We start from the raw sequence: 115,343 nt of genomic DNA on the forward strand, positions 1-115,343 counted from the left end.
TTCCCACTGCAATAAACAGAATTTCGCCGTGGGTGACTCCAGCCGCTAAATCTGTGGAAAATTCGATCTTTCCAGTATTAATGGCAGACTGCATAATTTCTGAGAGTCCCGGCTCGAAAATTGGGGACTGGCCAGACTTCATTAATTTGACTTTTTCTTCGTTATTATCTACACAAATTACATCATGCCCGATATGAGCCAAGCAAGCACCTGTGACTAAACCAACATAACCAGTACCAATTACGCAAACACGCATTTTCTTTAAGTCCTCGCTTTTTTTCGGGTTTTTCGACAATTCAGAAGCTTTCAGCACGAAATCTGTAAACAGGGGTCAAGCCCAGCCACTAAGAGAGTGAGGCTGCACTGAGATTCAGAGTAGCCCTAAACAGTACTCAAAAGCCTGACTACTTGATATCGTTTTGGATACGCTCGCGGAAATCTTCTACTGTCAGTTTTAACCCGTCTTGCAGAGGAATGGTAGGTTCCCAATTTAACCAGGTCTTTGCCCTTGTGATATCAGGACGACGACGACGCGGATCATCAGCAGGTAATGGCTCAAACTTAATTTGTGCGTCTGGGTTAACCATGTTTTGCACTGCTTGTGCCAATTCTAAAATGCTGTATTCATCAGGATTACCCAGATTTACTGGCCCAATGTGCTCCCCATCCATCAATCGCATCAGCCCTTCTACTAGGTCTGATACGTAGCAGAAGCTACGGGTTTGTGTACCTTCACCGTACACAGTTAAAGGAATACCTCGCAATGCTTGAACGACTAAGTTGCTCACTACCCGACCATCGTTTTCTAACATCCTGGGGCCGTATGTATTGAATATTCTGGCCACCCGAATATCGACTTTATTTTGTCTGTAGTAGTCAAATGCCAAAGTCTCAGCAATTCTTTTGCCTTCGTCGTAGCATGAACGAATGCCAATGGGATTGACACTACCTCGATAATCTTCAGTTTGGGGATGAACTTCTGGATCTCCATACACTTCACTGGTGGAAGCTAATAAAAACCTAGCATTGACCCGTTTAGCTAAACCCAACATATTCATCGTTCCCATCACGTTAGTTTTAACGGTTTTGACAGGGTTGTACTGATAATGTACTGGGGAAGCAGGGCAAGCCAGATGATAAATTTGATCCACTTCTAACCGAATTGGTTCGGTGATATCGTGACGGATCAACTCAAAGTATGGATGATCTAGCCATTTGAGGATATTGCGTTTATGTCCTGTATAGAAATTATCTAAGCATATTACTTCATGCCTATCAGTTATTAGTCGATCAATCAGATGGGAACCAATAAACCCAGCACCACCAGTCACCAAAATTCTCATATTTTTCCAATTAGTTACAGATATTTTCAGTTATTTTCAGCAGCTATTGCGCTTGTTTTTAGATGACCCAAGTTGGATACAACAATATATGACCAACAGGGATAAATAAAAAGGTATTTGTAGATTTTTACCAATTTTGTTATATTTGTCAGCCCTATCTGTATAGTTCAATTAGCAAAATAACAAATATATTCTGATCATTGTGGTTTTTTTAGTTATAGTTCATCAAATCTTCAACAATATAAAGTGTTTTACAGTCATTGTCATTGGTACTAAAATTCCATATTTCCTAGAGTAAGGTAATAAATAATTCCGACATTTGTAACAATGCAAAATTAATTATATTGTCTCATCTTTGCATTTTTTTACACAACAATTTTGATATTGGGAGTTCCAGTTGGAAGCAATGCTGTTTGAGTGTGTTGCGGTTCTCCAAGGATGATGATCGAGCAGGTGAGTTCCCTAGCTAATTGGCTGATGACATCGCTAATGACTAAGCCTCCAGGGCTTGTTTTGTTGCGTATAAATGGCAACACCACTAAATCATATAATCGCGCTGCTTGCAAGATTGCTTGGGCTACATTGTCATGGGCGATGATTTGGATTTCTGGTGGATTGGACAAAGCTAATTTAGACAGTAATTGGGAGAGATGCGATCGCCTAGCAGCGATTTCATTGGAACTGGTGTGGTGATGTCTTCTCTTGGAGACGCTAGCCGTTGCCGTAGCAGATCCTCTAGCCATACGACCAGCTTCGCTAACCCACACGTTCAGCACCGTAACTTGAGCTTGATTGGCCTCAGCCAGCATTTGGGCAAATAGCACAGGCTGTAGGGCGGGTGCGATTAAGTTTTCCAGGGGTACGAGGATACGCTGAATTTTTTTCGGTGATTCCACCAGACGTGTCACCGCTACTGGACAATGAGATGCCCAAAGAACACTATCAATAACATTGCCAAATAGACGCGCTCGCAATCCAGTACGGTTACCCCAACCCATCAGAATTAAACTCGCCTTTTGTTCGCGAGCTGCTCTGCTAATTCCGGGAGCGAAGGCATCATCGATTCGCAGCAATGGTTCTGTCGTCACGCCCAAACCTCGACTCTGGGCGCTGGCTTTTGCCAGTAACTGCTCACTCCGTTGCAGAGAAACTGCTAACCGGGGTGCATCCATTTGAGCAGCAGCAGGTGCGATCGCTAGGGGAACAATTCTACCATTGCACTGACGCGCCAATAATGCCGCCATTTCAATCAAATACTGCTGAGTCTGGGGATTATAGACGGGTACGACTATAGTAAAAGTACTATTTGCTCCCTCTGGGTTCTGGTCAGAAAGGGCGATTAGCCCTGGCTCCTCGGCTAGGGAATTCATCAAACCCCCAGCTACCCGACTAGTAATCAAAGGCCCCAAAGTTGATGTTACAAGCATTAAAATAATCACACTATTTAATACTTCTGGTGGTAGCAATCCAACCCGATGTCCCACTAAAGTTGCGGCTAATGTTGCACCCACTTGGGGCATACTAAGCGACCACATCATGAGCATTTCTTGCCAGTTATAGCGGTAAATCACTTTTGCCAACAAAGCTGCAATAAATTTACTGGCAATCAAACCAACTACAATGAAGAGTGTTAACTTCATTGTGCCCTGGCTGTTGACAAATGCAGGCAGATCGATGAGCAAACCAATGTCAACAAAGAAAATGGGAATGAACAGCGCGCTGCCAACAAATACCACTTTTTCTTTAACTGGCCCTTCACCCAGGGTTTCATTCACTGCCAAACCTGCTAAAAAAGCGCCAACAATTTTTTCGATCCCAATCAATTGAGCGCCCACAGCAGCCAGGAATAAGGAAAGCAGCACAAATAAAAATTGGTGGGACTCGTCATCTCCAGACCGCCGAAAAAATTCTTTGCCTGCCCAATCAAAGCCGATCAAAACAACAAAGGCGTAAACAGTTAACCAACCTAATAAGGTGACTAGATTTAGTAAGCTGAATGATCCAGTATGAATAGCTACACAAATTGCTAATACTAATAGTGCGCTAATGTCAGTAAAAATCGTGGCTCCAATTGTGACAGTCACCGCTTCGCTATTTACCAGTCCCAGGCGACTAATAATCGGATATGCCAAAAGGGTATGGGAAGCGAATAAAGAGCCAATTAATATTGCAGCAGTCCAGCCAAAGCCAAAAATCCGCCCTACTAAGGTTCCCACCACTAAGGGTACACTAAATGTAAAGCTGCCAAACCCCAAGGAACGATTTTTGCGTCGGCGAAATAGTTTGATATCAACTTCTAGTCCGGCTACGAACATCAAGTAAACCAACCCAATATCTGATAGCAGGTTCATCACCGGCAAATCAGAATGGAATAAATTCCAACCTGATGGTCCAAGTACTATCCCAGAGAGAACCAAACCTACTAATCCTGGTAGTCTTAGCCGCTCAAATAAAATGGGTACAACTAAAATGACCACGAGCAAAATGGCAAAAGGAATAATTGGTTCTTTGGCGAGAACTTGGGAAATTGGTTCCAAACCAAGAACTTGTGATATGAGTTCCATAGGTAGGACGGTTAAGGGGGCGATGGTGGGTCTGCGATGTTTAAACCTCTGTCGATACTGAATCCACAATGTTCTTAGTCAAACAATCTTTCATCTAAAAGATAGTGTTTTTTCCGCAGTGGGAACAAGTATGAGAACTTGGGAACCATCTGTCAACAACTACAAGCTTAGATATGTAAAGTTCAGACTTAACTGCAAAAATCCAATATCCGCACTGCATCCCATTATCTATTCATCCCAGAAGACGTGATAAGAAATGATCAGGAATTTTGTGATAGTTAGTGACCCTGAACAAAACTAAAAAATATAAATTTACACTATCTAGGCAGTTGTCTCAAAGCTAACTACCTATGGGTGGATTTGACTCAAAATAAATCGTAAGCGATCATAATCGTCTTTCAGCAGCACACTTAGGTTACGTCCAGCTTTGATCAGCCATTGTCGGTCGGCTTTGCGTAACTGGTACACGAATCGAATAGCAGCTGCGGCTAAAGACTCTACAGGGGCGCCATTGATCAAAAGTATTGTCCGCAAAAAATCTAGCTCTTCGGTGAACTTAATTATCGCTTCTGGTTCGCACCGATAAACAGCTTGATGTATTTGTGGAGGACGGGGTGGTAGATACTGATATACCCTTCCGTTATAACCTATATTATGGGTTGGCTGCTCAAAGCCGACGATCGCCGCACGGAATTCAGTTTTGAGCATGGCAAAAATTTGGGGTTGTTCCTCGCGCAAGTTTTGCAAAGACAACCCCAAGGCCCTTGCCCGGTGTACAGAGTCTATGGGCGTGGTCGTGGCATAATACACCACAGCATAAACCTGATTGCCTGACTCTTCATCCACAGAACAGACCCAACTACCAAAAGGTGGCATGGGGGGAAAAGTCAAGTCGTCCGGTTCCAAACATTGTGCCAAAAATTCGGTAGTAGTGGTCTCGATCACCTCCGCAATATGGTTAGGTTGGCGATCGCCAGTAGCAAACTGTGGCAAGGGAAGGCGCATAGTCGTCATTAGTCCTTAGTTATGAGTCATTAGTCAATAGCCAATAGTCTTTTACTAATGATCAATGACCAATGACTAATGACTAGTAATTATTTCCCTTTTTTCTTTCCTGTGGTCTCTACGAGTTCTAACTCTGGTAGACGAAAGGTAACTAATTTATCCCAGTTACCACCTTCAAATAGCACGGCTATCTTACCATCACTCACCCGTTGCACGAGTCCTTCGTACCGATAATAGATATCTGCAGCATTCTTAACGCGAACAGTTGCTCCAGGCAGGATCATGTTTTTACCCTCGCTTATTTCCTTTTCTTAGCTTAATACTTGTTAGTTGTTAGTTGTCAAATTACTAATGATCAAAGCCGCTTCGCTCCAATTATAAATTCAAAATTAAAAAAGAAGAATTTAATTGACCGCGAAGCGACTGATCACTGACCACTGACTACTGACTCAAGAATAATACTTCTGCCGTTGGCGAAAATTGGCTACAGATTCCACTATTCCTAAAGCAATAAAGTTGGTTAGCATGGCAGAACGCCCATAACTCATCCAAGGTAGGGGAATTCCCGCCACAGGAGCTAAACCAACAGTCATACCAACGTTAACAATCAGTTGAAATACGATCATTGACAAAACACCAATAGCCAATAGGGAGCCAAAGTTATCTTTAGCAGTTTGGGCGATATGCAACAGGCGGAAGCAAATTAAACAAAAGACAAACAGTAGTAACAAACAACCAAGAAAACCGAATTCTTCGCCTACTGCCGAAAAAATAAAGTCTGTATGTTGCTCAGGCACAAAATTAAGTTGGGTCATCGGTCCTTTGAAAAGACCCCATCCCCAAATTTCACCTGCACCAATGGCAATACGAGATTGGTGTTGGTGATACCCAGCACCCAGCAGGTCGTGTCCAGGGCGAAGAAATACAGTTAGTCGGTCTTTTTGATATTCTCTCAAAATATGGTTCCAGGCGAAGATGCCTAATTCTCCACCCAGCATGTTGAGCAGCCATGCACCGATGCTACTAATGCCAAATCGCTGCCAAGGGAGGGTTCGCCAGCCTACAATAGCCATAGCGACTGACCAAGCTAACCCTAAGACGCCGAAAGATAGTTGCTCGAATACAATTAGTGGCTCTGATAAGGGCCAAGATGTACCAAACAAAATGGCAGCAACGATAGGAGAAATTAAAAGTATCAACCAGCCTGGGTTGGCATTTGCCCAGTACAACATTCCTAAGACAATCGCCCCAAATACTAGTGAGGTTGCCAAATCAGGCTGAATAAATACCAATCCCCAAGGTAGGGCGGTGAATGCCAAAGCACGGAAAAAGTTGGGTAGGGTAGCAGCGGTACGTCGATGTAATAAAGCTGCTAGGGTGATAATTATCCCTACTTTCGCAAATTCTGAGGGTTGCACATTGAAGCCTGCGATGCTGATCCACCGCTGTGCCCCTTTAGCGCTAGTCCCAGCTATCATCACGGCGATCAGGCTGAAGTTTGTCAGGACATAAGTTACCCAGTGCCACTGAAGCAGGAATTCGTAACGGCTGCGAGCCAAAAATAATGAGATCAATATGCCAATACCAGCTACGAGCCAGTGCCACCACCAATCGGCTACTGGCTGCTTCAATTCTGTACTCAGGATCATAATGCCGCCAAAGATACTGACAGCGACAGGCAAACAAAATAGCAGCCAATCTACTTGTTGCCAGGGATTGACCCCATATTTCCAGCGAATTTTGGGGAGCGAACGTTTTAACAACATTGTGTGAGTTTAGACAATATCTTTTAAATTTTCAATTTAGCTAAAAATCTGTATTCCTAGGCTACGGCCCAGGAAACAGGCAACAACTAAAATCTCTTATGTCAGAGCCGCAACTGATACTTTACCAGCGATGGCGAAGGCGATCGCTTTTAATGCTTTTGCCGAAGCTGAATCTGGATCAGCAACGACTATTGGCACGCCACTGTCACCGCCAACTCTTGTGGAAATCTCTAGCGGCACACACCCCAACAGCGGCACTCCCAACTCAGCTGCTGTTTTCTCGCCACCACCAGAACCAAAGATGTCATACTGCTTATCCGGCATATCTGGGGGAATAAAATAGCTCATATTTTCTACTATTCCCAATACCGGAACCTTCATCTGTTGAAACATTCGCAATCCCTTACGAGAATCTAACAGTGCTACAGTTTGTGGTGTGGTGACAATTACCGCTCCTGCCATCGGTACTGCTTGAGTTAAAGTTAACTGAGCATCTCCGGTTCCCGGTGGCATATCGACGATCAAATAGTCCAGTTCTCCCCATTCCACTTGATAGAGAAACTGGCGAATCACTCCATTGAGCATTGGCCCACGCCAAACCACTGGCTGGTCTGGGTCAATCAAAAAGCCCATTGAAACTAATTTGACGCCATGATTAAAAGCAGGTTCTAAAACATCTCCTTTTTCAGTTGGACGCACAATAATCTGGGCATCAGCTAGTCCCATCATGGTTGGGTCGTTGGGCCCGTAAATGTCAGCATCCAGCAAGCCGACTTTTGCCCCTGTTTGTGCTAGAGCCACTGCGACATTCACCGCCACCGTGCTTTTACCAACGCCACCTTTACCACTAGATACAGCAATAATATTTTTGACTCCAGAAATGCCAGTGCGGTCGGGCAAGCTTTTTTGCTGGGGTGTTTCTGCTGTCACTTCTACACTTACATCTGTAACACCTGGCAGCTTTTTAACAGCCCTCTGGCAGTCTTCTACGATAAATTCCCGTAAGGGACAAGCGGGAGTGGTCAACACCAAAGTGAAGCTAACTTTGCCACCCTCAATTTTAACGTTGCGAATCATGTTCAGTTCTACCAGACTTTTGCGGAGTTCTGGATCTTGCACTGGTCGCAACACGTCTAGGACTGATCGGGAATCTAGGACATCGTACATAGTGTTTTTACCATCGCCCCGTAATAATACTTAACAAAATTTCCTCATTACCTACTAGGATCTTAGACTTTCTGATGGCCTAGGGTATTGTACTCAAGAGGTAGAGAAGAAGAGGTTTCTACTGCCTGCCCCCCAATCCCCAACCCCTAATCCCCAGTACCGAAATCCCCAGTAAAGTGTCCCCTATTAAAGAATTTTTTCTTACCTGACACCCCTGACAATGGGGCTTTTTCTACAGATTCAACCAAGGAACGTGCCACCCGATCTGCATAAGGACGGGACAACGACCAAATCAGGGGTGATAACCAACCCCGTAGAGTCACAGAATAAGATAAACAAGTGCCACAAACCGTTGACTCTACCTGGTAAGTCACCCGTTCCTCGACGCCTGGAATTGCCAGCACGCGGATACTCAGCATCTCTTTGGGATTCACACGCTCCACAAAAATCTGGATGGGAATCGGCCAAAAGCGTGTTACTGCCTGGAAAATTAATCCGGGTTTCGGTACTAATCCGTAGGGGACGTTGGTACTTTTAAGTAGTGGATGCCAGGAAACGTCTGTTAAGTCAACAACCTTTTGCCAGAGTTCATCTGGTGAAGCAGAACTAATCTCTCGATAGGTTCGCACCAGAGAAGCGCAAAACCGACGACGTTTGCGGTGGATGAATTTTGATAACCAACCTCGCACTGTCCTAATGCTCCTCTTCGCTAAACTTTTTCTGGCAACTCTGGCATCTACTAGGCAGGTTTTGGGGGATGACGATCATGGCGTATCCCTGACTGCTTTAAGGATTGAAGGTCAATAATCCTTAATAGACTAATTATTTATAGTCTGGAGTCTGGCACTTATACCAGAATGTTAAGAGCAACAAGTCCAAAAAACTCGGTCAATATACAAGACTATACGCATTTAAAAAAATGATGGCTACTTAGTATAATACTTAATGCCTGGTTTATCAGATAACTGAAAATTGAGTAACCAATAGATTTTGGCTCAAGAACCGCCAATTTTGTCCAGGTTTTTCCCAAGGGTCAGTTGATTGGTGGCAACAGAGTATGAGTATCAAAGGAATGGTAAGGTAAGTTAGTTAGATGAGTATTCTATAAATATCTAGCTTTGACAGCAGATTGCTTGATATTAAATGCTCAATTTAACGGAGATCATGGTTTTGAGTATTTCTATGAGTATTGCCTGAAGACTGAAAACTAAAAGCGTTGAAAAATCGACGTTTTTGTAATTTACGGCTAATCACTCTAGTCATGGACATCTATCGTCTAAATGCTTGACAAGTAAGAAAAAAGCAAGTTAGGCAAACTGTAGCCCTGATTGTTGGCTTTTCTGGCCAATAAATTTTTAAACTAAAAATTTGTGGCTTTCTGGAAATTGTATTTTAGAGTCGGGAATCTATGTTGACCAAATCACAAACCCCAACTGTAGCAGCAGAATCATCCACGTCTTTACCGCCAAGTGACGCTAAGGCTAGGGTTCGTCAGTTTATGCAACAGCTGCAAGACGAAATTAGTCAAGGTTTAACAGATGTGGATGGTGTCGGTAAGTTTAAAGAAGATAGTTGGGAACGACCAGAAGGTGGCGGGGGGCGATCGCGCATATTACGCGATGGAGCTATCTTTGAACAAGCAGGTGTAGGTTTTTCTGAGGTTTGGGGAGATCATCTGCCGCCTTCAATTTTAGCCCAACGTCCAGATGCAGCAGGACATAGCTTTTATGTGACGGGCACTTCAATGGTGTTACACCCCCGTAATCCCTATGTACCCACAGTTCATCTGAATTATCGCTATTTTGAAGCGGGGCCAGTATGGTGGTTTGGCGGCGGTGTGGACTTGACACCCTATTATCCCTTTGCCGAAGATGCAACACATTTACATAAAACACTGAAGCAGGCTTGCGATCAACATCACCCAGAGTATTACCCAGTGTTTAAGCGTTGGTGTGATGAATATTTCTATCTTAAGCATCGAAACGAGACACGGGGTGTCGGTGGCCTGTTTTTTGATTATCAACATAGTCAAAGTGCTTTATATGGTGGCCCCGATCCTCATGGGGTAGCGGCTGCTTACAGTAACGAGGTGGGATCACCAACACCACGCAGTTGGGAAGAATTATTTGCTTTTGTGCAAGATTGTGGTAGGTCTTTTTTACCAGCATACATACCAATTGTAGAACGGCGACATGGCATGGAATATGGCGATCGCCAACGGAACTTTCAACTGTACCGTCGGGGCAGGTATGTAGAATTTAACTTGGTTTATGACCGAGGCACGATTTTTGGATTGCAAACCAACGGACGCACAGAATCAATCCTCATGTCTCTCCCACCCTTGGTGCGTTGGGAATACGGCTATCAGCCAGAACCAAATTCCCCCGAAGCTGAGTTGTATGAAACCTTCCTCAAGCCTCAAGATTGGATAAACTGGGCCCCAGCAGATAAATAGTCAATAGTGTTGAGTAACACTCCAGGAATCAATCTGGAGGAAGTAAGGAAGTTTTATCTTAGCTACTTTGCAGATCGATACATGATTTTTCCGGTTGTTTTACTCAGAACTCGCATCTGTAAAATCTGGACTATTTGGGTAAATTGGACTACTAAAGTAAACACTTAGTTTACAAAGTGACAATTATCGGTTTATCTTGTTCAGTTCAAGCGTCAGCTGAAAAAAATCCTGTTGCTGGTGGTGAGCCAACTAATTTACTAATTTACTGGAATGTTTTCCAGTGACGGTAGAATTTAAGAGTGCTATACTAGTGATTATTTTGGCTCACCAATCTAAGTCTATATACAGGGGTAGTTTATTTTGAGAGGCATGCCAGGGGGGAGGGCTTCAGTGATTCATATAGACCAAAAAACCTATACAACCCAAGACGGCAATACTGTAATTGTCTTGACACCAGCAGGGCGCTTAGACATCACCACTGCTTGGCAATTTCGCCTAAAGTTACAGGAGTGCATATCCAAACTCAGTCGCCATATAGTTGTGAATCTAGGTCAGGTAAATTTTATTGATAGTTCTGGCCTGACTTCTTTAGTGGCTGGGATGCGTGATGCTGATAAAGTCAAGGGCAGTTTCCGCATCTGCAATGTCCATCCAGAGGCCAAACTTGTGTTTGAAGTCACGATGATGGACACAGTCTTTGAAATCTTTGAAACAGAGGAAGAAGCTTTAGAAGGTGTGCCTCGCAGTATTGCCAGCTAAATTTTGGATGATTGAAAGTACTGTTCTCGCTTAGTGTAGCGATAAGGTCCAATAATCGCCCCCCATGTCGCCTTTCCAGTCGCTGAGTCAATACCTTTGTCGTAACTGTGAAATGTTGCCTCAGTAGCTTCAAACCCCAATGAGACTTGTATGGTATTACCAAGGTAGGTAAAGCTACAACGAGTTTCTGGTGGTGGGAAAGCAGTAAACTGATAGCGGCTGGGGGCTATTTTTTCTTGGGCAACTGTAAGAATGCAGCCTGGCAATAAATCTAATTGATCTAGTGTTAGCCTATCGAGTAAGGCGGGATTACTGCCAGCCCCTTTTAAGGCGGTTGGATCTTTAGGCATATAATATTGCACCTCCAAGGGTGCCTCACAGTCGCGCCCTTGTCTGAGCCGGATGATTCGCTGACGGTAAGGTTGATCTAGCTTGACAATATTTGCTTGTTCAGCAAAGATGGTCAAACTGTCTTCTGAGAATAAATCAACAGGGCGCTGCCACAAGCGTAGATGAACGTACCAAACAGGTTCCGCTATAGCCTGTTCCCGATTGTCGAATTCACCAGCCAGGTAGTTACCTAGGGCTATTAACTGTGGCGAGAAGCTCATAAAATTTTATTGATAGGCAAAAAAAGTATAAATCTGATTAGCTCTGCAAGCAAGAGTTTTTTGCCCTGTATATAATAGGTGAGATTAAAAATCAACCGTTAGCTAAAACCGGAACTTGGCAAAGTAGCCTTTAAGCGACAAAATAAGAATACGTCGCCCTTAACATTTTCTTTGTGAATAACGTCCGAACTGTCTCTGATACAAAGCGAACTTTCTACACTCTTCATACCCGTCCGATCAATACGATTTACCGTCGGGTAGTGGAAGAATTGATGGTGGAAATGCATCTGCTGTCAGTAAATATCGATTTTAGCTACAATCCAATTTATGCCTTGGGCGTCGTCACAACCTTTGACCGCTTTATGCAAGGCTACCAGCCAGAACGGGATCAAGAATCAATTTTTAATGCCATAATTCAGGCTGTAGAACAAGAACCGCAACGCTACCGCCGGGATGCTGAAAGGTTGCAAGCTGTAGCTCAAGGTGTGCCAGATCAGGATTTAATCGCCTGGTTGAGCCAAACAACTCACTTAGATCGAGATGCTGACTTACAAGCACAACTACAAGCGATCGCCAATAACTCTAACTTTAAATACAGTCGCTTATTTGCGATTGGTTTATTTTCGTTATTGGAGTTCTCAAGTCCCGAACTAGTCAAGGATGAAAAGCAACGCAATCAGGCACTAAAAGCGATCGCTACTGGTTTGCATCTATCTGATGACAAACTGAGCAAAGATTTAGATCTATATCGCTCCAACCTAGACAAGATGGCGCAAGCACTGATAGTCATGGCAGATATGGTTTCAGCCGATCGCAAAAAACGGGAACAGCGTAAACTACAATCAAGTACCCCAGTAGCTCCCCCCAGTGCTAACGAATAGCTAAAAGCAGTCAATAGTCAAGAGTCAAAAACCCTTGTACTATTGACTTGTGAGTGTAGACTCTTGATTTTTGGGCAATAAATATTTTATTGGCGCCTGGTTATTTAAATTATTAACTTCAGACACCCAATAATTTGTAGAGCAGATTGTTAATAATAGTGAGCGTAAACGCTCCTAAAACAGCACTCCAAATCCCATAACGCAAGCGGAAACCCTCAACTAGCCAGGCGGCAATACTAAAACAAACAACAGCAATCACGAATGTGAAAAAGCCGGATAACAAGTCAAATGTGAGAAGAGTTGGTACTGCAAATACAAGGCGTAAAATCGGTCTAATTACTGCCGTCACTATCCCCAGAACTGCTGCGGACAAGAAGGCTTTCCCAGGAGTGTCAATTTCAACTCCCAAAGGCAATTTACTAATAATCAACAAGCTGATAGACGTTACTATCCAAACAATTAAAAACGTCACAATGTCATTCATTGCCATAACCCCTGAAACGTGAATGGTGATTGGCGATAAATTACTTGGTCTATTGATAGAAAAATCTTTGTAGCCCAACCAATTATTTGTAAATTATCAGCTTTTTGTCTCTGGCTGTAATTTATTCTCTATATCTTTAGGTTTAGAAAAAAACTGGCAGGGACAAGGATAAACCTCCTCGTCCCAAGGGATATCACCTTTGAGGTGCAGGATTAGTGTTTCCGGGTGCTACAGGAACTTGCGGCGCTCTTTCGTTGGGAACTACCGGAGAAATTCCAGGATTAACAGGACTGATGCCTTCCTGTGGTGCCGTGGGAAAAGGAACTTGATTGGGGGCAGAGGGCAGATAGGGGTTAAAAGGGTTAGGATTATCTTGTGGATTAGTGCCGGGAACTGGTGCGGTATTAGGACTAATCGGCAAAGAAGGGTCAGTAGACTGGTTCGTTGAGTTTGTCGGTGCTTGAGAAGAACCAGGTATAATTCCCAAAGACACGCGATTGCCCCCCACTTGTCGCAGCAAGTCTAATGTCTGAATGACATCGTTGTAAGTTGCTGTGCGCGACGCATTCAGCACCAAAACACCATCGGGATTTGCCTGGACATACTGCTTTAATCTTGCCGCCAAATCTTCCCGTTTTACAGCCTCTTTTTCTATATAAGTTTGGCCAACAGCATCGATTGTGACAGGTAAAATATTACTACCGCTCTGTGAATTTGCCGCAGATGCTGTACCTGTATTGGCTTTGGGTAAATCAACATTAATTGCCTGTTGGCGAGTAAATTGCAAAGCTGCCAATAGAAAAAATGTCAGGATACAAAAAACGACATCAATTAAGGGAATGATTTGAATTTGGACTTCTTCAATTGGAGTATGCAGGTTAACCTTCATCGTCTCACTCTTACGCCGAATTAGGGGTGGAATTATTGACTATTGCTCAGGTTTTAATGGCTCAGATTCTCCTGGGGTTTCTGGAGGTTGAGCAAACTTGGTTTTACCTCGCTTGCGGGGGGGATCAAAACTTTCCCGTGAAGATTCCCGTTCAATGACCGAAGTAATTTTGCTAAAGTCAGGTGGGGACTGGCGGTAGAGCAATTCTAAGTCATTCCCAGCCTTACGAAAAACTTTAACTTGGTTAACGACAAAACTTTGAAATAGGCGGTAGAATACCAAACTAACGATCGCAACTATTAACCCCGTTGCCGTACTAATTAGAGATTCTCCAATACCAGTAGTTACCCCAGCTGTAGATTCGGTTCCCAAATCGCCAATGCGAATTGCTCGCAAAGACTGAATCAAACCCAAAACTGTACCCAACAATCCTAACAACGGCGAGAGAGCAATCACAACTTCTAAAAGTTTTTCACCCCGTCGCATTCCTGCCAACTCGTCTTCTGCTGTAGACTCCAGTGCCAAGCGAAATGTTTCTGCATCGCTTTTCCGTAAACGTAAAGGCGCATAAAGAAACCGCCCAATAGGCTGATCTGTTGATTTTTGAGCGATTTCCACAGCCATTTCCCAGCTATCATGGGCAGCATCTAAGACGCGCTCAACTATTTCTTTTTCCTGGGTTAAGATCCGCAACCAGAACCACAGACGCTCGAAAATTACACTTAAAGACAGAACCGACAGCACAAGCAAAGGCCACATCGCTGGCCCGCCCTTATAAAACAGATCTAAAATATCCACTGTGTAGGCTTCCTCCCTCCATCACTAGAACAACTATCCCAAAGCATTTTAATTTTAGAGATTAATGCACAACTACCATAATGACTTACTGGATTGCCTCTTAGGTAGTTAGCCAATCCTGATAAGTAGCATTTTCCATAGAAACTAGGGCGGTTATTCCCACCGGGAGTTTAAAGCATAATTTGTCAAAATAAAAGATAACTTGAGGGTAAAAATATGAACTTCTCAATCCAATCGCTTTACAACTGGTATCGTAATTTGCTGCGTAATCCAAAATACCGTTGGTGGGTAATTATCGGAACCCTAGCTTATCTTATCAGCCCAATTGATATTGCTCCAGATTTTATCCCTGTTGTCGGACAAATAGATGATGTTTTAATTTTGAGCTTGTTAGTTTCTGAGGTTTCTGCACTGGTGATTGATGGCTGGAGAGCTAGTAAAGGTAATGTGGATACAGAAACTAATAATACTCCTGAAGATTCTACCTCCAGCGCCAACACCATCGATGTTGATGCTGTTTCCGTGAAGTAGGGGGATATTTTTTTAACGCAAAGGGGCGCGGAGGGAACCGCAGAGGGCCGCTGAGGAAGAGTTAGAGGTTGTTGGCTACGCGTTTGATACCTTCCTTAAGGTGGAGGACGTTGAAGTTGAGGAGTAAACCGAGTTTGCAGTTGGCTAGTTTGAGGTAGGTGAGGAGTTGAACGGAGTGAATTGGTTTTAAGGACTCTACAGATTTAATCTCGACAATTACTTTGTTTTCGACTATCAAGTCTAACCGATAAACGCATTCTAATTCGACATTCTGGTACACCAAAGGTAAGGGTATTTGCTTACCCACACTCAAGCCGGCTTTCCTTAATTCGTAGTCTAAACACTCCTGGTAAGCTGACTCCTATAAACCTGGCCCCAAAATTGTATGTACCCTCATCGCACAACCGATAATTAGCTCACTTAACTCATTCTCTCTCATACTCAGCGTACCTTTGCGCTTACCTTAGCGAAACTCTGCGTTTAAAAATCTTTCACAAACTCAGTCAAGAATCTAACCGCTTTCAGGATATAAGTAGCGCAATCTCTAGGAGATGTGTTGTAAAACGATCGCCAAGCTGAAGCTTTATCTTCATCATAGCGATCGCCTCCTTGGGGATGGTTTTCTAGCCACGCTAACCGGACTGCATGACCGATTAATACATCCAACACGATATATTCTTCAATTTGTAAGTTGGGGTTGTTGGCGGCGATGGCGGCTAATTCCATTAATGCTTCAATATTAACTTGGCGATATTCTGGAGCTTCGATTTTGTTGAGTAAATGCTCAACTAGCAGGGCAAAATTTCTTTCCCCTGCTGTCATTGCTGAAAGCATTAACTCACTCTCTAAACGATTGCGGCGCTCTAATTTATCCCCAATCACTAAGCCCTTGCAATGTTGCATCAATACCCACACTTGCTTAAAAAAGTTTTTGGGTACGCGGCCAGTTGCTCCCTCTGCTTGGCGAAACCGGCGCCAACCACCTGGTGGAACTTCGATTTCTTCACTAATTGAGGGTAGCACTACCCAAGCAATATCACTTTCTTTTTGCTTGATGTGGAGTGACTCTTGCTGACGCAACAAACTACTCATGCCAGAATATCCAGTTAATACCTGATGCAAGCGTGTTTTCACCTCAAAGGGCGAAAGTTGCATTAAGTGATCATAAGCTTCATCTTGAGTAACTTGCAATTCTTGCGCTACTTCGCTGGTAATTAACAAGATGAGATAGCCAACTCTCAGGGTGATAAGTCCTTGAAATAGTTCAGGTTCTGATCTGATTAATATACCAAGATAGATGAGGATTTCTTGCGTCAAAACGCGATCGCGGATATCCTCACGACAGAAATGATTTATTTTTTCGGCAATTTCATTGTGGGACATGGGAACCGCTATCAGGGAAGCTTCGCTGTAAGCCCTACCAACGGCAATTTGCTTACCTTGTATCAAAATGCTTGTTACCGCATCAGACAAGCCGATATCAACCATTTTCCGCAACCCAGCAGCACGGCGTACTACCGCCCAAATGCCTAAATCCCCGGCTTTAGTGTAAACTTCATCGAGTAAATCGCCTACGGTAACGGGATGTTTGGGGCCACCATACCCCGTATCAAATGTTAATCCCTCCAAACGCGTCAAAGTTTGCAACAACTCAATTTGCTCGTAGATGTTCTCTGATGAACGCAAATGAGACAGCAATAAACCAAAGTTTGTTTCACACTCCATTTGGAATTCTTGAGTATGTCCTAAGCTCCAGTTTTTATCGGGATGATAAGCTAGGTAATAGCAACGTGGACTAGCATTTTTCATCGGTGACTGGGTAAATTCTTCATCTTGAAGAAAATCAATTCTTTGAATTCCTGCTGTCAGCATCAACTGATTTAGCCGCCCTAATTTTACCCGCACACCATTACAAACACCATCTTTCAATTCTTGCATTAGTTCTAATAATGCCTCAGAGCCAATCTCTAACATAGTGTGAGTCAACATTAAAGTTAGGGTAGGACGCCCCAAATCACTCCAATATTTTTGAATGTAAGCTAATTCACTTCTGAATTGATCTATCAGAAAATGGTAATCAAGGGTTAAATAAAACTGCTGGGAGTCTAAAAACGAAGGCAAAAATACAATTGTCTTGCCATGAATGCGAAAAAATCTTGATGTTGTCAAACTCCGCAAACGTCGCACCGGACGCCCAGTTAAACCGAGTTTATCATTGCGACCAATTTGGGTATAAATAGCGGAAAATTCCCCTGCTTTTCTCACCTGAATCGGTTCTACTTGGGTCGGTGTTTGGGTTTCGATGCCGTGAACTGCTAGATTTGCTTGTAAAACTTCATCTTCAGCTAACAAGGCAATTTGTACCAACGCCTCGCGTTTTTTGCCGACACACAAATGTCTACCTAATGGATCAATATCTCCTACCGCTATTAATTCCTCGCTTAACATTTGACCGAGAAGATATAAACTTTGCGCCCAAATTAAAGGCACATTTTCGTTAGGTAAACGCGGCTGACTTTGGGGTGCTAATTTTTCGGCTTCTACGTTTTCGGCGGGAACATAGTAAAGTTCTGGTAATAAGTACAAGCCACCACGCTCAATGAGTATTGCTTCTAAAAGCTTTTGGTATTTTTGAACTTGATTTTGATCACCGCGAAATAAACCATCGAGAACTATATAAGCAAAAAATAACGGCCATTCACATTCGATATGCTCAAATTGCTTGAGTTCCGCCGGTTCGTAGTGCAAACGCTGGCCATCTTCTAAGACGGTTTGGTGTCCATCACGAAGGAAGCGTTTACAGCCATATTTACCTGCAAGTTTGGTGACAATTTCGTTAAATGTGCGATCGCGCAATTGCTCATCTTCCACTGCAAAGGCAGGAAAACTAATGATACTCATCAGCGCCCCATCAATTTCTTTAGAGCCAGATTCTCTTGGTAATAGAGATTCTAACGTAATTCGAGCGCGGGCTATTTCATCTGGTAACACATGAATCACCGATGTTTGACTCCCATGCACACCAAACAAATTTAGTCCGTTGATGGCTTCTAAAGCTGCTTTAGCCATACCTACAGAACTGGCGTTTAACTCTGCACTGCCATGATTCATTTTATTACCCCGTTCCCAAATTCCGTAATCTGGTGTGCGGTAAGCTCGTCCAATGTAATAAACCAAATTTTGGACGAAATTAACTTCATCAATTGTGTAAACTATTGGCAATCCCGCCGCGGTCATTTGCGCCAACATGAGCAAAAATATAGATGTGGCATCTAATTGTAAATGCCCCCATTCATCATCACCAACTACAATGTCGCCGGTTGAAGTGTTGTATTTAGCGTGCAGTCCATCTAGTAGAGATTGAGTATGTTTAAATGTCTCTACTTTCTGTGCTTGTCGCATCATCGCGAACAGTAAACCACGCATCAGTTTGATGACGCTGTATTCTAGTTCATAAGTGCGTCCTTTGTCTTCATCTACCTTGCGGTACGCAAGTCCTAAACCCCAAACTGCCATAATGCTGTAAACATTGTCTCGCACCCAAGCATCTGTATAATCACCGTGGGCACTAACTGCTGTACTCGCAGGTAGCAAACCAGTAATGGGATTTTGACGCGCCAGGATGATGGTTTTGATTTGCTGGTAGTAATATTCTAGGCGAGTTAGAGATTCGGTAGTTGTTTTCATAAATTCGTTAATATTGGCAAGACAAAATTTGATGGATGCAACTTTTAAGGATAATCCTTTTCTTTCTGTGAATTTGTGGTTATTTGAGTTTGCTTGAACGATGAATATTTTATTTAACAATTTTATATCATAAAGTGTTTGTAATTAAAAATCGCCTGTTTTACAATAATTCTATAACTTCTATACTGTTAGGTTTAACCATGCAGACACAAGCAGCACCTTTCACTCTGCGGCTGTTGACTGTTGCGGAATACCACAAGATTGCAGAAGCGGGTATTTTTCACCCAGAGGAAAGAGTTGAGTTAATTGGTGGACAGATTATCAAGATGATTGCAAAGGGAACTGCTCATACTTCAGCCGTTAGACGAACGGCGAAAATTTTAAGTCGCTTGCTGGCAACTCAGGCCGATATCATAACTCAAGATCCTGTCCAATTAAGTAATTTTTCGGAACCTGAGCCGGATATCGCTGTAGTCAAAGTTAACCCCCTTGACTATGCAGACCACCATCCTACCACGGCGGAGGTGTATCTGATTATTGAAGTGGCAGATATTAGCTTTAAATATGATTGTGACATCAAGGGTAAAATTTATGCCCAATCTGGAATTAGAGATTATTGGTTGTTAGATGTGAATGAACGCCAACTTCATGTATTTCGAGAACCGACTCAGCAGGGATATCAGAGTAAAGTAATTTTTGCTGAAGATGGGACTGTTTCACCTTTGCAGTTTCCTAACATAAGCATAGCTATCACACAGATGTTACAGCCTTTGATTAACCAATAGGCGTAATAAAAGTAAACTATCCTAAAATAGGAATTATTTTTATCAATAAAAATATTTTCATAACTACTAACTTAATATAAATTCGCTCGAAAAAGGTCAATTTTATCGATTTAGGTGATAATCGTTTCAGGTCTAATTATTCAGGAGGTGCGATCGTGGTTCTTGCTCAAACCAACCCGCCAACCCTTGCCCCAGACGCGACAACAACTCACTTCACCCCAGATGAGTATCGGGCAATTGAGGAAACTGCCGAAGAACGCCACGAATACTGCAACGGAGAGATCATCACCATGCCTGGAGGTTCCCCCGTCCACAGCCGCATTACCGTAGACATCACGGCTTTTCTTAACCTAGCTCTCCGAGGCACCAACTTTCAAACCTACAATGGCGACTTGCGAATCTGGATTCCTAACTTCAATCATGGAACATATCCCGATATTATGGTGATCGATGGTGAACCAGAATTTAATGGCAATCGCACAGACGAAATTCTCAATCCTCTACTCATTGTCGAAGTCCTTTCGCCCTCCACTGAAGCTTACGATAGAGGTGAAAAATTCAGAAAATATCGCTCCCTGCCTAGCTTTTGTGAATATCTGCTCGTCAGCCAAACTGAACCCTACGTTGAGCAGTATTATAACCGCGACCAAAAAAGTAGCGATCGCTGGGAATGGCAAGTTTATGATCACATTGATCGGTCAATTGTTCTGCACAGTTTAAACGTAGAACTTCCCATGTCTGAAATTTATCGCCGCATTAAATTTTAACTAATTGTTAGTTTTTTAGACAAGGGGAAATCAATTATGTGGATTAGTACATTTATACTATACACTAGGTAAGTACTGTGAATTAATTATCGTTACTGTTCAATTGAGGAAAATCGAATGCGAATCACTAACCTGACTTTCTTGGCGTTCTACATCAATAGTGCCTTGGATACTGGTAAATATGGCGATATTAGCTTCAAACAAGTCGCAGACCATATTGAGGCAGGTACAATCTTTGACTTCCTGAGAACGCAACTAGTAGACGATATTGATCTCAGCACTTTCGACGATCCAAAACAAAAGGAATTAGTTGCTGAGTGGCAGGATATGGTCTCGGCTGTCAGTGCTCACCGGAAGTTTGGTATCGAGAATAACGGCCTTTGCCTATTAATGGCGTATCTGCTTGAGGGTATTCAGCGTCGTCAAGACAACAACCCGAAGAAGCTAACCTAATCTTGTAGGGTGCGTTAAACACTGTCAACGCACCACCCATATCATTTTTATAAACTGGCGCTCTTTGATGCGAAAAATCCAATTATAGAGGGATGTGTGATTAAATGTATGCAGGTTTAATATAATAAATAGAATGTTTTATGCGTCGAGATTCAATTTTTTACAAATTATTTCAACAATATCCGTCTCTGTTATTTGAACTATTGACAAATCCCCCGACAAATGCAGATGCTTACCGATTTGATTCGGTAGCTGTCAAAGAACCAAAATTTGAAATTGACGGGGTATTTTTACCACCAGAAACCGAGGGTGCGGGAGTCGTATATTTCTGCGAAGCGCAGTTTCAAAAAGATGAACTGCTTTATGAAAGGGTATTTGCTGAATCATTACTATATTTCTACCGCAACCGTGCCAGATTTAGCGATTGGCAAGCAGTAACAATTTATCCATCTCGCAATACCGAACAAAGTGATATTTATCCCCATCGTGGCTTGTTGAATAGTAACCAAGTACATCGAGTATATTTGGATGAATTGGGAGATATTCGGCAATTACCTCTATGGGTAGCAGTGATGGTACTAACTACTTTAGAAGAAAGTCAAGCACCAGAAGCAGCTAGGTATTTGTTAACAAGAACCAGTGAAGAAGTACCATCGCCATCAAGTCGCGCCATAATAGAGATGATCACGACGATAATGGTGTACAAGTTTGAACAACTGAGCCGCAGGGAGGTAGAATCTATGTTAGGAATAACGCTCAAAGAAACGAGAGTTTACCGAGAAATTAAAGAAGAAGGACGGGAAGAAGGACGGGAAGAAGGACGGGAAGAAGGCGTAGAACAAGCAACGGTTAATCTGGTTATCCGACAATTGACTAAGCGGTTTGGAGAACTATCTGGAGAAATACGCGCTGCAATTTCTGGTTTACCATTGCCTGTTCTGGAAGATTTGAGCGAAGCACTGTTAGATTTTACTAGCTTGGCTGATTTACAGGTTTGGTTAGCAGCCTTTCGGGATTAAAGCTAGGACTTACGCACCGTAGAAATTTACCCTCTTTATTAGGCTTTTTTGATGCGTTAGGGAACGCATCCTACCTGTAGGGTGCTGCCCAGCATGAATCATGATTTTTTCTGTTTGTTAAGTCCTAAAAGTATTGGTGATCAGATCGCATCAATTTTGTAGGATGCGTTAAACGCCGTTAACGCACCATCCAGATCATTTTTATAAAGTAGCGATCGCATCAGCCACTTTTTTAGAAATAAAAGGCAATATCTCTCGGCTCTTAGCCTGTGCTTTACCTTCTGTAAATACTATCAACAGATATGGGCGCTGATCTGGTATTTCAATATAAGCCGCATCATGGCGCACTTGGCTTGTCCAACCGGCTTTTGACCAGATTTGACTATTTTCAGGTAATCCACCCCCTAGAAAGCCTGCAACCTGGTCTTCTTCTACATCTTTGGGTAATTCATCAAGGTTGACACTACGTTTGAGTAAAGCCATCATGGATTGCGATCGCACGCTAGATACTGCTACACCACCGACAATGCTATGTAATAATCTAGCAGTTGCGTTGGTACTCAACATATTGCGATTGTCCAGCATCTCCCCATAAAAGGCTCGTTCCCTTCCATAGGGGCCATCACCCCAAGTTTTTTGACAGACGTTAATCGTCTCCATTTCTTCCCACCCCAAAGACTGGTAATAGCGGTTAACAATCTGACGCTGATATTTCCAAGTTTCAAAGGGGCCTGCTGGTAACTCTGGGCCGGAAGTAGTACCGCTGAGGATATCCACAACCAAGCTGGTAGCATCATTGCTAGAATCGATCATCATATCTCCCAAGGCACGCTCCAATTCCTTGGAAGTCTGCAACATACCTTTGTCTAGCCATTCGTTAACCGCCACCAAATAAAACAACTTGACTATACTTGCGGGGTAAATACGCTCCAAACCACGATAACTAAAACCACGAACGGGATGATTCCAAAAAGCATTGGGAGTAAGTGCGCCGCCAGTATTTACTAGTACTGGGGGATCGTAAACAATCCAAGTCAGAGCAATTTGGTTTCGGGCTAATGTGCCATAAGCTGACCAAGTTGCTTCTAAAATGCCATTACCGAGATTTTCGAGTTGTTCGTTCTTGCTGAAGAAAGCCATTCTCTTTCGTTATGTCCTTTAATCTAAAATCTAAAATCCCAAATTCCGAATCGGGTGAGTACCAGTGTCTTACTGACCTAAACTTATATGATTCTCCTGAATGTATACCTTTGGCAACTCAAGCTGCTACTGGGCGACATTTACGGCTAACATCAAATCATCAGGATTCAGCGGTTGAGGTGTATTTGTGTGAGGATGACTATCCAGGGTGGGTATCTGTTAACGATTTAGGTTTATTACAACCTGCTACTGTACCTTACGCAGCTCCCATTTGGTCTGAATCGGAAATTAAAAAACTGCTACCTAGGGCGATCGCATTTACTCAACAAGCGAGCCAACTATCAAATTATTACCTTTGGGGTGGGACTGTCGGGCCAAATTACGACTGTTCTGGGTTAATGCAAGCGGCTTTTGCCTCGATGGGTATTTGGTTACCGAGAGATGCCTATCAGCAAGAAAGCTTCACCCAACCAATTACCATAGGCGAATTACAACCAGGGGATCTAGTATTTTTTGGAACTCCCCAAAAAGCCACCCATGTAGGATTGTATTTGGCTGATGGTCACTATATCCATAGTTCTGGGAAAGATTACGGTCGCAATGGTATTGGGATTGATGTGCTTTCGGAACAGGGAGATAAGGTGAGTCAGTCATACTATCAGCAGCTGCGAGGTGCTGGCAGAGTTGTTAAGAGTTACGAACCACAGAGACGCTGAGGACGCAGAGGAATGATGAGGAGTGGGTTGATTTCTGAAAATGTGGCTGGGGAAAATGGAGCAATTTTTGTCAAGATCCCTGATGTTTCCGTGGTAGTGCCGGTGCGTGATGAGGTGGAAAGTTTGCCATTGTTGCTGGAGGCGATCGCTAATAGTGTCAATACCAGTGGGTTGAGTTATGAAATTATCTGTGTAGATGATGGTTCTACAGATGGTTCTGCCCAATTGCTCAAGGAACTAGCCCAAAGCCGTAATGATCTAAAAGCGGTGATCTTACGGAGAAATTACGGTCAAACGGCCGCTATGGCTGCGGGGTTTAATTATGCAACAGGGAAAGCGATCGTCACTTTAGATGCTGACCTCCAAAATGACCCCGCTGATATCCCCATGTTATTAGCCAAGTTAGAAGAAGGCTATGATTTGGTTAGTGGTTGGCGGCAAAATCGCCAAGATGGGGCTGTTAATCGCTTACTTCCTTCAAAAATTGCTAATTGGTTAATTCGCCGCACCACTAGCGTGCATATTCATGATTATGGCTGTTCCCTGAAAGCCTATCGTGCCGAACTGGTAGCAGATATGAATCTCTACGGGGAACTACATCGATTTTTACCCGCCTTAGCTTACATTGAAGGGGCGAGAATTACAGAAGTCCCCGTGCGCCATCACGCCCGCCGTTTCGGTCGTAGTAAGTATGGCATTTCCCGCACGTTCCGGGTGTTGATGGATTTGTTAACTATTTTGTTTATGAAAAAGTTCCTCACCCGCCCAATGCATGTTTTTGGACTGTTGGGCTTAATTTCAATGATTTCTGGGGTGGGAATAGGAATTTACTTGACTTTCCTCAAATTGGCTTTTGGTGCGATGATTGGCAATCGCCCTTTGCTAATTTTGGCGGTGCTGCTGCTGGTAACTGGAGTGCAGCTGTTTAGCTTCGGTCTTTTGGCAGAATTACTAATGCGTACTTACCATGAATCCCAAGGAAGACCTATCTATCGCGTGCGGGAGGTAATAGCACAAAACGTTAAGTAGGGTAACAAGATGGATCAAACACATCTAGCATTAAGTTGCATCTGTTGTGAAAGTTTTTCAAACTTTTGATCACCATCTGCGGCAGAATCTGCTGATTTTATTTACAGCAGCTTTATTATTCTGGTCTAGTATGGCCGCGTTGTTACCTACCTTACCCCTCTACATTGAGTCCGTGGGGGGGAGCAAACAAGAAATTGGCATGGTCATGGGCGGTTTCGCCATCGGACTCTTGCTGTTTCGCCCCATGTTGGGACGGTTAGCAGATCAACGTGGGCGCAAAATTATTTTGTTGATTGGTGCTATTGTGGCGACGATCGCACCCTTTGGCTATATGGCATTCAAATCAATTTCTCTCTTGATTTTAGTGCGGATCTTTCATGGTATTAGCGTCGCGGCTTTTACCACTGGCTACAGCGCTTTGGTAGCAGATTTAGCTCCTGGCAAAAGTCGTGGTGAAATCATTGGTTATATGAGTCTAGCGACTCCCATTGGTTTAGCAATTGGCCCTGCCTTGGGAGGTTATTTACTAGCTGCGGCTGGTGATAAACTCTTATTTTTGTTAGCCGCTGAATTGGCTTTTGTAGCCCTGTTGGGTATAGTCCAAATGACCAATACACCAGTACAGATAGAGATGAAAGCTGAAGGCAAGGATAGCCAATTTTGGCAACTTCTGATCAGCCCACGGGTAAGAGTGCCATCTGTGGTGATGTTGCTAGTTGGTTTTTCCGTGGGGACTGTGCATATTTTTGTATCTTTATTTATCAAATCAACTGGGGTGGATTTGAATGTTGGGTTATTTTTCACAGCTGCGGCCATCTCTAGTTTTGCGATCAGGGTGTTTGTTGGTCGGGTAAGCGATCGCCTTGGTCGTGGTTTGTTTATCACTTGCAGCATCATTGCTTACACTTTGGCATCATTAATACTATGGCAGGCAAACAGTCCGATCACTTTTTTGCTTGCGGCGATCGCTGAAGGGTCTGGAGGTGGGACGCTGATTTCCATGATTACAACGATGATGGCAGACCGCTCACTCCCCCAAGAACGGGGGCGAATTTTTGCTATCTCCATCGCTGGATTGGATCTTGGTATTGCGATCGCTGCTCCTGTTTTTGGTTCTGTCGCGGAACTTGTCGGCTACCGCAATATGTTCGGTTACGGTGCTATTTTAACTTTTGTGGCACTGCTGATATTTCTCACCCAGTCCAGCAAAGGCTTACTCAATTCCCTGCGCTTTTCCCTTGGTCGTGCTGACGATGCCTATGCCTTAAACAAATAAAAAATAGAGACATGATCAATGTGCTTTCACACTTATCATGTCTCTAATTAACGGGCGAGGAGGGATTCGAACCCCCGACACCGTGGTCCGTAGCCACGTGCTCTAGTCCACTGAGCTACACGCCCCTGTCCGAAACTTATAATAGCACTTCTTACCCAAATGACGCAAGAGAATTTTTCAACTAATTTTGCTGACCTCACTCATCTCGATGGCGAAGGAGAAGCGCAGATGGTGGATGTGTCTGGTAAAGCGCCCACCGTCCGTCAAGCAGTGGCCACAGCCCAAGTGCGAATGCTGCCAGCCACCTTTGCCGCCATTCAAGCCGGAAATGCCCCTAAAGGCGATGTATTGGCAACTGCCAGGTTAGCTGGGATTATGGCAGCCAAACAAACATCTAACTTGATTCCCCTGTGTCATCCCTTGCCGTTGCAGAAAATTACAGTCGAGGTGACAGCCGATCCCCAACTACCTGGTTATCAAATTTATGCCACAGTCAGAACTAAAGCCGAAACAGGGGTAGAGATGGAAGCTTTAACCGCCGTTTCTATTGCTGCTTTGACTCTGTACGATATGGCAAAAGCCTTAGAAAAGTCGATTCAAATTGAATCAATTCGTTTAGTTAGCAAAACTGGCGGGAAATCCGGAGATTATACCCCGCCAGAACTATAGTCTACTGTATCTCACCTAGAGCTTTGTTTAGCTCGGTAGGGCTTTCGTATTCTTCATCTTCTGGCAATTGCTCTAATAGTGAGATAATTTCCTTATCGGCTCCTTGCTTTCTAGCATGATTAATCAATTCTTCCTTATCAGCAGGATAGTCAACACCTTTCAAGTGTTTTTGGATTTCAACTGGGTTAGTTTTAGCCATTTTTATCTACCTCTTAAGGTTATTTATATCTTCACAAGTAGATGTATTTAACTCCTCTATCAAAAAGATGAAGTATTGTTAATATTTGAGAGCCAAAAGTCGTAAGCAAAAGGTATTCCGCTCGGTTGATGAAGTTTTAAAAACCTCTGATATATCGGATTTAGTTAATACTAGTTTTAAGAAGCTACTCAATTTAAAAAAAGAATTTTAATTCTCATACTTCTAAAAAATAAAATTTAAAATAGGAGAGATGTTCAACTTGGTTTGAATTAATAAATTAAAATCAGTTAACTAAAGTTGAGTAATTAGTCAGCAAAGGCAGGATAGCTACAGGTCTTTGGGTTTTTTGGGCAGAAAATTTATTCTGCTCAAGAGAACTACTAAGGTTGATTTGTACTGTCAACTGCATCTGGTAACAACTGACCCCAAAAACCTTAGAATAAGTAGGGTGTGTTAAAATCTGTAATGAATATTTATGCCTCCTCGTTGGCCTCGCAAACCCGATCGCAAAGATCCCGATTTCCGCAAGTTAGATGACCGGATGAATTTTGCCATTCATGTAGCGATCGCCGCTACGATTAATTCTGGGTTATGGTTTTTCCATATCTTGAAAGCAACTACCTGGGAGTGGTTGCCGTTGTTGACCCTAAGTTGGGTAGGAGTATTGTTAGTGCATCTGATTTATATTAGTGCGATCGCTAATTACTCCGAGACACCAACCAAATCCACCTAAAGAAGGACTACTGAGGCTGGGGCAATTGTAACCTGTGGGGGTAGTATCAGCCTGGCTAATTGAGCGATAATACTAAATAGCCTGAAAGTTTTTACTCTTTACGTAGGGTTATTTTATGGCCAAAACTAACACCACAGAACTACTGGAAGCCCTAGCATCTGAAATTGGCGAAAACGTCTATATAGACATTGCTAAGTGGCATCTTTATTTAGCTGATGCCAAACTGCACAATGTTGTTGCTGAACAATTGTATCCCTTAATTACTTCCAAAGCTGTCAATGAAGACCGAGTGCTGGAAATATTGGCATCAATTCCCGTCAAAATTGGCGGTGGCAGACGGGAACTTTCTTTAATCGATTTATTACCTCTGCAATGCCAAGTCAGCCTTGTAGATATTTTAGAAAAGTATCAGCGCGAAATATAAATTATGTTTTTACAACTCAAAGAAACCAACGATTTAGTGAAAATTCTTGATCTTCAGGAATTAATCGATCCAAATAGCGCTATCGTTCATGGACAAGACCAAGAAGGTGAAGAAGAACAAGACCCCGATTCTTTTAACAAAGAACATCTGGTCTTTCCTTCCGGTGAACGTCTACCTCGCTGTTGGTTAGATGCCAACTATCGAACAGCTAAAGCTTCTTAATTTGAAAATTGGGTAATGGGTAATCAGATTTCTTTAATTACCCATTGCCAAAACTTTCTAGGCTAACCCTCTTTCTCTTCAGAACTATTACTAAAGCTATTGTTTCAGCCACTATAGCCTCTTAATACTGCTGAAACTGCGGAAACTACCCTTTCCTTTCTGATCAACTAATAACTACCGCCTGATGAGAGGGGAAAACTCAGAATCAAGCGGCAATTAGCCATGATTAAAACCTACATTCCAGTTGATGATGCAGTTTTTTCTACTACTGTTGCTACTTCAGTTTCAGAACGGGGAAAAAATAGTTTAGTTATCCAGTAAGTCAGGATGTGAGAAAGTAATCCTAAAGGCCCAGCAAACAAGCAGAGGGAAAGAGAGTGAAATGTCCAAATACCTGTTTTTTGTCCTTCCCAATATATCCATCTACCGACAAATAAATCCATAACTAAAAAATGAATCCAGCCTGTAGCAGCGGCTGTTTCATTGCTAAAAAATCTCGCAATATCTGCTAATTGGGGGTTTGATAAAGCTTCGGCATTTTCTGGTGTAATGCTGCTGACAAACAAATACAGGTATGCTACAGATAAGACCACAAAAGGAAAATATGACTCCATTATCCGCCTTGTAACTTTCCAGTTTGGCAGAAAAATCATCAATGCCCAGAAGGGCAAAACGAAAATATTAGCAATGCTAAATAGTTGTGGGATATTCATATTACAAAGCCACAAGTTGTGATTCTATTTCTGAATATTTTAAATCACGACCGATGAAAACTAAGCGGGTTTGCCTTAATTCTTCTGGTTGCCAGGGGCGATCATAAAATTTATCAAATCGAGTCCCTACACCTTGCATAACTAGACGCATGGGTTTATTAGGAACGGCAACAAAGCCTTTGATTCTGTAAATCTCTTGTTGTTGTGCCAGTGTTTGCAGTTGCAGTTGCAGCTTTTCTGGGTCAAAGGTACGGTCTAAAATTAGGTGAGTTGAGGTAATCTCTTCGTCGTGATCATGATCTTCTTCGCTATCGTGATGACTGGGACGGCTATCTAAATTATCTTCAACTGCGGCTTCAAATCCTAATAATATTGATGCGTCTAATTTACCGCCATCACTGGCCACTATTTTTACAACTCTGGGTAGTTCTTGTTTAATAAATTCTTCAACTCGCCCTTGTGTCTCCCGATCTACTAAATCAGTTTTATTCAAAACTACTAAGTCTGCACAAGCAAGTTGGTCTTCAAACAATTCTTGTAATGGTGTTTCGTGTTCTAGACTATCATCTGCTTGCCGTTGGGCGGCTATTGCTTCTAAATCACTGGCAAAAGTTCCCGCAGCAACTGCGGCACAATCTACCACTGTAATCACTGCATCTACTGTAGCAGCATTGCGAATTTCCTGCCAGCGAAAAGCTTTAACTAGGGGTTTTGGTAAAGCTAAACCAGAGGTTTCAATGATAATACAGTCGATGCTGTCTCGTCGCTTAATTAATTCTAGCATCGTCGGGAAAAATTCTTCCTGTACGGTGCAGCATAAGCAGCCGTTAGTTAATTCAAATATATTACTCTCACCATCTTCGGGGCAAATTTGACAGGATTTTAACAATTCGCCATCAATACCGAGTTCACCAAATTCGTTGACTAAAACAGCAATGCGGCGTCCTTGGTTGTTTTGTAGTAAATGGCGAATTAGGCTAGTTTTACCACTGCCTAAGAAGCCTGTGATGACTGTAACGGGGATTTTTGTTGCCATGTTTTTGCCTGATTTTCTCAGTATATGAAGTTTTACTGGTTATAAACTTACCATACTGGAATTTAAGCTCGATTTTATCCCTTTTTCTGAATAGGGATGGCACCACGGACGCCGCAGGTATCAGCTTACCTAATTCTTAACTTGACATTTTAGGGTTTTGAAGCTGTTTGAAAATTGATTTAATGGCGGATAAAACTTTTTTCAGGCTATTAGGCATTTCTGCTCTATAATTTGACCATGGAGATTTTTTCAAATATGACCAATAAATTTCTTTGTCATTACTAATACACCAGCTATGCCAGGGTTTTAATGAGCCAATAAAGTGAATGATAACCGATTGCTCATTAACATTGGATGTACTCGTATATAGTTCAACTAATGAATTCCATTTTTTATCTAAATGCAGAACCTGTCCATCAATCACTTTGTTTAAAGCATCTTGATCCAAGAGTATTGCCATCTCAGGATAGTTGCGAAGAAAGTCAATACATTTTTTACCGACATTAATATTCCGCCAAGCTTCTAAGTTGATCAAAATTACACCAGCATTGAAATAGTAATCTCCATTAAGTCCGAGTCTTTGTTTTGAGCTTACAGCCTTGCCTTGACCACAATAGGCAGCAACTACATAATTTGATATGTCATAATTATATAATTCCCAAATTGAACCATTTACAACTAAGTCTGAGTCAAGATAGAGTACTTTATTGAGATAGTCTGGAAGAATATCAGGAGCTAACAATCTATAATATGAAGCAGTAGATACATGGTAGGATAGTTTTAAATCTTTAATTTGTTGATCATCTATTTCATAAATTAAAAATTCAACATTAGCTTTTTCCTTGAGTTGATCAATTTTTTGATTAAAGCTATGACTGTTCTTTTTTATGACTATATGAACTTTGCTGAGATGGTCAATGTTGTTTAATATCAGAGAGGTTACAGCTACACCAAAGTGTGGTTCGTATTTTTCATCAAAACAAAACAAAACTTCCACTGGTTTTTCCTTAATTTTTATATCTGATTTATATCTGAGTCTTTTGTACTAAGAATTTACTGCTAATCCAAGTACTATTATAACGGTAATCTAAGTGTCATTAATTATAGATAATCTGGATATGGAGTTGATTTTTTACGAATGGTCTCAAGTGATATTTTCCAAGAAAATGAGTGTAACTCAGGGCCTATCCAAAAATTAACCAAAAACGTTCTTTGACAATCTGTTAGATGACGAACTCAGCAATAATTTAAAGTTCCGACTATCAGATGGATGAAAGTTAGATAACTACTTAGCTATGTTACGTATTGCTAACGCTTGGATTGGTTCTAGACTGATCTTGGTTTTTGGATAGGCTCTGAGTCTGTTTACTTTGAGTGTTTTGAATAACCCTCTTAATTCTTGACTCAGGTTTTTTTACTCAGCAGTAGCCAGTTCTGTACTGCCGCGTGTGCGTCGTCGTGTTAGGGTGTTGAACAGCATCACACCAATGGCTTTGATTAAATTGCCTTCTAATTCCTGGAACATCTTCATGTTCACACCAAAGGCGGCATTTGCTTCTTCTACGATGCGATCGCCTGTAGCATCATCAATAGGCATTTCATCCAAGTTTTGCCGATATTGGGCTTTGAATGCCTTCTCATCGGTAATATCTGCAAACTCATAAAAGGCTGTACCTTCCCCATCGCCAAGTTTCATCGCTGTTTGGGCAATACCTTTGAGAATTTGTCCCCCAGATAAATCACCTAGATAACGAGTATAGGAATGGGCAATTAGTAATTCTGGGGCTGTATCGGATATTTCCCGGATGCGTTTTACATAAGCTTCCCCTGCGGCGGATAATTTGATTTGCTCCCGCCAGTTGTGTCCAAAGTAGTAATGTAAGTCTTGCTCTAAGGTATGCTTGCGGTTGAGTTCGGGAAAGTAAATTTTGCCAACAATCGGATGATTGCAGTGCTTTTCCATTTCTTCCTCCATCGCTGAGTAGATGAAATAGAAGTTAGCAACCAGTTTCCGGTAGGAGTTTTTCTCTACTACTCCTTTTAAAAAGCACTTGACAAAACCCACATTTTCTGCCATTGTGTGGGCTTTTTTGGTGCCTACACGTAATTTGGCGGCTAAATTGCTGCTCATACTAAATTTCTCAACTTTAAAATGTTAACTTCCAGAGCTTTGATTTACGAATGACTAAAAAAGCCATTAAAACGTTACATTAAAACTATTTGATGAGAATTAATATTAAAATTTCTTAAGTTTGCCTTCTTTGTACGGCTTTATACAGAAGCAATACAGTAATGCTAACCGTCATAACCCATACGCCCTAGCATAGCGGATCTAAAAAGAGAATATGAGGTTGCACGTCTGGGAATCTTTACATTAACAGTCTGAGGCTCAAGCAAATTTAATTTTTCCGAGTCTGGTTCTTTAACTTGACTTATTAATTTTCTGTGTAAAGAGACAAAATGTATTGCGGTCGTTTGTTCAAAGCGGTGAAGGGTGCCTGGGTTGGAAATGATGAACTCCAGAGGGTCATATATCTTACAACGGAGTTTAGATGCTGCTACTGCCCAACAAGTTTGTTCAATCCAAGCGTGGTGCTTGACAAATGCATCTTCATCTCTATATTTTTTGAGAAAATAATTGATGCGATCAAGGTCAAATTTTGAGGTATCAAAACAAATCAAACCTGCATTAATTTTGGCAGGAAGTTTTTCTGGCCCAATCGGCCACAAATGCCACGGACGCAAGGCGTAAGCCTCACGGCAATCTTCCATAAAAACAGCATCTGCTGCAAAATGTGAAATATTAAATAACCCACTAAAAGGTTTTAAAAAGAGAATGTCCGTATCGCAGTATGCCAATATGTCAGTCTCTAATAAAGTAATATCAAAAAGTTTTAGACCAAAAACGTGCTTTTGGCGATATTCCAAACATGCTTGATAATTGGCTAATTGAGGAATAATCAAAGAATCGGCTTCTTCTCTGGATATGACAGAGCAAGGCAAACTGGACTGAAGAGTTAAAATGTCTTCGGGGCGAAGAGAACCATCCTCATGGATAATAATGTGAATTTTTTCCCTACTCATTCTCACTAATGATCCTAGGCATTGAATGGCGAGATTGACTTGCCGACGGCCGAGAAGAGTTCGCACGTTAACTGTCGAGTTTGGTATGTCCAAATTGCACTCCCGTAATTTTTTAAGTAATTGACTGATAAACCTACTGAAACTGTTTGAGCCTGATGAATAAGTTCAGTAATGAACTTTATTAGTAGCTACCACAAATATTGAAATCGGACTGCTTATTGAGAATTTTTCAAGATGACTGAGAAGATGTTTAAAAAGTTATTAGTGATGTATGCAATACTTCTGCAATGGGGACTTAAAGAAATTCATTACCCCTTGGAAATCGGGGTTAAGTGGGATACTGCTACAACTTAGGTTCTATTGTACCCCTTATGTAAGGGTACAACTTTTTTTATAGGATGGGTTGAGGAAAGAAAGCCAACACTAGTAAATAGTTAATGGGTTTCGCTGCTGCTCTACCCATGCTACAGAAAATTAAATCTATGTTCCTGAGCATAAGGGGATTCAGTAGAACCAAAATATTGTCTTAACTAAGTATTTTTCCTTAAAAATTATTACACAAAAATTTTGCGTAGATAATTCTTATACAGAATCAATATCGAAAATTTATCTAAATTACATATTTACGTAAATTAGGTCTTTGAGTGCTTTATTCAAGAAAGCCCAGTTTCGGAATTGTTGAACAACTTGTAAAGTGTTATTCTCCAGTTTGATTGTGTGGAGTGTTTAAACCTATGGTCTTATCAATATCTCGGAATCAAGGTGGCATTGCTGGGGGTTCTGTGTCTGAATCTGAAGGAGTGGGAATAGGAATTGAGAGGAGTTTTGCCCTTAACTTAATATCCCTACCTAAAACTCCCTTATTTGGGACAGATGGCATTCGCGGACGAGTGGGAGAATTGCTGAGTGCGCCTTTAGTATTGCAAGTTGGTTTTTGGGCGGGGATGGTTTTGCGTTCCCATGCTGATCAAGTTGGGCCTGTCATCCTCGGACAAGATTCGAGAAATTCTGGCGATATGCTGGCGATGGCCTTGAGTGCAGGGTTAACTGCTGCGGGGTTAGAGGTTTGGTATTTGGGGTTATGTCCTACTCCCTGTGTTGCCTATCTCGCTAGCGTGACTAATGCTATCGGCGGGGTAATGATTTCAGCTTCTCACAACCCGCCAGAAGATAACGGCATTAAAATTTTTGGGGCGGATGGTGGGAAGTTACCTCAACTATTGCAGGCAGAAATTGAGGCGGGACTGCGTGGTAAGAGATCACCGACGGAGATCGTCAGTCATTGTGGGCGGCATTATTCGCGCCAAGAGTTAATTGGGCATTATAGGGAGGCGCTGCAAAAACCTTTACAAGGGGGCATCAATCTTCAGGGGATGAAGATTGTTTTAGATTTAGCTTGGGGGGCAGCAGTCGGGTTAGCACCTACAGTATTTACAGAAATGGGTGCAGAGGTGATTTGCTTGCATAACGAAGCGGATGGCGATCGCATTAATGTTAACTGCGGTTCTACTCACCTAGATATTCTGCAAACAACAGTTAAGCAACACAACGCTGATTTGGGGTTTGCCTTTGATGGCGATGCCGATCGCGTTTTAGCTGTGGATAATACTGGCAGGCAAGTCAACGGTGATTACATTCTTTACCTCTGGGGCTGCCATTTACAACAAAAGCAACAACTACCAGACAAGCTGATTGTTTCCACCGTCATGGCTAACTTAGGCTTTGAGAGGGCTTGGCAAAAGCTAGGGGGTAAATTAATTCGTACAGCAGTAGGGGATCAGTACGTACAGACAGAAATGTCTAGAACAGGGGCAATGTTAGGTGGCGAACAATCAGGTCACATCCTCTGCCCTCATTATGGAATTACCGGAGATGGGTTGTTAACAGCCTTGCATTTAGCCGCTTTGGTGAAAGAGGCTGGGGTTTCTCTAGGGCAGATGGTGGATCAAAGCTTTCAGACCTATCCGCAACTATTACACAATGTGCGAGTAGTAGATCGCGATCGCCGTTTAGGGTGGAAAGATTGCCAACCCTTAGTAATGGCGATCGCCAACGCCGAAGCCGCAATGGGTGATACTGGTAGAATTTTAGTCCGCGCCTCTGGCACAGAACCAGTAATCAGAGTTATGGTAGAAGCTGCCAATGCTGAACTTGCCAACCACTGGACAAATGAATTGGTGTCACAAGTCCAACAATATTTAGCCTAAAAGAGTCCTTCCTTCCTGAGTCAAGAGTGCTGAGTCAAGAGTAATCAGCGAGCATATTTTCTTCAGCCTTGGGAAAAATAGGTTAAACAATTTTGGATTTTAGATTTGCGATTTTGGATTGACTACACCCACTCTTGGGATGCAGCTTGAGGATTTTGGATTGACGATTTTAGATTTGTTCCGTCCAAAAGGGGCGGGGCTTGAACCGAAAAATAATCCAAAATCCAAAATCCAAAATCCAAAATCTAAAATTGGCACAGTCAATCCTTCTCTACCCATCCATTCAAACTAAATAGTTATCAGCTGACTTAAGACTCAAGAAGGAAGGTAGGACTGATTACACTTATGGCAAAAACCAAAAAATCCCCGCGCACAAAAAAGCAGACGCCAGCAACAATACCCACCCTTAGCCTCAAAGAACAGTTAGCCCAAAAGCGCAAAGCAACTCAAGCCCGTAAAGAACTCACTAGCTTACTCACCACCGCCTCCGCTGGCGGTTTCTTCTTGGGCATTCTACTTTTCTTCGCAGGTGGAATTAAACTGGCAATTCCCGGCGTAGTGGGAATCTTCGTTTTGTCTTTTTCCTACAAATACCCCCGCCAAGCCTTATTTGCTTTCATCATTTATGTGCCTATGGGGGGTACTATCATCTACTACTTGGGTAATAGTCCTATACTCCAATTGGCTAAAGATGCTTTTTATGTGCCAGCGATGATTGGCATTTGGCAAACTTGTCGCAAGCAGGGATTACCCTTTATTATTCCCCCAGCTATTAAAACTCCACTGTTGATTGTCTTCGGTTGCTGTCTCCTAACTTTAGTCTTTATTAATGGTGGACAGCAGTTCAACCCCCCTAACGCGGGACTCATGACAAAAGTAGCCAAAGAAGTCCCCCTAGGCATGGGAATTCTGGGATTAAAAGTATTTTTAGGCTACGTACCCCTGATTAGTTGTGCTTACTATCTCATTCGTAATAAGCAGGATTTTCTATTTTTATCGCGCCTCCAAGTTGTCCTGACGCTTCTCTGCTGTGTACTTGGATTTATCCAATATATGTTACTACTAACTGGTATATGTCAAGGCACGAGAGGTTTAGAAGGCAACGCCCTATTTGTCACATCACTAGAAGCTCGGTGTTATTTTGGGGGAGCGCTTTTATATAGTCCCGAAGAGGGAGTAATACGCCTACCAGGAACTTTTGTGGCTCCCTGGCAGTGGTCATGGTTTTTGATTTCTAGCACCTTTTTCACCTTTGCTACTGGCTTCTCAGATCCCTCGATAATTTGGCGGCTGGTCAGTTTAGCTTCGTTGGCATCAGTCTTTATCAATGCTGTTATCTCTGGACAGAGAATTGCCCTAGCATTAGTACCAACTTGCTTTGTACTTTTGCTACTGCTCACTGGTCAGATTGGTAACCTCAAACGGTTTATCCCCATCGGTGTGGGACTGGCGATAATTTTGGGAATTGCAATGGTGACTAATCCTACTGTTGTCCAAGAGAGGACAGATAGTTTTATCGGTCGTTGGGAAGCTTCACCACCGCAGGAGTTTATAGTCCAACAATTTAAGGAAAATTGGAAAAATGTAGATGGGCCCCTAGGAAGTGGCTTAGGTCGAGCAACTAACTCTGCCAGGGCGATGGGTTCAACCAAGCTCGTCGAAACTTACTACCCAAAAGTACTGTTTGAAGTGGGAATTGTGGGATTACTAACCTTTTTGGGGTTGGTCACCACCTTAACAGTTGTTGCTTTTAAGACATATCGCCAGATAAAAAACCGTAATTACCGCACTTACGGCGCGGCTGTGTGGGTGTTTATATTGTTTATTAGCTACAACACCTACTACTACCCCCTAGATGTAGATCCAGTGGCTGTCTATTATTGGTTTTTTGCTGGAGTTCTGTTCAAATTGCCATTACTGGATAAACAAGATCAAAAAGATGCAGTTTCTCAGCCACAAGCATCAAAAAAACGCTGATAATTAAAATTTTAAGACAGATAAAAGCGGCAGGGGTATACTGAAGTTGTTGACTACTCTCAGCGCTGAAGCGACTGAGATTCCAAGAATCACTTCTTAGAGTTTCTGTTTCATAGCACCAGCCTGAATAGATTTACTCTGTTCAAGTCTTACAGTCGCTCCACAGACATTCACCGCAAGCCCTGCGGCAAGAATATTTTTAGCAGCATTCACATCTCTATCGTGATGTGTACCGCACTTAGGGCAATCCCACTCTCTGATATTTAAAGGCAACTTATCAACGTTAATAAGTTATGGTTTAACCTAAAATAAAAATAATTATGAGTGATTATCCTTTAATTTCGGTGGTTATCCCGACTTATGAACGGGAGAAAGTATTGCGGGATAGCCTGATAGATGTGTTGAAGCAAGACTATCCAAATTTTGAAGTTTTGGTGGTAGATCAAACCCCAAAACACGAACCAGAAACTCAAGCTTATTTAAATGAGTTAGCAGCAGCCGGGAAAATTAAATTATTCCACTTAGATTGGGCTAGTTTGCCAGGGGCGCGGAATTATGCTGTGCGGCGGTCATCAGGTGAAGTTATATTGTTTATTGATGATGATGTGGAGCTAACCCCTAACTTTTTAGCAGCCCACGGGAAAAATTATGTACAAAACCCAGAGGTGGGGGCTGTTGCTGGTCGGGTATTTGACAGAATGAAGTTGGGTGATTCTGGTGGAGAATTGCAGATTGAATATCTACCTCCCCAGGCAATGGATCCAGGAATTGCTTGGTATCATATTGATTTGGTACATACGATTAAACCCCAGCAAGTGCTGACAGCAAGGGGCTGCAATATGTCTTTTCGCCGCGAAATTTTTACCAAGTATGGACTGAGATTTGATGAGAGGTTTGGCGGTAGTGCAGTGCGGGAAGAATCAGATTTTTGTTTGCGGCTGCGGCAGACGGGATATAAGATTTGGTATGACCCAGAGGCTTATTTGGTGCATTTAGGGGAAGAAATAGGAGGTTGTCATGATATTAGTATGCGATCGCTTCAATATCAACTCACTTTCTACCATAACCATTTCTTAATGGGGCTGAAAAACCTCACCGCTACCCAAGCTTTACGCCTATACGCCCGTTTATTTGATTGTCACGTCCTAGGGCATCCCCCTTGTAATAAAAGCGGTTCGCCGATCAAAATTCTCACTCGCGGCATTTTCTACACTTTAGGCTTTTTAAAAGCCTTGGGTACTGTCATCCAATCAATATGGAATGATGGACAAATTTACAGTAAATTGGATCAAAAAGCTTAAATTTTTGTCACCGCAGATCAACATATATTACTTATTAATTTCTGTTTATCTGTAGTCGAAGCGGGGAATTTTATAATTAGAAATAGCTATGAAAATTTTAGTTGCCAGTCACACATATATTGTAGACCTTAATTGTGAGAAATTACGCGCTTTATCTCAACTAGAATCTGGAATTGAGGTGACAGTCGTCGTGCCAAAGCGCTGGAGACCAGGCGGTGTACAAAACAAAATTATTGAAACTGAATACTGCGATGAAGGCAAATTTAAAATAGTTCCAGTTTCTAATTTTAGTCAAAATCATCAAGCCCTCCTCACATTTGGCGCTGATTTAATCTCTTTAATGCGACAGTTTCGCCCCCAAATCATTTATGTAGAGCAAGGATCTAGGGGTTTAGCTTATTCTCAGATGATTCTCTTAAATCAGCTATTAGGACTTAAAGCCAAAAATGTATTTTTTACTTGGTGGAATCTACCCTACAAACTAAAATTACCAGTTGCTCTCTTAGAAAAATATAACCTCAACCATAGCCACGGAATTATTAGCGGCAATCAGGATGGGGCTGAAATATTACAACAAAGAGGATATCAAGGGCCAATTAAAGTCATACCACAACTGGGCGTAGATGAAAGGCGATTTCTTCCTCAACCACAACCAGAATTAGCTGCTAAATTGGGCATTAACATAGGGGATTTTGTTGTCGGTTTTGTTGGGCGTTTTGTCCCAGAGAAGGGTTTGTTAACGCTTCTACAAGCTTTAGTAACTTTGCCTGATAAACCTTGGAAATTACTGCTGGTAGGACGGGGAGAGTTACGAGAGGAATTAATGAGAATAGCAGCAGAAAACAAGATTCAAGACAGGCTGATTTTTGTAGAAAGTGTTCCCCACGATCAAGTCGCTAACTATATTAATTTAATGAGTACTTTGGTATTGCCTTCAGAAACTACTTACAAGTTTAAAACCTTAACTGCTGTAGGGTGGAAAGAACAATTTGGCCATGTGTTAATTGAAGCAATGGCTTGCCAAGTGCCGGTGATTGGTTCCGACTCTGGTGAAATTCCCTATGTAATTGGTGAGGCTGGTTTAATCTTTCCTGAAGGTGACGCTAAAGCCTTAGCTAATTGTTTATTACAATTAATAAAACAACCAAATTTAGCCCAAACTATTGGTGCAATGGGTTATCAAAGAGCAATGGTTAAATATACAAATAAAGCTTTAGCAAAGCAGCAATTAGAGTTTTATCAAGAACTGGTTAGTAGTCATTAGTCAGTGGTAAATAATAACTGACAAAAAAATGAAAATCCTCCAAATTATTCCCTCGATTTCTTTGATTTATGGTGGGCCTAGTCAAATGGTACTAGGACTAGCTCCGGCGTTAGTAAGAGAGGGTGTAGAAGTTACAATTATCACAACTGATAGTAATGGTGATTCAGGACAGAAACCCTTGGATGTACCTTTAAATCATCCAGTAAAACAAAATGGCTATGAGATAATTTATTTCCGTTGTGCGCCATTTCGGCGTTATAAATTTTCCCTGGGTTTGCTACAGTGGTTAAAACTTCATGCTCATGAGTACGACATCGCGCATATTCATGCTCTATTCTCTCCGGTAAGTAGTGCCGCAGCGGCTGTATGCCGTCAACAAAAGCTACCTTACATTTTGCGTCCTTTGGGAACTCTTGATCCTGCTGATTTACGCAAAAAAAAGCTATTTAAGCAGCTTTATGTTGCTATTTTAGAACGTAGTAATTTAGCAGGTGCGGCAGCTATTCATTTTACTAGCGAACAAGAAGCCAAAGTTTCAGCACGGTTTGGAGTGTCTACGCGGGATTTGGTGATTCCTTTGGGTGTGATTCCCCCAGTTGAAGAAAGGGGGGAGGTGCGGAGTCAATTAGGTATTCCCGGTGATATACCTTTGGTGCTGTTTATGTCGCGAATCGACCCAAAAAAGGGGTTAAATTTGTTGATTCCGGCATTAGAGAGACTATTAGCGACAGGCTACAATTTTCACTTTGTTTTAGCTGGGACAAATCCCCAAGACCCAATTTATGAACAAAAAATTAAATCCCTAATAGAGAATTCACTGTTGCGATCGCACACTACAATTACTGGCTTTGTCAGGGGTGAACTCAAAGCTAGTTTAACCCAAGCTGCTGATTTATTTGTTTTGCCTTCATACTATGAAAACTTTGGAATTGCTGTCGCTGAAGCGATGGTAGCCGGAGTACCTGTGGTAATTTCTGACCAAGTGCATATTTGCCAGCAGGTGCTAGATAGTGAGTCTGGTTGGGTGGGGACAACGGATGTGCAATCACTTGTAGGGTTGCTGCAAAAAGCTTTAGAAAATCCTGATGAATGCCAGCGACGGGGATTAAATGCCCAAAAATATGCCTTGCAGCATTTTAGTTGGAGTGCGATCGCTCATCAAACAATCCAAGCCTACAATCAAATTATCGCTGGCGAAAAATAATTGGTGTCGAATTCCTAAATAACCCCCTAGTGGGAAGCAAGGTCTGGGATTATATATTTTCTTTCTGCCTAAATATTGTTCTCCAGATGAATAGAATTGAACGCTTTGTGGCAATAACTTAAAAAATATGCAATTTCTGGACAGATGTTTGATGATGAATTAGACCTAGCTTATGCAGTTATTGATGGGATAGATGACAGAGGAGAACGAAATAATTACCGTACAGAATTTTTCAAATTTAAGAATCATTCCTCTTCTTAAGATTGCTTTACACATTTTGGCTTTCCTCCGTCCACCGATGAAAATTTAAAATTTTGTTGCAAACTGCGTAAGTCCGATGGGGTAATAGGTGTTTTGTGTCATCATGGCAGAATAGAACACAGATGCTTTTCTAACTACAGGGAATCTTGCATGACTCTCCGTCTTGGTGATACAGTACCCAACTTTACGCAAGCCTCAACACACGGCAACATAAATTTTTACGAATGGGCAGGTGACAGCTGGGTAGTGCTGTTTTCTCACCCTGCTGACTTTACACCTGTTTGCACGACTGAATTAGGCACAGTTGCCAAACTGAAACCAGAATTTGACAAGCGCAACGTTAAAGCGATCGCACTCAGCGTTGATGATGTAGAATCCCACAAAGGATGGGTGGGAGATATCGAAGAAACCCAAAGCACCACTCTTAACTACCCAATTTTGGCAGATCCAGATCGCCTGGTTTCTGACCTTTACGACATGGTTCACCCCAACGCCAGCAACACTGTAACAGTGCGTTCGGTCTTCATCATTGACCCCAATAAAAAACTCCGACTCTCTTTCACCTACCCCCCCAGTACCGGACGCAACTTTGATGAAATTTTGCGGGTAATTGATTCACTGCAACTAACTGATAATTACAGTGTGGCTACACCAGCTGACTGGAAGGACGGGGAAGATTGCGTGATTGTCCCATCCCTCAAAGATCCTGAAGTACTGAAAGAAAAATTCCCCAAAGGTTATCAGGAAATCAAACCCTATCTGCGTATGACTCCTCAACCTAACAAGTAAATTCTGAAGATTATTCAGCACATCAGACGCAAAGACGCAAGGTTATATCTTGGTGTCTTTGCGTTTTTCCGTGAGATTGAAAAATGTAGTTCATATACCTAAAATTGGTTGTAAAAGCAAGCTGGTAGTCAGGACTTTAGTCCTTAAATTACTTCTTCAAATCCATAAATCGTTCAATACCAACAAAATTTTTATTTTACATTTAATTATGTCTACTTACTTAGCAGACAAAATTGTGTAAGCTTCATTCACTAACCGGATCTTCTCTTGCACTTGCTTTTGCAGTTGTGGCTGATTTACAAACAAATCTGGATGCCATTTTTTCACTAAAGTTCGATAAGCCTGTTTCACTTCAGCAAAAGAAGCACTCGGTTGTAATCCTAAAATGCTATAGGCGCGAGTAATTTTATCTTTTTCTACTTGGGTTTTAGGTTGGTTAGGCGGTTTATTGCTTTGATTTGGCTGCTGCTGCTTACCTGTTTGTGAACCTGGGGAACGCATTTCGGCTTTCATTCGCGCTATTTCCTGATCTAGTTCCCAATTGCGAAATTTCGCCTCTACCTCTTCAGGACGCGTTGAGGGAGGCGCTTTTGCTGGCGGTGGTGGTGGGGAAACTTGTTGACGCTGAGGTTCTACCTTTTTTTCGGTGTTTCTAGGAGTATTTTCCTGGGGTGGTGGGGAAACTTGTTGACGCGGAGGTTCTACCTTTTTTTCGGTGTTTCTAGGAGCATTTTCCTGGGGTGGTGGTGGGGGAACTTGTTGACGCTGAGGTTCTACCTTTTTATCAGAATGGGGAGCCGTATTTTCCTCTCTTTGCTTGTTTGGAGTATTATTTGTTGGGGAAGATGCAGTATTGGTGTTGCTAGATTTTGGTATTTCTCTATAAGGTTGATATTTTGCAGGTATATTTGCTTTTGCTAACTCTTGCAGCAATTGATTAAAACAATTTTGCAATTGTTGCACTTCTTCTCGCTTTTTGGCAATTTCTAGCAGTTCTTGACTTACTTTAAACTCAACTACTTTTGCCGCTTTCTGCTCATATTCAGCCAAGATAGATAATGCTTGAATGCTCAAGCGCGATAAATAATTTTCAGCCGCTGCTATACAAATTTTGGCAACCTGTTGATGATAAGATTCCTTGGCTGATTGTTCGTCTTGTTTTTGAATATTCTTATTTAACAAATAGGAAATACTACCAACGACAGCGGCTCCCACAGGCCCACCCAATAACCAACCAATACCACCACCTACTGCGATCGCACCTGGTTCGTTTAACTCATCAGTCGTGTTTGGCTTCGGGGGTAGGGTTAATTGTGGTTCATTGGGAAAAGGAATTAATAAGTCTTCCGGTCTTTCTTCCTGAAAAAATTCATAAGCTTGATATAGCCATTTAACCACAGCTAACTGCAACTGTGTCAGGTCTTTTTTTAAAGTGCCTATTTGCCAAGCTTTAAAATTATTTTCTGCCATCGCTACAGCCGCATCAGCTTGATATTTTGCTAGCAAATGGGGTAAAGATAGCCAATCTCGTAACTCGAAAATACTAGTATTAAAGCCTTGTTTTATGAGGTTAGCAGCTTTATGTTTAATTTCAATTTTAGCATTTTCTTTATCATCATAGGCTTTAATTTCAATAGAAGAATTGTAAATTTTAGCGATTAATGATGGTAGAATTTGCGATGCGATCGCCTGTACTCTTGGCAAGCGCACACCGCCAAGATTTTGTTGTAAACTCCCCACAAGATTCTGTAAAGCTGTTTCAAAAACTGCTAAACCGCTACTATTCGCCGCTGCAACATCACCTTTTAATCTTGCTCGTAAAGCAGGTAAAGCATCAACCCGATATAAATTACTAAAACCTGGAGGTAATTGTGCTCGAAAACTTTCTGCTACAAATAGCAGACGATTTTGGACTTGTTTTTGATCCTCTGGTTCAAGTAAATTAATAAAATTAGCCACAAAGATAACTGTTTTAATACCGCGATCTAATAGCCAATCTCGCAAGTTTTCCCGCTCCCCCAAAGTCATTAACTTGCGTGCATCTAGTAATTGCACAACTATATCTACACTTAAAAGGCGATCGCGCACTAATTGATCTTGTGCTTCCCTATCATTTGTCCCTGGTAAATCAACAAATTCTACACCCCTTTCTAAGAAAGGATGGGGACAAAAAACTTCCACAGATGTCACATCTTTTCGCATCTGCCTATTGCCATCAAGAATTGCAAATTTCTGTAAAATTTCTGTACCACTGCGGTAAATTTCTGTCCCATCTACTAACATGATGCGAGTGCGCAAATCTGTGCCATACTTAACAGTAATAGCTGCGCCTGTTGTCGGAATCAAATCTATTGGTAAAGTCCGATTTCCTAGCATGGCATTTAGCAAAGTTGACTTGCCATGATTAAAAGGGCCAAATACCGCAATCCGTAAGCTAGGACTAGTCAGATAATTGCAGATAGTCTTGATATCCTGATGCAGTTGCGATTTAGGCTCTAAATCTAGTAATACAGCCGCAGATTTCAGAGAATCTGCAAGCTCCTTGTAAACCTCATACTGTTGTGGCATAATTCCCTGTTTTATAGATTCCCATCACTCCTTCCCGCAAGAGAGAGCTACGGTTTACCCAAAAGTCCTCTAAAACCTCAAAGAGTCCTGACGCACATCCCTCTTCTGATGAAGGAGAGAACCAGGGTGAGGTTTTGTTTCCTCCGTTCGATAAACCATAAATTGCATTGAGAGAGACTTGTGTGTACACCCTAGGCAAGGGAGAGTCAAAGTAAGTTTCCCCCTCTCTGGAAGCGAAAGGGGGATAGAAGTGAGGTTGTTTATCAGCTATAGTAAGCTAATAAATTGCTATATGCTGCTTCAATTTTTTGCAATTGTTCAATTACATTTTCCTGCAAAGTTTTCAACCTTTTTAACTCACTCTCACGATTGATTTCCCGTGTGGCTTTCTGCTGAAGCAGATTATCTAATTCAGCTTTGCGAGAAGCAATATCATCATTAATTCGCTGACTCACTTCTTTTTCATAAGCGTCAAAACACTCTTTTACCGCCTTGTATACAATTGGAGATTGCTCATTTGCAACTTGCGGTAGATACTTTACTAATTCTTTTTTCGCAGTTTTCACTAACTCTTTACGCGCTTGATCTGCTTGCAAAAATCCCACTCCCAAGCCTAGCAGCGCCAATCCAATTGGCCCAAGAAAAACCCCTGTAACTGCCGTAATCATCCCACCAATACCAATTACAGTAAAATAGTTTAACAAGATATTTTTCCAATCAAATCCTGCACCTGCTAGCGCGACACCAGCCAAGTTACCACTAGACAAAGAAAACAATCCCATTGCCCATTTTGCCCATCCGGGAGAGTTATCATCTTCTATGGTGGTAGTATTGACTGTAACTTTTTGCCCAGTAAGCTTTTCGGTGATTTTGTCTGTTACTTGACTGTAAGATGCACCATATTTTGCCGCACTGCGAGATAGTTCCCGAAAAGCTACATCAATATCTTTTTCGGCGGTTAAAGTCCAGGCAGAAAGCTTATCAGTAATGTATTGCTCAAAGGCTTTTTGTAATGCAGCGTTAAATGCTTCTCGTTTGCCATTACTGAGAAAGTCAAACAAATTTAATTGTGGTTGATAGCGCAAAAAATCGCTTTCAAAGGTATCACCTAAGCTTAAAACATAGCGGCGGAATGATTCAGAAGTACTTCGTGCTTGGGTATCTCTAGTATTAATAATTTCTTTTTGGAATCCATCCCGGATAGTATTGAGTTTATTAAACTCTGGTTCTACAGAATCAATCCGTTTTTTTAACTCGTCAATATCTTGATCAAGTAATGGTAAGCGTCTGTCAATTGCTTCGCGGGTATGATTGCAGGCAAGTCTTGCCAAGGTTCTGACTTGACGCAGTTCGGCAATAGCTCTTTCTCTAGTAAGAAAAGTATTTAGCGCCCCCATGAACTGAGGAAAGCCAGTTCCCCCTAAGTCAGATTGGGGATTTTTTAACCGTCGCCTGAGCGCTTGAATTGACGAAAGCTCAAACACACGCTCATCATAAACATTCTGACCATCTACAGTACAATATTCTGCCAAATTCGCTTTAAATACTTGTCTTAATCTGTCTTCAGCCGCTGCTAATTCCTCTGAATCATCAGGATCAATTAACGATTCTCGCACCTGATCCCAAGCGTTGATTAAGAAGAAAACCGTCAAGCCTCGACCTTTGATATAATTTTCTAAATAACGACGCTCACCCAAGGTGCAAGGTTGGGAGGCTCGCATCACAAACAGAATTGCATGGCAATTATTTACATAACCTAAAGATAATTGGTTCCGCGCTTCTGTATCATTCAATCCTGGACTATCGACAATTTCAATTCCCTTTTCTAGCAGTGTTAATGGATACTGAACCACTGCATAATCAACATCGGGAAATGCTTGCTTTTGCTCTTGCTCTAGTTTTTTAGCTTCAGATGGGTCAATGGTATATTTATATTTAAAGCTTTGAAAATCTAGCTGTTGTGGATTTTTGCCATCATTAAAATGAATAGTGACCTTTTTTTCTGGGCCATAGCGTAAAACTGTCAATACTGCCGTACAGGGGTTAACATCACTTGGCAGCAAATTTTCTCCAATTAGGGCATTGAGAAACGTGCTTTTTCCTCGTTTCATATCGCCCAAAACTAAAAGGCGAAATACACCTTGGCTGAGGTTTTTACTAGCTACTGTAATATCTTCTACATCTCGTGATAAACTAAGTTTTCCCGATGAACTATCGCCAGCTAACTCAGCTTGATTAATTGTATTAGCAATTTTTGTCAAACAGATAGCAATCTCTGATTTGACTTGAGCAACACGCTCTAAATCATTGATAAATTTGTCAGTTCCGACTTGATAACTCATAGTGGTGATACTTTAATTAACGTTTATTTGCTTGGGATTGAAAAAATAGTTTGTAGGCTAACCAAACCAGAGCCGCGAACATCACAACTCCCACCACCTTTGAGGCTATTTGCACTGCAACTAATGTGGCAACAGCAAGACCAAAAAGTTTTGCACCGAGAATTGCTTTTTTCATCCACGGTTTTTGCAAATCTATCGGCTGATCCTTCACAGTTTTATGGAAAGGTGCAGTAGTATCTACATCATTGATATGAGTTTCTAGTTCCCGCAGTCGGTTTTCAACCCGGCGTTGAAGTTCTTGATTGTGTTCATCTTGAGATGTCATCGGTGTCCACCCTCTCTAGGACAGTGAAATAATATCAGCCTTCACTAGTCAATTATGCTGTATCTTAACTGACGAAAATATTTGCTAACCATAGTAATATCACGGTTTCATGGTGAATAATCTAATTCCTATGAACAGGGAAAGAGCAATATTGGTTAAGGGTGCTTATTTTGCCAAAATAAGGGGCTATAAAAGACCATTATCGGTATTTTACTTGAGTTTCAGCTAGAAATTTTAGCGAGCGTTCCGATGTAAAATATTCTCATGGTGAGCTAGGGATTGACTACAAGTATTGCCGAGTCTAAATCCTGGATGAAAGCGATTGGCTGAGAACCTAGTACCTTTATAAGTGGAAATTTTTATAGTCCAGAACCTAGGAACATTCAAAATGAATATCAAAAATGGATTTGTCGGTACGATTGGTAACACTCCGCTGATTCGCTTAAACAGCTTTAGCGAAGAAACAGGATGCGAAATTCTCGCAAAAGCTGAATTTCTCAATCCCGGTGGTTCCGTCAAAGACCGCGCAGCACTTTACATCATCGAAGACGCAGAAAAAAAAGGTTTACTCAAACCCGGTGGTACAGTCGTCGAAGGTACTGCTGGTAATACGGGCATTGGACTGGCGCATATTTGCAACGCCAAAGGCTATAAATGCCTGATTATTATCCCTGATACCCAGTCACAAGAAAAGATAGATGCACTGACGACTTTAGGGGCAGAAGTCCGTCCTGTACCTGCTGTACCCTACAAAGACCCCAACAACTACGTTAAGCTATCGGGCAGAATAGCAGCTGAGTTGGACAATGCCATTTGGGCAAATCAGTTTGATAATTTAGCCAATCGTCTCGCCCACTTTGAAACCACAGGCCCAGAAATTTGGGCACAGACCAAGGGTAAAATTGACGCTTGGGTGGCGTCCACTGGCACGGGTGGTACTTATGCTGGTGTGGCTTTGTACTTGAAAACGCAAAATCCGGGGGTTAAATGCGTTGTTGCTGATCCCTTGGGTAGTGGTCTATATAGCTATATCAAAACTGGTGAAATCAATATAGAAGGCAGTTCTATCACCGAAGGTATCGGTAATAGTCGCGTCACAGCCAATATGGAAGGCGCACCTGCTGATGATGCTATTCAAGTTGATGACAAAGAAGCTTTGCGGGTTGTGTACCAGCTACTGCGGCAAGATGGGCTGTTGATGGGCGGTTCGACGGGTATTAATGTGGGTGCTGCTGTTGCTTTAGCGAAGCAGTTGGGCCCAGGACACACTATCGTTACCATATTGTGTGATAGTGGTTCCCGGTATCAGTCACGGATATTTAACCGCGAATGGCTAGCCTCAAAGGGACTATCAGTAGATTAGTCAGTCACGGGGTTCCAATTCAAGGTTCAAAAATTGGATTTTGAATTTTGACTTGATTTGCGTCCTGTGTGGTTTGTGAAAAAATGTCAGACACAACTCAACCATCCAATTCGCCAACAACAGATCAAATTAGTTCTTCTAGATGCTTGCGGGTGTGCCAATATCGCGCCTGTAAAAGCCAAGGTGCAGCATCCGTATTAGCAGCTTTTCAGGCTTTACCAGTTCCTGATGTGACAGTCATATCTAGTGGCTGTTTGGCTCAATGTGGCAATGGGCCAATGGTGTTAGTGTTACCAGATAAGGTTTGGTATAGCAGTGTTAAGCCTGAAGAAGTACCACTATTGGTAGAACAACATTTATTAGGTGGACAAAGAGTCAAACAGATGCTTTATTATCGGTTTCATCCCCAGGGATAAAGCCGATTGAAAATATATAAAGTCTGAATTTTGTTGACTGAAGTGAGGAAACCGATGGACATTCAGCAGCTACGTCAATCATTGAAAATGAAGTGGCTGATTTACTACGAGCAAAATCGTTCCTGGTTGGTCAAAATGCAAGTTTGGGGCACCTATGATGGTCTGCGGCGTCCTCTGTCTGGTTATATTTTGGCGACTCTGTCGGTTTTGGAACCACAGTTTGAGCAGATACTTTCTTTTATCCTGGATTTGAATAACAATCCTGATCAGATAGTCGCTGCTTTAGGTCTTAACTTTAATCCTGATGAAGAGTTACATTTACTAACCTCAGAGCCTTCTGTGGCTACGAACCAGATTGAAAGTGAGTCTCCTGCTAAGGTGCTTCTTGAAGATCAAGCAGTATCACAGGTTAATCTTCAGTCTCCAGTAAAAAAGCCATTGACTGGGCTATCACGGGGACAAAAATCATTTTCATTCAAAATCACTACCGGGGTCGAACATCAGCGTCAACCCGGATCATCGGTTGCGGTCGCGACCCTGGTTAATCGCGAATCTCCAGCAAAGACGTTAGTTTCTCAGAAGCTACCTTCTAGGAGTTTACGGGAGCCTCCACCTGTGCGATCGCTAATCATAGCCACAGAATTTCCTAGTAAAACTAAAACTCTGCCAAGTCTGGCAATATCCACCGATACTCCTCGTAAAAGCAAAACTCTGCCAACTCTAGCAATGGTCACGGAGGTTCCTAGTAAAACTAAAACTCTGCCAACTCTAGTATTTACCGAATTTACTAGCAATGAGAAATTTGTGAAGATGCCAGTTAAAGATATTCTCAGCAAAGAGTATATATCAGTTAGTACTAATGCCCGGAGTCTGGCTTCTTGGGTAGATGAGTGTTGTCAGGGTAGGGGATGGGATCGAGAGTTAGTCCTAAGCTGACAATTTTCTAGACAAAGCTATAGATATGTTGACTTCTGTCAATATATTTTAGTTGAAAAAATCAAATACTCGATATATAATTCCCATGTCCCAAATATTGAATAAGACTGTTGCTGACGCGAAAACCAAGCAACGATAGTGATAGTCTTTTTGAGAATCTAAAAAAAAGAAAGATGGCGTTGGGCTACAGCGTGTAAGTCTACTGAGGGATAACCGCTCCCATGCTCCCGTTGAAGTAGAAAGTAAAGTCTAGCTTTGTCTAGGTTTTATATAGCAGGAAGCTATGGCGAGGAAATTTTGAGCTAAAGGTAAGGTAAATTGTAGAGGCGTTGTCTGTAACGTCTCTACATTACTAGTGTTGGGGCTAACTAGGGATATTCGTGGGAAACAAACGGGACTGCTACTATTTCCCCCTCGGTTTCTCCGACTTGGACTTTTAAGCCAATACCACCTGCTTTGCTGCGGATGTAACCTAACCCAAAGTAACCCTCGGCGGTTTCTGTGTAACTGGTGAGTTTACCAATTTTTTCATCCCCGATGGTAATCACGCTTCCTACTTCAACGGAACCACGGAGATGGATACCCCAAAGATATTGTTTTACACCTTTATATGTGTTTAACCGAGCGATGGTTTCTTGTCCGATATAGCAACCTTTATTAAAAGAGATTGTCTGCCATAAACCAGCTTCTAGGGGATTGTAATCATCTGTCAGTTCTAAATCTGGGGCTGGGCGTCCTTGTATGATTCGTAGTACATCCCAAGCGCGATCGCTCAATTCTACCGCCCCTAATTCTAAAATTTGACTCCACACCTTGTCTTTCACAGCAGCGGGAAGAATTAGCGTATATCCAGGGGAAGCCAAGCCGCTACCGACAGCAACTAGAACTCCCTGATCAACTAGCAAATGATTACCGTAGGATTGTCCGATAATTGCCCCAGCACCCAGCTTTTCGATCAGAGCATCACTTCCTGGCCCAATTAGGCTGAAGGTTGCAGTTTCATTGGTGACATCGGTCAATTGCACCTTATCGGCAAAGAAGATATAACGATCTAGCCATTCCAAGAGAATCTCACGGCGGTTAGGTGAAACCAGCAACAACACCCCATCATCTAGAACATAGGCACTCGCCAAGTCAATCGTGCGGGCGGTGGATGTCACCATCACAGTATCACAGCCTTCCCCTGGTTTGAGACGTTGGAAATCGTTAGTAGTTTGGTTGTGTAAAAAACGAAGACGATCATCATCAGAAACACGGATGCGCCCCCAATGGGAGCGATCGCACACAGCAACCCTTTCTTTCGCTGCTTGGATAGCGGCTAGGTCTTTACCGTTAATTGCAGATGTTGGCATAGTGATAACCTTGGAAATCTTCACAAATAAGGGTTTACAGCTTCAACATTTTTCTTTACTAGGGGTACAGAAGACTATAATTTTTTGCATCTGTCAAACTCAGGATATATGATTAACTATTTGATTTTGCCGTCAACTTCTAACTGCATACGTCAAAGTAAAGATGTAAAAATCAATTATTTGGTGTTAAATGTTGAATAAAGCCCAGATTTGTTGACTAGAATCAGCAAAATCCTTTATTTATCCATTGTGGCCCAATTCTTGTTGGAGTGAATGTGAATACTATGTTTCTTCGTAAAAATCTTTTTTGGTTGCCAAGTTTAGCTGCGATCGCAGTACTAGGTAGCGGTTTATCCGCAGATGCCCAAACGGTAGACAAGGTGAGCAATCAGCCATTAACTGAGCCGACTAGCCAGTTGACTGCGGAACCAGAAACTCAAAACCCAAATCCGCCCACAGTATCTACTGTGGCTGGAGTCCAGCAGTTTCCTGATATAGCTACAAAAACAACTCCCAGTCTCATAGCCACACCAGTTCCGGGCACAGTAGCAACCTCATCAGCAGCACTAACTTCTGGGTATACAAACCCTACTTCTCAGTCATCTGCACCCCAAGTAGCGCAACCGCAAAAAGTGGCCCAATCGGATATTGATGTAGGTAGAGCTACCCGTGGAGGCAGAAGCTATATCGGTGTTGCTGGCAACATTGGTTTGAGTGGCGGTGACTCAGCCTTGGGTGATGGTAACTTCACAGTCATCAGCAAGGTTGGTCTGACCAATGCTATATCGGTGCGGCCATCGGCAATATTGGCGGACAATACTACAATACTCATTCCCATCACCTATGACCTTTCCTTGCGGCAGGGAGGAGATGTATTTAATGAACCGCTACCTATTGCTCCTTACGTAGGAGTAGGTGCAGCCATTAAAACTGGCGACAATTCCCAAGTTGCCTTCTTAGTAAGTGGTGGTATCGATGTACCTCTAAATGCACAATTTACGGCAACTGCTGCTGTGAATGCCGGATTTTTTGATAAAACCGATGTCGGTTTATTGTTAGGAGTCGGTTATAACTTCACCGGCTTTTAGAATTTTTAAGTTTTGAGTTTTGGGTTAGCAATTTCTAACTCAGAACTCAGAACTTAGGAGAAATTATATTGTATGGACAATATAAATCAAACCTGTATAAAAAATAGCGAATTGCAATTAATGTGTCGGAGGGGTGAGAGACCTGTTCTACACTTGAATTTAATTTCAATTCGCTACGAATTTGAGAAATACTCTATTTAAAACTTTCTATTTAGGGCTAACTTTATCAATCACCTTAATTTTGCCATCGTCTCCTACTGTCCAAACATCATAGACACCGACGACGTCACCATTAGCATCAACATCTACGTTGCCGCTAGCACCTTGGTAGTTAATCTTTTTGCCTTCTTTGAGCAATTTTAGTCCTTCACAAACATCAGTCACTTCTGTGCCAGGGCCATCGGCTACTTCACGAATTTTGTTAGCTATGCCAACCCCTGTATTTTCTTTAGCGGCTTGGGCTGCCAATGTCAATAAAGCGGCAGCATCCCAAGCTTGAGGAGCATATTCTCCTGGTACACCGCCTTTTTTCTCTTGCCATAGCTTGTTGAAAGCTGCTAATGCTTTACCATCAGAACCTGGTACTGTCCCAATCGCACCAGATAAAATATATTTGCCATCACTACCTTTGCCTACTTGGTCAGGGAAAGTTGGCGCCTTCACCCCATCTGTGAGCAAAATTTGTACTCCTTTAGTCACACCTTGCTGGTAGGCAGCTTTGAGGAATAGACTACCAGTTTCGGCATACATCACAGCTAGCACTGCTTCCGGTTTACCTGCAAAAGCAGCAGTGGCTTCGGTGTCAAATGTCTGGGCTTTGGGATCGTACCGAATAGGCTTGTCTTTATTAACTACGGTTCCCCCCAATTTTTCAAAAGTTTGCACAAATGCTTTTTCAAAGCCGACACCATAGTCGTTGTTAATCACAACTGTGGAAACTCGCTTAAAACCTTTTTTCTTCGCAAGTTGGGCTAAGGCTAGGGCTTGGTAGGTATCTGGGGGAGCAGTACGCGCCCAAAAGCCTTTAAAGTCACCTTTTTGTGCTTTTTCGGTAAATACGGGACTGGTGCTACCAGGAGAAACCAGCATGACTTTATTCGGGGTGGCAACTGAGACTGCGGCTGTAGAAACGCTGCTGGCAAAGGAACCAACTACACCAGCGACTTTATCCAAGGTTGCCAGTTTAGTCATACCAGCTGCACCGGCTTTGGGGTCGGTTTGGTCGTCTACTTGTACTAAGGTGACTGGTTGACCATTCACTCCACCGCAAGCGTTGACGGTATCGACGAGCAAGGGGACAGAACCTGACATCTGCTGTCCGATGGAAGCTAAGTCGCCTGTTGTTGGTAACAAACTGCCAATTTTCAGCCCTTTGGCACTGCTGGCTGTGGTCGTTGAGTTGGCTGCTGGGGTGGCGGTACTGCTGTTGTTGGCGGCGCTATCAGGTGGGTTGGGACTTGGGCAACCTGCTAATAGAAAACCACTGGCGATGGTACTTACACTCAGTGCTAAGGCAATATTAACTCTTGGCATAGATTACTTTCACTCTTCTGAATATTCAGGAGCTTGAAAATCAAGATTAAAAGCTAAACTTTCGATTTAGCTTGAATCCTATCCAGGCTCCAAAGCATAAATGATATCATCCCTCTCAGGGAGTATAATTCTTTAGCTGAATATTCATATTTATTTACACACACAGGGAAGATTATGTGTCTCAATAAATGGAAAACGGAGAGGGAGGGATTCGAACCCTCGGTACGGAGTTGCCTGCCGTACAACAGATTAGCAATCTGCCGCTTTCGACCACTCAGCCACCTCTCCAGGTCATGAAAAATAACTTTAGCAGATTTTTTTGGGGTAGTCAATAGTCGTTTGTCAGTTGTTTTTCCGATTTACCACTAACTACTGACCACTGACCACTGACCACTGACCAAATTAAAGAACTTGCGATCGCATCCAAGCAACTGGCAAAGTGCCAAACTTTTTCCATTGGGGGACGTAGGCACGTTGAGTGAACACATCGTAATCGTTGCGCTCAATCACATCCAAAATCTGTCCATAGAGCATTCCAGCTGCCCACACGGGCCAGCGGGCATCAGGTGCTAGGTAAGAGATGCCCTGTTCTGCCTTTTTATAGAATTGGTGTGCCCTGTCAATTTGAAAGCGCATCAGCGATCGCCAGCGCTGATCTACCACTCCTTTAAAGAAGTCTTGCTCGGTGTAGTTGAATCGTGCCAAGTCTTCTAGGGGAATGTAGATCCGCCCCCGCCGTGCATCCTCTCCTACATCCCGAAGAATGTTAGTGAGTTGATTGGCAATTCCCAAAGCGATCGCTTCTTGTGTGGGAACATAAGGTTGTTTTTTCTGATGCCACGGTGCTGTATGTATGGTATTGTCCACGCCCATAACCGTTGTTGACATCAAGCCGACAGTGCCAGCGACTCGGTAACAGTAGAGGTATAGCTCCTCAAAGGTTTCATAGCGACTGCGATATAAGTCCATCTGCTGACCGGCGATCATATCCCGAAAGGGCTGAATATCTATCGGAAAGCGTTGGAGAGTATCTACTAAGGCAACATCGTAATTTTCTAATGGGCGTCCCGCAAAAATAGATTCCAGCTGCTGCTCCCATAGATCTAGGGTTTCTGGCGTGGTAATAGCAGATGCGGGCCCATCTACTAATTCATCTGTGCGGCGACACCAAGCGTAAATTGCCCAAATAGATTGACGTTTTACCGGACTCATCAGCAAAGTACCCAGGTAAAAAGTCTTGGCATACTTGGCTGTGAGATGCCGACAAAGTTTGTAGGACTCGTCTACAGAGACCAGCGTTTTCATGCGCTCTTTGGAATCAGGCAGTTGCAGCATTCGTTGCGGGCGGTCGGGTGAGCGTTTGCAGGTTTGAGGTATTTCCTACCGGTAGTGCTTCAGATATCGCCTGCGCTGTCAGCTTACCAGAAAGTACGGCACCTTCCATACTAGCTAGGTAGCGTTGCATGGTGTAATCCCCAGTTAAATAAAAGTTAGCAATGGGGGTAACTTGTGTGGGACGGTGCTGTTGACGACCAGGGGTCGCTGTGTAAACTGAACGTGGCGTTTTCACCACATGATATTTCAGCAATTTTGCTGGATTGTCTGCCCCAAAGTGGTCGGGGAAGAGTTTTTCCAACTCGGCAAGAGTTGCATTCACAATCTCTTCATCGGATTTGGAAATCCAATCCTTTGCTGGTGCGAGAACTAATTCCAGCATTGAGCGTTCTGGGTTAGCGTATTCGCGGCAGGTATTGCTCATATCAGCATAAACGCTGAGGAGGGAAGATCGCGAAAATAGCAAGTGGTCAATTTTTGTCAATTTCCGGTCAAACCACAGATGTACGTTAATTACAGGCACACCTTCCAACCCTTCTAGCTGTTGGAAAAACTCCATTTGCTTCCAAGGTGCTGGCAACATGACCTTTAAGGGGTCAACGGGCATGGCAGATACATATAAATCAGCTGTGAAAACTTCATCTTCTGCCCCATTGTGCCCCCGCAGCGAGAATCCTTTCACCGTACCGTCAGCGTTTAGCAAAAACTCTTTCAAAGGCGCGTTTAGTCGCACTTCTCCACCGCCTTTGGTGATGTAATCTACTATTGGCTGACATAACCGCTCAGTTGGGGAACCATCCAAGAAAGCCATTTGTGAGCCTTTTTTTTCTTGGAGGAAGCGGTTGAGGGCAGTTAATAGGATCGTGGCAGAAATTTCATCGGGGCCGATGAAGTTCAGCGACTTAGCCATGGCAATAAAGACTTCCTTATTCACCCTTTCTGGAATATTTTGCTTACGCAGCCACTCTGTCCAAGAGTATTTGTCCATTTCTTCGACATACTTTTGCCCTTGAAGCATCGCCGGTATTAACCCGATACCAAAGCGAATTTTTTCCGGCCATGTCAGCATATCGTTGTTTCTCAAAATTGCCGCTACACCATTGAGAGGTGCTGGCAAATCTGGAAAATCGAAGCGGCTGTAGGTGCCTGGTGCATCGGGCTGGTTGAAGATCATTGTGTGTTCTTTCCACTGCAACCGATCTTCAATGTCCAGTTCTTTGAATAGCTGCAACATATTGGGATATGCCCCAAAAAAGATGTGCAGACCCGTTTCGTACCAGTCTCCATCAGAGTCTTTCCACGCTGCCACTTTGCCGCCCAGTACGTCCCGGCGTTCCAAGACAATGGGAGTGTGACCTGCGTCTGTGAGATATTTCGCGCAGGAAAGTCCTGCTAGCCCAGCACCCGCGATCGCTACTCGCATTTAAACTTACTGCCCTTTAATATTTCTTTGTCGTTTTGTCGTTCTCATTATACGTTGCAATCCGTTACATTTGACGGTGATTGTGCGCTCGCTTCGCTCCATCGCTTCTGTAGCTATTGCCAAAATTGACTCCTAACCTAGCCTAGCCTAGTCTCCAGCTACGGCTTCTGCTATGCAGGTTTCAGCCCAATATGGTAGGACTGATTTTTGTTTGAGCTAAAAAATATTTATTACCACCGCCAACAGCACAACCTCAGTACTATGAGTGTGTTTAATTTTCAGGAAATGCCTACAGTCTTTCTCAAGAGGGATGTTAATTCCCATATTTATCTTTAATATTGCGTATTTACACGGTGCCGATTTGGCGCTAATTGCGTGGGTGATTGCGAAAATTTAGCACCACCTAAAAAAAAATCAATTCTCAAGTAAGCAATGATTAATAACTACCTCCGAAAGATTTATTTACTTATTTACTGATAACAAGTTATGATGATCCCTGCTGGGTTTATCAGCATTTATATCCAAAAATCATAGTGGTTTCCTGTGGCATCAAGAAAATCATTCGGATTTTGTTTTTAGACAACCTTCTTTACCAAAGATAGATTCACATTTTTTAGAAAGTGTGCGTTTACGATAAAATTAACCAGACTATGTTATTGATTGGACTTCTTTGGATTACATCCTGGATTGGTGCTATGTTGTCCTTTGGGCAAAACTTACCACCAAGTTTGACAACAAAAGTCTTGCTGACAAAAGGCTCGGCCAGTTTAGGTAAATTGGTAAATCAGCATCGTCCATTTTTCGTACTGCCGAACCACCAAGTAGATACTTGGCAGACAACGTTACTACCCACTAGGTTTTGGAGAAAAGATTGGGGGAGTGAGGAGTCACAAAGGAACCCGATAAACCTACAAAATTCTACTGTGACCAAGGTAAAAGATAGTAAACAACAATTTTGCTCTGTTGTGCCAGAAATTGTAGTAGAACAACCCAGCTTTAACACAGCTAGCAATTTGCTAGCGCCGACATTGATTCAATCTAGTTCTACTCAGGAACATTTTTTCCCCCAAAAAATTCTGCGATCGCTACAATTTTTCTTCCGCTTCACCAATCCTGTTGAGCAAAGTTTTACCTCTGCTTCCTTACCAGTAGCCGTTGTTAACCGAGATGAACAGAACTTTGAAGTTTGGGTAAATAACCGCAAAATTGCGAATTTACCTAACGAAATTGCCGCCCAGTCGATAAAACAACGCTTAACCCAACTAGTAAATTCGCCCAATTTAGATGCTACGCAATTACGACCTGCCTTAGTTAACCGGATACCTGCCTTAATGCTGGGTAATCGCTTTTTGTTTAGCATTGATCAACAAATCTCTCGCAAAATCGAACGGAGTAGCGATTTGTTAGCGATTGAATGGGTTAATAATTTGCGTGTGGCTTTAAATGTACCAGCCCTCACACTTTTGCAAGGGCAGATAGCAATGTATGGCTTGCACCCTTCACAAACAAAATTTTCTGGTGTTGCTTCTTGGTATGGTGACTATTTTCATGGTCGCTTAACAGCGAACGGTGAGACATATAACCAAAATGAACTCACAGTAGCCCATCGTTCCCTACCTTTTAACACTTACTTACAGGTGACGAATTTGCAAACAGGCAAAGCTGTAATTGTGCGCGTCAATGATCGCGGCCCCTACATTCCACTTAGAAGCATCGATTTGTCACGGGAAGCAGCTCGCTGTCTCGGTAGCGAAATTACTGGAGTCGTACCCTATGAAGCGGTGATTTTGCAACCTAATGCCCCCAAAACGATCTTGGATTCTTCTAGCCTGGCCAATAAACCAGCTAAGGAACTGAGATTAGTTTCAGACTTTTGAGTCATTTGTGATCGCTCATGGCTAAATAATGTCAATATTGCCATGAGTTGACAACCGCAGGTAAGACATTATGCCAGCATTGCAGCAGTTACAGCGCTTTGGGAATCACCTGATTCTCGGTATTTCCGGTACTACCTTAAGTGATGACGATAAACGGGCCCTTAGTGAACTAAAGCCGATTGGGGTGATATTCTTCGCTAAAAACTTTCTAGATGGCACCCCATATCAGGTATGGCTGGAAAGCTTTAAGCAGTTAATCGACCAAATCCGCCAATATGCCGAACGTGACTCCATGTTCATCACGTTAGATCATGAAGGTGGCAGGGTTGTGCGGACACCGTTACCGATTACCCGCTTCCCCTATGCTTATTTGTTGGGAACTTACGCGCGGGAGGTAGCAAAAGCCACGGCTGTAGAACTTAAGTCATTGGGTATCAACCTATCCTGGGCACCTGTCGCCGATATTTTTTCCCATCCCCAAAACCCCATCATTGGGCCTCGCGCCTTTGGTACTACCCCGGAAACTGCTAGCCAAGGTGCCCGTGAGTACTTCCTCGGACTTCAGGAATCGGGAATATTGGGGTGCGCCAAGCACTTTCCTGGACATGGAGACACTACCAAGGATTCTCACATTGAGTTACCAACACTCAATCTAACTTTAGAAGACTTGCGAAATCGGGAACTTATCCCCTTCAAAGCGCTAATTGAGGCGAAAGTACCTTTGATTATGACAGCCCATATCTTGTTTCCCAAGATAGATGCTGATGTGCCGGCGACACTCTCCCAGCCTATTTTGCATAATATTCTCCGGCAGGAACTGGGGTTTGAGGGTGTGGTGGTGTCTGACGACTTGGATATGAAAGCTGTTTCTGAGATGTTTATCCAACCTGGGACTGTGGCGCGGGCATTTCGTGCAGGTTGTGATTTATTTATAGTATCTCGCAATATCAATTCATCATCGATTGAGCGTACCTATCAGATAGCTGAAGATTTCGCTGATTCTCTCAAGTTAGGTAGTCTTGATGAATCGGTGGTGGAAGCAGCTAAGGGGAGAATTGAGAAATTACTGGCGGTAACTCCGCAGTATCCAGTGTATCAGCTTGACAAGGAGACTTTAGCGCGAAATGCACAATTAGCGATCGCTTCGGGCGGGGCGTAGCTGTTCCCTTGTTGTTTTGAAGGTAGTTGAAGATTTTAACGCAGAGGGGCGCTGAGGGAAGCGCAAAGGTACGCGGAGTTTTTGCTTCAAAATCGAGTTACAAATTACCAGAATCTTGAATGTGTCCACAATGCTTACAGTACAGCAACCCTTTGTATGTCAGTTCGTGACAGTTTTGGCATTCAAGGTATTGATCATAACCGCAGTGTGGACAGTAAACATCATTTGGCTGAATTTTTTTGGCACACCTGATACAGCGTGATTTTTGTACTCTACTAACTGCCTGGAGTTTAGCATTAAAGACAATTTTTTGAAAAAAGGTGATTATTCCAAAGCCAATCAGGGGAATCAGCAAAATATAAATATAGCTGACTAGGAAAAGTAAACCGCCAAAAAGAGCGCTAATAATATCAAAGAAGAATTTAAATATTACGCCGATTTGCAGAAATTCAAAGATTTTGAGAATTAGCGGGATAAAAAAGATAACTAGCAAATGCCAGCTAATTAGCGCGATGAGTCCATATCTTCTTCTTTGAGCAAAGTTGTGAATTAATAAAGCTATCAAAATCAACGGTAGAAGAAAGATAGACTGAAAGCCAAGTTGGATACTTGGATACCAAAATGACGCTTGCTTATAGCCTTTTTCTAGTTCACTAAATTTATTATCATCCTTAATAAAGGTTATAAAAGCACCACTTTCTGGTTTGGCAAGGAGTTTATTTTTAAGATTAGTATTTTCCTGTTTTAGGGTAGAAATTTGGCGGTTATTTTGTGCTAATTCCTGTTTGGCGTTCTCAGCACTGACTTGATTAATCGATTGTTCACGAGGCTGTCCGGCAATTTTTTCTAAGAGTGTTGAGTCATATTTGGCTTGAATATTACGATTGGTTTGTTCAAGAGTACTGATTTTGTCTTGTTTTTGGGCAATAGTTTTGATGATTTGCTGATTTTCAGGATTGTTAATCTTATCTTTGTATTCGGCATATTTTAAGCATATTTCAGAAACCTTACCCAGATTTATTTCTTCATATTGTTGATAGGTTTGCTGAAGACTGGTTTGATTGTTTGTTTGATATTCTAATGAAAAATTGACAATTTCATAGTCTTTATCTTTAGTGGTTTTCGTCCGGTAATTTTCCCAATCGGAATAACAGGGATAAGCTTGAGTCGGGCTGATATGCCATTGGCTAATATCATCAAGTCCTATAAAAACATGGTACAAGATAAAAATATCAATCACAATAATGACAATCAAACTCACTTTATTTAGTGGTTCATTGTTGATTTTATTGGATTTACTAAATAATTGACTCAAGGATCTGCGTATTTTGGCAAACATCTTTTTTTAAATACGGAGCAATTTAATCTGAATTGATTTTAGATCAATATGGTTTCATCAATGCAAAAAAGCAAAGGCTTTTCTAGGCAATTTAACAAATCTTTAGTCTAGGGTTATTTTGTTTATATTGATGATATTTTTATATCCTTAGTCAGCGCAGGTGGACTTCCTGGAGGGAAGCCGCTACGCATCATCTTTGTAATACCAAGAAAGAAAAATCATGGCGACAGATGGACAGAGAAAACCCAGATACACCAAGCGGTGTCCAATCTAAAATCCAAAATCCAAAATGGTATAAGCTGTCGCGCTTTGAAGAAAGCACATCAAGGGCGGGCTTTTCGTCCCAACCCACAAGAATCACATTAAATGATGGTATTTAAGTAATCGGATTTTCAGCTTATAACTAAAACTTCTAGTTGTTAGGGTTATGAGTAATTCAAATTCCATGACTTTTACCAATTACCCAATTACGCCGGAAAAACCGTGCTAAAGCAGGTTCTTCTAATGATAAATAAATCGGGCGTCCGTGGGGACAGGTGCGGGGGTTGCGGGTGCGTTGCCAATCATCTAATAGCTTTTGCATTTCAGGCAGTTGCATCGGTGTACCATTGCGAATAGCACTGCGACAAGCAACAGCAACTTGGGCTGTTTGTAAGTCTCCGCCCCAACTAAGTTCTAAAATTGCTTCAGCAGAATCTTCACGCTGCTGCAACATTCCAGGTAAGTTGCGAATTGCCCAAAGTTGTTCGCCAAAGGGTTCAATATCTAAACCGATGCGTTGCAGTTGAGAAACTTGTCCTGGGGATAATTGATAAAGAATGATTGGCGGTTCAACGGGGACGAGTTGCCAATTATCACACAATTGCTCATATAAAACTCGCTCATGGGCAATGTGCTGTTCTACTAACCAGATGCCTCCAGAATGTTCTGCCACAATATAGGTGTTGCTAACTTGAGCGACAGCTTTTAAATAGTACTGAGTATCGCAATTTGCATTTTTAGAATTCAGGTTGTAACTGCCTTTTTCTTCTGCGGCTTTGAGTAATTTACTAACCCGTGTTGTGTGGACTGATTCTTTGATATTGGATTCAGAGATGCGGAGGGCTTGGTTAATGGCTTGGGTGATTTGCTCTTGCCAATAACTGATTTCGTTGAGATAAATTTCTGTTTTTGCGGGGTTGCGGTTCCAGTTGATTTGGTCGGGAGAGATGGCAAGATGTAAAAAACAAACTGGATAGCGATCGCGTGGTAATGTTCTATGAAAGGCTGAAAGAATCGTTTGCTCTAGTTCTGGCGACTTTACCATCCTGCCGTTAATCGCTACCCGTACCCAATCTGGACGGTGGCGATGGCACCTATCTGGTAAACCAATTACTAACATGAGTGCTGAGTTTTGTCTCTGGGGTAATTCTAATTTCACCTCTTGTAAGTCAGCCTGACGCACTTGTGGTAAAAGTTGCGGTAGCAGTTGCCCAACTGTGGCAGCGGGACAAATGGTAAACCATTCCCGGTCATTTTGCCAAATTTGGTAGGTAACATGGGGATGACAAAGGGCGATTTGCTGAATTATCCCTTGTACGGCTTTCATTTGCTGCGCTGTGGGGGGTAAACCCTGACGCCGTGCTGGGCAATTAGCAAATAAGTTAGCGACTGTGATGACTGTACCGGGAGCAATGGCGGTTGCTTCTACTTGTACTACTTCCCCTCCATTGCCATAGACAACCTGCCAGCCAGCCTTTTCACCCCCTTGACGGCTGAAAATTTCTAAATCTGCCAGAGTCGTCAAACTGTGCAACGCCTCACCGCGAAACCCCAAACTGGTAATTTTCCACAAATCTGCACTAGAGTGAATTTTACTGGTACTGTGGGCTGCTGCTGCTTGTTGCAAATCATCGAGGTTCATTCCGCAACCGTTATCTGCTACACGGACTCGCCATAGCTGGGGCCAGATGGAAACCACAATGCGCGTTGCACCAGCATCTAGGGAATTTTCTACCAATTCCCGCACCACAGAAGCTAAAGAGTCGATTACCTCTCCAGCTGTAATGAGATATACGACTTCTGTTGGTAAAGCTTGAATAGTAGATGCCATAAATTCTAGTGTAGGCCAGTAGCCAACCACTGAATAGGATAAGCAATTTTATTTATCCGGCAATAGAAATTTTGATTAATTGTAAAGAAAGCCCAATTATCAGGGGATCTTTGATAGATTGCTTGTGAGGTTATCAGCGAGCAAAGCTTATGAGTACTAGTTTATTAGCTGATGTTCATGATCTAAAGTCTCGTCTGGAATGGGGTCAACCAGCTTTTACGATTATAGATGTGCGCGATCGCCACGTCTACAATCACAGTCACATCACTGGTGCCATCCCTATCCCCTTAGATGACTTAGTATCACGGGCAAAGTCTGCCCTGCATAAAGAACGCCACATCTACGTTTATGGCGAACATGATGCACATACAGCCCATGCAGCCCAAGTATTGCGAACCGCTGGGTTTACTGATGTATCGGAAATTAAAGGTGGTCTTAACGCCTGGACAACAGTTGGTGGTGCCACAGAAGGTGTTGGTGCTTGAACTTGTTGATTAATTCGATTAATATTTTTTAATTTTTTGTACTGCACATTGTGCAGTACATTCTTTATCTCCAAAAATTAGCAAAATTCCCAGACTTCAAGATTTAAAATTATTCTCTCATCGCTAAAGTTTTAGGAGGTTCTGGTTGTAGCAAACCGTTCAGCAAAGACGCGGGACGTTGCTTGTAGGGCCAAGCAAATGCATGGCGGAAAGCTGCATCCTGACAAGCCTGTAGCTGTTCAAAATTAATAATGTCGTAAGTTAAGAGATTTTCGTACTCAAAGGGCAAACGCATATTATGCAACCCAGCGTTATCAGTACAAATGGCGATATCTACTCCTGCCTCAAAACAACTGTCAAAAACTAACTTGAGTTGACGAATATCCTGCAAAGTCCCGGTTTTTAGGTAGGTTGTGGGGCAAACTTCCAAACATTGTCCCCGTTTAGCTACATCTTTAAGTAACTCTGGATATAGCAGGGGGATTTGGATACCGTGACCAATCCGCATTAGATAGGGTAAGAGTTCTGGATAACAACCAGCCTTGGTTTCGTAAAGGTGTCCGGTGGTGTTAACGCCCAAAGAGCGGGCATATTCATAGAGGCTAACCCATTCTTGGAGGCGATCGCTATAATAGCTATCTCCCCCAGCCACGTCTACAGCACAGACATATTTTCTATTTTGCGCTGCCAAATCAACAATCGCCCTATTTACCTGATATGGTAGGCGCGTGTGCATACAGAGAATTTGGCTAGTAACAATTGGATATTCTGGCAAGTGGCTAGCTTTTCCCACAACCTCAACAATTTCTGCCATCTTGTCAATTCTCTCAGCTTGACTCAGATGTTCAGGTGTCCGTAAATATGGTGTGTAGCGCAGTTCCAGATAAGCCAAATTTTCAAAAATATAAGCACCACGCAACAAGCGGTAGATAAAGTACGGCAAAGTCTCTACAGTTTGCACACTTTCCACTAGAGTGTGTAATTCCAGATACTCATCTAGGGTGTTGCGGGGGCGGGTGTAAAATTCTTCAAATTCTGGATATTCAGCAAAGCGAGAAATTAATTCAGCAGAATGTCGCTCAAAATATCGCCACAAAACTCTGGGCACAACCGAACCGCCTAGATGCCTATGTAATTCAGCGTATAAAGCCATAGTGGTTTTTTTAGATAAAAATTTTAATAATATTAACAAATACACAGATAAAAACAATCTATACATAAAGATATATTCTGAAAAACTCTGCCAGTTTAATCATTGGGGATTTTGAGTCCAGCCAATACACCTTGAAACAAAGGTATTAAATTATACATTATTTTTACTAAATTCAAGTTTTTATCCCATTTACAAAATCATTAAATTTGAGGTATTTGGATGATTTCCTGCCTATAACTGCCTAATCCCCAAGTCCTTGGGAAAAACCTGTCCAAAACTGGCGGTTCCAACGCTAGAGGGCAGCTTTTACAATCTCGTTTTCAGACAATATCTAGGGTGATGCCGCGCTGCGCAGCGAGTTTACCCATCTAACAACTAGATTTTGGATAACTTTAATGAAACCCCTGTCTCAGTCAATCTCAGAGGGAGGTTGAAAGAAAGATTTGCATTTAGGTTGACAGAAGTTACAAAGTCTGTAGATAATGACTATTTGTGGAAACTTTACCTCTTAATATAAACTCTTGGCTAACGTCATTGTCATAGGTGCCCAGTGGGGCGATGAAGGGAAAGGTAAAATAACTGACTTACTCAGCCGCTCCGCAGATGTCGTGGTACGTTACCAAGGGGGTGTGAATGCTGGACATACAATAGTAGTCAAGGGTCAGACCTTTAAGCTGCACTTAATCCCCTCTGGTATTTTGTACCCAGATACCGAGTGTATTATCGGCTGTGGGACAGTCATCGATCCACAGATTTTGATAGAAGAACTCGACCAACTAAAAAAATTAAATATATCCACTGATAAACTGCTGATTTCAGAAACGGCTCACGTGACGATGCCTTACCATCGGTTGATTGACAAGGCATCAGAAGAGCGCCGGGGCAGTCATAAAATTGGCACAACTGGTAGAGGCATTGGCCCGACCTATGCTGATAAATCTGAACGTACAGGCATCAGGGTTTTAGACTTAATGGATCCCGATGGACTAAGGGAGCAGTTGGAGTGGACGATTAATTATAAAAACGTCATTTTAGAGAAGCTCTACAACTTGCCGCCCCTAGATACCGAAGAGGTGATTGACCAGTATCTGGGATATGCAGAACGCTTGCGACCTTACGTTATCGATACTTCGCTGAAAATATACTCTGCGATTCAACTGCGGCGCAATATTTTATTTGAAGGCGCACAAGGTACACTCCTCGATCTAGACCACGGGACTTATCCCTATGTCACCTCCTCTAACCCCGTAGCAGGGGGGGCTTGCGTTGGGACTGGGCTAGGGCCGACAATGATTGACCGGGTGATTGGGGTGTCGAAAGCCTACACTACGCGAGTAGGAGAAGGGCCATTTCCGACTGAACTGGACGGAGAAGTGGGAGAATTGTTGTGCGATCGCGGAGCGGAATTTGGCACAACTACCGGACGTAAGCGCCGTTGCGGCTGGTTTGATGCGGTCATTGGTCGCTATGCCGTCCGGATTAACGGCATGGACTGTATCGCCATTACAAAACTAGATGTTCTCGACGAATTAGAGGAAATCAAAGTTTGTGTCGCTTATGAAATAGATGGTGAACGCTGCGATCACTTTCCCACCAGTGCGCGTCAGTTTGCCCGGTGTCGCCCCATCTACAAAACCCTACCAGGATGGCAGGTTTCTACAAGCGAATGCCGCGCCCTGGAAGACTTGCCACAGCAAGCCCTGGACTATCTCAAATTTTTAGCAGAATTGATGGCAGTCCCGATTGCGATCGTCTCCTTAGGAGCTAGCCGCGATCAAACCATAATTGTAGAAGACCCCATCCACGGCCCCAAACGTGCTTTGTTGCAGCCCGACGGTACACCCGTTTCCTTGCTGAGTGCATAACTGATGTAGGGGCACAGCAGTGCTGTGCCCCTACCAATTGACAACTGACAACTAACAACTAAACAACTTGTATGGCTCTTACAGTCGAATCTCAAAAGCGCCCCGAAGGTAGCAAGCCGAGAGCTTTGCGCCGTTCTGGGCTAATACCTGCCAATTTGTACGGTCACAGCGGTACTGAATCAATTCATCTAGTACTTGATGCCAAAACCGTTGAGCGTCTGATGAAAACAGCTACTGTTAACAAGACAGAGATTGATCTCAACATTCCTGAGCTTGAGTGGCGCGGTAAAACTGTAATCCGGGAACTTCAAATACATCCGGCAAAGGGTACGCCCTACCACGTCAGTTTCTTTGTCTTTCCCAAAGATTAATATCAGGGGGAATTTGTCTTTACTGCTACTTGAAATTTGTGATAATTGCTGATAACACCAGGGTATAAACCCTGGTTTTTTTGTTAAGCTATCAGCGTCAATATGTCATCTACATTTGATACGCCGATTATTCGCAGTTAAAAATCCAAAATCTTGTAACCAGTATGACAGACGGCACTCTTCCAGCTTTAATTCAGCAAATGTTGCAGTCGGGGTTTTATCCCCATGCAGTACAAGAACCAATTCAACTGATTCAAACCCATATCTCTTTTGTGCTACTGACTGGTGATTATGCCTATAAACTGAAAAAGCCTGTAAATTTCGGTTTTTTGGACTTCTCTACCCTAGAGAAGCGGCAGCACTTTTGCCAGGAAGAGTTGCGGTTAAATCAGCGGGGAGCCGGCGAACTTTATTTGGAAGTTTTGAGAGTGACTTTGGTGGGGGAGGAATATCATCTGGGGGGAACGGAGGAGCCAGTAGAGTATGTGCTGAAAATGCGCCAATTTCCCCAGGAAGCGCTGTTTAGTTCAATGTTTGACGGGGGTAAGTTAAATGAGACCCAGCTGGAGGAGTTGGGACGGGTGGTGGCTCAGTACCATGGTCAGGCTGAGACTAATGACTATATTCGCGGTTTTGGTGAAGTACGGCGAGTGCGGGCGGCGTTTGATGAGAATTACGAACAGACTGAAAAGTATATAGGTGGCCCCCAGACTCAGGCACAGTTTACCCAAACAAAGCAATATACAGATAACTTTTTTGCCCAACGTCCAGAATTATTTGCCAGCAGAATTCAAAATAACTACATTCGCGAATGTCATGGGGACTTACACCTAAGAAATATTGCTCTATGGCATGACAAAATTCTACTGTTTGATTGCATCGAGTTTAATGAGCCGTTTCGCTTTGTCGATGTGATGTACGATGTAGCGTTTACGGTGATGGATTTGGAAGCGCGAGGGCGCAAAGACTTGGGCAATGGGTTTTTGAATGCATATCTGGAGCAAACTGGAGATTGGGAAGGTTTACAGGTGCTGCCTTTGTATTTGAGCCGTCAAGCTTATGTCCGGGCTAAGGTGACTTCTTTTTTGTTGGATGATCCTGGTGTGCCTGCGGCGGTTAAACAGGAGGCGGCAAATACAGCGGCTGGATATTATCAGCAGGCTTGGGAGTACACTAAATCCCAGCAAGGGCAACTGATTTTAATGTCTGGGTTATCGGGTTCTGGGAAGAGTACGACAGCAAAATACTTAGCCCGGCAACTAGGAGCAATTCACCTCCGATCTGATGCGGTGCGGAAACATTTGGGGGGAATTCCCCTTTGGCAACGGGGTGGCGATGATTTATATACACCCGAAATGACATATAAGACTTATACAAGGTTGTTGAATTTGGGAATTATACTGGCAAACCTTGGGTGGAAAGTGATTTTAGATGCCAAATATGACCGCCAGCATTTGCGGCAAGATGCGATCGCTCAAGGGTTGCAACACCAACTACCCCTACAGATTATCCATTGCACGGCACCGCTAGAAGTTTTACAAGAGCGTCTTGTCAACCGTACTGGTGATATTGCTGATGCTACTGCTGATTTATTGGTGTCACAACTAAAGCAGACTGAACCTTTCACAGATCAAGAACAACCCTACATTACAATTTTGGATACAACTCAACCACAACAGCCACAATTAAACAAACTAATTCGCCAATAGCTTTTTTTATTTGATACCAAATGGGGATAGAAACTAGGTGAAATAGCCTAAACATCAATATTCCCAATCCAAAATCCTTGCATCCAAAATCTAAAATTGGTATATGGCACCAAAAAATAATCTCTTAGGGGATCTTCTCTCCTCTTCGCCAAACTTCTTTTCTCAACTGCTATTTGGGTTGCTGCTAATCATCATCTCGTCGATGGCAGGGGCTTCACCATCCCTGAGTCTTTTTTTGGGCATCATGGGTGGTTTCGCCTTAGGGTGGTTCACCACGGCAACGGAAAATAGCCCTCAACCGCCAACTATAGGCTCCTCTGATGGCATTGATGCGGGGCTGAAATACTGGTTAATTTTCATCGTCGGCTTTGTATTTTTGGGTTATCCCACAGAAATGAGTATCTTGTTGGGGGGGATAGCTGGTTTGGGTGGAGGCTGGATGATTGCTTGGTGGAAAAGCAAGGAAGAAACTAGAACTCAGCTACCAGTTGAGACTTTAGAAGAAACGGAAAGCCAACAGCAAAATGAGAGGACTACTAGACAATCAAAAAGAAGATCCACCCGTCGTTACCGTCGGACTTCTGGTTTTAATTTCCGGTTTTGGGAAAGGTAATATTGGGGGGTTGGGAAAAAGGGAAAAACTATTACCCATTACCCATTACCCATTACCCTTGACTCAGGATGTTTTTATATCTCTCTAAATTACTGCCACTGTTTTTTTATCCCTTGGGGCTAGCGAGTATAAGTTTGGTGGTGGCCTTGGTAACTTTGTGGAAACGGCCGCGTATTGCGGGGGTAGCGATCGCCTTTGCACTGACTTTATTACTTTCTTGTAGTAATGCTTGGGTGGCTAAATCCCTAGTGCGATCGCTAGAATGGCAAAATCTCCCGCCTGCACCCATGCCGAATGCAGAAGCAATTGTGGTTTTAGGTGGTGCAACTAAGTCAGCTTTTCCCCCCAGACCAGCTGTTGATTTAAGTGAACAAGGAGATCGCGTAATTTATGCCGCTCAACTCTATCGCCAAAAAAAAGCTCCTATAATCATACTGAGTGGGGGTCGCATCAATTGGCGTGGTAGTGGTTCCCCAGAGTCAGCAGATATGGCAGATGTGCTGACTTCTCTGGGTATACCATCTGAGGCAATTGTCCAAGAGCCTAATTCCCTCAACACTTACCAAAATGCCGAAAATGTCCGCAAAATTCTGGAATCTCGTAGCATTCGCCGGGTGTTGTTGGTCACTTCGGCCATGCACATGCCGCGATCGCTGAAGATTTTCCAGCGCCAAGGTATAGATGTGATTCCTGCACCAACTGACTTTCTGGTTAGCCAGGGAGAAATGCAAGAAATCACCAGCACTCCCAAAGCCGCTATCCTCAATTTATTACCTGATACCGAAAATCTACAGCAATTTACTAGCGCTTTAAAAGAATACGTTGGTAGTTTTGTATATCGCTTGCGCGGTTGGCTTTAAATCAGTACTGAGTAGGACAGGCATCTTGCCTGTTAGCCTATAGCTTTCTTGCTAATGATTATAATTACAAATAGGGACAAAAATTAGAACTTGGCGCTTTTAAAAAGTATGTCTAAAAATTTACCGTATATTATACTATCTCCTCAACCAGAAGTTGAGGAAGCTTTTGCTACTCATCAAACAACTCGCCAGTTCTACCATGAAGTTGAGACACGTTCAGAGTTTCACCGTCACTGCGAATGGTATCGGGTTACAGCAGCACAAAATCGTCAAGACCTAGAAAAAATGCGCGGCGAATTGAATATTTTCCAGTGGTTTCGCCGCCGATGAGTTAGTTAGATAATTTCTAATTCATTTTCACGCAAATGGGCTTTAAATTTTTTACTAAACTGAACTAATAATGGTAGGTTAGCGCTGACAGGTCGATCATGCCATTGGGTGACAATAGCAACGATTTCCCCTTCTAAACCTTTGATATCAAAAGCCTGACTGCGATGCTCAGGATGATGGTAAACTACCACCGAATCTTTAACGCGGACGCGATCGCCAACTTTCATATCAACATTTACACCTAGCTTTTGTTGTTCCACAACCATCTCCCCAGCCATCCCTAACTGAATTTGCTTACTCCAAAAATAGACTGCTGGCAACAGTCCCTCTTCATCTCTGAGAGCTGTACAGATTACTATACAAACAAAGCCTGACTAGAGCAGGCTACGTTGATAATTAGTCAGCGATCTAGAAATCCGAGTGGCGATTTTTGCCTCCTCAAGGCACTTATCCACTCTCACGAGTGACTCAGAGGTGCTTTTGTCGAGGATGAGCAGGCTTACGGGCAAGAAAAAACCCGCTTGGCTCTTGCTGTGCGCTTTCACTCCAACCTGCATTTTACCACGAATCGCCCAGAGCGCTCTCCACTATAGCGGTAAGGCAGACGCTTCTAAGATGCATAATTTAGGACTTACGCAACTGGCATGGCTTTGTAGGGTGGGTCAGACTCGATAATTCCCTAACAATCAACAGATTTTCGATATCTGAAGCACCCTACAATCTTACATTGAGTGCTAATAATTGTATTCACTGTGAGTCGTTTCAATCGCGGCGCGAACACAGTGGCTGTAATATTTGGGGATGTTGCCGGCACATCTGTTGAAAAGATTGCGGTTTAAATTGCCACCAAGCAAATAATCCTAGACTTGTACCCCCCACTAGCAATACCAACAATCCACCCAGCAACACTAAAGACTTACCCAGAATTGGTTTTTTCACTGGACTGGGGGTTGCTTCTTCTTCTTCTTCTTCTTCTTCTGTGAAATCTAAATCCAGCAGTGCTTGGGAACTTTCTGCTAAGTCGGATTCTGTTACTAGTTCTATTTCTAGTTCTTCAGCTTGAATTTCTATAGAAAGTTGCGATTGAGTAACAGGTACTAAGTGTTCTGAAGAGACACGGCAAAGAGTCAGAACTACAGAGGTGTTATCATGACCGTTTTTCTCATTTGCCAAGTTAATCCAGTTACGGGCAGCATCCTCAACAGTTAGCTTCCCTGTTAGCAAAGGAACTGCGTAGTCTTGCCAAGATTGTTCCACCCAGTTCTTGTCACTTAAACCATCAGAACATAGCAGCAAAATGCCATCTTCTTCTAAAATTAATCGCTGAATGGCAAAATGCAGGGATTCGGCCTCTTTGATTCCTAATGCTTGGGTAAGGGAGTTCGCATCTGGTCTTTGAATTGCTTGGCGATACAGACTTCTATTCAAGCGCACTTCTCGCGTCGCTACATCATCATCTACGGTGAGTAGCTGGCAATAGCTGCGAGTTATCCAGTAAGCACGACTATCGCCAATATTAGCTAAGTAAAGTTCATGGGCATTTTCTGACTGCCACCCAGCGGTTGTTGGCACTCGTTGTGGTACTTGCACAGCCATCACCAGGGTTGTCGCCATGCGTTCTCTACCTTGGCGATTTTGCTCGTTATTGCAAGTCCAAATTACGTTATTTACTACTCGCAAGCTAGCTTCTATTTGTTGCGGCAACAAGTCTGGTGGAACAAGTTCAGTCTGTTCTGCTACCTCTGCTAGTAAGGCACGCATTTGTAACTTTACTGACTGCACAGCCAATTGACTGGCAACCTCGCCGCCTTCATGTCCGCCAATGCCATCGCAAACAATTGACAACCTCGACAGTAAGGGGTCATCTAGGTCACTAGAGGCGGGGTAGCAAGCGTCTTCATTGTGCATCAGTTCTGGGCCTGTATCTGTAGCCCCTGCGGCCTTCAGGGTTAAGGGCAATTCTGCTACAGATGAGAGTAATAAGCCATTGAGTTGAGTGGCGATCGCCCCTAACTCTACCTCAGCTTGGGACATCTGCTGGACTATCTGCTGTAACTCTTGGGCTACGGTTGTGTTTGCCGATGCTACCCAAGACTGCCAAGACTGTCCCAAATCTGCCAAACTAGATTTATTTGCGGCACTCGTCTGGCAAAGTTCCAACAAGCGCACACACCAACCTTGGACACGTAAGTTGTCTGGTATCAGCAAACTTTGGGCAACTCCCAATTCTGATAAAGGTTTCCAGAGTTGGATAATTTGCCATAGCCAATAAACTTGTCTGACTGCTGTTGCACGCTCCCAGGCGTCGCTGATAGTTGGGTAAATATAGCCTTGCTGATCTATGGGCGCATTTTCCAACAATAGGATATCACCTGTATTTTCAGAAGCGGAACTAACAAACCCATAAGCCTGGGGGAGGTGCAAGCGCTCTTGATATAACTTTAAGTAAGGAGTAACTTCTGGGGGTAATACTTCAGGTATTTCTGGCGGCAGTCCCGGTTGAGTATCTAGCCAAATCTGCTGTGTGATCACTTCATACCTATCAGCTATCTTAGTGCCTGGTAAGATTTTGGCGGATATTGGGCTACTAGCCCAGAGATAGCGGTAGACTAGGGGTGTTTGACAACTGGCACAAAGGTGTAGGTTTAGCCCGTCGTAGACATCGCCTATAGGATTAATCGGGTGATTACAGTCTGGATTTAGGCAATAAATTATCCGCTGAGTAGAAATCATAAAGTATAAATTAAAAGAATTAATCAACTCGTGAAGTTCGATTAAATTTAGCTGTCAAATACCTGAAGGCTAGAATAGACTGGATTGGTGTACCCCAGGCTACATCCTATTACTTTTCTAATCCTAAGAATAGCTAGTTTTGCTTTCCGTAAATAGTTAATATCTAGGTGTATCTAATGCTAGAAATGTATTTAAATAAGCTGTTACACGCTTAATTTGCCTACAGTCAGTGGCTAAAATAATAGCCAGTACTGGGTTTTCTAATTTTGAATTTTGAATTTTGAATTTTGAATTGTAGTGTCTAGGATGGCGCTATGCCAAGTTTTACTTTAATCTGGCTATTGGCAGGAGCAGTTCTGTGTTTAATGGAACTCTTCTTACCATCGGCTTTTGTTGCCTTCATGATGGGAATTAGCGCTTTAGTTGTGGCTGTGCTGTCTCAATTGGGTTTGGGCAGTTTATGGCTGCAAGTTGTGCTTTGGCTATTGCTTTCTATCTCGCTAGTTTTAGTAACAAGGCAGTTTTTGCAACCGCGACGACGTAAGTCGAAAATTCAGGATGCAGTTATGGGAGAAACCTTAACAGCAATTCCTGCTGGGCATACAGGGCGGGTGCTCTATGAGGGAAATTCTTGGCGGGCAAGATGTGATGATGACAAACTCAGCGTAGCACCCCAGCAAACAGTTTATGTGGTCAGAAGAGAAGGAACTACTTTGATTGTGATGCCAGAAAATGTGTTGCATTCTTAGTTAAGGGTGAGCCTGGGCGCAGAACAGGGGGTTTCCACGCCGTCCCCATGAGCGACTGGTGAACCCGTAAGGGTGGTTATTGAAACCTATTGATCAAAAATTAGGATATTTACAATGGAACAGTTCTTTTTGCTAGTCTTTTTGGCTTTTGGAGGTTCTGCTGTTGCGGGATCTGTGAGAGTTATTAATCAGGGTAATGAAGCTTTGGTTGAAAGATTGGGTAGCTATAATAAAAAAATGCAACCAGGGCTAAATTTTGTCATTCCTTTCTTTGATAAAGTCGTCTACCGAGAAACTATCCGGGAAAAAGTTTTAGATATTCCTCCCCAAAAGTGCATCACTCGCGACAACGTTGGTATTGAGGTAGATGCGGTGGTTTATTGGCGGATTGTGGATATGGAAAAAGCCTGGTATAAGGTAGAAAATCTCCAGTCGGCGATGGTGAATTTGGTGCTGACTCAAATTCGCTCGGAAATGGGACAACTGGAGTTGGATCAAACTTTTACTGCCCGTTCTCAAATCAATGAACTTTTGTTACAGGATTTGGACGTTTCTACTGATCCTTGGGGTGTGAAGGTGACGCGGGTAGAACTGCGCGATATTATCCCTTCTCAAGCGGTGCGGGAAGCAATGGAAATGCAAATGTCGGCGGAAAGGCGCAAACGGGCATCAATTTTAACTTCAGAAGGCGATCGCGAATCTGCTGTGAATAGTGCTAGGGGTAAAGCTGATGCCCAACTTCTGGATGCCGAAGCTAGGCAAAAATCAGTAATTTTGCAGGCTGAAGCTGAACAAAAGGCGATCGTTCTCAAAGCACAGGCCGAACGCCAGCAGCAGGTTCTCAGGGCACAAGCTATTGCTGAGTCAGCAGAAATTATTGCCCAAAAAATCAAAACTAACCCCGATACCCACAAAGCCATAGAAGTTCTGTTTGCTTTGGGCTATCTGGATATGGGGGCAACCATTGGTAAAAGTGATAGCAGCAAGGTCATTTTTATAGACCCCCGCACTATTCCCGCTGCCTTAGAGGGTATACGTTCGGTTGTCTCAGATTATCAAGCTGATTCTCACTCTCTGTTCAATGGCGAAATTCCTGGACAAAACAACCGCGCTAGTTGAGAAATGGGCAGCAGACAGCTGAACTAATGACTAACTTCAGCTGCTTGATTTACCTGACATTGGTTACACAAGCCAAAAAACTCTAGGGTGTGATAAAAAACTTTAAATTTGTGGGTGTGCTGCAACTGTTCTTCTAGATCATGGACGGGGCATTGATTAATGGGGATTGAGACACCACATTGCAGGCAAGTTAGGTGGTGTTTATCTTGCTGCACTAGGCTATAGAGGGCTTCACCGTTAGCTAAAGTTCGTACTTGCACCAGACCTTCTAGTTTTAAGGACTCCAGTGAGCGGTAAACTGTTGCTAAACCTATACCTTGATTACGGTTACGCAATTCTACGTAGATATCTTGGGCGGAAATGCCTTGCTTGATGGTTTTCAGCAGGTTTAAAATACGCTCTTGACTGCGGGTGCGGATGGCTCTCATAGACAATGGTGTAAATTTGCCTCTGTATCTGTAGTTGAAGCTGTTATACTAGTTAATTGATAAACTAACTGTAACTGCTCTGCTATGTTATTTTCACTCAGTTGGAGCAGAAAGTTATAGTATAGCGATCGCAGCATTCAGCAAAAGCCTGTGCAAAGGAAGTATCTAGCTAAAATTTTCGTGACGCTTCGTCCTTCAGTCTTAGACCCTGCTGGTGTGGCTGTACAATCTGGCCTCAAGCAACTGGGATACGACAACGTTGAACAAGTGCGGATCGGTAAGTACATTGAAGTCACTATCATCTCACCTGATGAGCCGAAAGCGCGTCAAAACCTCGATCGCATCTGTGACCAAATGTTAGCAAATCCGGTAATTGAAAATTATCGCTTTGAGTTGATTGAGGTGGAATCACAGACGGGAGTCATTTGATCTGGGGAGATAGGGAGACTACAAATTCCCTATTTCCCCTAATGACCAATGACTAATGACCAATGACCAATGACTAATGACTAAAATATGAAATTTGGGGTTTTGGTTTTTCCGGGTTCTAATTGCGATCGCGATGTGGCTTATGTCACCAGAGACTTGCTAGGACAACCAACTCGCATGGTTTGGCATCAAGAAACGGATATTGCCGATTTGGATGTGGTAATCGTGCCTGGTGGTTTTAGTTATGGCGATTATCTGCGCTGTGGTGCGATCGCGCGGTTGTCACCTGTAATGCAGCAGGTTGTGGAACACGCCCAAAAGGGTAAGTTTGTCCTCGGTATTTGCAATGGATTTCAGGTATTAACTGAAGCTGGTTTATTACCTGGGGTATTGACCAGAAATCAGGATTTGCATTTTATTTGCGATCGCGTCCCCCTGAAAGTTGAGCGTAACAATCTTTCTTGGACGCAAGCTTATGCAGAGGGAGAGGTTATCACCTTACCCATTGCACACGGGGAGGGGCGATTTTACGCTGATAAGGCAACTTTATCAGAAATTGAAGATAACGGACAAGTATTGTTCCGCTATCAAGGGGAGAACCCCAACGGTTCGCTGAATAATATTGCCGGGATTTGCGATCGTCGAGGTAACGTCTTAGGGATGATGCCGCACCCAGAAAGGGCTTCAGACGCTGCTCTAGGGGGTAGTGATGGGTTAAGGTTGTTTCAGGGCTTATTAGAGAAAGTAGCAGCATTAGTTTAGGCAAGACATTCCCACCTCTCAATATTGAACCAAGCTAGGGACATAGCAATGCTGTGCCCCTAATTTTTTTGTATAACTGCGAATAGAATTCATCAGATATTTTTGCCACAATAGAATGCTCTTGTTAATACCGTTCTAGATCAGGTATTTCTCAAATTGGCAAAGTATTCGCAATCACCATACCATCCAAACTGACTTGATAAATTGCTAATTAAATAAATCATCTATCTAATATCTAAATCAAGGCAAATTTATACAAGCTGGTGGATTCACTAATGTCTATTTACGATCCAATTCAACAATTTATTACCTGGCTACAAGCCTTTGAGCATCGTCTTTTACAAAACGAAGTTGATGTAGCAAAAAAGTTTATTTTACCTATGTTTCAATATCTCGGCTACCCAGAGAAATCCAGGTATGATCAATACCCTTTGAAAATGCATAATCTCGGAAACCAACTAATAAATTCAGAAATTGCTCAAATTTATTTTTCTACAGATGAAATTGAAAAACAAAATGCAGATACAGCAGTCATTATTATTCAAATTGAAGAATTGCGAAAAACAAATTTATGCCAAGCGATTGAGCAAGCTAAATTTTATAGCGTTCATCTAAAACCATTATTCTTTATTGTCACTAATGGATATCATATTAAGGTTTTTCAGCGCCTGGGCTACTATAAGGAAGAATTAGTAATTGATATTACTATGGATGCGCTTAAAAATCCTCATATAGCATCAGAATTTTATAAACAGCTAAATTATAACTTTCTTAGAAATATTGATAAATATGCATCCAATACTTTGTTATATGCCAAATATAAATTAATAGAAAAAATCATTAAAAATTATCCAGATTTACAGAAAACTTTAGAAATAGGTGATTTTCAGCCTAGCAATGCACGAAAAAATAACTGCTTAATTGTCGTGAAACCTAAAGTGGCAATTGAGTGCAATTTGCCTAAAGCTTTTGTAGAAGGTAATTGTATAATAGAGTTCAGTAGTCTCATTTTAAGAGGTTTAAAGATTAGCTTAAATCATCAATATATTTTAGGCAATTTTATGACGGGGATGGACACCAAACCTGATTGGGGATGCCGTTCTTTTCTTAGACAACTAGATGAAAATGCTTTTGAGGTATATTTAGGACAAACAACTGTAATTTTATCAGACTTAGAAACGGCTGACTTGTGTTTGTGTATTGATGCAGTTTGCCAAGAATACCAAAAGACAATTATTGAATTTGAAAATGCTCTAGAAACATGGAATTTTCAATTTATAGAATTTGCAGGTATTCGAGGTTTTTATCTATTTTCTGTTGAGCAAACATTGTGGGAGTTAATGCAGAAGTTTGCTAATGAATTTGATTATGCTCAAGGGAAATCAGAATGGCATATCTTCCATCAAGAAGATATATCAATTCGCATAAGTCGCGGTATTCGTGATCATGCTTTTATTTTGCCTAAATATGGTGGTATTTTTTCTCTTACCCCTAATAATCAAATTAATATAATCTACGCGTTAAATGATGTACATTTACAATCTTTAGAACGAGGAAAAGTAACTTCATGGCAACAAGATATCGGCCCACGGGGAACTTGGACAGCTAGATATACTAAAGAATGGTTATTAGAAAAATATATCCCTAAAGTTATTAATTATTATTCTCAGCATTCACAAGTATCTGAAGCTGAATGGCTATCAAAAATCACCATTTATCAATATGAGCGTGCGTCTATTAAAGAAATTAATGATATTAGAGATTTAGTTCCTTTTCTGCGGGATATCCAATCTTGGCTGCATATATATAGAGAAAATATTTCTGCTTCTATCTTGCGTCCATATTATAAAGCTTTTACAGATTTGGTGCGAAATACTGATTCAGCGATTTTGGGTATGGATTATATTATGGGAAATTTGCGGGGTGTTGAGTGGAAGAATTCACCAGAGCAAATTAATCTTAATTCACTAGGATGGACTTTTAAAGATGCGCTGAATTGTTTAGATGCACAAGTTGTGAAGATAAATAATTGTGAGTATGAGAAGAGTTTGCAAGCAGATTTAATCACTCGAACATTTATCTGGATGATAGAACATGGGAAAATTTCTTTTTCTCAATCTCAGATTAATGCTGCTAAACAGGCTTTGTTACCGCTTTGGAAATTAAGCCGCTTTCAAATACGTCATGTGTATCCTAATCGATAGTTAAATAGGAAAATTCACTTAAAATAAAGCTTGTAGTAAGGACTTTAGTCCTTAAAAATCCGTGAGCATAACTAAAATGCCGAACGAATAGATATATTTTACAAAGGTGAGATTCTTTCTCCCTAAATATCCTTTAGTCGAGCGATAAATCGCTCACTACAAACAAAATCTGCATTTTATAAAATTTGGGTTAAATCTAAGATAAAGCCTGGTAGAATATTTTCACCAGAAAGGCTAGGAGGATTTTTCAAAATTTCGATATCTTGCTGAGGACGATAAATTTCTACACGCTTGTTTTTCCTGTCTATCAGCCAAGCTAATTTAACTCCATTATCGATATATTCTTGCATTCTCTTTTGCAATGGTTTTAAGTTATCGCTGGGAGAACGCAATTCAATGACGAAATCAGGTGCAATAGGTGCAAATTTACTTTGTTGTTCTGGGGTTAAACTATCCCAGCGTTCTTTTTTAATCCAAGCAACGTCAGGAGAGCATTCTGTACCATTGGGAAGTTTAAAGCCGGTGGAAGAGTCGAAACCTTTACCTAATTTAGTTTGTTTATTCCAAATTCCTACTTCAACAGCGATATCAAAGTTACGATTACCTGTATCGCTGCCGGTTGGTGACATAATTAGTAGTTCTCCCGATGCTGTGCGTTCAAATCTCAAGTCGCGGTTGTTTTGACAGAGTTGAAAATATTGGTCGTCTGTTAAGTCGATTTTTATTTTCAGGGTAGGAGGTAAAGTGGTTGTCGTTGGGGACATAGGTTTAACCGCAGGATATTACTTTCTAGTTTAGTGCTGTGGGGTATAAAGATAAAGATGTTTAATATAAAAGTCTAATAAACCGAAATATTACATCAAATTTGACAAGTAAGTATAATTAATGTAAAATTTATTGTTATCCCCCTAAGCACAGTTCTTACTTATGATCCTAATTTTTCAAGATAATGTTTCAGGTACCAACTTCTATATCTGGACTATATAGAAATGAAAGAACCCTACATACCATCTGCGAGTTATAACCTATGGTCAATGTTTAAGCCAGCAGTGGGAAAAGAAGAATGGTATTGTGATATGAAAAGAGGCTTTACAAAAGTTCGTCATAAAGAACCTGAAGTTAAGGCACTTTTAGATCAAGACACAATACATCAAGAAATTGGTAAATTGGCACAAAGGGGAGTTTACGAATTTCATCAAGATATAATACTGTTAGAAAAGTCTGATGGTGTAGAAATAGTTGCAGAAATTCTGAAATTAAAAGAAAAATCAGATGAAGCTCAGGTACGAGTTATTTCTATTCTGCATAAATATTATCAACAACCCATTTTATTAGAAAAAAATATCATTAGCCTTAGCAGCGGTGATGAAGGATTTCCTAACCCAATTCGTATACAGCAAGGAAGTTATATTTTTAATCTATATGCACCTACTGACTGCATGTTTAGTGAGCCAGATGGTAAAGTCCACATTTTAGACTTCAAGACAGGTAAATCAAATTTTGACCGACGACAAGCTTACGTATATTTGTTAGCTGCTAGTTATCTTCATCCACAACAACCAGCTATTGCTTCATTCTATAATTTAGAAAATGGCTTGGCTTCTGAAATAATTACAGCTAGTGCTGAAAAACTAAAATTTGTAGAAATAGAGCTAGAAGAAATATCTAAACGTCATGAAAATGAAAAGAGACTTTATAGAAAAAACTTAGATGATTTTGCCAAAATATTTCCGCCAAATCCAGGTATTACTTGTAAGTATTGTGCTTTTAAGTCAATTTGTAAGTTTTCTCAATGTGAGGTTGTTCAGTGATTGTCAATACTGCAACTGTTAGTCAATCTGAACCATTTTATTCCAGCGAGATTTTTAGACTGAAGATTTTATCTCCTAGTATAATATGTTTTCAACTTACTCCTAAAGTTGAACAGGATGAAGGTATTCGTCTGAGCTTCCATCTTAGTCGTATTTTACCTAGTATAGTCATTATTTGGCATAAGCCCTATTTTTATGCTGTGGGTAAATGCAAAGAATCTATTAATGATTTACTTACAGAGTGGAAAGATATACTAGAACAACTTTTCCTAGAAGGATTTACAGACTTTAGCGAACAAAGTTGGGATTTTCAAGAAGTACCAATTACTCAACCAGTCTCACCAATTATTATTGCCCAATTAGCCTATCAGGTATTAAAGTCAAGCAATCCTTACCCCTTTTTGTCAAAAATTGATTTTGCCAAAAATAATGTTGAAGTCAGACGTACAATTAAATTTTGGGCAGAAACTATTGAAATAGAAAATATTGAAGAACCTGCTATTACCTTAACTATTGAAAGCAAGTTTTTAATCAATAAAAATTTAAATGAATATTATTTAAAACATCCAGATAGCCACAATCCTGATAAATTGTTAGTTGGACTAAGAGTTCAAGATCGTTCCCATGATATATCAAGTATTGGCACTATCACCAAACTTATTATGGACTCTACACCAGAACATAGAGAAAAACTTATTAACCAGGCAAAACATGAAATTAGTAAGCAAGCACTTCGAGATGCTTTATCTGAAAAAATCTTAGTTGCTGTCCAGTTTGGTAAAAATAAAAAAGTTTATGAATATGGGATGGCAGCTTTGCGTCTCCGCATTACACCTGAAACAGCTAGTCGGTTTGGGGCAGACTGGGGACAATTACTTAAGGAAACTAAAATTCCATATCAAAAGCGGCAAGAGCTTTTGGTTTACTACAAAAGAGAAGCTGACAATGCTTTATCTGCATCTGGTTATGGATTTAAGTTAGAACAAAGTATCAACAGCCGTCACTATTCAGAGTTATTTTGGCAACCACCAGTTTCGATTGAAAATACTAAGTTAATATTTGGCAACGGATTTACTTATAATCAAAGTCAAATCCTTGTCGGACTCTCTAAAGGTGGTGTTTATCGTCGTCACGAGACATATTTAAATCCATCAAGACCCATTCGGATTACTGTATTGAATTTATGTGATTTAACTTTAGATGAGTTTATTGATAAACTCAAAGTAGCTTTAAAAAGCTATAAATTTGAGGGGCTATTTGTTACTCAATCAATATCACTAAAAAGTTTGAGTGGAACTGAGGCGAGAGTAAAAGCAGAGAGAGCAGTTAATGAATTAATGGATACTCCACCTGACATAGTTTTGACGTTTTTACCCCAGTGTGATCGTAAAGCTGATGAGCAAGCGGGAGGTAGTCTTTATCATACAATCTATGACCTATTAATTCGTCGCCAGATAGCTAGCCAGATCATTTACGAGAATACCTTGAAGAATGCCAAAGATTATAAATATATTCTTCAGCAGGTGGTTCCAGGAATACTGGCAAAACTGGGTAATTTACCTTTTGTTCTAGCTGAAGCTTTACAAGTAGCTGACTATTTCATTGGTTTGGATATTTCAAGACAGTCTAAAGCAAAACTTTCCGGGACTGTAAATGCTTGTGCGAGCATTCGTCTTTATGGCAAGCAAGGTGAGTTTATTCGCTATCGGCTGGAAGATGCTTTGATTGAAGGTGAAGAAATTCCTAAAAGAGTGCTAGAAAGATTGTTGCCAGCAAAGGAGCTACAGGATAAAACTGTACTGATTTATCGTGATGGGCGTTTTTGCGGTCAAGAAGTAGACAACCTCCTAGAATGGGCTAAAGCAATTGGCTGCAAATTGATATTAGTGGAGTGTAGAAAATCTGGAATTCCTCGACTATATAAGATGGTTGATAAAACTATAACTGATAACAAAGTAGAGAAAATTCTAACTGCACCCGAAAAAGGTTTAGCACTGCGTATTTCTTCTAGTGAAGCACTTTTGGTAACAACACAGGTTACAGAAAAAATAGGTCTTGCTTTTCCTCTACGCTTAACAATTATTAATACAAACCACCCAGCCTTAATATCTCCTCCTATAGAAGAGGTAGTTGAAACTACTTTGAAGCTCACTTTGTTGCATCATGGAGCATTAAAAACGCCTCGCCTACCAATGCCAGTATATGGAGCGCACAAGACAGCTAAATTGCGATTAAAGGGGATTTATCCAAGCAGTATGTTAGAGGGCGATCGCCAGTTTTGGCTTTAGGATTAACCTTAAATATAATTTTGGCAGGAGCGATCGCACCACCATGACCACAACGCTACACCAAAAAATCACCTTAGCAGAGTTCCGCAAACTGCCAGAAACCAAGCCTGCTAGTGAATTTATCGATGGTAAAATCTACCAAAAACCGATGCCACAAGGTAAACACTCGCGACTTCAACTTAAATTGTGTAATGCAATTAATCAAGTAGTTGAAGAAGAACAAATTGCTTTAGCTTTTCCAGAACTACGCTGTAGCTTTGGTGAACGTTCAATTCTGCCAGATGTGACAGTCTTTGGTTGGGAAAGGATTCCTTTTGATGCTGCTGGGGAATTTGCAAATAGCTTTGAAATTTATCCCGATTGGACTATTGAAATTGTCTCAGCAGAAGAAAACACTACCAAAGTAATTAGAAATATTCTCTACTGTTTAAAATACGGTACAAAGTTAGGATGGTTAATTGACCCAGATGAACGGGTGATATTAGTATTTTTACCAGGACAAGAGCCTTTAGAAATAACTGGCGATGAACGCTTACCAGTACCACAATTTTTGCAACTGCATCTAACATCTACACAAATATTTACATGGCTCAAACCAGCAAAATAAAACTCCTGTTACCCCCTCCTTGCTTCCGGGGAGGGGGTGGGTTCTTCAACGCAAACAGCGAATTGCTTCTAACAACCCTCTAGCTTTATTTAGGGTTTCTTCGTATTCTTTCTCTGGTTCAGAGTCAGCCACCAAACCGGCACCGGCTTGGACTGTGACAATATTATCGTGTAATACCATTGTGCGAATGGCGATCGCACAATTCAATTGTCCTTCAAAATCGTAATAGCCATAGACACCAGAATAAACACCCCGACGGCTAGGTTCTAACTCATGGATAATTTCCATCGCCCTGATTTTCGGTGCACCGCTGACTGTCCCCGCGGGGAAGCTAGCCTTGAGCAAATCCCAGGCATTCTTATCAGGGGCTAATTTACCCACCACATTACTCACAATGTGCATCACATGAGAGTAGCGCTCAACTACCATTAATTCATCCACTCTCACACTACCGCTTTGGCAAACACGCCCTAAATCATTCCGTCCTAAATCGACCAGCATGACGTGTTCAGCAATTTCTTTGGGGTCTTGAAGTAAATCTTCGGCTAGGGCTATATCTTCTTGGTTTGTCTTACCCCGTGGACGTGTCCCCGCAATTGGGCGGACTGTTGCTATTGTGCCACCATCAGGATCACGTTCTGCTTTCACCATCACTTCTGGACTGGAACCGATGATTTGCCAATCTTTAAAGTTAAAGTAAGCCATGTAAGGCGAAGGATTAATCTGGCGCAGCGAACGGTAAAGAGCAAAAGGATCGCCTGTGTATTCTGTTGATAATCGCTGGGATATGACTACTTGGAAGATATCGCCAGCTTTAATATATTCTTTGGCTTTTTCGACCCTGGCGCAGAAATCTGGGCGGGTGAAGTTGCTGGTGTATTCATCTGCTCCCCCTTTTTGCCTGCTTTCTGGTGATGTCCAGGCTAATTTGGTATTTTGTGGCGATAGGGGTAGAGATAGCTTGCTTACCATTTGGGTAACGCGATCGCACGCTTGTTGATATGCTGCCTCTAAACTCACTTCTTTGTCACGTAAATCAGCGTAGGCGATCGCCCAAATTTTCCGCTTCACCTGGTCAAAAACCAACAGGTGGTCTACCTGCATCCACAATCCATCCGGGATATTTCTCTCATCCGGTGGATAAACTGGCACTCGCGGCTCAATCCAGTGAATCAATTCATAACCCCAAAACCCAAACAAACCGCCAATTCCTGAAGGTAGCTCTGGTAACTTCACTGGGTAATAAGGGGCAAGACATTTAGATAATGCTGTAAAGGGATCGCCTGTAAACACATTCTGGGAACCATCCCGCTGTGTTTGAATCGTGCGATCTCCCCTTGCTTCCAAAATCCACTGCGGATCGCCACCCAATAAACTATAACGTCCTAGTTTTTCTCCACCTTCCACCGATTCCAACAAAAAGCTATAGGGCTGATCTGCACAAACTTTATACCAAGCAGATACAGGCGTATCTAAGTCTGCTATGCATTCCTGATACACAGGCACAAAGTTGCCTTCTAAGGCTAGCTGGGAAAAATGGGAAAAATTGGGGAATATCATAAAGGGATTCGCAATTGGGTATTAGGTAATGGGTAATCGGTAATGGGTAATCGGTAAGAGTTTTTCCCATAACCAATTACCCATTACCGATTACTTAGTCCCTAAGCGTCGTGGGTAGCTTTACCACTAAACTTGAGTTGTGCAGGATTAGGGTTTTGTCCGATGCGGCGTGGTACATAACGCACTTTATCACGACCTGGGTTAACCTTTTCAGGGAAGACGCCATCAGCCGGGTGAATTAAAGTGGTTTCTCCGCTGGGTAAAATCCGGTAAATTTTGTAGTCTGTGATTTTGAATTTCCGGAGTTGACCACCCAAGGCGATGCCTTGTTCTTTCCGAGCTATGTACAGGAGGTTTTCGCCCTTCCGCATAGTGGCAGCGCCACCTGTAGGCAATTCAAATACCTGCTCTTTGGCGCTAGTCCAAGTGATAGCGTACTTTTCTTCTTGATCTGCTTTGCTCAGGAGTCCACCAGTGCTGCCACCATAGAGCGGCGTTTGTCCAGATAGCTTTTCTGCCATAAACTATTCTCTCAACGTTTAAGGTTTTTACGGCATCGTAACACCGCTACTTGGATCATATTGCGATCGCGTCATAGACTGTAACAGTTTGGTAATGGGTAATTGGTAATGGGTAATTGGTAATGGGTAATTGGTAATTGGTAATTGGTAATTGGTAAAACTTTTACCCAGTAAAGAGTCCCTAGTCCCCAGTAGTGCCTTGAACTATGGGGATGGTGAAATGAAACTGACTGCCTTGGTCTTTGCCCGTTGACTGTGCCCAAATTTCGCCCCCCCAGCCATTGACAATTTGGCGAGAAATTGCTAGCCCAAGACCAGTGCCGCCGGTGGTACGGCGCAGCGCTCCCTCTTCTTGATAGAAGCGGTCAAAAACTATTTCCAGGCGGTTGGGTTCAATGCCTCGTCCGGTGTCAGCCACGGTGACTTCAACCATCTGATGAGAATTGCGAGCAGCCTCAATCGTGATCTGTCCTGACGAGGGTGTAAATTTGCAAGCATTGTCTATGAGTTTTGCCAGTACCTCCACCAGCCAATCACCATCAGCCCTAACCAAAGGCAGGTTTTCGGCAATTTGAATTTTGATTTGCGGCGGTTTATCCTCAGCAGAGCGCGAGCGAAGTCGGCTGAGTGCTAAATCTACACATTCTTGGAAACTGAGAGATTCTGAATGCCATTCCACTCGACCACTTTCTAAGTTGGAAAGCGTTAAAAAATCTTGCACCAGTTTCCGCATTCGTTCTGAGTCAGAAAGAGCCGTGTTCAGCATCACCTGTTGCAACTCTAGGGGCATATCTGGCTCGCTAGCGAGACTTTCCAGGCACACTTGAATAGTAGATAGGGGGGTACGGAGTTCATGCCCAGTGATAGCTATCAGGTTGCTGCGGGTGCGGTCTAGGGCTTCTAGCTGCTTGTTAAGTTCTTCTAGGTTGGCAAAGGCTTCCGCTTGGATCAACGCTGCTCCCACTTGGGTAGCGATCGCTTTTACCAAATCCAACTCCCCAGATTGCCACTCATGGGGTGGCAGACGGCAATAGTGTAACTCCACAATACCCAACAATCGCCCCTGATAAAACACTGGTTCCATCAACCAAGAACGAATGGCAAACTTTTTGGCAATTAAGGAAAGCGCCGCCGAACTCGTAACGCGATCGTCAATCAGCGTATCAGTCACACAGACGCCTTCACCCTCTTGGATAATTTCCCGAAATAAGGGATTGTTCTCTAACTCCCAGGTTTGCCCGCGCACAGAGACAATGCCAGGATTCAAAAACTCATGTTCAATAATCGCTTGGCCATCCGTGGCTTGAGCGCGATAAATTAAACAGCGGCAAGTTCCCAAGTGCTGCCCCAATTCTTGTGCTGCCACATTGAGAACTTCGCGGGGATCAAGCGATCGGCGAATAGCCGTGCTAATCGAGTTAACCAAGCGTTCTTTCCGGGCTTGGGCGGTGATGGAACGGTAAGCCTTGTGCAATTTGTACTGACTAGCTTGCAGATAAGTTACTAAGCGCTGCACAAAGGGGTCAGTATCAATATCACAAGCATACTCATTCAGGGCTGCGGTTCCAGAGTTACCTCTTGGCTCGCCGAGTCCAAACCGCTGGCGTGCCTCCTCAATTTTGTCCGCCAAGACTGGTCTATAAACCACAATCCTGTCTAATAGCAATTGGGCTGCTTTTAGACTGACACCCCGCTCCGATGTCCAAATCCCCTCGAATCTTCGCCCTGTGTCCGTATCCAAACCAGGGCTGATTTCCGGAACTTGTTTGTTTTTAGCAATGGAGCCAAGGCTTTCCCGGCAAACCAAACAAGTAGCATAATTATCAGCAATCACCACCAAATGCCACTCTTGACTTAAGCCATCCTCTGGCTCAAAGGCTACTTTTTCATAGTATTCCGAGCTATTGGTGAAATCCGTTTCCGGTGCAGATAATACATATATTTGGTCACTTCGCTGGGAAAGCCGTTGGTAGCGATGAGCTTCTTGACGGTAAAATCGCTCTCGTTGGAAACTAGCAATTACCAGGGGCTGGAATAAAGTCGCAGCTAACACCTGATCTTCCATCGCATGGGAGAGCGCCGTTAGTGAAGCCTTGAAATATAGCTGGGGCCGCAGGTAGGGTAGTGACTTTAGCAGATCACTCAGCACAGAAGTCGAAATACTCATGAATATCGTTAAACGCCCAATCTGGAAAAGATCCACCTCACAACTGCATTGTACAAATTACAACGGACTCACAAGTTAAACAGAAAGTTGCGATATGTAAAGAATGCTCAATGGATAGTCTGTTTTTTTGTAATCTCTGGCAGTTAAGCCTCTATAGCCTCTATAAGAAACTGGTATACTTAACCTAAAGTGAAGCACGGGATTTAGGCAGCTACAGTCAAAGGTTAGTATTTTTTTACTTAATTTTCTAAATATCTACATATTCCAGTCTATAGTTCGTTTCCATCTAAATCAAGCCAATCAAGGTTTGTGAATCAAGGTCAGTCAGATTGGTGTAACTAATTACTGCTGAGTCGAAGGAGAAAGTTGAATAAGCTGAGTATTCCCTATGTCTAGTATCGCTGAATGTTCAGCAACCAATAAATCAGCTAAAAATCCCCAATTTCCAGCCTTGACTTCAGATTTAAAACATATACATTTATAGGATTTGCTAATGTCAGTTTGATGCCTGCCATGATACAAGCAGTGTGTGAGGATTGTTTTGGTGTTAATGGCTCAAATGATTTATCGAGAACATCTTTTTACTGAAGTTTTGATGTCTCCCACAAGTCGCCCTCCAGGTGACTAGGATGGAGACTGAACCTCAGACTTATCTTTTGTTTACCCGAATACGACCGCGCAAATTTAGACCTGTACACGGAACTTTGGCCCATGACACCGGATACACTAATCACACCGGAAAAGATTTTCTTGGATGGAAAAACTTTTATTCCCGCCGAACAATTACCTATCCCGGAATGGCCTTGTGTTGTCAGTGAGAGACAACAGCCAACTCTGACTGTTAAAGATGATGATTTATTTTTGGTGACAGACACAATGGGGAACATTTCTGGTTGTTCCCTCAATGATGGCAGCCCCAGTATGGGACTATTTTGCTGTGATACTCGGTTTCTAAGTCGCCTAGAGTTGCAGATTGATGGGCGATCGCCTGTTATCCTCAGTAGTACCGCTGAAAAAGGTTTCTCCCTCTCAGTTTTGTGTACTAATCCTAAAGTCGAAGATCGTCTGAAAGCGGATACTGTGGGGATTCGCCGGGAATTTGTACTCAATGGGGCCCTATTTGAAGAATTAGAAGTCTCTAACTTCAGCACTACAACCGTCAGTTTTGAACTCAGCCTCAGCTTTGATGCAGATTATGTTGATTTATTTGAAGTCCGAGGTTTTGGCAGAGAAAAACGGGGGAAAATTTTACGACTATTGGAATCCACCCATGAGGATGTTTCATCTACTCTTGTCGATGGCGCTAAACTCCCCCAGGTTCAAGCTTCTAGAGAAGAATCCCTAACACTGGCTTATCAAGGTTTAGATGGCTTGGTGATGGAATCCCGGATCCAATTCCAGTATCGCCAACCAGACTATTTCAAGGGTTACACAGCAGTTTGGCAGTTAGAGTTGGCTTCTCACGAAACCCAGAAACTGGGCTACCGGGTGAATATGCTGACAAACAACAAGTCCAGTTCTACTGTGAATGCAGCTGTCACCTTAGTACAGGCAAAAGCTGCTGAGTTGATGGAAGAGCAACACTGGGTACAACAAATTACACGCATTAGCTCAGATAAAAGTATTTTCAATCGAGTGATTGAACGAGCTGAACAAGATATGTATTTGTTGCGCCAGTCTTTTGGCAAGTATAAGACTGTTTCGGCTGGAGTACCCTGGTTTTCAACGCTGTTTGGGCGAGATTCCTTGATTACAGCTTCCCAAACCCTGATGTTAAATCCGCAAATTGCCAAAGAAACTTTGATTTTACTGGCGGCATTTCAAGGAAAAACTGAGGATGAATGGCGCGAAGAGGAACCAGGCAAGATTTTGCATGAGTTGCGCTTGGGGGAAATGGCTCGTTGTCAGGAAATTCCCCATACACCTTACTACGGCACAGTCGATGCCACTCCCCTGTGGTTGATGTTGTATGCTGAGTACTACGCTTGGACTAATGATAAAGAAACCATAGAGCAACTTTGGCCCAATGCCTTAGCAGCAATGGAGTGGATTGATCACCATACCAAAGAAACTGGTTATCTGAGCTACTACCGTAGATCTAAACGCGGTCTGACAAATCAAGGCTGGAAAGACTCTGGTGACTGTATTGTAGACGCTAGAGGCAACCTCGCCCACGGTTCAATTGCCCTTTGTGAAGTGCAAGCTTATGTTTATGCGGCAAAAACTCGCCTTGTAGAAATTGCCAGAATGAGGAAGCGTCTTGATTTGGCAGAACGCTGGCAAGAAGATGCCAGAGAACTGAAGGTTCGTTTCAATAAAGACTTTTGGATAGAAGATCAAGACTTCTGCGCCCTAGCGTTAGATGGAGAGGGAAATCAAGCAGACAGTATTACCTCTAATCCCGGTCACTGTCTGCATTTGGGCATTTTCACACCGGAAAAAGCCTACAGCGTGGCAGAAAGGTTACGAGCACCAGATATGTTTAATGGTTGGGGGATTCGCACCTTGAGCAGTTTGTCCCCTGCTTACAATCCGATGGGATATCACATTGGTTCAGTTTGGCCCCATGATAATTCCCTGATTGCTATCGGATTGCGATCGCTTGGTCTAATCGATCAAGCCCTGGAACTTTTCCAAGGTTTATTCGACATGACTAATCAGCAGCCCTATCAGCGTCCTCCAGAACTCTTTTGTGGCTATGAATTAAATGGTGATAACGCCCCTGTGCATTATCCAGTTGCCTGTACCCCCCAAGCTTGGGCTACTGGTAGTATTTTCCAACTGCTGCAAATGGTCGTCAACTTGGTGCCTGACGCGCAAAATAACTGCTTGCGAATTATCGATCCTGCTTTGCCAGAGTCAATTAATCGTCTGTCATTACACAATTTGCGAGTTGGCCCCACCATTCTAGATTTAGAATTCGAGCGTTCTGGTAGCACTACTGCTTGTCGCGTCGTTAAAAAACGGGGTAATCTCCGAGTGGTGATTGAAGCGTAAATAAGGAACGTCAGAATCAGGATTTACAAGATTTGAGGATTTGAGGAGAAACAGAATCAGGAGGAAGATACATTTTAAATCCTGTTCATCCTTTAATCCTCAAAATCCTGATTCTGACAGATGAATTAGGCTTCCTCTTGACGCTCACTTTTCTGACCTGGGGAAGCTTCATAAAGAGCATCTAACTGTTGGCGAGCATCTTCTACATTAATCGAACGCATTACCAAAAGCGGCTCTTTAATTAAATTACCTGCGCTATCTAGTAACTCTGGATGGGGTATAAACCTTTTTTTTGATGCATAGTAGTCAAAGTTGCCTTGGTTGCCGATTGATGAAGGTTTCGTCGCATAAGTCCGCTCACGATCAAAACTAAACATCACCAGGTTGCGAATTAAATTAGCAACAGCTATAAATGCAAGAATAGTAAAAGCAAGAATGTAAAGTAGGTGTAACATCGAATTTTCCTCCAGGGGCGGCAAGTTTTAAAATCTTATTTTGTAGCGCTTCTCTTCCGTTATCTAGTGATTCACAGCTAAGGCAGATATTTTATGCACTCTTTGTGCGCCTATTTATATGGGGCGATTTGTTAACCTTTATTTAAATAAACGTAGCATGGGATACATTATTTTGTGAATAAAAATAATGTTAAGGATTTTTTCCTATCTGTTCGACTTTATATTCGTCTTGCTGTTGCCCATTCGTCTGCCACAGATAGATCGGATAGATTCAGACTTCTCGCGCTTCACGGGAGCGCCTTGCTACATTCCAGCATTCTGTTACCAATTGATGCCAAGGCTTTAAGGTTGCCATATCAATACCGACTTGTTCTCCAGTTGCTGCAAACAGCACCTTTGCTGTGGTCAGTTCCGCCTGTGCTTGGTTAATCCGCAAGAGCAAGTCAGATTGCTCTTCGTTACTCATAAATGAGAGTTGCTCAGTTTCCAGCATTTCGCGCGATCGCGTAAACCAATATTGAAAATCTTCTAACAGCGGTTCCAAAACTGTTTTTAGCAACTCAGTCCCTGGTAAATTAGAGTCTCGCATAAATTGAGAAGATACTTCAAACTTTCTTACTAAAGATTAACATTATTTATTATTCTTAACATTTTTCTCAGAATATGTCTTTAAAAAATATTTGTAGCTTATGCTACTTTTTTAGTATATGGGCTAGTGAAAGGGTTTGTATAGTTACCTTTGGAGGTGTATTTATATATCCGAAGGCATAGCTGGGATCGGATGGCAATCAAAAATGATCAATGAGGCTATGGGAAAGTCTGGGAATACACAGGTAAAGTACTCCTGGATGCTTTTTCTTTGGGAAACTTGGTTTGAACTTGGGCCGCTATTATAAATTAAGAGAATCCACTGGTTCTGGCGATGGCGTCATCATCAAGTGGGCTATTGCCTCCTGGGATATATTTTTCAGAACTTCATTTGTAATCACTTCGCCAATGGTTCAACAGCCAATGTCGCCTAATCAAGCTCCCAATAAGTTAGAACAACCAGAAAAAATTTACTTACCGCGTACCAGCGAATCGGAGAAGTTAAAAAAAATTCGCCATACAGCTTCCCATGTGATGGCGATGGCAGTACAAAAGCTGTTTCCCAAGACGCAAGTTACAATTGGCCCCTGGATTGAAAACGGATTTTACTACGACTTTGATAGTCCAGAACCATTTAGCGACAAGGATCTAAAAGCCATCCAGAAAGAGATGGTGAAAATTATCAACCGCAAACTGCCAGTAATTCGGGAAGAAGTTAGCCGAGAAGAAGCTGAACGCCGAATTCAGGAAATTAAAGAACCTTATAAGTTAGAAATCCTGGGAGATATTAAATCCGAACCAATCACAATTTACCATTTGGGTAATGAATGGTGGGATTTGTGCGCTGGGCCCCATTTGGAAAACACCAGCGAAATTCACCCCAAAGCCATTGATTTAGAAAGCGTTGCTGGTGCTTATTGGCGTGGGGATGAAACCAAGGCGCAATTACAACGCATCTACGCTACTGCTTGGGAAACTCCAGAACAATTGGCTGAGTACAAGCGGCGGAAAGAAGAAGCGCTACGGCGAGATCACCGCAAACTGGGTAAGGAACTGGGATTATTTATCTTTTCTGACCAAGTGGGGCCGGGTTTACCTTTGTGGACGCCCAAAGGTACTTTGCTGCGGAGTATCTTGACAGATTTTCTCCAGCAGGAACAGATCAAACGCGGTTATTTGCCTGTGGTAACGCCCCATATTTCCAGAGTGGATTTATTTAAAACCTCTGGACATTGGCAGAAATACAAAGAAGATATGTTTCCCTTAATGGCGGAGGATGAGGAAGCAGCAGCTTTAGAACAGGGCTTTGTTCTCAAGCCAATGAATTGCCCTTTCCACATCCAACTATATAAGAGTGAATTGCGTTCTTATCGGGAACTCCCAATGCGGCTGGCGGAATTTGGCACTGTTTACCGCTATGAACAATCAGGGGAATTGGGCGGTTTAACAAGGGTGCGCGGTTTTACTGTGGATGATTCTCACCTCTTCGTCACCCCAGAACAATTAGACAGCGAATTCCTCAGCGTTGTAGATTTAATTTTGTCGGTGTTCAATAGTTTGCAACTGAAGAATTTTAAAGCTAGACTCAGTTTCCGCGATCGCACTAGTGATAAATATATCGGTTCCGATGAAGTTTGGGATAAAGCCGAAGGTGCGATTCGCCGCGCTGTGGAAAAGTTAGGAATGGAATATTTTGAGGGTATTGGGGAAGCGGCATTTTATGGCCCCAAGTTAGACTTTATCTTCAGTGATGCTTTAGAAAGAGAGTGGCAGCTGGGAACGGTACAGGTAGATTACAATTTGCCTGAACGCTTTGAGTTGGAATATGTTGCCGAAGATGGTTCCCGCAAACGTCCGGTAATGATTCACCGTGCGCCTTTTGGTTCGCTGGAACGGTTGATTGGGATTTTAATTGAAGAGTATGCGGGTGATTTCCCTTTGTGGTTAGCACCGGTGCAATTTAGATTGCTGCCTGTGGGTGAAGACCAGCTAGATTTTACTAAGGATGTGGCGGCGAAGTTTAGAGCTTTGGGAATTCGTGCGGAAGTTGACACTAGTGGCGATCGCTTGGGTAAACTAATTCGCAATGGGGAAAAAGACAAAATACCTGTGATGGCTGTGGTGGGGGCTAAGGAAGTGGAAAGCAACAGCTTGAGTATCCGTACTCGCGCTGCTGGAGATTTGGGCGCTATACCTGTAGATGAGGTGTTGGAGAAGATGAAAGTGGCGATCGCTAATTTCCAGAATTTCTAGCAAACTATAGTCTGGGTAATTCCCACTAGCGGTAAGGTTAATTTCACCTACCGCCCTTTAATATACACCCCACATCCCTTGCTGTCTGTCGGTGGCAAGGGGTATTTTTTCAACGCAGAGGCATACAGAGTAAAGCGCAGACTACACAGAGGGTATACCTGGAATAAAGATTCTAAAGAAATTGTTACAAAGTTTAGTAGAATGACATCATTCACAGATAAGTATTTTTTCTTATATACATGATAGCGGATCAATTTCCCTGGCTTACCGCGATTGTTTTGCTACCACTCATTGCTTCCCTGCTTATCCCTGTGCTGCCTGATAAAGATGGCAAGCTCGTTCGGTGGTATGCACTGGGTGTAGGTATTGCAGACTTTGCCTTAATGTGCTATGCCTTTTGGAATCATTACGATGCCAGCAGTGCTAGTTTTCAACTTGTGGAAAATTATGCCTGGATGCCTCAGTTAGGTCTAAGCTGGGCAGTATCAGTTGATGGACTTTCAGCCCCCCTTGTGCTTCTAGCAGGATTTGTTACCACACTTTCGATTTTTTCAGCATGGCAAGTTGATCGCCGTCCCCGCCTCTTCTATTTCCTCATGCTGGTGCTGTATTCCGCACAGGTAGGGGTGTTTGTCGCCCAAGACTTGCTGCTGTTTTTCATCATGTGGGAAGTGGAACTGATTCCCGTATACCTACTCGTGTGCATTTGGGGTGGGCAAAAACGCCGCTACGCAGCTACAAAATTTTTACTGTATACCGCAGCAGCTTCTATATTTATATTGGTAGCAGCTCTGGCAATGGGTCTATACGGTGGTGGCGATGTGAGCTTTGATATAGCCGCCCTCGCCATGAAGGAATATCCCCTTGGTCTACAACTGCTGCTATATGCCGGTTTGCTGATTGCTTTTGGTGTCAAGCTAGCTATTTTTCCCCTGCATACTTGGTTACCCGACGCCCACGGTGAAGCCTCTTCTCCAGTATCGATGATACTAGCTGGTGTACTGCTGAAGATGGGTGGATACGGGCTGATTCGCCTCAATCTTGAACTGCTTTCTGATGCACATATTTACTTCGCACCAGTTCTGGCCATTTTGGGGGTTGTCAATATTATCTATGGTGCCTTAAACTCCTTTGCTCAGACGAATATGAAGCGGCGTTTGGCTTATTCGTCAATTTCTCACATGGGTTTTGTACTGCTGGGTATTGCGTCTTTCACCGATTTGGGTATCAACGGCGCGATGTTGCAGATGCTCTCTCACGGTTTAATCGCATCGGTGTTATTCTTCTTAGCAGGCGTAACCTACGATCGCTCCCGTACAATGGTAATGGCAGACATGGGCGGTATTGGTCAAGCAATGCCTAAAGTTTTCGCCCTATTTACAATCAGTGCAATGGCGTCTTTAGCTCTCCCTGGTATGAGTGGCTTCGTCGGTGAACTCTCGGTTTTTGTCGGTTTGACAACTAGCGATGTCTATAGTTCAACCTTCTGCACTGTGACAGTTTTCCTCGCCGCTGTGGGAGTAATTCTCACACCAATCTATCTACTTTCGATGTTGCGAGAGGTATTTTACGGATCTGGTGCAGCGCTAATCTGCGACATTAACAATGTAGCCTCGGAAAATTTGGAAGATGAGGGAACAGCTTGTTTTGGTACAGACTGCCTCCTACCAACTGAAACAGTTTATAGTGATGCCAGGCCCCGTGAAGTCTTTATTGCTGCCTGTTTTCTAGTGATGATTATTGGCATCGGTTTCTACCCCAAAGTGGCTATGCAGATGTACGATGTCAAAACTGTGGCAATAAATGCTCAAGTTCGTCAATCTTATACTGTAGTCGCCCAAACAAATCCCCGCATCTATGCTAGTGGATTCTTGGTTCCTAAAGTTCCAAAGGCTGAGGTAACGCCTGTTTTGGGAACTTTGAAGTAAGCTTGATTTTGCGGGAAAGTGCGTAAACAGCGCTCTTTTTTTAGGTTATCGATTTGACTAAAAACTCTACGCAACCTACAATTACTATATTAGAGTATACATAAATAGGTTGCGTATGAGCAATACTTCCTTCTTTGATGAACAGAAAGAGCAATCCTTAATCAAAGCTAGGATTGTTGAAAAATATTTTTGGGCTTGGGCAAATGTAATAATTGGATATCTAAAAAATACTGAAAGGAAAGGTTGGAACGTTGATCCAAAAATTGCCTATATAGACCTTTTTGCCGGGCCCGGTAGATATAAAGACGGTGCAAAATCGACACCAATAAAAGTTTTAGAGACTGCAATTTCTAATCCAGATATGCAAAATAGGCTGGTGACAGTTTTTAATGATGTAGATGCAGAAAATGTCAATTCTCTTCAAGAAGCTATAAATTTAATTCCTGGGATTGAGAATTTAAAATATAAGCCTCAAGTAATCAATCATGAAGTTGGAGAAAATATTGTCAAAAGTTTTAATGAACTAAAGTTAGTTCCGACATTATTTTTTGTAGATCCGTGGGGATATAAGGGCTTATCACTAGAACTTATTAACTCAGTTGTAAAAAACTGGGGGTGTGATTGCCTCTTCTTTTTTAACTACAATCGCATCAATATGGGTTTAAGTAACGCATCTGTTGAAAAACACATGAATCCGCTGTTTGGAAAAATACGAGCAGATAAAGTGCGTGAGCAATTGAACAACGCACTTAAACCAGAAGAACGAGAATTAATAATTATAGAGGCAATCTGCGAAGCTCTAAAAGAAATGGGTGGAGAGTATGTTCTTCCTTTTCGCTTCAAACATGAAAATGGTAGCCGTACTAGCCACCACTTGATATTTGTGAGTAAGAATGTCAAAGGCTATACAATCATGAAGGACATAATGGCAAAAGAGAGTTCTGACGAGAATCAAGGTGTACCTTCTTTTGAATACAATCCAGCCACTTTTAGACAACCCTTGCTTTTTGATTTTTATCGTCCTCTTGACGACTTGGAAGAAATGCTATTGGATAAATTTGCAGGACAAACAATAAGTATGCTAGAAGTTTACGATCAACATCACGTTGGAAAGCGTTATATTGGCAAGAATTACAAAACTGCTCTTAATAATCTTGAAGCTAAGGGTAAGATTACAGCAGAACCACCTGCTAATAAACGAAAAAAGAACAAAGGTGAAATTACCTTTGCAGATTCGGTAAAAGTTATATTTCCATCTAAGCAGTGATTGCTAAATTTTGTTTTTTTACTTTTAATTTCACTGGAGTATTCCCCCATTTTCTTTGATGCTGCTTCCAAGCATCAGGCATTTCTTCCCATATTATACCATCGAGTAACCTACCTCCAGCCTTAGAAGTTCTGCCACCAATCTGCTTAAAGAAAAATGCAACTTCTGCTTCTTGACATTGGTTACGAATATCCTCTACCCATTCAGTTTTGAGAGGGCGATGTTTTTGTCCAGACTCTCCACCGACAATAACCCAATGAATATCTGTTAAATCAAGATTTAATTCGCCTAAAAGTGGTTCACATGAAAGAAAGCGGACAGCCGCAGGAACTTGACGAAGATAGTTAATACGCTCAACATAGTTTTGATTTTCAACTGACACACCTAACCAGATATTTTCATGAAATTCTAAATGAGAAGATAATTCAAGTAGCCTTTCAGGTCGTTTTGTTAATATTTGATATATATGACAAGGCGTTTTATGTATCACTTCAAATACATTTTGAATAAAATCAAGAGGTACATCTTCGTGAAAAAGGTCGCTCATTGAATTCACAAATATTCTACTTGGAGTACGCCACTTTAAAGGCTCTGCTAACCTTTCTGGATGCAAAGTTAAGTCAAATCCATTTTTGAAATTATTAGGAAACCGTTTAGTCAGAGCTTCTGCGTAACAATGCAAACAACCAGGGCTAACCTTATTACAACCAGTTGTTGGGTTCCAGGTTTTATCTGTCCACTCAATGCCGGTGTGTGTACTAGACATATTACATAACCTTGTAAATTACAAACTCTGCAAATTCTTCTTTTTAGAAGCTTTGATTTTTGTAGTGTATCTGTACTATAACAAAACTCGTGAGCATCTTATCGCTATAGTATCCCCAATACATGAGATGCTAGTTGATAGATTGGTGAGTATTTGCAAATGTCTCTGGTTTCTACTGTCACTGTTACCGTTCCCGCCACCACTGCTAATTTGGGGCCTGGTTTTGATTGCATTGGTGCAGCTTTGGGACTATACAACGAATTTAAGTTTACTCGCCTCGATGAAGGTGGGTTAATTATTCATGTCACAGGTGCGGAAGCTGAACGGGTGCAAACTGATGAAAGTAATATGCTGTATCAGGCGTTTGTCAGGTTATATCAATATATAGAGCAGACGCCGCCAGCAGTGAAAATAGAGATTCAAATGGGTGTACCTCTGGCGCGGGGTTTGGGTAGTTCAGCGACAGCAATTGTTGGGGGGTTGGTTGCGGCTAATCAATTGGCTGGTGTACCTTTGTCTGAGTTGCAGGTGATGGAATTAGCGATCGCCATCGAAGGACATCCTGATAATGTAGTACCAGCCCTAATCGGCGGATGTCGTCTCGCCGCTACCAGCAGCACAGGTTGGGAAATTTGCGATGTTCCTTGGCATGAAAATATTATCCCAGTAGTCGCAATTCCTGATTTTGAACTTTCCACCTCGGAAGCGCGGCGAGTCTTACCCACAGAATACAGTCGTGCTGATGCGATTTTCAACACCGCACATTTGGGATTATTATTGCGCGGTTTGCAAACTGGTAAGGGAGAATGGTTAAGTGCAGCTTTACAAGATAAGTTGCATCAGCCTTATCGCCAAGCTTTAATTCCTGGTTATGATGCTGTGAATGCAGCTGCTGTCGCTGCTGGTGCTTATGGCATGGTGATTAGTGGTGCGGGGCCAACTTTGTTAGCTTTGACTAATGGGTTGCAAGCCAAAGCAGTAGAAACGGCGATGGCAGATGCTTGGAAGCAAGAGGGAATTACCTCAATTGTGCGATCGCTCTCTCTCGATACCCAAGGCGCCAATATATCGTAAACTCAGAAACTCTTACCTCAGCACTCAGCAGTCAATTTATGGAGCAAATTCAAGCAGAAATAGTGGCGCTGCATTCTCAAATTCAAGCACTCCAGCAAGAACGTGCTGCCCTCACTATTAATAATGTCAAATCTGGAGAGCATCATTCACCCCGCGCCATAGTTGAGGCTTATCGCCGCCATGCTAGAGAAAATCCCCAACTGTCTGCTGAACTCCAAGGCATAGATAATGCGATCGCCGCCCTAGAATTTCAGCTAAATTACAAACAAGCCGAGTTAGCCCGTTGGAAAATAGAGTCAAGACGAATTTCCCAAGAGCAGGAGCTAGAAGAAGCCAAAAGAATAGCTCAACTTCATGCCGAGCGAATTAATCAACTAGCGGCCGATCTTGCAGCCGAAATCCGCCTGCTGAAAGCTTGCGCCGATCATCTCAGTCCCATATATTGGCAGGTTTATTACAAGCCTTTCATCACCGGCTTTAAAACAATCTCCGTTCCCTATGTCCGCTCAGATGGGGAAGTTTGGACTATTGTCAACCGTATTGTTTAAACCAATTTAGGTGAATGTAACATTCAATAAATGACCGTGCTATAAACGAAAGATTATAAATGATAACGGTGACATAAGTCGCCGTTTTTTTTATTGACGTTGCAAAAATTTACTTTTACAATAGATGCTCAAGGGATTTAATAAGTATTTATTACTATCTAGCCTCCAAATAAAAACTTCCTAGAGAAAAATATTTACAAAAGTAACGATTCCTTAATATAATGTAATTAAAAGCGAAACCGAAAAACGATTGTCAGCAGTGATGAATGCTATTCAAGTTCCCTGGTTAACAACCATAATTCTTTTCCCCCTAGTGGCTGCCCTAGCCATTCCCTTAATCCCCGACAAAGAGGGCAAAACTGTACGCTGGTACGGACTGGGAGTAGCTTTTGCAGACTTTGCACTCATGATTTATGCCTTTTGGCATAACTACGATTTCCAAAACTCAGCACTCCAATTTGTCGAAAACTACCCTTGGGTACCACAGTTAGGAATGCATTGGGCTGTAGGGGTTGATGGTTTGTCGATGCCCCTAGTACTACTGACAGGCTTAATCAACACACTCGCAGTATTCGCGGCTTGGAAAGTTACCAACAAGCCGCGATTATTTTTTGGGTTAATGCTGGTGATGTACAGCGCCCAGTTAGGCGTGTTTCTCGCCCAAGATTTACTCTTGTTCTTCCTCATGTGGGAAATCGAGTTAGTACCGGTTTACCTGCTAATTTCCATCTGGGGAGGACAAAACCGCCGCTATGCAGCAACCAAGTTCATTATTTACACCGCCGCTGCATCTATATTTATCTTGGTTGCCGGTTTTGCAATGGCATTCTCTGGCGATACTGTCACCTTCAACATGACAGCCTTGGGAATGAAAGAATATTCCAAAGCCTTTGAACTCTTAGTTTATGCAGGTTTCTTAATTGCCTTCGGCGTCAAACTGCCAATTTTCCCTCTACACACTTGGTTACCTGACGCCCACGGTGAAGCATCTGCTCCCGGTTCTATGATTTTGGCAGGTGTGTTGCTGAAAATGGGTGGTTATGCCCTCATCCGCTTCAACGTCGAAATGTTGCCCAACGCCCATGTCACCTTTGCCCCAGTCTTAGCAATCTTGGGTGTAGTGAATATAGTCTACGGTGCTTGCTGCGCCTTTGCCCAAACCAACCTCAAACGCCGCTTGGCTTACTCTTCAATTGCCCACATGGGGTTTGTGTTGATTGGGATTGCCTCCTACACAGAAATCGGCATCAGCGGCGCAGTGCTACAAATGGTTTCCCACGGTTTGATTGCTGCTAGCTTATTCTTCCTCTCTGGTGTCACCTACGAACGTACCCACACCTTGATAATGGATAAAATGGGCGGCATGGCCAAAGTAATGCCCAGAACCTTCGCTCTGTTTACAATTGCTTCAATGGCTTCTCTTGCCTTACCAGGCATGAGCGGCTTTGTTGGAGAATTGATGGTATTCCTCGGAATCGCCAGCAGTGATGTTTACAGTTCCAGCTTCAAAATTGTAGTCATCTTCCTGTCAGCGGTTGGCGTCATTCTCACACCGATTTATCTCCTCTCGATGTTGCGTCAAGTTTTCTACGGCAACCAAAGCGAAGAGTTACATCTAGATGCAGCCATCTCTGATATTAAGCCCCGCGAATTGTTTATCACCGCTTGTTTGTTGCTTCCCATCATCGGTATCGGCTTCTATCCCAAATTAGCAACGCAGACTTATGATGTAAAAACAGTAGAACTAGCGGCTCATGCCCGTCAAGTTCTCCCAGTTGTTGCTCACCAAGAACCAACAAGTGTCTATTCGCGTGTTTCTACAGCACCAACCTTAGCTTCTTCCCAGGTTGATAGTTTAGTTAATATTTCAGAGTAAATAAACTTCCCAATAAGGGTATCGCACGTAAATTCTAAATTTCAGGGGAATACAGGGGCGGTTAAGAAACCACCCCTAAAATTTTTTTTAATTAATATTGGGTAATAAGTAGAGAAATTAAATTAAAAGAAAGCTCGTAGTAAGGACTTTAGTCCTTGAACTGCTTGCCCAAACAGAAAAATCGCTCACTACAAACAAAATTTTTATTTTACTAACATTTAATTATGTCTACCTACTTATCACATCCGATTGATTACTCATGATTCACGTTCGCGGAGCGTGCCATAGGCAAAGAACCCCACACCATCAAAAGTGCCTTTTAACTCCCCTCTCTCCCGTGGTAGAGGTTTTAGGGGTGGGGTTCCGGGTTTTCTGGGTAATTGCACCAACACAATATAATTTATTTTTTTGGCAGTCCCTTACACCATTCCTGGAAATCATGTTCGTATGATTCCCCTGTAGTCTTATAAGCCTTCATACAATGCAAGAACAAACCTAATCCCCAAGCCAATAGCGGAAAAATTGCCCAGAAATAAGAAGGGCTTGTGAACAGATTTAACAAAATCAAAAACCCATTTACCCCAATAAAAGAAACCACGTGTGATTTTAACTCCCTGCGTCGTTGGGCGTTAAACATCTGCCGCTTTTTGCCTTCTACTTCCTGTATCAACCATTCTTGTTCAGCAGCTTGCAGCGATGCAGCCGAAACACCCAATTCTGATGCTATCTCTATAATTTGCTCCCGTGAAACTTCTCCCTGCTGCTTACGAGCAAAAGCAATTTGGAGAATCCGTTGCATTTCATCTGAATTGTAAGTCATATAAATACCTATGATGGTGAAAAATAGCCCGGAGAATTAAGTTAGTTTTGAAACTTTAGCTACACAATCATTAAAAAATATATCTGCCTGTTGTTACGAACTGTTAGAAACACATTTTATATCTGAAGAAATAACTCGTGAAGTAATGAAAAACACAAATCTAGATTTATTAAAAAGAAAAGCCCCAACTTCTTAAAGAAGTCAGAGATATTGTTGTTCAATAATAATTTAATAGTCTAGATGTTAATATTGCTGTATTATTTTCATCCAAAAATTTTCTTAATAGACGTAAATTAATAACCTGTTGGACATTTAAATTGCATATTGTCTAGTGGTTATATCAGTGTGATCGCCACACTGAACTAGGCAATATGCAACAGTTTTGTCGTTAGCATTCTAGGTTCTGGTAATGCTTTAGCACTAATCTTTTAAGAAGTAATATTAATTTTTTTGACTAAATACGTATTTATACTACTGTTAGGCAAATATAAGACATATTATAATGTTGATTACTCGTACTTAAATAGATTTTAGAATAAATATGGATCAGATAGTAGATAAAATAGCTGCGTTAGGTGTGCCTGGACTTGTATTAGTTGTAGCTATGGCATTTACAGGGTGGGCAGGTGCTGCGGCAATAACAGCAGCGTTAGCTTTCCTTGGCGGACCTTTTGGGATGCTTGGAGGAATTGCTGTACTTGGGATTCTTGGCTTGATATCAAAAGGATTGGCAGAATACGGTTTTGAAAGAATTTTTAAAGCGACTGTAGAAGAACTGAGAAAAAAAGGTAAGTCTAAATCTGACATAGAACGCGAAGTTGAATCATATCCAATTTCGGGTGATCTAAAATTGAAGATAAAAGATTATCTGAAAACGATTTCTTAGCTCAAATATTTATTAGGCCAAACCTTGACAAATTCGCACTTAATATTTAAATTTTAGAGACATTTATCGCAATGCCTCTGCATGGTTTACAACGTCAAATATGTTGGATTTATTAAATGTATTCTTAATGATAATTGGTATCAATTAAACATTTTATAACTAGATTTTGTCCTATTGCTAAGGGAAATAAATTACACCTGGATATAACTATGTCTGAACAACCCTCTGAAAATGTTAATAATGTAATTGATACTCAAAAAATAGACAGGATTCGTGCTTGCAGTGAATTAATTAAGTCTATATCAAAATTTATCTGGATTGCTGTGGTTTTGATAATTATTATTCACTTTTGGGGCAATTTTTCTACTAACCAAATTAAGCAAAAAATCAATCCAACTACAGTAAATATAACCATTCCTGAACAAAAGCAATATCAAATTTCTGGTGATGTTGCATCTGCTCTTAGTAAAGCATTAGTCGTTGCTAGAGAATCTGCTGCCAATAATTTAGAACAGTGGAAAAATGAGGTGATGCACCGAGTAGATCATCCATTTCTAGATTGGTACTACAACTACTTCAATCAGCTAGGCATTGGAGCAAAAGCTATTTGGATAAATTTATACTCTATTTCAGAAGAAGAAAAAGCCGAAAAACTAATTGGCAGTTTTCAACAAGAATTTGCTAAACAAGTTTTCCAACCATCATTAATGCAACTGGAAATGGAACGTTTTACACGACAAGCAGTTGATACATATGTTTCTGAAACAAATCGTAATTTAGCTGGAGTTCAAAGCGCATACAATATTCCACAACCTACCTGGGAAAGATTTCTCGAAGGTTTAGGTAGTATAACTTACAGTAGTGGGGGACAGCAGCAGAATCTAACACTTAGGGGCATTTCACGGGGTACAGGCTATCTAGCTACTACTGCAATGATAAAGGCTGTTGGTGTTATTGGTACGAAGAAAGTTGTCACAACTACAGTGAGTAAAGCAACTTCTAAAGCTGTCACTAAGTTAGCGACCAAAACAGCAGCCAAAGCTGCTGCTGAGGGAACTGGCGAAATGGCAGTTGGTCTTCTAGGATTAGAGTTATTAAATCCAATTGCAGGTTTGGGTATTCTTGTTTGGGATGTCTGGGATCATTATCATACTGTTCAAGTAGAAAGGCCGATTCTGCGAGCAAACCTAGAAAATTATTTGAACGAGGTTAAGGAGTCACTGCTTAACGATAAAGAGAATGGAATTTTGTCTTCGGTCAACAAATTCCATGATGGAATTCTTGACAGTTTGAACAGTAACTTAGGTGTGGGTTGATTTTTAATAATTACTACATATTACTGCCAGAAAGTTTTTATTTCCATAGTCCCTCCAGTACCCCTCATGACTACTATTAAGGAACAACTAATTGCGGCCATGGAAAATACTCCAGAACCGATTCTGGAACAAACCCTCGACTATCTCGAATATCTCAAAACCAAAATAAATGCTTCTGCTATTAAATCAAGCAGTGTTCCTGTAAAACATGGAGAACCGATATTACGTGGCTCTAAAGCTAAAGATTTGCTAAAATTTGCTGGAACTTGGCAAGGTGACGACTTCGAGAAATGTCTTCAGCTTGTTTACTATACCCGAACCGAAGCTGAATTTTGATGTATCTTCTAGACACTCATAATCGTGCCTTTGCTTCTTGGTGTATAAGCAGAAATGAAAAACACCTTAACAAGATACAAAAACTCAGGAAGTTATTTAAAAATTACTTCCTCTCGAATCTCAATATTCAAAGCACGTTGAACTTTTAAAATTTTTGTGAAACTAGAATTAGCATATTTATTAGCTTCATCACGTTGTACCTGTTGTTCCTTAACGCTTAAACGTTCAGCTAATTGTTCTTGAGTTAAACCACGAAAAATCCGTGCTTTAATAAGTGCTTCTGGCAATTCTTCTAAAGAACTACATTCTAATCTATCTATTTTCCTTTCTTTCAGATTTTGATATTCTTCAACTTGTTCACGCAGTTCTTCTAATTGACCATTCAATGATTCTAAATGTGATTGATATCGTAATTTTTGATTTTTATCTTCTGGTGGTGGAGTATTTTTTATATTTGCTATTGCCAATTCAAACTTTTTGATTTGTGCCTTAGTAATCATGTATTGACGTTCATTTAAAATCATCCTAAAATCTCCTAAAATCTGTCTCTGTTTTGGTTGGAGCATTGCTCACAATTAAGCAATGCCAAGCAAGTTATTATCACTCTATAAGTCTACTGCAATTACACCTCTAAGATTACCGTTATTATCTTGTTGAAGAAAATCCAAAAAAGTACCATAATCATCCGCATAAGTTGAAGCTGGGAAAAGTTCGCCACCATAATTATTCTTTTGTGCTAATCTCTTATTTCTACCAGCATCCAATAGGTTTATATCTAATGTATTTAGTATCTCAAAATCTACTTTTTCATCCTCCCAACAAACATCAAAATCGTTTGGATATGTTTTCCTGCTCACAAAACTCCCACAGATATAAATACGCCTACACCCAGCTTCTCGTAATACTTGACTAGCTCTTTTTATTCCGTCTAAAAGCGTTTGACGACGCTCATTGAAAGCTAGAACATCTTTGATTTCTTCCCAGGTAGAAACATGAATACCAGCAGGTAAATTTCCATTTTGATCGAACTTTGGCAGCATTATTAATTATCCTTGTTTTGTTAACTAGAGTAGACATAGGCATTCCTTGTTTTGAAGATGATAATGATAATAGTTGAATTTTAACACAATCTTTTTGTTGTGTCAAGTCTGAATTTAGAAAATTTACCCATAAAAAAGCGGGCTAACCGCTGATTAAATGGTTAGCCCGTCGAGCTTTGGGAACGCGCAGAGAAATTATTATTGCAGTACCAACTTGACATTGGCGTTTTGCAGGCCGCGTTGTTTTACTTCAGCCAAAGTTTTGTTAACGGCATACTTTTGGTTGATGGAGTTAATCAACTCGGTTTGGTTGTGCTTTTTAGCAACGCCCCACAGGTCAGCAATGAGGTCAAAAGAACCATCGCTGTTGCGAGACCAACCTAAATCGTATTCGCCTTCCAATGTAGCAACGATGTCGGAACGTACGCGCTGACCGTTATAACCACGGACATCTGCTTCAGTCTTTACGCTAATACCTAAGTCGCGCAAAGAAGCTTTGAGGATTTCGGCATCGGTGATTTTGGTACGCAGGGTGCTAAAATGAGACATGTGGGTTTCCTCCAAAAGAGAAGAGTGAGAAAAACGACAACGGTTTCTTTTCGGCGAAGCCGCGCTTAACGGGGGCGGCTTTTTTTCAAAACTGCTAGCCTGGTCAGCTAGCCTTTCCCCTCTGGGATTAGCAGAGGAAAGCTTTTAAAACTCCATTCGCTGATATTCAGCAACGGAGGCTGCGGCGGGTCGTGCGCGCTGTCTGGCCCAGTCTCTGAGAGCTGTGACCTGTTCTTGCATCGTGCGAGACAGTGGCAGAGTCGCCTTCAGTGCAGCGATAATATCTAATTGGGTGAACTCCCTTTCTTGGGCAAAAGCTTCATACATTGCCGCAACGATCGCTTGTTCAATTTCTGCCCCAGAAAAGCCGTCAGACATTTTTGCTAATTGCTCAAGATCAAATCTAGCAATGTCTTCCCGCCGCTTGGTCAGGTGGATGTTGTAAATATCTTGCCGTTCTTCTGGAGTCGGCAGATCCACAAAGAAGATTTCGTCAAACCGACCTTTCCTCAAAAACTCCCCAGGTAATCGCTCTACGCGGTTAGCGGTAGCCATTACAAATACTGGAGATTTCTTCTCTTGCATCCATGTGAGGAAAGAACCAAATATCCTACTGGAAGTTCCGCCATCTGAGTCGCCGGAACCAGCACTACCAGCAAAGGATTTGTCTAACTCATCGATAAACAGAATCGTTGGCGAAATTGATTCTGCTGTTTTTAGGGCGTTCCGCAGATTTGCTTCACTTCGACCCACCATTGAGCCGTCGTAAACTCGCCCCATATCCAAGCGCAGGATTGGTAAACCCCACAGCCGGGAAGTAGTTTTGGCAATTAGCGACTTACCACAACCGGGAACTCCGAGAATCAGCATTCCCTTTGGTTGAGGCAAACCGTACTCCCGCGCTTTTTCTGTAAAGGCGTTGGAGCGTTGCTTGAGCCATTTTTTTAACTCTTCTAAGCCGCCTACAGCTTCAATGGTTTCATCTTCTTCGATGTACTCTAGGATGCCATTGCGCCGAATTAGCTGCTTCTTCTCAGATAAAACTATATCTACTTCATCTTCCGTCAGCCGCCCTGTAGTTACCTGCGCCTTACGGTATACTTTTTCAGCTTCATCTTTAGTTAGGCCCAAAGCTGCTCTGAGAAGCTTTTCTCGCGCCTCTGTAGTTAGTCGCCGACCACGATTTTGCTCTAGATGCTGGGTTAAAACTTTGTTCAACTCAGCCATGTCTGGTAGTTGAAAGTCGAGGACGACAACTTCTTTTTCCAGTTCGATGGGAACTTGCTGCATTGGTGACATCAAGATGATGTTTTTTTGCATTCCCTTGAAACTGGCGATCGCATCCCGCAGCGATCTGGTTGTGGGCGGCGCATCAATAAATGGATGTAAATCTTTAAGAATAAATATACTGGGTTCTTTCTGCCTGATGATCCACTCAATCGCCGCCTCCGGAGACACAGTGTTGTGTTGAGTAACGTTCCGAGGTTGACCGTACTCCACTATGCCGTGAGTAACTGTCCAAATATATACTCGGCGTTGGGGCTTTAATAATTGAGCGATTGTTGAAATTGCCTGCTCAGCCCGCTCTTCCTCGGAGGTCACAAGGTAGATTAGAGGGTATTGAGCTTGAATGAGTATATTGAGCTCTTCTTTCATATCTATCGACCTACACGAGACCTTATAAGAGACAGTACAGCCATTGCTTTTGGTAAAGACAACCGAACTATGAGTTATTCATAATTCCTATCTAGCAAGCAACTAATTCTTCTTCACCCTTGGGATGGGTTTCGTTTTGTTCCATCTCATCAATGGGAAGAGATTCTTGACCAATTATTGCTGGTTGGTTACCCAGAGTCAGCAATTCCCCATCTCGCAAGATCAGTGAACTGTCACAAGTGGGACAGGAATAAACTCTATGAGTTCGACCATAAGAAGAAGCTTCCACTTCCTCAACCAATTCTGAATTTGTCAGGTAGAAAAACAGGGCACGTTCCGCTAGTTCGGACATTGGTTCGGAATCGACTGCTGAACGAATTTTCAATTTTTTGTGCAGTTCCGGCGACAAATACAAAGTGACCTTTTGCTTCGTTTGCATATAACTCTTTAACGGTCTTACCCGGGTATGTAACTACATTATCGACTCCTTGATTTGTTGTCAAGACGGCAAAACGTTTTGCTGGCTATTTTGTTACATTTATTCACAATATTGTCTGGACTGCTATTTTGGTCATCTGGGCGGAAAGTTTTTGGGGGTTTCATTAAAGTTATCCTTTCATTGGCGGTTCCTGAGCCAAAATCTACTCATTAGATGCGTCAACTCGGTACGCAGCGCGGCATCACCCAAGATTTTGTGTGAAAACGAGATTATATAAGCCGCCTTCGGTGGGTTGGAACCGCCAATTTTGTCCAGGTTTTTTCCAAGGGTGAAAGCGAGATTATATAAGCCGCCCTTTAGTGTTGGCTGACCAATTTTGGATAGGTTTTTACCTTGGGGAAAAAACTTTGTGGTCAACAGTGGAAGAGAAACAAGCTGTGCCAGTCTTGATCAGAACACCGATATCTGAAATGATCCAAATGGGGATGGAAGTTGATCAAGTTTTTGTTTGTAATACTCGCTACATAATACAGCCCGCAAGCGATGCCTGTGGAGGTATCCAAACAGGGAACGCTGATTCTTGCTCTTTGGGGCTACTTCATAGTCAGTGGCTTTGGCAAAAGGTGTAATAATGACGACAGATGGGGTTAAAACCTATAATTTGGGGCGGAGAATTTATGCTTTCGCCATCACCTCTAGTATTGCTAGTGCGATCGCCTTATGGGGATGTAGTACATCTAGTTTCAAAACTACTGACCTCACCTGGAAGACTTACAGCAATTCCCGTTATGGCTTTGAATTTCCATATCCCCGCAACTGGACTTCTCTGGCAACCCCAGTAAATAATGATGGGATTACCTTTGTTTCACCACGCAACGACTCTGTAGAGATTCGGGGGTGGGCGGGTTATCAGTTACCAGCATCGAGTAGCGAAGACCAGAAGGCGATCAAAAAGACCAACTATAACTTTCAAACCGTTCAAGGAATTTTTGGGGTATTGGTTGTAGAAGTTGGACAAACAGTAAGTTCAATGACACTGACAATAACTCAGGGTGAAATGAAATACTACTGGCACGGGCAAAGCAACAGTCAAGAATTTCAAGATTACTACCGTTTGTTTTACTACATTGCCCAACAGTACCGGATTCCAAAGTCTTGAGTCCTGAGTGCTGAGTGAAAATTGCTGAGAATTAGCTCCATCTTGCCATCTCCCCATGCTCAACTCTCGATATCTCATTCAGAATGATGATTGCGAGGGTGCAGAAACCTGATAGATTTAGCTATCAGCGAGTAAAAACTAGTAAAAGTCAACGACCCACGACTAGAAGTCGATGGGCTGTTCCAGCCCACACCCTAGTTGGTAGTTGACCAGGCTAAGTCTATTCACAGACTACGTTAACGGCAAGTGTTCAAGACCTACCTACAGACGCTTCCACCAGTCTGAGCTTCTAGCACTGGGGGATTAAATAGATTTATTCGCGTAAGTAGGTATCTCCTAGACAACACTGGCTGTTAACATTGCACGGAGTAGCGTAGGCAATTCCCGGCATACAGGGAAGGATTGGGTACTACTCCTCTACCCCTCCACCCCGATTTTGTGATGGCAACTTTGGTTGTCTTGTCGTATTTCCTCCCTTGGCTAAAGCCTCTGGGTTTCCACACTTCCCAAGAAATTTTATGAAAGTCCTGGTTATTGGTGGCGATGGGTATTGCGGTTGGGCAACCGCACTTTACCTTTCTAAACAAGGTTATGAAGTTGGAATTTTAGACAGTTTGGTGCGGCGGCATTGGGATAACGAACTGGGTGTCGAAACTCTTACCCCAATCGCACCAATTCAGCAACGCCTCCAGCGCTGGCAAGATTTGACTGGTAAATCTATTGACCTGTTTATTGGTGATATTACTAATTACGAGTTTCTCACCAAAGTTCTGCACAAATTTCAGCCAAACGCCCTAGTGCATTTTGGCGAACAGCGTTCGGCGCCATTTTCCATGATTGACCGTGAACATGCAGTTCTGACCCAGGTAAATAATGTGGTCGGTACTTTGAACTTACTGTATGCTATACGAGAAGATTTTCCAGACTGCCACTTGGTAAAGCTGGGGACAATGGGTGAATACGGTACACCCAATATTGATATTGAAGAAGGGTATATCACTATTGAACACAACGGGCGCAAAGATACCCTGCCTTATCCCAAACAGCCCGGTTCAATGTATCACTTAAGCAAAGTCCATGATAGCCACAATATCCACTTTGCTTGCCGAATTTGGGGATTGCGGGCTACAGACTTAAATCAAGGTATAGTTTACGGCGTTTTAACCGAAGAAACCGGGATAGACGAACTATTAATTAACCGCCTTGATTATGATGGCGTTTTTGGTACAGCACTCAACCGTTTCTGCATTCAAGCGGCCATTGGGCATCCCCTGACAGTTTATGGTAAGGGCGGACAAACACGTGGGTTTTTGGATATTCGGGATACAGTACGATGCGTGGAATTAGCGATCGCTAACCCCGCTTCAGCCGGAGAATTCCGCGTATTTAACCAATTTACCGAACAATACAGCGTTGGCGACTTGGCCAATATGGTGAAAAAAGCCGGGAACACGATTGGACTAAATGTGGAAATCGATCACTTGGATAACCCCAGAGTTGAGAAAGAAGAACATTACTTCAACGCTAAAAACACCAAACTGCTCGATTTAGGTTTACATCCCCACTATCTCTCTGATTCTCTACTTGATTCTTTGTTAAACTTTGCCATCAAATATCAGAAACGAGTTGATCACAAACAAATTTTGCCCAAAGTGTCTTGGCACAGAAATTAGGGTAAAAGCTGCGTGAGGCTAGTCACAAAACCTGATCTCCATCAAGTTACTAGCTGTACCCGAAATGGTCGTCATATTATATCACAATATGACGACCAATCAATTCACGACTTACGCAAAAATGACGTAAAATCCCTAATTTACCGTAGGGGCAATTCATGAATTGCCCCTACACTTCGTGCTTGAGGCGTAAGTCCTACAATTGTTGTTTATCATGCCTATTATCCAGCTATTAACAACTTGGCCCGTGAGAAAAAGCTGTTAAGGACTCTCAAGTTCATCTGCAATGGGACACAGACTATCACCCATGCCGCGGAAAATTAGAACGTCAGGCTATTGAACAGGGTTTACGTGGTCAGATGCTGGCTACTTAAGCAGGCGATTGGATTATTCAGATTGAAAATATCTCAGAATTTGTGCCTCACCAAAGACAAAACCTTAAATCTCACTATTTAGAATTGATTACGCCACAGGAGAAGGTATACCCTGTGTTTGATTGCAAAATTCAATCAAAGCTGGGATTATCTGCCTGTACTCAATAGTTTTTTTTGACTACTCTCAGCGCTGAAGCGACTGAGATTCCAAGAATCACTTCTTAGAGTTTCTGTTTCATAGCACCAGCCTGAACAGATTTACTCTGTTCAGGTCTTACAGTCGCTCCACAGACATTCACCGCAAGCCCTTATGAGAATTGCCCTATTTACCGAAACCTTTTTGCCCAAGGTTGACGGCATTGTAACGCGACTGCGCCACACCGTTGATCACTTACAGCGCAATGGAGATCAAGTCTTGGTGATTGCCCCTGAGGGTGGCATTACTGAACACAAAGGAGCGAGAGTTTATGGTGTTACTGGCTTTCCTCTACCATTGTATCCAGAGTTGAAAATGGCATTGCCCCGTCCAGCCATTGGTTCTGCCTTAGAAAAGTTTCAGCCAGATATTATTCATGTGGTTAATCCAGCAGTTTTGGGATTATCTGGAATTTTTTACAGCAAAGTCCTGAAAATTCCCCTAGTGGCGTCTTACCATACCCATTTACCACAATATCTCCAGCATTACGGCTTGGGGATGCTAGAAGGGTTACTCTGGGAATTACTCAAGGGTGCCCATAATCAAGCCGCGTTAAATCTGTGTACATCGACAGCAATGATGGCAGAATTAACAGGACATGGTATTGAACGAGTAGATTTGTGGCAACGTGGGGTGGATACAGAGTTATTTCACCCTGATCTAGCTAGTGCCTCCATGCGATCGCATCTGTCCCAAAATCATCCCAAAAGCCCCTTACTACTTTACGTCGGACGTCTTTCTGCCGAAAAAGAAATTGAGCGCATTAAACCAATTTTAGAAGCCATTCCCGAAGCAAGGTTGGCACTGGTAGGAGATGGGCCTCACCGTCAAGCACTGCAAAAACACTTTGCAGGCACAAACACCCATTTTGTGGGTTATCTCATGGGAAAGGAGTTAGGATCTGCCTTTGCTAGCGCTGATGCCTTTATCTTTCCTTCCCGAACAGAGACACTAGGATTAGTGCTACTAGAAGCGATGGCTGGGGGATGTCCAGTAGTCGCCTGCCGTTCTGGGGGAATTCCTGATATTGTCACAGATGGGGTAAATGGATATCTGTTTGAACCAACAGAAGATATCCAATTGGCGATCGCAGCTACTTTTCGTCTCTTACAACAGCAACAAGAACGAACCGTTATCCGTCAAAATGCTCGGAAGGAAGCAGAAAGATGGGGATGGGCAGCTGCCACACGCCAGCTACAAGACTATTATTCCAAGGTAATCTTCTCTCAAAAGTTGACAAAAGCTTTCTAACTAGTACGACACGGCGGAAATAAAGCTACCATCCAAAATAGACGAAAAGCATACTTCATCAGCTTTTTTAATTTTGTATCCCGTACGGGATCCCTAGGCTCTATGAGATAATTTTTAATTACACGAGCCTTAGCAGCTAATCCTTCTAACTTCATACTTCATCCTGCTGTTGATTTGTCAAATCAGGTTTCCCGCCTCAAACGTTGGGAAATGTTGTATTTAAAATTCAATAATCTATGGAAAAAAATTTAAAATCTAAAATCTAAAATCTAAAATTCCCATGACACTTTCCCACTCAGGTAGCGTCTTGGCTACATTAACTGAACTTACACAAGTTAACCGCACCCAAGCCCTACTAAGTCGCGTCAAAGACCTTTCTGTTAACGAATTTGTTTGCTTACTTGACTTCATCACCGCTGAGTTCCAGCAATTTCTCAGAGCTATTGATCTGCTCAATAATGAAGCTCTAGAAGCTCTGTTGGAGAAAGTACTAGAAGCTATCACACTGAAAATTGGTCAAATTCTCCAAGCAGAACATACAGCTATTTTTTTAGTTGACTATCACAAAGGTCATCTGTGGTCAAAAGTCCTCCAAGAGCATACCCAAAAATTTTTAGAAATCCGGATTCCCATCACGGTTGGTATCCCTGGTCATGTTGCTAGTACGGGTGAATATCTAAACATATCTGAAACCTCATCTCACCCCCTCTTCAGCCCAGAACTGGAAAAACAAATGGGCTATAAGATTGACAATATTTTATGTATGCCAGTTTTAAGTAGCAAAAACCAGACTGTAGCTGTAGTGCAACTGGCCAATAAAGCTGGGGATGATCCTTTTAATCAAGATGATGAGGAGCGTTTTCGAGACTTTGCCGCTTCTATTGGCATTATTCTAGAAAGCTGCCAGTCTTTTTATGTAGCAGCTCGCAATCAACGGGGGGCAACAGCGCTGTTGCGGGCAACTCAGACTCTGGGGCAAAGTCTGGATTTAGAAGCCACTTTGCAGATAGTCATGGAACAAGCCCGGATTTTAATGCAAGCAGACCGCAGCACACTGTTTTTGTATCGGAGAGAGATGGGCGAACTCTGGACAAAGGTGGCGGCCGCCTGCGATGATACACAATTTATAGAAATTCGGATCCCCGCTAATCGTGGTATTGCTGGCTATGTGGCTTCTACTGGTCAAGCGCTGAATATCCCTGATGCCTACAAAGACCCCCGATTTGACCCAAGTACAGATAAAAAGACTGGGTATCTAACTCATAATATCCTGTGTTTGCCAGTGTTTAATTCGGCAAATGAATTGATTGGCGTGACGCAGTTAATTAATAAGGAACAAGGTAGTTTTACCGCCTCTGATGAAGAGTTTATGCGAGCGTTTAATATTCAGGCAGGAATTGCCCTGGAAAATGCCCGCTTATTTGAAAATCTGTTGTTGGAAAAACAGTATCAAAAAGACATCCTCCAAAGTCTTTCAGATGCTGTAATTTCTACTGATATGCAAGGACAGATTGTCACTATTAATGATGCCGCACTAGAGTTACTGGGTTGTCCCTTGAGAGAGCCTAGTAGCAAGAGTAACAAGCTGCTGTGGGAACAAAATTTGATTGGTCGCCTAGTTTGGGAGGTTGTGCCGATTGAAAATCTGCAAACCCGTCTGGAAGATAGTTTAAAAAATGGGGCCAGACATTATGTGCCAGAGCAGAGTTTGTTGGTGGGACTGTATGAAGTTATTAGTGGTGAATATCGAGTAGTAACTGAGACTCACTTAGGAAA

104 protein-coding genes, 2 tRNA genes and 1 pseudogene (2 of these 107 cut by a window edge) are annotated in these 115,343 nt (G+C 42.3%); 57 read left to right on the forward strand and 50 right to left on the reverse strand.

Going from position 1 to position 115,343, the window contains the following annotated elements:
* From H6G32_RS00485 to H6G32_RS00520, 8 genes are all read right to left on the reverse strand, one after another.
* On the reverse strand, positions 1 to 256 hold the beginning of the coding sequence (locus H6G32_RS00485; RefSeq protein WP_190453239.1) for a UDP-glucose dehydrogenase family protein. Its footprint begins 1,136 nt before the window's first position; 256 of the gene's 1,392 nt are visible here — the first part of the coding sequence; its start codon is at positions 254 to 256; the stop codon falls past the left edge of the window.
* Positions 257 to 404: 148 nt separating this feature from the next.
* On the reverse strand, positions 405 to 1,343 hold the full coding sequence (locus H6G32_RS00490) for a UDP-glucuronic acid decarboxylase family protein (RefSeq protein WP_190453241.1): 939 nt from the start codon (positions 1,341 to 1,343) through the stop codon (positions 405 to 407).
* A 365-nt stretch (positions 1,344 to 1,708) separates the two neighbouring features.
* Positions 1,709 to 3,907, reverse strand: a complete 2,199-nt coding sequence (locus H6G32_RS00495) for a cation:proton antiporter domain-containing protein (RefSeq protein WP_190453243.1) — start codon at positions 3,905 to 3,907, stop codon at positions 1,709 to 1,711.
* 348 nt (positions 3,908 to 4,255) lie between these two features.
* Entirely contained in the window at positions 4,256 to 4,912 is a 657-nt protein-coding gene (locus H6G32_RS00500; RefSeq protein WP_190453493.1) for an HAS-barrel domain-containing protein, read from the reverse strand.
* A gap of 89 nt (positions 4,913 to 5,001) precedes the next feature.
* On the reverse strand, positions 5,002 to 5,196 hold the full coding sequence (locus H6G32_RS00505; protein WP_190453246.1) for an NAD(P)H dehydrogenase subunit NdhS: 195 nt from the start codon (positions 5,194 to 5,196) through the stop codon (positions 5,002 to 5,004).
* A gap of 165 nt (positions 5,197 to 5,361) precedes the next feature.
* A complete protein-coding gene (gene rodA, locus H6G32_RS00510) occupies positions 5,362 to 6,678 on the reverse strand; it encodes a rod shape-determining protein RodA (protein WP_190453249.1) in 1,317 nt (438 codons plus the stop codon).
* A gap of 96 nt (positions 6,679 to 6,774) precedes the next feature.
* Positions 6,775 to 7,845, reverse strand: coding sequence for an Mrp/NBP35 family ATP-binding protein (locus tag H6G32_RS00515; protein ID WP_190453251.1), 1,071 nt, complete (start codon positions 7,843 to 7,845; stop codon positions 6,775 to 6,777).
* A 146-nt stretch (positions 7,846 to 7,991) separates the two neighbouring features.
* Complete coding sequence (locus H6G32_RS00520) at positions 7,992 to 8,534, reverse strand: SRPBCC family protein (RefSeq protein WP_190453253.1); 543 nt, start codon at positions 8,532 to 8,534, stop codon at positions 7,992 to 7,994.
* A 719-nt stretch (positions 8,535 to 9,253) separates the two neighbouring features.
* Between H6G32_RS00520 and hemF the strand changes: the two genes are divergently transcribed.
* Complete coding sequence (gene hemF, locus H6G32_RS00525) at positions 9,254 to 10,300, forward strand: oxygen-dependent coproporphyrinogen oxidase (RefSeq protein WP_190453254.1); 1,047 nt, start codon at positions 9,254 to 9,256, stop codon at positions 10,298 to 10,300.
* A 390-nt stretch (positions 10,301 to 10,690) separates the two neighbouring features.
* Complete coding sequence (locus tag H6G32_RS00530) at positions 10,691 to 11,059, forward strand: STAS domain-containing protein (protein WP_015208595.1); 369 nt, start codon at positions 10,691 to 10,693, stop codon at positions 11,057 to 11,059.
* Here H6G32_RS00530 and H6G32_RS00535 read toward each other — a convergent pair.
* Entirely contained in the window at positions 11,056 to 11,670 is a 615-nt protein-coding gene (locus tag H6G32_RS00535) for a chromophore lyase CpcT/CpeT (RefSeq protein ID WP_190453257.1), read from the reverse strand. The two genes, H6G32_RS00530 and H6G32_RS00535, sit on opposite strands and share 4 nt — an antisense overlap.
* Positions 11,671 to 11,843: 173 nt before the next feature.
* On the opposite strand from H6G32_RS00535, the gene psb29 reads away from it, so the two are divergent.
* Entirely contained in the window at positions 11,844 to 12,551 is a 708-nt protein-coding gene (gene psb29 / locus H6G32_RS00540; protein WP_190453259.1) for a photosystem II biogenesis protein Psp29, read from the forward strand.
* Positions 12,552 to 12,669: 118 nt separating this feature from the next.
* Here psb29 and H6G32_RS00545 read toward each other — a convergent pair whose 3' ends face one another.
* The 3 genes from H6G32_RS00545 to H6G32_RS00555 all read right to left on the reverse strand — a co-directional run bounded on the left by H6G32_RS00545 (position 12,670) and on the right by H6G32_RS00555 (position 14,722).
* On the reverse strand, positions 12,670 to 13,035 hold the full coding sequence (locus H6G32_RS00545) for a phage holin family protein (RefSeq protein ID WP_190453261.1): 366 nt from the start codon (positions 13,033 to 13,035) through the stop codon (positions 12,670 to 12,672).
* A 193-nt stretch (positions 13,036 to 13,228) separates the two neighbouring features.
* Positions 13,229 to 13,924, reverse strand: coding sequence for a biopolymer transporter ExbD (locus H6G32_RS00550; RefSeq protein WP_190453263.1), 696 nt, complete (start codon positions 13,922 to 13,924; stop codon positions 13,229 to 13,231).
* Between the two features lie 39 nt (positions 13,925 to 13,963).
* Positions 13,964 to 14,722: a MotA/TolQ/ExbB proton channel family protein gene (locus tag H6G32_RS00555; protein WP_190453265.1), complete on the reverse strand. Its 759-nt coding sequence runs from the start codon at positions 14,720 to 14,722 to the stop codon at positions 13,964 to 13,966.
* 216 nt (positions 14,723 to 14,938) lie between these two features.
* Here H6G32_RS00555 and H6G32_RS00560 point away from each other — a divergent pair, with 216 nt between their 5' ends.
* Positions 14,939 to 15,253, forward strand: a complete 315-nt coding sequence (locus H6G32_RS00560) for a YkvA family protein (protein ID WP_190453267.1) — start codon at positions 14,939 to 14,941, stop codon at positions 15,251 to 15,253.
* Positions 15,254 to 15,314: 61 nt separating this feature from the next.
* On the opposite strand, the pseudogene H6G32_RS00565 reads toward H6G32_RS00560, so the two are convergent.
* Together H6G32_RS00565 and H6G32_RS00570 are read right to left on the reverse strand one after the other, a co-directional pair.
* Positions 15,315 to 15,692, reverse strand: a pseudogene (locus H6G32_RS00565) (GxxExxY protein).
* A 41-nt stretch (positions 15,693 to 15,733) separates the two neighbouring features.
* Positions 15,734 to 18,940: a glycoside hydrolase family 15 protein gene (locus H6G32_RS00570; RefSeq protein ID WP_190453269.1), complete on the reverse strand. Its 3,207-nt coding sequence runs from the start codon at positions 18,938 to 18,940 to the stop codon at positions 15,734 to 15,736.
* A gap of 200 nt (positions 18,941 to 19,140) precedes the next feature.
* On the opposite strand from H6G32_RS00570, the gene H6G32_RS00575 reads away from it, so the two are divergent.
* The 4 genes from H6G32_RS00575 to H6G32_RS00590 all read left to right on the forward strand — a co-directional run bounded on the left by H6G32_RS00575 (position 19,141) and on the right by H6G32_RS00590 (position 21,964).
* Positions 19,141 to 19,725, forward strand: coding sequence for a Uma2 family endonuclease (locus H6G32_RS00575; protein ID WP_190453271.1), 585 nt, complete (start codon positions 19,141 to 19,143; stop codon positions 19,723 to 19,725).
* A 155-nt stretch (positions 19,726 to 19,880) separates the two neighbouring features.
* Positions 19,881 to 20,492 (forward strand): Uma2 family endonuclease, encoded by a 612-nt coding sequence (locus H6G32_RS00580; protein ID WP_190453273.1) that lies wholly within the window; start codon positions 19,881 to 19,883, stop codon positions 20,490 to 20,492.
* Positions 20,493 to 20,609: 117 nt separating this feature from the next.
* Entirely contained in the window at positions 20,610 to 20,945 is a 336-nt protein-coding gene (locus H6G32_RS00585; RefSeq protein WP_190453275.1) for a hypothetical protein, read from the forward strand.
* Positions 20,946 to 21,085: 140 nt separating this feature from the next.
* Positions 21,086 to 21,964, forward strand: coding sequence for an Rpn family recombination-promoting nuclease/putative transposase (locus H6G32_RS00590; RefSeq protein ID WP_190453277.1), 879 nt, complete (start codon positions 21,086 to 21,088; stop codon positions 21,962 to 21,964).
* Positions 21,965 to 22,165: 201 nt separating this feature from the next.
* Here the strand turns inward: H6G32_RS00590 and H6G32_RS00595 are convergent, their stop codons facing one another.
* Complete coding sequence (locus H6G32_RS00595; protein ID WP_190453279.1) at positions 22,166 to 23,104, reverse strand: serine hydrolase; 939 nt, start codon at positions 23,102 to 23,104, stop codon at positions 22,166 to 22,168.
* Positions 23,105 to 23,115: 11 nt separating this feature from the next.
* Here H6G32_RS00595 and H6G32_RS00600 point away from each other — a divergent pair, with 11 nt between their 5' ends.
* Genes H6G32_RS00600 through H6G32_RS00610 form a run of 3 tightly spaced genes read left to right on the forward strand, consistent with a single transcriptional unit; the run spans position 23,116 to position 26,125 of the window.
* Positions 23,116 to 23,820 (forward strand): C40 family peptidase, encoded by a 705-nt coding sequence (locus tag H6G32_RS00600; RefSeq protein ID WP_190453282.1) that lies wholly within the window; start codon positions 23,116 to 23,118, stop codon positions 23,818 to 23,820.
* 15 nt (positions 23,821 to 23,835) lie between these two features.
* The gene (locus H6G32_RS00605) at positions 23,836 to 24,849 is read left to right on the forward strand and encodes a glycosyltransferase family 2 protein (protein WP_190453496.1); all 1,014 of its coding nucleotides are present in this window, start codon (positions 23,836 to 23,838) and stop codon (positions 24,847 to 24,849) included.
* A gap of 46 nt (positions 24,850 to 24,895) precedes the next feature.
* On the forward strand, positions 24,896 to 26,125 hold the full coding sequence (locus H6G32_RS00610; RefSeq protein ID WP_190453285.1) for an MFS transporter: 1,230 nt from the start codon (positions 24,896 to 24,898) through the stop codon (positions 26,123 to 26,125).
* A gap of 51 nt (positions 26,126 to 26,176) precedes the next feature.
* Here the strand turns inward: H6G32_RS00610 and H6G32_RS00615 are convergent.
* Positions 26,177 to 26,250 (reverse strand) — tRNA-Arg (locus H6G32_RS00615).
* A gap of 34 nt (positions 26,251 to 26,284) precedes the next feature.
* On the opposite strand from H6G32_RS00615, the gene moaC reads away from it, so the two are divergent.
* On the forward strand, positions 26,285 to 26,794 hold the full coding sequence (gene moaC / locus H6G32_RS00620; protein WP_190453289.1) for a cyclic pyranopterin monophosphate synthase MoaC: 510 nt from the start codon (positions 26,285 to 26,287) through the stop codon (positions 26,792 to 26,794).
* A 1-nt stretch (position 26,795) separates the two neighbouring features.
* Here the strand turns inward: moaC and H6G32_RS00625 are convergent, their stop codons facing one another.
* Entirely contained in the window at positions 26,796 to 26,993 is a 198-nt protein-coding gene (locus H6G32_RS00625; RefSeq protein WP_190453292.1) for a DUF2795 domain-containing protein, read from the reverse strand.
* Positions 26,994 to 27,468: 475 nt separating this feature from the next.
* Here H6G32_RS00625 and H6G32_RS00630 point away from each other — a divergent pair, with 475 nt between their 5' ends.
* From H6G32_RS00630 to H6G32_RS00640, 3 genes are all read left to right on the forward strand, one after another.
* A complete protein-coding gene (locus H6G32_RS00630) occupies positions 27,469 to 27,726 on the forward strand; it encodes a hypothetical protein (RefSeq protein ID WP_190453296.1) in 258 nt (85 codons plus the stop codon).
* Positions 27,727 to 27,841: 115 nt separating this feature from the next.
* Positions 27,842 to 28,150: a DUF3181 family protein gene (locus tag H6G32_RS00635; RefSeq protein ID WP_190453299.1), complete on the forward strand. Its 309-nt coding sequence runs from the start codon at positions 27,842 to 27,844 to the stop codon at positions 28,148 to 28,150.
* A 3-nt stretch (positions 28,151 to 28,153) separates the two neighbouring features.
* Positions 28,154 to 28,372 carry an acetyltransferase gene (locus H6G32_RS00640; protein WP_190453303.1) on the forward strand — a complete coding sequence of 73 codons (219 nt, stop codon included), beginning with the start codon at positions 28,154 to 28,156 and terminating at the stop codon, positions 28,370 to 28,372.
* A 233-nt stretch (positions 28,373 to 28,605) separates the two neighbouring features.
* Here H6G32_RS00640 and H6G32_RS00645 read toward each other — a convergent pair whose 3' ends face one another.
* The 5 genes from H6G32_RS00645 to H6G32_RS00665 all read right to left on the reverse strand — a co-directional run bounded on the left by H6G32_RS00645 (position 28,606) and on the right by H6G32_RS00665 (position 33,205).
* Entirely contained in the window at positions 28,606 to 29,085 is a 480-nt protein-coding gene (locus H6G32_RS00645) for an ABA4-like family protein (protein WP_190453305.1), read from the reverse strand.
* A gap of 1 nt (position 29,086) precedes the next feature.
* Entirely contained in the window at positions 29,087 to 30,121 is a 1,035-nt protein-coding gene (cobW, locus tag H6G32_RS00650) for a cobalamin biosynthesis protein CobW (RefSeq protein ID WP_190453308.1), read from the reverse strand.
* 136 nt (positions 30,122 to 30,257) lie between these two features.
* Positions 30,258 to 31,118: a glycosyltransferase family 8 protein gene (locus tag H6G32_RS00655; RefSeq protein ID WP_190453311.1), complete on the reverse strand. Its 861-nt coding sequence runs from the start codon at positions 31,116 to 31,118 to the stop codon at positions 30,258 to 30,260.
* A 417-nt stretch (positions 31,119 to 31,535) separates the two neighbouring features.
* On the reverse strand, positions 31,536 to 32,252 hold the full coding sequence (locus H6G32_RS00660) for a biliverdin-producing heme oxygenase (RefSeq protein WP_190453314.1): 717 nt from the start codon (positions 32,250 to 32,252) through the stop codon (positions 31,536 to 31,538).
* A gap of 164 nt (positions 32,253 to 32,416) precedes the next feature.
* Complete coding sequence (locus H6G32_RS00665) at positions 32,417 to 33,205, reverse strand: hypothetical protein (protein WP_190453316.1); 789 nt, start codon at positions 33,203 to 33,205, stop codon at positions 32,417 to 32,419.
* A gap of 734 nt (positions 33,206 to 33,939) precedes the next feature.
* On the opposite strand from H6G32_RS00665, the gene glmM reads away from it, so the two are divergent.
* Positions 33,940 to 35,412, forward strand: a complete 1,473-nt coding sequence (gene glmM, locus H6G32_RS00670) for a phosphoglucosamine mutase (RefSeq protein ID WP_190453319.1) — start codon at positions 33,940 to 33,942, stop codon at positions 35,410 to 35,412.
* Between the two features lie 345 nt (positions 35,413 to 35,757).
* Positions 35,758 to 37,389, forward strand: a complete 1,632-nt coding sequence (hpsL, locus tag H6G32_RS00675) for a hormogonium polysaccharide biosynthesis protein HpsL (RefSeq protein ID WP_190453321.1) — start codon at positions 35,758 to 35,760, stop codon at positions 37,387 to 37,389.
* A gap of 96 nt (positions 37,390 to 37,485) precedes the next feature.
* Here hpsL and H6G32_RS00680 read toward each other — a convergent pair whose 3' ends face one another.
* On the reverse strand, positions 37,486 to 37,662 hold the full coding sequence (locus H6G32_RS00680) for a zinc ribbon domain-containing protein (RefSeq protein ID WP_375539781.1): 177 nt from the start codon (positions 37,660 to 37,662) through the stop codon (positions 37,486 to 37,488).
* A gap of 47 nt (positions 37,663 to 37,709) precedes the next feature.
* Between H6G32_RS00680 and hpsN the strand changes: the two genes are divergently transcribed.
* The 4 genes from hpsN (at position 37,710) to H6G32_RS00700 (ending at position 42,208) form a co-directional block, all read left to right on the forward strand.
* Positions 37,710 to 38,690 (forward strand): hormogonium polysaccharide biosynthesis glycosyltransferase HpsN, encoded by a 981-nt coding sequence (hpsN, locus tag H6G32_RS00685; protein WP_190453323.1) that lies wholly within the window; start codon positions 37,710 to 37,712, stop codon positions 38,688 to 38,690.
* 88 nt (positions 38,691 to 38,778) lie between these two features.
* Positions 38,779 to 39,954, forward strand: a complete 1,176-nt coding sequence (hpsO, locus tag H6G32_RS00690) for a hormogonium polysaccharide biosynthesis glycosyltransferase HpsO (RefSeq protein WP_190453325.1) — start codon at positions 38,779 to 38,781, stop codon at positions 39,952 to 39,954.
* Positions 39,955 to 39,982: 28 nt separating this feature from the next.
* A complete protein-coding gene (gene hpsP / locus H6G32_RS00695; RefSeq protein WP_190453327.1) occupies positions 39,983 to 41,158 on the forward strand; it encodes a hormogonium polysaccharide biosynthesis glycosyltransferase HpsP in 1,176 nt (391 codons plus the stop codon).
* Positions 41,159 to 41,569: 411 nt separating this feature from the next.
* Complete coding sequence (locus H6G32_RS00700; RefSeq protein WP_190453329.1) at positions 41,570 to 42,208, forward strand: peroxiredoxin; 639 nt, start codon at positions 41,570 to 41,572, stop codon at positions 42,206 to 42,208.
* 216 nt (positions 42,209 to 42,424) lie between these two features.
* Here the strand turns inward: H6G32_RS00700 and H6G32_RS00705 are convergent, their stop codons facing one another.
* The 3 genes from H6G32_RS00705 to H6G32_RS00715 form a co-directional block, all read right to left on the reverse strand.
* Positions 42,425 to 44,776 (reverse strand): dynamin family protein, encoded by a 2,352-nt coding sequence (locus H6G32_RS00705; RefSeq protein WP_190453331.1) that lies wholly within the window; start codon positions 44,774 to 44,776, stop codon positions 42,425 to 42,427.
* Positions 44,777 to 45,039: 263 nt separating this feature from the next.
* Positions 45,040 to 47,118: a dynamin family protein gene (locus tag H6G32_RS00710; RefSeq protein WP_190453333.1), complete on the reverse strand. Its 2,079-nt coding sequence runs from the start codon at positions 47,116 to 47,118 to the stop codon at positions 45,040 to 45,042.
* 16 nt (positions 47,119 to 47,134) lie between these two features.
* A complete protein-coding gene (locus H6G32_RS00715) occupies positions 47,135 to 47,443 on the reverse strand; it encodes a hypothetical protein (protein ID WP_190453335.1) in 309 nt (102 codons plus the stop codon).
* Between the two features lie 388 nt (positions 47,444 to 47,831).
* On the opposite strand from H6G32_RS00715, the gene H6G32_RS00720 reads away from it, so the two are divergent.
* The 3 genes from H6G32_RS00720 to H6G32_RS00730 all read left to right on the forward strand — a co-directional run bounded on the left by H6G32_RS00720 (position 47,832) and on the right by H6G32_RS00730 (position 50,158).
* Positions 47,832 to 48,806: a cysteine synthase A gene (locus H6G32_RS00720; RefSeq protein ID WP_190453337.1), complete on the forward strand. Its 975-nt coding sequence runs from the start codon at positions 47,832 to 47,834 to the stop codon at positions 48,804 to 48,806.
* An 83-nt stretch (positions 48,807 to 48,889) separates the two neighbouring features.
* Positions 48,890 to 49,222: a (2Fe-2S) ferredoxin domain-containing protein gene (locus tag H6G32_RS00725; RefSeq protein WP_190453339.1), complete on the forward strand. Its 333-nt coding sequence runs from the start codon at positions 48,890 to 48,892 to the stop codon at positions 49,220 to 49,222.
* Between the two features lie 54 nt (positions 49,223 to 49,276).
* Positions 49,277 to 50,158, forward strand: coding sequence for a DUF5331 domain-containing protein (locus H6G32_RS00730; RefSeq protein WP_190453341.1), 882 nt, complete (start codon positions 49,277 to 49,279; stop codon positions 50,156 to 50,158).
* 368 nt (positions 50,159 to 50,526) lie between these two features.
* On the opposite strand, the gene ygfZ is transcribed toward H6G32_RS00730, so the two are convergent.
* The gene (gene ygfZ / locus H6G32_RS00735; protein WP_190453343.1) at positions 50,527 to 51,510 is read right to left on the reverse strand and encodes a CAF17-like 4Fe-4S cluster assembly/insertion protein YgfZ; all 984 of its coding nucleotides are present in this window, start codon (positions 51,508 to 51,510) and stop codon (positions 50,527 to 50,529) included.
* Between the two features lie 284 nt (positions 51,511 to 51,794).
* Between ygfZ and H6G32_RS00740 the strand changes: the two genes are divergently transcribed.
* The gene (locus H6G32_RS00740; RefSeq protein ID WP_190453345.1) at positions 51,795 to 52,598 is read left to right on the forward strand and encodes a hypothetical protein; all 804 of its coding nucleotides are present in this window, start codon (positions 51,795 to 51,797) and stop codon (positions 52,596 to 52,598) included.
* A gap of 207 nt (positions 52,599 to 52,805) precedes the next feature.
* Here H6G32_RS00740 and H6G32_RS00745 read toward each other — a convergent pair whose 3' ends face one another.
* The 4 genes from H6G32_RS00745 to pds form a co-directional block, all read right to left on the reverse strand.
* The gene (locus H6G32_RS00745) at positions 52,806 to 54,131 is read right to left on the reverse strand and encodes an ABC transporter substrate-binding protein (protein WP_190453347.1); all 1,326 of its coding nucleotides are present in this window, start codon (positions 54,129 to 54,131) and stop codon (positions 52,806 to 52,808) included.
* A gap of 196 nt (positions 54,132 to 54,327) precedes the next feature.
* A tRNA-Ser gene (locus H6G32_RS00750) sits at positions 54,328 to 54,419 on the reverse strand.
* A 114-nt stretch (positions 54,420 to 54,533) separates the two neighbouring features.
* Entirely contained in the window at positions 54,534 to 55,466 is a 933-nt protein-coding gene (gene crtB, locus H6G32_RS00755; RefSeq protein ID WP_190453350.1) for a 15-cis-phytoene synthase CrtB, read from the reverse strand.
* The gene (gene pds / locus H6G32_RS00760) at positions 55,450 to 56,889 is read right to left on the reverse strand and encodes a 15-cis-phytoene desaturase (RefSeq protein ID WP_190453352.1); all 1,440 of its coding nucleotides are present in this window, start codon (positions 56,887 to 56,889) and stop codon (positions 55,450 to 55,452) included. The genes crtB and pds overlap by 17 nt, the downstream gene beginning before the upstream one ends.
* A gap of 650 nt (positions 56,890 to 57,539) precedes the next feature.
* Between pds and H6G32_RS00765 the strand changes: the two genes are divergently transcribed.
* Positions 57,540 to 58,766 carry a septal ring lytic transglycosylase RlpA family protein gene (locus H6G32_RS00765; protein ID WP_190453354.1) on the forward strand — a complete coding sequence of 409 codons (1,227 nt, stop codon included), beginning with the start codon at positions 57,540 to 57,542 and terminating at the stop codon, positions 58,764 to 58,766.
* A 70-nt stretch (positions 58,767 to 58,836) separates the two neighbouring features.
* Complete coding sequence (gene nagZ, locus H6G32_RS00770; RefSeq protein ID WP_190453355.1) at positions 58,837 to 59,925, forward strand: beta-N-acetylhexosaminidase; 1,089 nt, start codon at positions 58,837 to 58,839, stop codon at positions 59,923 to 59,925.
* Between the two features lie 97 nt (positions 59,926 to 60,022).
* On the opposite strand, the gene H6G32_RS00775 is transcribed toward nagZ, so the two are convergent.
* Positions 60,023 to 61,264: a zinc-ribbon domain-containing protein gene (locus tag H6G32_RS00775; protein WP_190453357.1), complete on the reverse strand. Its 1,242-nt coding sequence runs from the start codon at positions 61,262 to 61,264 to the stop codon at positions 60,023 to 60,025.
* A 436-nt stretch (positions 61,265 to 61,700) separates the two neighbouring features.
* The gene (mutL, locus tag H6G32_RS00780) at positions 61,701 to 63,356 is read right to left on the reverse strand and encodes a DNA mismatch repair endonuclease MutL (protein ID WP_190453360.1); all 1,656 of its coding nucleotides are present in this window, start codon (positions 63,354 to 63,356) and stop codon (positions 61,701 to 61,703) included.
* Between the two features lie 149 nt (positions 63,357 to 63,505).
* Here mutL and H6G32_RS00785 point away from each other — a divergent pair, with 149 nt between their 5' ends.
* Positions 63,506 to 63,841, forward strand: a complete 336-nt coding sequence (locus H6G32_RS00785) for a rhodanese-like domain-containing protein (RefSeq protein ID WP_190453363.1) — start codon at positions 63,506 to 63,508, stop codon at positions 63,839 to 63,841.
* A 109-nt stretch (positions 63,842 to 63,950) separates the two neighbouring features.
* Here the strand turns inward: H6G32_RS00785 and H6G32_RS00790 are convergent, their stop codons facing one another.
* Entirely contained in the window at positions 63,951 to 64,994 is a 1,044-nt protein-coding gene (locus tag H6G32_RS00790; protein ID WP_190453366.1) for an adenosine deaminase, read from the reverse strand.
* A gap of 521 nt (positions 64,995 to 65,515) precedes the next feature.
* On the opposite strand from H6G32_RS00790, the gene H6G32_RS00795 reads away from it, so the two are divergent.
* The 6 genes from H6G32_RS00795 (at position 65,516) to H6G32_RS00820 (ending at position 70,742) form a co-directional block, all read left to right on the forward strand.
* Positions 65,516 to 66,859, forward strand: coding sequence for an adenylosuccinate synthase (locus H6G32_RS00795; protein ID WP_190453368.1), 1,344 nt, complete (start codon positions 65,516 to 65,518; stop codon positions 66,857 to 66,859).
* Between the two features lie 71 nt (positions 66,860 to 66,930).
* On the forward strand, positions 66,931 to 67,230 hold the full coding sequence (rplY, locus tag H6G32_RS00800; protein WP_190453371.1) for a 50S ribosomal protein L25: 300 nt from the start codon (positions 66,931 to 66,933) through the stop codon (positions 67,228 to 67,230).
* Between the two features lie 164 nt (positions 67,231 to 67,394).
* Positions 67,395 to 68,939, forward strand: coding sequence for a bifunctional aminoglycoside phosphotransferase/ATP-binding protein (locus tag H6G32_RS00805; protein WP_190453375.1), 1,545 nt, complete (start codon positions 67,395 to 67,397; stop codon positions 68,937 to 68,939).
* Positions 68,940 to 69,042: 103 nt separating this feature from the next.
* Complete coding sequence (locus H6G32_RS00810) at positions 69,043 to 69,552, forward strand: hypothetical protein (protein ID WP_190453378.1); 510 nt, start codon at positions 69,043 to 69,045, stop codon at positions 69,550 to 69,552.
* A 68-nt stretch (positions 69,553 to 69,620) separates the two neighbouring features.
* A complete protein-coding gene (locus H6G32_RS00815) occupies positions 69,621 to 70,412 on the forward strand; it encodes a YdcF family protein (RefSeq protein WP_190453380.1) in 792 nt (263 codons plus the stop codon).
* A 108-nt stretch (positions 70,413 to 70,520) separates the two neighbouring features.
* Positions 70,521 to 70,742, forward strand: a complete 222-nt coding sequence (locus H6G32_RS00820; protein WP_190453382.1) for a hypothetical protein — start codon at positions 70,521 to 70,523, stop codon at positions 70,740 to 70,742.
* Between the two features lie 5 nt (positions 70,743 to 70,747).
* Here the strand turns inward: H6G32_RS00820 and H6G32_RS00825 are convergent, their stop codons facing one another.
* Both H6G32_RS00825 and H6G32_RS00830 read right to left on the reverse strand, forming a co-directional pair.
* Positions 70,748 to 71,020 carry a ferredoxin-thioredoxin reductase variable chain gene (locus tag H6G32_RS00825; RefSeq protein ID WP_190453498.1) on the reverse strand — a complete coding sequence of 91 codons (273 nt, stop codon included), beginning with the start codon at positions 71,018 to 71,020 and terminating at the stop codon, positions 70,748 to 70,750.
* A 484-nt stretch (positions 71,021 to 71,504) separates the two neighbouring features.
* Positions 71,505 to 73,475 (reverse strand): protein phosphatase 2C domain-containing protein, encoded by a 1,971-nt coding sequence (locus tag H6G32_RS00830; RefSeq protein WP_190453385.1) that lies wholly within the window; start codon positions 73,473 to 73,475, stop codon positions 71,505 to 71,507.
* Positions 73,476 to 73,789: 314 nt separating this feature from the next.
* Here H6G32_RS00830 and H6G32_RS00835 point away from each other — a divergent pair, with 314 nt between their 5' ends.
* Together H6G32_RS00835 and H6G32_RS00840 are read left to right on the forward strand one after the other, a co-directional pair.
* On the forward strand, positions 73,790 to 74,224 hold the full coding sequence (locus tag H6G32_RS00835; protein ID WP_190453388.1) for an NfeD family protein: 435 nt from the start codon (positions 73,790 to 73,792) through the stop codon (positions 74,222 to 74,224).
* 114 nt (positions 74,225 to 74,338) lie between these two features.
* Positions 74,339 to 75,343 (forward strand): SPFH domain-containing protein, encoded by a 1,005-nt coding sequence (locus H6G32_RS00840; protein ID WP_190453391.1) that lies wholly within the window; start codon positions 74,339 to 74,341, stop codon positions 75,341 to 75,343.
* A gap of 23 nt (positions 75,344 to 75,366) precedes the next feature.
* Here the strand turns inward: H6G32_RS00840 and H6G32_RS00845 are convergent, their stop codons facing one another.
* A complete protein-coding gene (locus tag H6G32_RS00845) occupies positions 75,367 to 75,771 on the reverse strand; it encodes a Fur family transcriptional regulator (RefSeq protein ID WP_190453394.1) in 405 nt (134 codons plus the stop codon).
* Positions 75,772 to 75,921: 150 nt separating this feature from the next.
* Between H6G32_RS00845 and purS the strand changes: the two genes are divergently transcribed.
* From purS to H6G32_RS00860, 3 genes are all read left to right on the forward strand, one after another.
* The gene (gene purS, locus H6G32_RS00850) at positions 75,922 to 76,200 is read left to right on the forward strand and encodes a phosphoribosylformylglycinamidine synthase subunit PurS (protein WP_190453397.1); all 279 of its coding nucleotides are present in this window, start codon (positions 75,922 to 75,924) and stop codon (positions 76,198 to 76,200) included.
* A gap of 87 nt (positions 76,201 to 76,287) precedes the next feature.
* Positions 76,288 to 76,962 (forward strand): phosphoribosylformylglycinamidine synthase subunit PurQ, encoded by a 675-nt coding sequence (purQ, locus tag H6G32_RS00855; protein ID WP_190453400.1) that lies wholly within the window; start codon positions 76,288 to 76,290, stop codon positions 76,960 to 76,962.
* 275 nt (positions 76,963 to 77,237) lie between these two features.
* Positions 77,238 to 79,166: a hypothetical protein gene (locus H6G32_RS00860; RefSeq protein WP_190453403.1), complete on the forward strand. Its 1,929-nt coding sequence runs from the start codon at positions 77,238 to 77,240 to the stop codon at positions 79,164 to 79,166.
* Positions 79,167 to 79,342: 176 nt separating this feature from the next.
* On the opposite strand, the gene H6G32_RS00865 is transcribed toward H6G32_RS00860, so the two are convergent.
* Entirely contained in the window at positions 79,343 to 79,930 is a 588-nt protein-coding gene (locus H6G32_RS00865) for a Uma2 family endonuclease (protein WP_190453406.1), read from the reverse strand.
* Positions 79,931 to 80,155: 225 nt separating this feature from the next.
* Here H6G32_RS00865 and H6G32_RS00870 point away from each other — a divergent pair, with 225 nt between their 5' ends.
* Genes H6G32_RS00870 through H6G32_RS00880 form a run of 3 tightly spaced genes read left to right on the forward strand, consistent with a single transcriptional unit; the run spans position 80,156 to position 83,872 of the window.
* Positions 80,156 to 80,977, forward strand: coding sequence for a PD-(D/E)XK nuclease family protein (locus tag H6G32_RS00870; RefSeq protein ID WP_190453409.1), 822 nt, complete (start codon positions 80,156 to 80,158; stop codon positions 80,975 to 80,977).
* Entirely contained in the window at positions 80,974 to 83,265 is a 2,292-nt protein-coding gene (locus H6G32_RS00875; RefSeq protein WP_309232549.1) for a Piwi domain-containing protein, read from the forward strand. The genes H6G32_RS00870 and H6G32_RS00875 overlap by 4 nt, the downstream gene beginning before the upstream one ends.
* A 43-nt stretch (positions 83,266 to 83,308) precedes the next feature.
* Entirely contained in the window at positions 83,309 to 83,872 is a 564-nt protein-coding gene (locus H6G32_RS00880) for a Uma2 family endonuclease (RefSeq protein ID WP_190453412.1), read from the forward strand.
* A gap of 45 nt (positions 83,873 to 83,917) precedes the next feature.
* On the opposite strand, the gene trpE is transcribed toward H6G32_RS00880, so the two are convergent.
* The 3 genes from trpE to H6G32_RS00895 form a co-directional block, all read right to left on the reverse strand.
* A complete protein-coding gene (gene trpE / locus H6G32_RS00885; RefSeq protein WP_190453415.1) occupies positions 83,918 to 85,432 on the reverse strand; it encodes an anthranilate synthase component I in 1,515 nt (504 codons plus the stop codon).
* Between the two features lie 101 nt (positions 85,433 to 85,533).
* On the reverse strand, positions 85,534 to 85,953 hold the full coding sequence (locus H6G32_RS00890) for a photosystem I reaction center subunit II PsaD (protein ID WP_190453418.1): 420 nt from the start codon (positions 85,951 to 85,953) through the stop codon (positions 85,534 to 85,536).
* A gap of 181 nt (positions 85,954 to 86,134) precedes the next feature.
* A complete protein-coding gene (locus tag H6G32_RS00895) occupies positions 86,135 to 88,120 on the reverse strand; it encodes a DICT sensory domain-containing protein (RefSeq protein WP_190453421.1) in 1,986 nt (661 codons plus the stop codon).
* 711 nt (positions 88,121 to 88,831) lie between these two features.
* On the opposite strand from H6G32_RS00895, the gene H6G32_RS00900 reads away from it, so the two are divergent.
* Entirely contained in the window at positions 88,832 to 91,117 is a 2,286-nt protein-coding gene (locus H6G32_RS00900) for an amylo-alpha-1,6-glucosidase (RefSeq protein WP_190453424.1), read from the forward strand.
* Between the two features lie 125 nt (positions 91,118 to 91,242).
* On the opposite strand, the gene H6G32_RS00905 is transcribed toward H6G32_RS00900, so the two are convergent.
* Positions 91,243 to 91,572 carry a DUF2973 domain-containing protein gene (locus H6G32_RS00905; RefSeq protein WP_190453426.1) on the reverse strand — a complete coding sequence of 110 codons (330 nt, stop codon included), beginning with the start codon at positions 91,570 to 91,572 and terminating at the stop codon, positions 91,243 to 91,245.
* A gap of 271 nt (positions 91,573 to 91,843) precedes the next feature.
* A complete protein-coding gene (locus H6G32_RS00910; RefSeq protein ID WP_190453429.1) occupies positions 91,844 to 92,161 on the reverse strand; it encodes a DUF2605 domain-containing protein in 318 nt (105 codons plus the stop codon).
* A gap of 407 nt (positions 92,162 to 92,568) precedes the next feature.
* Here H6G32_RS00910 and thrS point away from each other — a divergent pair, with 407 nt between their 5' ends.
* The 3 genes from thrS (at position 92,569) to H6G32_RS00925 (ending at position 97,608) form a co-directional block, all read left to right on the forward strand.
* Entirely contained in the window at positions 92,569 to 94,413 is a 1,845-nt protein-coding gene (gene thrS, locus H6G32_RS00915) for a threonine--tRNA ligase (RefSeq protein ID WP_190453504.1), read from the forward strand.
* A 239-nt stretch (positions 94,414 to 94,652) separates the two neighbouring features.
* Positions 94,653 to 96,341, forward strand: a complete 1,689-nt coding sequence (locus H6G32_RS00920; RefSeq protein ID WP_190453432.1) for an NAD(P)H-quinone oxidoreductase subunit 4 — start codon at positions 94,653 to 94,655, stop codon at positions 96,339 to 96,341.
* Positions 96,342 to 96,456: 115 nt separating this feature from the next.
* Positions 96,457 to 97,608 (forward strand): three-Cys-motif partner protein TcmP, encoded by a 1,152-nt coding sequence (locus H6G32_RS00925; protein WP_190453435.1) that lies wholly within the window; start codon positions 96,457 to 96,459, stop codon positions 97,606 to 97,608.
* Here the strand turns inward: H6G32_RS00925 and H6G32_RS00930 are convergent.
* Positions 97,598 to 98,374 carry a DUF5131 family protein gene (locus tag H6G32_RS00930; protein WP_190453437.1) on the reverse strand — a complete coding sequence of 259 codons (777 nt, stop codon included), beginning with the start codon at positions 98,372 to 98,374 and terminating at the stop codon, positions 97,598 to 97,600. The genes H6G32_RS00925 and H6G32_RS00930 overlap by 11 nt on opposite strands.
* Before the next feature lie 159 nt (positions 98,375 to 98,533).
* Between H6G32_RS00930 and thrB the strand changes: the two genes are divergently transcribed.
* The 3 genes from thrB to H6G32_RS00945 all read left to right on the forward strand — a co-directional run bounded on the left by thrB (position 98,534) and on the right by H6G32_RS00945 (position 101,872).
* On the forward strand, positions 98,534 to 99,448 hold the full coding sequence (gene thrB, locus H6G32_RS00935; protein ID WP_190453440.1) for a homoserine kinase: 915 nt from the start codon (positions 98,534 to 98,536) through the stop codon (positions 99,446 to 99,448).
* Positions 99,449 to 99,486: 38 nt separating this feature from the next.
* Positions 99,487 to 99,996: a hypothetical protein gene (locus tag H6G32_RS00940; protein ID WP_190453445.1), complete on the forward strand. Its 510-nt coding sequence runs from the start codon at positions 99,487 to 99,489 to the stop codon at positions 99,994 to 99,996.
* A gap of 262 nt (positions 99,997 to 100,258) precedes the next feature.
* Entirely contained in the window at positions 100,259 to 101,872 is a 1,614-nt protein-coding gene (locus H6G32_RS00945; RefSeq protein WP_190453448.1) for an NAD(P)H-quinone oxidoreductase subunit 4, read from the forward strand.
* 400 nt (positions 101,873 to 102,272) lie between these two features.
* On the opposite strand, the gene H6G32_RS00950 is transcribed toward H6G32_RS00945, so the two are convergent.
* The gene (locus tag H6G32_RS00950; RefSeq protein WP_190453451.1) at positions 102,273 to 102,692 is read right to left on the reverse strand and encodes a 2TM domain-containing protein; all 420 of its coding nucleotides are present in this window, start codon (positions 102,690 to 102,692) and stop codon (positions 102,273 to 102,275) included.
* 541 nt (positions 102,693 to 103,233) lie between these two features.
* On the opposite strand from H6G32_RS00950, the gene H6G32_RS00955 reads away from it, so the two are divergent.
* The 3 genes from H6G32_RS00955 (at position 103,234) to H6G32_RS00965 (ending at position 105,230) form a co-directional block, all read left to right on the forward strand.
* Positions 103,234 to 103,578, forward strand: coding sequence for a hypothetical protein (locus tag H6G32_RS00955; RefSeq protein WP_190453453.1), 345 nt, complete (start codon positions 103,234 to 103,236; stop codon positions 103,576 to 103,578).
* A gap of 134 nt (positions 103,579 to 103,712) precedes the next feature.
* Positions 103,713 to 104,894, forward strand: a complete 1,182-nt coding sequence (locus H6G32_RS00960) for a hypothetical protein (RefSeq protein ID WP_190453458.1) — start codon at positions 103,713 to 103,715, stop codon at positions 104,892 to 104,894.
* Between the two features lie 66 nt (positions 104,895 to 104,960).
* Positions 104,961 to 105,230 carry a hypothetical protein gene (locus H6G32_RS00965; protein ID WP_190453460.1) on the forward strand — a complete coding sequence of 90 codons (270 nt, stop codon included), beginning with the start codon at positions 104,961 to 104,963 and terminating at the stop codon, positions 105,228 to 105,230.
* A 92-nt stretch (positions 105,231 to 105,322) separates the two neighbouring features.
* On the opposite strand, the gene H6G32_RS00970 is transcribed toward H6G32_RS00965, so the two are convergent.
* From H6G32_RS00970 to H6G32_RS00990, 5 genes are all read right to left on the reverse strand, one after another.
* On the reverse strand, positions 105,323 to 105,796 hold the full coding sequence (locus tag H6G32_RS00970; RefSeq protein ID WP_242046460.1) for a helix-turn-helix transcriptional regulator: 474 nt from the start codon (positions 105,794 to 105,796) through the stop codon (positions 105,323 to 105,325).
* 39 nt (positions 105,797 to 105,835) lie between these two features.
* Positions 105,836 to 106,270, reverse strand: a complete 435-nt coding sequence (locus tag H6G32_RS00975) for a DUF6932 family protein (protein WP_199327933.1) — start codon at positions 106,268 to 106,270, stop codon at positions 105,836 to 105,838.
* Between the two features lie 198 nt (positions 106,271 to 106,468).
* The gene (locus H6G32_RS00980; RefSeq protein WP_015208504.1) at positions 106,469 to 106,819 is read right to left on the reverse strand and encodes a DUF1257 domain-containing protein; all 351 of its coding nucleotides are present in this window, start codon (positions 106,817 to 106,819) and stop codon (positions 106,469 to 106,471) included.
* A gap of 144 nt (positions 106,820 to 106,963) precedes the next feature.
* The gene (gene ycf46 / locus H6G32_RS00985) at positions 106,964 to 108,475 is read right to left on the reverse strand and encodes a stress-responsive protein Ycf46 (RefSeq protein WP_190453465.1); all 1,512 of its coding nucleotides are present in this window, start codon (positions 108,473 to 108,475) and stop codon (positions 106,964 to 106,966) included.
* 91 nt (positions 108,476 to 108,566) lie between these two features.
* Positions 108,567 to 108,914, reverse strand: coding sequence for a hypothetical protein (locus H6G32_RS00990; RefSeq protein ID WP_190453467.1), 348 nt, complete (start codon positions 108,912 to 108,914; stop codon positions 108,567 to 108,569).
* A 407-nt stretch (positions 108,915 to 109,321) separates the two neighbouring features.
* Here H6G32_RS00990 and H6G32_RS26505 point away from each other — a divergent pair, with 407 nt between their 5' ends.
* From H6G32_RS26505 to H6G32_RS01010, 5 genes are all read left to right on the forward strand, one after another.
* Positions 109,322 to 109,543 carry a hypothetical protein gene (locus H6G32_RS26505; protein WP_206757956.1) on the forward strand — a complete coding sequence of 74 codons (222 nt, stop codon included), beginning with the start codon at positions 109,322 to 109,324 and terminating at the stop codon, positions 109,541 to 109,543.
* Positions 109,544 to 109,545: 2 nt separating this feature from the next.
* Positions 109,546 to 110,073 carry a hypothetical protein gene (locus H6G32_RS00995; RefSeq protein ID WP_190453470.1) on the forward strand — a complete coding sequence of 176 codons (528 nt, stop codon included), beginning with the start codon at positions 109,546 to 109,548 and terminating at the stop codon, positions 110,071 to 110,073.
* Between the two features lie 518 nt (positions 110,074 to 110,591).
* Complete coding sequence (locus tag H6G32_RS01000; RefSeq protein WP_190453474.1) at positions 110,592 to 111,746, forward strand: NAD-dependent epimerase/dehydratase family protein; 1,155 nt, start codon at positions 110,592 to 110,594, stop codon at positions 111,744 to 111,746.
* A 684-nt stretch (positions 111,747 to 112,430) separates the two neighbouring features.
* The gene (locus H6G32_RS01005) at positions 112,431 to 113,567 is read left to right on the forward strand and encodes a glycosyltransferase family 4 protein (RefSeq protein WP_190453478.1); all 1,137 of its coding nucleotides are present in this window, start codon (positions 112,431 to 112,433) and stop codon (positions 113,565 to 113,567) included.
* A gap of 280 nt (positions 113,568 to 113,847) precedes the next feature.
* A protein-coding gene (locus H6G32_RS01010; protein WP_190453481.1) for an adenylate/guanylate cyclase domain-containing protein crosses the window boundary here: on the forward strand, positions 113,848 to 115,343 show its 5' portion. The gene runs 1,129 nt beyond the window's last position; the window shows 1,496 of its 2,625 coding nt (coding positions 1-1,496); its start codon is at positions 113,848 to 113,850; the stop codon falls past the right edge of the window.

The organism is Cylindrospermum sp. FACHB-282 (genome assembly GCF_014697195.1).
GTDB lineage: Bacteria > Cyanobacteriota > Cyanobacteriia > Cyanobacteriales > Nostocaceae > Cylindrospermum.

Bases quoted from the DNA above. Each gene is read 5' to 3' on its own strand.
- H6G32_RS00490 (WP_190453241.1), bottom strand. From the start codon at position 1,343: ATGAGAATTTTGGTGACTGGTGGTGCTGGGTTTATTGGTTCCCATCTG.
- H6G32_RS00495 (WP_190453243.1), bottom strand. From the start codon at position 3,907: ATGGAACTCATATCACAAGTTCTTGGTTTGGAACCAATTTCCCAAGTT.
- H6G32_RS00500 (WP_190453493.1), bottom strand. From the start codon at position 4,912: ATGCGCCTTCCCTTGCCACAGTTTGCTACTGGCGATCGCCAACCTAAC.
- H6G32_RS00505 (WP_190453246.1), bottom strand. From the start codon at position 5,196: ATGATCCTGCCTGGAGCAACTGTTCGCGTTAAGAATGCTGCAGATATC.
- rodA (WP_190453249.1), bottom strand. From the start codon at position 6,678: ATGTTGTTAAAACGTTCGCTCCCCAAAATTCGCTGGAAATATGGGGTC.
- H6G32_RS00515 (WP_190453251.1), bottom strand. From the start codon at position 7,845: ATGTACGATGTCCTAGATTCCCGATCAGTCCTAGACGTGTTGCGACCA.
- hemF (WP_190453254.1), top strand. From the start codon at position 9,254: ATGTTGACCAAATCACAAACCCCAACTGTAGCAGCAGAATCATCCACG.
- H6G32_RS00535 (WP_190453257.1), bottom strand. From the start codon at position 11,670: ATGAGCTTCTCGCCACAGTTAATAGCCCTAGGTAACTACCTGGCTGGT.
- H6G32_RS00545 (WP_190453261.1), bottom strand. From the start codon at position 13,035: ATGAATGACATTGTGACGTTTTTAATTGTTTGGATAGTAACGTCTATC.
- H6G32_RS00550 (WP_190453263.1), bottom strand. From the start codon at position 13,924: ATGAAGGTTAACCTGCATACTCCAATTGAAGAAGTCCAAATTCAAATC.
- H6G32_RS00560 (WP_190453267.1), top strand. From the start codon at position 14,939: ATGAACTTCTCAATCCAATCGCTTTACAACTGGTATCGTAATTTGCTG.
- H6G32_RS00570 (WP_190453269.1), bottom strand. From the start codon at position 18,940: ATGAAAACAACTACCGAATCTCTAACTCGCCTAGAATATTACTACCAG.
- H6G32_RS00575 (WP_190453271.1), top strand. From the start codon at position 19,141: ATGCAGACACAAGCAGCACCTTTCACTCTGCGGCTGTTGACTGTTGCG.
- H6G32_RS00585 (WP_190453275.1), top strand. From the start codon at position 20,610: ATGCGAATCACTAACCTGACTTTCTTGGCGTTCTACATCAATAGTGCC.
- H6G32_RS00590 (WP_190453277.1), top strand. From the start codon at position 21,086: ATGCGTCGAGATTCAATTTTTTACAAATTATTTCAACAATATCCGTCT.
- H6G32_RS00595 (WP_190453279.1), bottom strand. From the start codon at position 23,104: ATGGCTTTCTTCAGCAAGAACGAACAACTCGAAAATCTCGGTAATGGC.
- H6G32_RS00600 (WP_190453282.1), top strand. From the start codon at position 23,116: ATGTCCTTTAATCTAAAATCTAAAATCCCAAATTCCGAATCGGGTGAG.
- H6G32_RS00605 (WP_190453496.1), top strand. From the start codon at position 23,836: ATGAGGAGTGGGTTGATTTCTGAAAATGTGGCTGGGGAAAATGGAGCA.
- moaC (WP_190453289.1), top strand. From the start codon at position 26,285: ATGACGCAAGAGAATTTTTCAACTAATTTTGCTGACCTCACTCATCTC.
- H6G32_RS00625 (WP_190453292.1), bottom strand. From the start codon at position 26,993: ATGGCTAAAACTAACCCAGTTGAAATCCAAAAACACTTGAAAGGTGTT.
- H6G32_RS00630 (WP_190453296.1), top strand. From the start codon at position 27,469: ATGCCTCCTCGTTGGCCTCGCAAACCCGATCGCAAAGATCCCGATTTC.
- H6G32_RS00635 (WP_190453299.1), top strand. From the start codon at position 27,842: ATGGCCAAAACTAACACCACAGAACTACTGGAAGCCCTAGCATCTGAA.
- H6G32_RS00640 (WP_190453303.1), top strand. From the start codon at position 28,154: ATGTTTTTACAACTCAAAGAAACCAACGATTTAGTGAAAATTCTTGAT.
- H6G32_RS00645 (WP_190453305.1), bottom strand. From the start codon at position 29,085: ATGAATATCCCACAACTATTTAGCATTGCTAATATTTTCGTTTTGCCC.
- cobW (WP_190453308.1), bottom strand. From the start codon at position 30,121: ATGGCAACAAAAATCCCCGTTACAGTCATCACAGGCTTCTTAGGCAGT.
- H6G32_RS00660 (WP_190453314.1), bottom strand. From the start codon at position 32,252: ATGAGCAGCAATTTAGCCGCCAAATTACGTGTAGGCACCAAAAAAGCC.
- H6G32_RS00665 (WP_190453316.1), bottom strand. From the start codon at position 33,205: ATGAGTAGGGAAAAAATTCACATTATTATCCATGAGGATGGTTCTCTT.
- glmM (WP_190453319.1), top strand. From the start codon at position 33,940: ATGGTCTTATCAATATCTCGGAATCAAGGTGGCATTGCTGGGGGTTCT.
- hpsL (WP_190453321.1), top strand. From the start codon at position 35,758: ATGGCAAAAACCAAAAAATCCCCGCGCACAAAAAAGCAGACGCCAGCA.
- hpsN (WP_190453323.1), top strand. From the start codon at position 37,710: ATGAGTGATTATCCTTTAATTTCGGTGGTTATCCCGACTTATGAACGG.
- hpsO (WP_190453325.1), top strand. From the start codon at position 38,779: ATGAAAATTTTAGTTGCCAGTCACACATATATTGTAGACCTTAATTGT.
- hpsP (WP_190453327.1), top strand. From the start codon at position 39,983: ATGAAAATCCTCCAAATTATTCCCTCGATTTCTTTGATTTATGGTGGG.
- H6G32_RS00700 (WP_190453329.1), top strand. From the start codon at position 41,570: ATGACTCTCCGTCTTGGTGATACAGTACCCAACTTTACGCAAGCCTCA.
- H6G32_RS00705 (WP_190453331.1), bottom strand. From the start codon at position 44,776: ATGCCACAACAGTATGAGGTTTACAAGGAGCTTGCAGATTCTCTGAAA.
- H6G32_RS00710 (WP_190453333.1), bottom strand. From the start codon at position 47,118: ATGAGTTATCAAGTCGGAACTGACAAATTTATCAATGATTTAGAGCGT.
- H6G32_RS00715 (WP_190453335.1), bottom strand. From the start codon at position 47,443: ATGACATCTCAAGATGAACACAATCAAGAACTTCAACGCCGGGTTGAA.
- H6G32_RS00720 (WP_190453337.1), top strand. From the start codon at position 47,832: ATGAATATCAAAAATGGATTTGTCGGTACGATTGGTAACACTCCGCTG.
- H6G32_RS00725 (WP_190453339.1), top strand. From the start codon at position 48,890: ATGTCAGACACAACTCAACCATCCAATTCGCCAACAACAGATCAAATT.
- H6G32_RS00730 (WP_190453341.1), top strand. From the start codon at position 49,277: ATGGACATTCAGCAGCTACGTCAATCATTGAAAATGAAGTGGCTGATT.
- ygfZ (WP_190453343.1), bottom strand. From the start codon at position 51,510: ATGCCAACATCTGCAATTAACGGTAAAGACCTAGCCGCTATCCAAGCA.
- H6G32_RS00740 (WP_190453345.1), top strand. From the start codon at position 51,795: ATGTTTCTTCGTAAAAATCTTTTTTGGTTGCCAAGTTTAGCTGCGATC.
- H6G32_RS00745 (WP_190453347.1), bottom strand. From the start codon at position 54,131: ATGCCAAGAGTTAATATTGCCTTAGCACTGAGTGTAAGTACCATCGCC.
- crtB (WP_190453350.1), bottom strand. From the start codon at position 55,466: ATGCTGCAACTGCCTGATTCCAAAGAGCGCATGAAAACGCTGGTCTCT.
- pds (WP_190453352.1), bottom strand. From the start codon at position 56,889: ATGCGAGTAGCGATCGCGGGTGCTGGGCTAGCAGGACTTTCCTGCGCG.
- H6G32_RS00765 (WP_190453354.1), top strand. From the start codon at position 57,540: ATGTTATTGATTGGACTTCTTTGGATTACATCCTGGATTGGTGCTATG.
- nagZ (WP_190453355.1), top strand. From the start codon at position 58,837: ATGCCAGCATTGCAGCAGTTACAGCGCTTTGGGAATCACCTGATTCTC.
- H6G32_RS00775 (WP_190453357.1), bottom strand. From the start codon at position 61,264: ATGTTTGCCAAAATACGCAGATCCTTGAGTCAATTATTTAGTAAATCC.
- mutL (WP_190453360.1), bottom strand. From the start codon at position 63,356: ATGGCATCTACTATTCAAGCTTTACCAACAGAAGTCGTATATCTCATT.
- H6G32_RS00785 (WP_190453363.1), top strand. From the start codon at position 63,506: ATGAGTACTAGTTTATTAGCTGATGTTCATGATCTAAAGTCTCGTCTG.
- H6G32_RS00790 (WP_190453366.1), bottom strand. From the start codon at position 64,994: ATGGCTTTATACGCTGAATTACATAGGCATCTAGGCGGTTCGGTTGTG.
- rplY (WP_190453371.1), top strand. From the start codon at position 66,931: ATGGCTCTTACAGTCGAATCTCAAAAGCGCCCCGAAGGTAGCAAGCCG.
- H6G32_RS00805 (WP_190453375.1), top strand. From the start codon at position 67,395: ATGACAGACGGCACTCTTCCAGCTTTAATTCAGCAAATGTTGCAGTCG.
- H6G32_RS00810 (WP_190453378.1), top strand. From the start codon at position 69,043: ATGGCACCAAAAAATAATCTCTTAGGGGATCTTCTCTCCTCTTCGCCA.
- H6G32_RS00815 (WP_190453380.1), top strand. From the start codon at position 69,621: ATGTTTTTATATCTCTCTAAATTACTGCCACTGTTTTTTTATCCCTTG.
- H6G32_RS00820 (WP_190453382.1), top strand. From the start codon at position 70,521: ATGTCTAAAAATTTACCGTATATTATACTATCTCCTCAACCAGAAGTT.
- H6G32_RS00825 (WP_190453498.1), bottom strand. From the start codon at position 71,020: ATGGCTGGGGAGATGGTTGTGGAACAACAAAAGCTAGGTGTAAATGTT.
- H6G32_RS00830 (WP_190453385.1), bottom strand. From the start codon at position 73,475: ATGATTTCTACTCAGCGGATAATTTATTGCCTAAATCCAGACTGTAAT.
- H6G32_RS00835 (WP_190453388.1), top strand. From the start codon at position 73,790: ATGCCAAGTTTTACTTTAATCTGGCTATTGGCAGGAGCAGTTCTGTGT.
- H6G32_RS00840 (WP_190453391.1), top strand. From the start codon at position 74,339: ATGGAACAGTTCTTTTTGCTAGTCTTTTTGGCTTTTGGAGGTTCTGCT.
- H6G32_RS00845 (WP_190453394.1), bottom strand. From the start codon at position 75,771: ATGAGAGCCATCCGCACCCGCAGTCAAGAGCGTATTTTAAACCTGCTG.
- purQ (WP_190453400.1), top strand. From the start codon at position 76,288: ATGAAATTTGGGGTTTTGGTTTTTCCGGGTTCTAATTGCGATCGCGAT.
- H6G32_RS00860 (WP_190453403.1), top strand. From the start codon at position 77,238: ATGTCTATTTACGATCCAATTCAACAATTTATTACCTGGCTACAAGCC.
- H6G32_RS00865 (WP_190453406.1), bottom strand. From the start codon at position 79,930: ATGTCCCCAACGACAACCACTTTACCTCCTACCCTGAAAATAAAAATC.
- H6G32_RS00870 (WP_190453409.1), top strand. From the start codon at position 80,156: ATGAAAGAACCCTACATACCATCTGCGAGTTATAACCTATGGTCAATG.
- H6G32_RS00880 (WP_190453412.1), top strand. From the start codon at position 83,309: ATGACCACAACGCTACACCAAAAAATCACCTTAGCAGAGTTCCGCAAA.
- trpE (WP_190453415.1), bottom strand. From the start codon at position 85,432: ATGATATTCCCCAATTTTTCCCATTTTTCCCAGCTAGCCTTAGAAGGC.
- H6G32_RS00890 (WP_190453418.1), bottom strand. From the start codon at position 85,953: ATGGCAGAAAAGCTATCTGGACAAACGCCGCTCTATGGTGGCAGCACT.
- H6G32_RS00895 (WP_190453421.1), bottom strand. From the start codon at position 88,120: ATGAGTATTTCGACTTCTGTGCTGAGTGATCTGCTAAAGTCACTACCC.
- H6G32_RS00900 (WP_190453424.1), top strand. From the start codon at position 88,832: ATGACACCGGATACACTAATCACACCGGAAAAGATTTTCTTGGATGGA.
- H6G32_RS00905 (WP_190453426.1), bottom strand. From the start codon at position 91,572: ATGTTACACCTACTTTACATTCTTGCTTTTACTATTCTTGCATTTATA.
- H6G32_RS00910 (WP_190453429.1), bottom strand. From the start codon at position 92,161: ATGCGAGACTCTAATTTACCAGGGACTGAGTTGCTAAAAACAGTTTTG.
- thrS (WP_190453504.1), top strand. From the start codon at position 92,569: ATGGTTCAACAGCCAATGTCGCCTAATCAAGCTCCCAATAAGTTAGAA.
- H6G32_RS00920 (WP_190453432.1), top strand. From the start codon at position 94,653: ATGATAGCGGATCAATTTCCCTGGCTTACCGCGATTGTTTTGCTACCA.
- H6G32_RS00925 (WP_190453435.1), top strand. From the start codon at position 96,457: ATGAGCAATACTTCCTTCTTTGATGAACAGAAAGAGCAATCCTTAATC.
- H6G32_RS00930 (WP_190453437.1), bottom strand. From the start codon at position 98,374: ATGTCTAGTACACACACCGGCATTGAGTGGACAGATAAAACCTGGAAC.
- thrB (WP_190453440.1), top strand. From the start codon at position 98,534: ATGTCTCTGGTTTCTACTGTCACTGTTACCGTTCCCGCCACCACTGCT.
- H6G32_RS00940 (WP_190453445.1), top strand. From the start codon at position 99,487: ATGGAGCAAATTCAAGCAGAAATAGTGGCGCTGCATTCTCAAATTCAA.
- H6G32_RS00945 (WP_190453448.1), top strand. From the start codon at position 100,259: ATGAATGCTATTCAAGTTCCCTGGTTAACAACCATAATTCTTTTCCCC.
- H6G32_RS00950 (WP_190453451.1), bottom strand. From the start codon at position 102,692: ATGACTTACAATTCAGATGAAATGCAACGGATTCTCCAAATTGCTTTT.
- H6G32_RS00955 (WP_190453453.1), top strand. From the start codon at position 103,234: ATGGATCAGATAGTAGATAAAATAGCTGCGTTAGGTGTGCCTGGACTT.
- H6G32_RS00965 (WP_190453460.1), top strand. From the start codon at position 104,961: ATGACTACTATTAAGGAACAACTAATTGCGGCCATGGAAAATACTCCA.
- H6G32_RS00970 (WP_242046460.1), bottom strand. From the start codon at position 105,796: ATGCTCCAACCAAAACAGAGACAGATTTTAGGAGATTTTAGGATGATT.
- H6G32_RS00975 (WP_199327933.1), bottom strand. From the start codon at position 106,270: ATGCTGCCAAAGTTCGATCAAAATGGAAATTTACCTGCTGGTATTCAT.
- H6G32_RS00980 (WP_015208504.1), bottom strand. From the start codon at position 106,819: ATGTCTCATTTTAGCACCCTGCGTACCAAAATCACCGATGCCGAAATC.
- ycf46 (WP_190453465.1), bottom strand. From the start codon at position 108,475: ATGAAAGAAGAGCTCAATATACTCATTCAAGCTCAATACCCTCTAATC.
- H6G32_RS00990 (WP_190453467.1), bottom strand. From the start codon at position 108,914: ATGCAAACGAAGCAAAAGGTCACTTTGTATTTGTCGCCGGAACTGCAC.
- H6G32_RS00995 (WP_190453470.1), top strand. From the start codon at position 109,546: ATGACGACAGATGGGGTTAAAACCTATAATTTGGGGCGGAGAATTTAT.
- H6G32_RS01000 (WP_190453474.1), top strand. From the start codon at position 110,592: ATGAAAGTCCTGGTTATTGGTGGCGATGGGTATTGCGGTTGGGCAACC.
- H6G32_RS01005 (WP_190453478.1), top strand. From the start codon at position 112,431: ATGAGAATTGCCCTATTTACCGAAACCTTTTTGCCCAAGGTTGACGGC.